General features: G+C 60.9%; 120 protein-coding genes, 2 tRNA genes and 4 pseudogenes. 69 read left to right on the top strand and 57 right to left on the bottom strand.

Annotated features, from left to right (window positions below):
* The first annotated feature begins 194 nt into the window (after positions 1–194).
* Positions 195–659, top strand: a complete 465-nt coding sequence (locus NKJ01_RS17030; RefSeq protein WP_352729583.1) for a DUF2231 domain-containing protein — start codon at positions 195–197, stop codon at positions 657–659.
* A gap of 119 nt (positions 660–778) precedes the next feature.
* Here the strand turns inward: NKJ01_RS17030 and NKJ01_RS17035 are convergent, their stop codons facing one another.
* Entirely contained in the window at positions 779–943 is a 165-nt protein-coding gene (locus NKJ01_RS17035) for a hypothetical protein (protein WP_352608237.1), read from the bottom strand.
* Between the two features lie 14 nt (positions 944–957).
* On the bottom strand, positions 958–1,350 hold the full coding sequence (locus NKJ01_RS17040) for a thiamine pyrophosphate-dependent enzyme (protein WP_352729586.1): 393 nt from the start codon (positions 1,348–1,350) through the stop codon (positions 958–960).
* A gap of 78 nt (positions 1,351–1,428) precedes the next feature.
* Here NKJ01_RS17040 and NKJ01_RS17045 point away from each other — a divergent pair, with 78 nt between their 5' ends.
* Complete coding sequence (locus NKJ01_RS17045; protein WP_352729588.1) at positions 1,429–2,343, top strand: isocitrate lyase/PEP mutase family protein; 915 nt, start codon at positions 1,429–1,431, stop codon at positions 2,341–2,343.
* A 26-nt stretch (positions 2,344–2,369) separates the two neighbouring features.
* Here NKJ01_RS17045 and NKJ01_RS17050 read toward each other — a convergent pair whose 3' ends face one another.
* Positions 2,370–2,609, bottom strand: a complete 240-nt coding sequence (locus NKJ01_RS17050; RefSeq protein WP_502904927.1) for a KTSC domain-containing protein — start codon at positions 2,607–2,609, stop codon at positions 2,370–2,372.
* Between the two features lie 53 nt (positions 2,610–2,662).
* Complete coding sequence (locus NKJ01_RS17055; RefSeq protein ID WP_352729590.1) at positions 2,663–3,100, bottom strand: GFA family protein; 438 nt, start codon at positions 3,098–3,100, stop codon at positions 2,663–2,665.
* A 373-nt stretch (positions 3,101–3,473) separates the two neighbouring features.
* Between NKJ01_RS17055 and NKJ01_RS17060 the strand changes: the two genes are divergently transcribed.
* Positions 3,474–4,082 (top strand): alpha-ketoglutarate-dependent dioxygenase AlkB, encoded by a 609-nt coding sequence (locus NKJ01_RS17060; protein WP_352729753.1) that lies wholly within the window; start codon positions 3,474–3,476, stop codon positions 4,080–4,082.
* A gap of 19 nt (positions 4,083–4,101) precedes the next feature.
* Here the strand turns inward: NKJ01_RS17060 and NKJ01_RS17065 are convergent, their stop codons facing one another.
* Positions 4,102–4,245 (bottom strand): hypothetical protein, encoded by a 144-nt coding sequence (locus NKJ01_RS17065; RefSeq protein ID WP_352729592.1) that lies wholly within the window; start codon positions 4,243–4,245, stop codon positions 4,102–4,104.
* 733 nt (positions 4,246–4,978) lie between these two features.
* Between NKJ01_RS17065 and NKJ01_RS17070 the strand changes: the two genes are divergently transcribed.
* The 3 genes from NKJ01_RS17070 (at position 4,979) to NKJ01_RS17080 (ending at position 7,294) form a co-directional block, all read left to right on the top strand.
* On the top strand, positions 4,979–5,596 hold the full coding sequence (locus NKJ01_RS17070) for a flavodoxin family protein (RefSeq protein WP_352608223.1): 618 nt from the start codon (positions 4,979–4,981) through the stop codon (positions 5,594–5,596).
* Positions 5,597–5,754: 158 nt separating this feature from the next.
* Positions 5,755–5,919, top strand: coding sequence for a DUF3309 family protein (locus NKJ01_RS17075; RefSeq protein WP_023757858.1), 165 nt, complete (start codon positions 5,755–5,757; stop codon positions 5,917–5,919).
* Positions 5,920–6,079: 160 nt separating this feature from the next.
* Entirely contained in the window at positions 6,080–7,294 is a 1,215-nt protein-coding gene (locus NKJ01_RS17080; RefSeq protein ID WP_352729595.1) for an Nramp family divalent metal transporter, read from the top strand.
* 36 nt (positions 7,295–7,330) lie between these two features.
* On the opposite strand, the gene NKJ01_RS17085 is transcribed toward NKJ01_RS17080, so the two are convergent.
* Positions 7,331–8,044, bottom strand: a complete 714-nt coding sequence (locus tag NKJ01_RS17085) for an MgtC/SapB family protein (protein ID WP_032907014.1) — start codon at positions 8,042–8,044, stop codon at positions 7,331–7,333.
* A 124-nt stretch (positions 8,045–8,168) separates the two neighbouring features.
* The gene (locus tag NKJ01_RS17090) at positions 8,169–8,429 is read right to left on the bottom strand and encodes a hypothetical protein (RefSeq protein WP_352729597.1); all 261 of its coding nucleotides are present in this window, start codon (positions 8,427–8,429) and stop codon (positions 8,169–8,171) included.
* A 299-nt stretch (positions 8,430–8,728) separates the two neighbouring features.
* Here NKJ01_RS17090 and NKJ01_RS17095 point away from each other — a divergent pair, with 299 nt between their 5' ends.
* The 4 genes from NKJ01_RS17095 to NKJ01_RS17110 all read left to right on the top strand — a co-directional run bounded on the left by NKJ01_RS17095 (position 8,729) and on the right by NKJ01_RS17110 (position 10,613).
* Positions 8,729–8,923 (top strand): DUF2934 domain-containing protein, encoded by a 195-nt coding sequence (locus NKJ01_RS17095; protein WP_352486737.1) that lies wholly within the window; start codon positions 8,729–8,731, stop codon positions 8,921–8,923.
* Between the two features lie 76 nt (positions 8,924–8,999).
* Positions 9,000–9,185, top strand: a complete 186-nt coding sequence (locus NKJ01_RS17100) for a hypothetical protein (protein ID WP_352608850.1) — start codon at positions 9,000–9,002, stop codon at positions 9,183–9,185.
* Positions 9,182–10,078: an alpha/beta fold hydrolase gene (locus NKJ01_RS17105; RefSeq protein ID WP_352729599.1), complete on the top strand. Its 897-nt coding sequence runs from the start codon at positions 9,182–9,184 to the stop codon at positions 10,076–10,078. The genes NKJ01_RS17100 and NKJ01_RS17105 overlap by 4 nt, the downstream gene beginning before the upstream one ends.
* Positions 10,079–10,202: 124 nt before the next feature.
* Positions 10,203–10,613 (top strand): DUF427 domain-containing protein, encoded by a 411-nt coding sequence (locus NKJ01_RS17110; RefSeq protein ID WP_023757851.1) that lies wholly within the window; start codon positions 10,203–10,205, stop codon positions 10,611–10,613.
* Positions 10,614–10,640: 27 nt separating this feature from the next.
* Here the strand turns inward: NKJ01_RS17110 and NKJ01_RS17115 are convergent, their stop codons facing one another.
* Complete coding sequence (locus NKJ01_RS17115; protein ID WP_023757850.1) at positions 10,641–11,060, bottom strand: HD domain-containing protein; 420 nt, start codon at positions 11,058–11,060, stop codon at positions 10,641–10,643.
* Positions 11,061–11,279: 219 nt separating this feature from the next.
* Here NKJ01_RS17115 and NKJ01_RS17120 point away from each other — a divergent pair, with 219 nt between their 5' ends.
* On the top strand, positions 11,280–11,888 hold the full coding sequence (locus NKJ01_RS17120; RefSeq protein ID WP_023757849.1) for a cysteine hydrolase family protein: 609 nt from the start codon (positions 11,280–11,282) through the stop codon (positions 11,886–11,888).
* Between the two features lie 95 nt (positions 11,889–11,983).
* Positions 11,984–13,246: a DUF763 domain-containing protein gene (locus tag NKJ01_RS17125; RefSeq protein ID WP_352729602.1), complete on the top strand. Its 1,263-nt coding sequence runs from the start codon at positions 11,984–11,986 to the stop codon at positions 13,244–13,246.
* A gap of 22 nt (positions 13,247–13,268) precedes the next feature.
* Here the strand turns inward: NKJ01_RS17125 and NKJ01_RS17130 are convergent, their stop codons facing one another.
* The 4 genes from NKJ01_RS17130 to NKJ01_RS17145 all read right to left on the bottom strand — a co-directional run bounded on the left by NKJ01_RS17130 (position 13,269) and on the right by NKJ01_RS17145 (position 16,751).
* A complete protein-coding gene (locus NKJ01_RS17130) occupies positions 13,269–13,712 on the bottom strand; it encodes a PPC domain-containing DNA-binding protein (RefSeq protein WP_023757848.1) in 444 nt (147 codons plus the stop codon).
* 53 nt (positions 13,713–13,765) lie between these two features.
* Positions 13,766–14,074: a plasmid stabilization protein gene (locus NKJ01_RS17135; RefSeq protein ID WP_352729604.1), complete on the bottom strand. Its 309-nt coding sequence runs from the start codon at positions 14,072–14,074 to the stop codon at positions 13,766–13,768.
* Positions 14,075–14,160: 86 nt separating this feature from the next.
* Positions 14,161–15,759, bottom strand: a complete 1,599-nt coding sequence (locus NKJ01_RS17140; protein WP_352729606.1) for a DHA2 family efflux MFS transporter permease subunit — start codon at positions 15,757–15,759, stop codon at positions 14,161–14,163.
* Complete coding sequence (locus NKJ01_RS17145; RefSeq protein WP_352729608.1) at positions 15,756–16,751, bottom strand: HlyD family secretion protein; 996 nt, start codon at positions 16,749–16,751, stop codon at positions 15,756–15,758. Before NKJ01_RS17145 ends, NKJ01_RS17140 begins: the two co-directional genes overlap by 4 nt.
* A gap of 103 nt (positions 16,752–16,854) precedes the next feature.
* Between NKJ01_RS17145 and NKJ01_RS17150 the strand changes: the two genes are divergently transcribed.
* The 6 genes from NKJ01_RS17150 to NKJ01_RS17175 are packed head-to-tail and all read left to right on the top strand — an operon-like array spanning position 16,855 to position 21,833.
* The gene (locus tag NKJ01_RS17150; protein ID WP_352729610.1) at positions 16,855–17,445 is read left to right on the top strand and encodes a hypothetical protein; all 591 of its coding nucleotides are present in this window, start codon (positions 16,855–16,857) and stop codon (positions 17,443–17,445) included.
* Entirely contained in the window at positions 17,415–18,032 is a 618-nt protein-coding gene (locus NKJ01_RS17155; RefSeq protein ID WP_352729612.1) for a (2Fe-2S)-binding protein, read from the top strand. The genes NKJ01_RS17150 and NKJ01_RS17155 overlap by 31 nt, the downstream gene beginning before the upstream one ends.
* A gap of 2 nt (positions 18,033–18,034) precedes the next feature.
* Entirely contained in the window at positions 18,035–19,057 is a 1,023-nt protein-coding gene (locus NKJ01_RS17160; protein ID WP_352729614.1) for an FAD binding domain-containing protein, read from the top strand.
* 3 nt (positions 19,058–19,060) lie between these two features.
* A complete protein-coding gene (locus NKJ01_RS17165; RefSeq protein WP_352729616.1) occupies positions 19,061–21,340 on the top strand; it encodes a xanthine dehydrogenase family protein molybdopterin-binding subunit in 2,280 nt (759 codons plus the stop codon).
* Between the two features lie 32 nt (positions 21,341–21,372).
* Positions 21,373–21,564: a hypothetical protein gene (locus NKJ01_RS17170; RefSeq protein ID WP_352729618.1), complete on the top strand. Its 192-nt coding sequence runs from the start codon at positions 21,373–21,375 to the stop codon at positions 21,562–21,564.
* Positions 21,561–21,833 (top strand): RidA family protein, encoded by a 273-nt coding sequence (locus tag NKJ01_RS17175; RefSeq protein ID WP_352729619.1) that lies wholly within the window; start codon positions 21,561–21,563, stop codon positions 21,831–21,833. Before NKJ01_RS17170 ends, NKJ01_RS17175 begins: the two co-directional genes overlap by 4 nt.
* Before the next feature lie 46 nt (positions 21,834–21,879).
* Here the strand turns inward: NKJ01_RS17175 and NKJ01_RS17180 are convergent, their stop codons facing one another.
* The gene (locus NKJ01_RS17180) at positions 21,880–23,589 is read right to left on the bottom strand and encodes an HAD family hydrolase (RefSeq protein ID WP_352729621.1); all 1,710 of its coding nucleotides are present in this window, start codon (positions 23,587–23,589) and stop codon (positions 21,880–21,882) included.
* A 239-nt stretch (positions 23,590–23,828) separates the two neighbouring features.
* Here NKJ01_RS17180 and NKJ01_RS17185 point away from each other — a divergent pair, with 239 nt between their 5' ends.
* Complete coding sequence (locus NKJ01_RS17185) at positions 23,829–24,335, top strand: YciE/YciF ferroxidase family protein (protein ID WP_352729623.1); 507 nt, start codon at positions 23,829–23,831, stop codon at positions 24,333–24,335.
* A gap of 246 nt (positions 24,336–24,581) precedes the next feature.
* Here NKJ01_RS17185 and NKJ01_RS17190 read toward each other — a convergent pair whose 3' ends face one another.
* The 10 genes and pseudogenes from NKJ01_RS17190 to NKJ01_RS17235 all read right to left on the bottom strand — a co-directional run bounded on the left by NKJ01_RS17190 (position 24,582) and on the right by NKJ01_RS17235 (position 36,132).
* Positions 24,582–25,553, bottom strand: a complete 972-nt coding sequence (locus tag NKJ01_RS17190; protein WP_352729625.1) for an SDR family oxidoreductase — start codon at positions 25,551–25,553, stop codon at positions 24,582–24,584.
* Positions 25,554–25,731: 178 nt separating this feature from the next.
* Positions 25,732–27,756 (bottom strand): ABC transporter ATP-binding protein/permease, encoded by a 2,025-nt coding sequence (locus NKJ01_RS17195; protein WP_352729626.1) that lies wholly within the window; start codon positions 27,754–27,756, stop codon positions 25,732–25,734.
* A gap of 96 nt (positions 27,757–27,852) precedes the next feature.
* Positions 27,853–28,162 (bottom strand): annotated as a pseudogene (locus NKJ01_RS36470) (ISNCY family transposase); the annotation flags it as partial.
* A gap of 277 nt (positions 28,163–28,439) precedes the next feature.
* Positions 28,440–29,261: an MBL fold metallo-hydrolase gene (locus NKJ01_RS17205; protein WP_352729628.1), complete on the bottom strand. Its 822-nt coding sequence runs from the start codon at positions 29,259–29,261 to the stop codon at positions 28,440–28,442.
* Positions 29,258–30,076 carry a TatD family hydrolase gene (locus NKJ01_RS17210; protein ID WP_352729630.1) on the bottom strand — a complete coding sequence of 273 codons (819 nt, stop codon included), beginning with the start codon at positions 30,074–30,076 and terminating at the stop codon, positions 29,258–29,260. Before NKJ01_RS17210 ends, NKJ01_RS17205 begins: the two co-directional genes overlap by 4 nt.
* Positions 30,076–31,626, bottom strand: coding sequence for a methionine--tRNA ligase (gene metG / locus NKJ01_RS17215; protein ID WP_352729632.1), 1,551 nt, complete (start codon positions 31,624–31,626; stop codon positions 30,076–30,078). The genes NKJ01_RS17210 and metG overlap by 1 nt, the downstream gene beginning before the upstream one ends.
* Before the next feature lie 140 nt (positions 31,627–31,766).
* On the bottom strand, positions 31,767–32,822 hold the full coding sequence (locus NKJ01_RS17220; RefSeq protein WP_352608709.1) for a DNA polymerase III subunit delta': 1,056 nt from the start codon (positions 32,820–32,822) through the stop codon (positions 31,767–31,769).
* Positions 32,819–33,493, bottom strand: coding sequence for a dTMP kinase (gene tmk, locus NKJ01_RS17225; RefSeq protein ID WP_023757828.1), 675 nt, complete (start codon positions 33,491–33,493; stop codon positions 32,819–32,821). The genes NKJ01_RS17220 and tmk overlap by 4 nt, the downstream gene beginning before the upstream one ends.
* A gap of 143 nt (positions 33,494–33,636) precedes the next feature.
* The gene (locus tag NKJ01_RS17230; protein ID WP_352729634.1) at positions 33,637–34,803 is read right to left on the bottom strand and encodes a D-alanyl-D-alanine carboxypeptidase family protein; all 1,167 of its coding nucleotides are present in this window, start codon (positions 34,801–34,803) and stop codon (positions 33,637–33,639) included.
* A gap of 102 nt (positions 34,804–34,905) precedes the next feature.
* Positions 34,906–36,132, bottom strand: coding sequence for a septal ring lytic transglycosylase RlpA family protein (locus tag NKJ01_RS17235; protein WP_352608707.1), 1,227 nt, complete (start codon positions 36,130–36,132; stop codon positions 34,906–34,908).
* Between the two features lie 465 nt (positions 36,133–36,597).
* On the opposite strand from NKJ01_RS17235, the gene NKJ01_RS17240 reads away from it, so the two are divergent.
* Positions 36,598–36,801 carry a hypothetical protein gene (locus NKJ01_RS17240; RefSeq protein WP_032907011.1) on the top strand — a complete coding sequence of 68 codons (204 nt, stop codon included), beginning with the start codon at positions 36,598–36,600 and terminating at the stop codon, positions 36,799–36,801.
* A 501-nt stretch (positions 36,802–37,302) separates the two neighbouring features.
* Here NKJ01_RS17240 and NKJ01_RS17245 read toward each other — a convergent pair.
* A complete protein-coding gene (locus NKJ01_RS17245; RefSeq protein WP_023757824.1) occupies positions 37,303–37,467 on the bottom strand; it encodes a hypothetical protein in 165 nt (54 codons plus the stop codon).
* Between the two features lie 542 nt (positions 37,468–38,009).
* Between NKJ01_RS17245 and NKJ01_RS17250 the strand changes: the two genes are divergently transcribed.
* From NKJ01_RS17250 to NKJ01_RS17290, 9 genes are all read left to right on the top strand, one after another.
* Positions 38,010–38,099, top strand: a tRNA-Ser gene (locus tag NKJ01_RS17250).
* Positions 38,100–38,221: 122 nt separating this feature from the next.
* The gene (locus NKJ01_RS17255) at positions 38,222–39,064 is read left to right on the top strand and encodes a sterol desaturase family protein (protein ID WP_352608706.1); all 843 of its coding nucleotides are present in this window, start codon (positions 38,222–38,224) and stop codon (positions 39,062–39,064) included.
* A 123-nt stretch (positions 39,065–39,187) separates the two neighbouring features.
* Positions 39,188–39,994 (top strand): alpha/beta fold hydrolase, encoded by an 807-nt coding sequence (locus NKJ01_RS17260; protein ID WP_352729637.1) that lies wholly within the window; start codon positions 39,188–39,190, stop codon positions 39,992–39,994.
* Between the two features lie 103 nt (positions 39,995–40,097).
* A complete protein-coding gene (locus NKJ01_RS17265; RefSeq protein WP_352729639.1) occupies positions 40,098–40,796 on the top strand; it encodes a DUF2161 domain-containing phosphodiesterase in 699 nt (232 codons plus the stop codon).
* 56 nt (positions 40,797–40,852) lie between these two features.
* The gene (locus NKJ01_RS17270; protein WP_352729641.1) at positions 40,853–41,260 is read left to right on the top strand and encodes a DUF930 domain-containing protein; all 408 of its coding nucleotides are present in this window, start codon (positions 40,853–40,855) and stop codon (positions 41,258–41,260) included.
* 181 nt (positions 41,261–41,441) lie between these two features.
* On the top strand, positions 41,442–42,101 hold the full coding sequence (locus NKJ01_RS17275) for a TerC family protein (protein ID WP_023757814.1): 660 nt from the start codon (positions 41,442–41,444) through the stop codon (positions 42,099–42,101).
* A gap of 139 nt (positions 42,102–42,240) precedes the next feature.
* Positions 42,241–43,554, top strand: coding sequence for a 30S ribosomal protein S12 methylthiotransferase RimO (gene rimO, locus NKJ01_RS17280; RefSeq protein ID WP_352729643.1), 1,314 nt, complete (start codon positions 42,241–42,243; stop codon positions 43,552–43,554).
* A 102-nt stretch (positions 43,555–43,656) separates the two neighbouring features.
* Positions 43,657–44,772, top strand: a complete 1,116-nt coding sequence (locus NKJ01_RS17285) for an acyltransferase family protein (RefSeq protein WP_352729645.1) — start codon at positions 43,657–43,659, stop codon at positions 44,770–44,772.
* Positions 44,773–44,837: 65 nt separating this feature from the next.
* Positions 44,838–45,317: a GNAT family N-acetyltransferase gene (locus tag NKJ01_RS17290; RefSeq protein ID WP_352729647.1), complete on the top strand. Its 480-nt coding sequence runs from the start codon at positions 44,838–44,840 to the stop codon at positions 45,315–45,317.
* Positions 45,318–45,454: 137 nt separating this feature from the next.
* Here NKJ01_RS17290 and NKJ01_RS17295 read toward each other — a convergent pair whose 3' ends face one another.
* The 8 genes from NKJ01_RS17295 to NKJ01_RS17330 form a co-directional block, all read right to left on the bottom strand.
* Entirely contained in the window at positions 45,455–46,522 is a 1,068-nt protein-coding gene (locus NKJ01_RS17295) for a BMP family ABC transporter substrate-binding protein (protein ID WP_023757810.1), read from the bottom strand.
* Positions 46,523–46,572: 50 nt separating this feature from the next.
* Complete coding sequence (locus NKJ01_RS17300; RefSeq protein WP_031259678.1) at positions 46,573–47,547, bottom strand: ABC transporter permease; 975 nt, start codon at positions 47,545–47,547, stop codon at positions 46,573–46,575.
* Positions 47,547–48,677 carry an ABC transporter permease gene (locus NKJ01_RS17305; RefSeq protein ID WP_031259677.1) on the bottom strand — a complete coding sequence of 377 codons (1,131 nt, stop codon included), beginning with the start codon at positions 48,675–48,677 and terminating at the stop codon, positions 47,547–47,549. The genes NKJ01_RS17300 and NKJ01_RS17305 overlap by 1 nt, the downstream gene beginning before the upstream one ends.
* Positions 48,674–50,251 (bottom strand): ABC transporter ATP-binding protein, encoded by a 1,578-nt coding sequence (locus NKJ01_RS17310; RefSeq protein WP_352729650.1) that lies wholly within the window; start codon positions 50,249–50,251, stop codon positions 48,674–48,676. The genes NKJ01_RS17305 and NKJ01_RS17310 overlap by 4 nt, the downstream gene beginning before the upstream one ends.
* A 178-nt stretch (positions 50,252–50,429) precedes the next feature.
* A complete protein-coding gene (locus NKJ01_RS17315) occupies positions 50,430–51,407 on the bottom strand; it encodes a quinone oxidoreductase family protein (protein ID WP_023757806.1) in 978 nt (325 codons plus the stop codon).
* Between the two features lie 22 nt (positions 51,408–51,429).
* Positions 51,430–52,248 (bottom strand): phosphatidylcholine synthase, encoded by an 819-nt coding sequence (gene pcsA / locus NKJ01_RS17320; protein WP_352729653.1) that lies wholly within the window; start codon positions 52,246–52,248, stop codon positions 51,430–51,432.
* Entirely contained in the window at positions 52,245–52,859 is a 615-nt protein-coding gene (locus NKJ01_RS17325) for a DUF1326 domain-containing protein (protein ID WP_352729655.1), read from the bottom strand. Before NKJ01_RS17325 ends, pcsA begins: the two co-directional genes overlap by 4 nt.
* A 14-nt stretch (positions 52,860–52,873) precedes the next feature.
* Positions 52,874–53,770, bottom strand: coding sequence for a DUF2182 domain-containing protein (locus tag NKJ01_RS17330; RefSeq protein WP_032907045.1), 897 nt, complete (start codon positions 53,768–53,770; stop codon positions 52,874–52,876).
* Between the two features lie 110 nt (positions 53,771–53,880).
* Between NKJ01_RS17330 and NKJ01_RS17335 the strand changes: the two genes are divergently transcribed.
* A complete protein-coding gene (locus NKJ01_RS17335) occupies positions 53,881–55,089 on the top strand; it encodes a UbiH/UbiF family hydroxylase (protein ID WP_352729657.1) in 1,209 nt (402 codons plus the stop codon).
* Positions 55,090–55,264: 175 nt separating this feature from the next.
* Positions 55,265–55,588: a heat shock protein HspQ gene (gene hspQ / locus NKJ01_RS17340; RefSeq protein WP_023757801.1), complete on the top strand. Its 324-nt coding sequence runs from the start codon at positions 55,265–55,267 to the stop codon at positions 55,586–55,588.
* Positions 55,589–55,654: 66 nt separating this feature from the next.
* On the opposite strand, the gene NKJ01_RS17345 is transcribed toward hspQ, so the two are convergent.
* Positions 55,655–56,284, bottom strand: a complete 630-nt coding sequence (locus NKJ01_RS17345) for an invasion associated locus B family protein (RefSeq protein ID WP_352729659.1) — start codon at positions 56,282–56,284, stop codon at positions 55,655–55,657.
* 232 nt (positions 56,285–56,516) lie between these two features.
* Here NKJ01_RS17345 and NKJ01_RS17350 point away from each other — a divergent pair, with 232 nt between their 5' ends.
* Entirely contained in the window at positions 56,517–58,337 is a 1,821-nt protein-coding gene (locus tag NKJ01_RS17350; RefSeq protein WP_352729661.1) for an extracellular solute-binding protein, read from the top strand.
* A 16-nt stretch (positions 58,338–58,353) separates the two neighbouring features.
* Positions 58,354–59,034: a DsbA family oxidoreductase gene (locus NKJ01_RS17355; protein ID WP_352729663.1), complete on the top strand. Its 681-nt coding sequence runs from the start codon at positions 58,354–58,356 to the stop codon at positions 59,032–59,034.
* A gap of 36 nt (positions 59,035–59,070) precedes the next feature.
* Here the strand turns inward: NKJ01_RS17355 and NKJ01_RS17360 are convergent, their stop codons facing one another.
* Positions 59,071–59,517: a hypothetical protein gene (locus tag NKJ01_RS17360; RefSeq protein WP_352729665.1), complete on the bottom strand. Its 447-nt coding sequence runs from the start codon at positions 59,515–59,517 to the stop codon at positions 59,071–59,073.
* 32 nt (positions 59,518–59,549) lie between these two features.
* Here NKJ01_RS17360 and NKJ01_RS17365 point away from each other — a divergent pair, with 32 nt between their 5' ends.
* From NKJ01_RS17365 to mgtE, 3 genes are all read left to right on the top strand, one after another.
* Positions 59,550–59,870, top strand: coding sequence for a hypothetical protein (locus NKJ01_RS17365; protein ID WP_352729667.1), 321 nt, complete (start codon positions 59,550–59,552; stop codon positions 59,868–59,870).
* Between the two features lie 248 nt (positions 59,871–60,118).
* Positions 60,119–62,011, top strand: a complete 1,893-nt coding sequence (locus NKJ01_RS17370; protein WP_352729669.1) for an ABC transporter ATP-binding protein/permease — start codon at positions 60,119–60,121, stop codon at positions 62,009–62,011.
* 270 nt (positions 62,012–62,281) lie between these two features.
* A complete protein-coding gene (gene mgtE / locus NKJ01_RS17375) occupies positions 62,282–63,646 on the top strand; it encodes a magnesium transporter (protein WP_352729671.1) in 1,365 nt (454 codons plus the stop codon).
* A gap of 63 nt (positions 63,647–63,709) precedes the next feature.
* Here the strand turns inward: mgtE and gor are convergent, their stop codons facing one another.
* From gor to rpiA, 3 genes are all read right to left on the bottom strand, one after another.
* Positions 63,710–65,101, bottom strand: coding sequence for a glutathione-disulfide reductase (gene gor / locus NKJ01_RS17380; protein ID WP_352729673.1), 1,392 nt, complete (start codon positions 65,099–65,101; stop codon positions 63,710–63,712).
* 113 nt (positions 65,102–65,214) lie between these two features.
* Entirely contained in the window at positions 65,215–65,814 is a 600-nt protein-coding gene (locus tag NKJ01_RS17385; RefSeq protein WP_023757794.1) for a DUF2059 domain-containing protein, read from the bottom strand.
* Complete coding sequence (gene rpiA / locus NKJ01_RS17390; RefSeq protein WP_352729675.1) at positions 65,801–66,532, bottom strand: ribose-5-phosphate isomerase RpiA; 732 nt, start codon at positions 66,530–66,532, stop codon at positions 65,801–65,803. Before rpiA ends, NKJ01_RS17385 begins: the two co-directional genes overlap by 14 nt.
* 414 nt (positions 66,533–66,946) lie before the next feature.
* Here rpiA and NKJ01_RS17395 point away from each other — a divergent pair, with 414 nt between their 5' ends.
* Positions 66,947–67,630 (top strand): phosphoglycolate phosphatase, encoded by a 684-nt coding sequence (locus tag NKJ01_RS17395; protein ID WP_352487499.1) that lies wholly within the window; start codon positions 66,947–66,949, stop codon positions 67,628–67,630.
* Positions 67,631–67,999: 369 nt separating this feature from the next.
* Positions 68,000–68,074 (top strand) — tRNA-Val (locus NKJ01_RS17400).
* 117 nt (positions 68,075–68,191) lie between these two features.
* Here NKJ01_RS17400 and NKJ01_RS17405 read toward each other — a convergent pair.
* From NKJ01_RS17405 to NKJ01_RS17420, 4 genes are all read right to left on the bottom strand, one after another.
* Positions 68,192–68,752 (bottom strand): cupin domain-containing protein, encoded by a 561-nt coding sequence (locus NKJ01_RS17405; RefSeq protein ID WP_352729677.1) that lies wholly within the window; start codon positions 68,750–68,752, stop codon positions 68,192–68,194.
* A gap of 346 nt (positions 68,753–69,098) precedes the next feature.
* Complete coding sequence (locus NKJ01_RS17410; RefSeq protein ID WP_352729679.1) at positions 69,099–69,314, bottom strand: hypothetical protein; 216 nt, start codon at positions 69,312–69,314, stop codon at positions 69,099–69,101.
* An 8-nt stretch (positions 69,315–69,322) separates the two neighbouring features.
* Entirely contained in the window at positions 69,323–69,469 is a 147-nt protein-coding gene (locus tag NKJ01_RS17415) for a hypothetical protein (RefSeq protein WP_156938535.1), read from the bottom strand.
* On the bottom strand, positions 69,466–69,888 hold the full coding sequence (locus tag NKJ01_RS17420) for a hypothetical protein (protein ID WP_023759156.1): 423 nt from the start codon (positions 69,886–69,888) through the stop codon (positions 69,466–69,468). Before NKJ01_RS17420 ends, NKJ01_RS17415 begins: the two co-directional genes overlap by 4 nt.
* Positions 69,889–69,978: 90 nt before the next feature.
* On the opposite strand from NKJ01_RS17420, the gene NKJ01_RS17425 reads away from it, so the two are divergent.
* A complete protein-coding gene (locus tag NKJ01_RS17425) occupies positions 69,979–71,655 on the top strand; it encodes a winged helix-turn-helix domain-containing tetratricopeptide repeat protein (protein WP_023759157.1) in 1,677 nt (558 codons plus the stop codon).
* A 774-nt stretch (positions 71,656–72,429) separates the two neighbouring features.
* Here NKJ01_RS17425 and NKJ01_RS17430 read toward each other — a convergent pair.
* Positions 72,430–72,783 (bottom strand): hypothetical protein, encoded by a 354-nt coding sequence (locus NKJ01_RS17430; protein WP_023759161.1) that lies wholly within the window; start codon positions 72,781–72,783, stop codon positions 72,430–72,432.
* Between the two features lie 912 nt (positions 72,784–73,695).
* Between NKJ01_RS17430 and NKJ01_RS17440 the strand changes: the two genes are divergently transcribed.
* Together NKJ01_RS17440 and NKJ01_RS17445 are read left to right on the top strand one after the other, a co-directional pair.
* Positions 73,696–73,953: a PepSY domain-containing protein gene (locus NKJ01_RS17440; protein ID WP_023759162.1), complete on the top strand. Its 258-nt coding sequence runs from the start codon at positions 73,696–73,698 to the stop codon at positions 73,951–73,953.
* Between the two features lie 357 nt (positions 73,954–74,310).
* Positions 74,311–74,793 (top strand): hypothetical protein, encoded by a 483-nt coding sequence (locus NKJ01_RS17445; RefSeq protein WP_352729755.1) that lies wholly within the window; start codon positions 74,311–74,313, stop codon positions 74,791–74,793.
* 3 nt (positions 74,794–74,796) lie between these two features.
* On the opposite strand, the gene NKJ01_RS17450 is transcribed toward NKJ01_RS17445, so the two are convergent.
* The gene (locus tag NKJ01_RS17450) at positions 74,797–76,674 is read right to left on the bottom strand and encodes a L,D-transpeptidase family protein (protein ID WP_352729682.1); all 1,878 of its coding nucleotides are present in this window, start codon (positions 76,672–76,674) and stop codon (positions 74,797–74,799) included.
* Between the two features lie 208 nt (positions 76,675–76,882).
* Positions 76,883–77,062 (bottom strand): annotated as a pseudogene (locus tag NKJ01_RS17455) (SDR family oxidoreductase); the annotation flags it as partial.
* A gap of 2 nt (positions 77,063–77,064) precedes the next feature.
* On the opposite strand from NKJ01_RS17455, the pseudogene NKJ01_RS17460 reads away from it, so the two are divergent.
* Both NKJ01_RS17460 and NKJ01_RS17465 read left to right on the top strand, forming a co-directional pair.
* Positions 77,065–77,223: pseudogene (locus NKJ01_RS17460) on the top strand (TetR/AcrR family transcriptional regulator); the annotation flags it as partial.
* Between the two features lie 54 nt (positions 77,224–77,277).
* The gene (locus NKJ01_RS17465) at positions 77,278–77,673 is read left to right on the top strand and encodes a rhodanese-like domain-containing protein (protein WP_352605165.1); all 396 of its coding nucleotides are present in this window, start codon (positions 77,278–77,280) and stop codon (positions 77,671–77,673) included.
* Positions 77,674–77,686: 13 nt separating this feature from the next.
* Here NKJ01_RS17465 and NKJ01_RS17470 read toward each other — a convergent pair whose 3' ends face one another.
* Positions 77,687–78,595 (bottom strand): alpha/beta hydrolase, encoded by a 909-nt coding sequence (locus NKJ01_RS17470; RefSeq protein ID WP_352729684.1) that lies wholly within the window; start codon positions 78,593–78,595, stop codon positions 77,687–77,689.
* A 47-nt stretch (positions 78,596–78,642) separates the two neighbouring features.
* Between NKJ01_RS17470 and NKJ01_RS17475 the strand changes: the two genes are divergently transcribed.
* The gene (locus tag NKJ01_RS17475) at positions 78,643–79,095 is read left to right on the top strand and encodes a MarR family winged helix-turn-helix transcriptional regulator (RefSeq protein ID WP_023759169.1); all 453 of its coding nucleotides are present in this window, start codon (positions 78,643–78,645) and stop codon (positions 79,093–79,095) included.
* An 18-nt stretch (positions 79,096–79,113) separates the two neighbouring features.
* Here the strand turns inward: NKJ01_RS17475 and NKJ01_RS17480 are convergent, their stop codons facing one another.
* Both NKJ01_RS17480 and NKJ01_RS17485 read right to left on the bottom strand, forming a co-directional pair.
* Positions 79,114–79,725 (bottom strand): pyridoxamine 5'-phosphate oxidase family protein, encoded by a 612-nt coding sequence (locus NKJ01_RS17480; RefSeq protein ID WP_352729686.1) that lies wholly within the window; start codon positions 79,723–79,725, stop codon positions 79,114–79,116.
* A 126-nt stretch (positions 79,726–79,851) separates the two neighbouring features.
* Positions 79,852–80,205: a gamma-butyrobetaine hydroxylase family protein gene (locus tag NKJ01_RS17485; RefSeq protein ID WP_352729688.1), complete on the bottom strand. Its 354-nt coding sequence runs from the start codon at positions 80,203–80,205 to the stop codon at positions 79,852–79,854.
* Between the two features lie 198 nt (positions 80,206–80,403).
* On the opposite strand from NKJ01_RS17485, the gene moaA reads away from it, so the two are divergent.
* The 11 genes and pseudogenes from moaA to NKJ01_RS17540 all read left to right on the top strand — a co-directional run bounded on the left by moaA (position 80,404) and on the right by NKJ01_RS17540 (position 88,913).
* The gene (moaA, locus tag NKJ01_RS17490; RefSeq protein ID WP_352729690.1) at positions 80,404–81,399 is read left to right on the top strand and encodes a GTP 3',8-cyclase MoaA; all 996 of its coding nucleotides are present in this window, start codon (positions 80,404–80,406) and stop codon (positions 81,397–81,399) included.
* A gap of 90 nt (positions 81,400–81,489) precedes the next feature.
* Complete coding sequence (locus NKJ01_RS17495) at positions 81,490–81,930, top strand: hypothetical protein (protein ID WP_352729692.1); 441 nt, start codon at positions 81,490–81,492, stop codon at positions 81,928–81,930.
* Between the two features lie 135 nt (positions 81,931–82,065).
* Positions 82,066–82,425: a hypothetical protein gene (locus NKJ01_RS17500; protein ID WP_352605153.1), complete on the top strand. Its 360-nt coding sequence runs from the start codon at positions 82,066–82,068 to the stop codon at positions 82,423–82,425.
* Positions 82,426–82,546: 121 nt separating this feature from the next.
* A complete protein-coding gene (locus tag NKJ01_RS17505; RefSeq protein WP_352729694.1) occupies positions 82,547–83,467 on the top strand; it encodes a DMT family transporter in 921 nt (306 codons plus the stop codon).
* Positions 83,468–83,523: 56 nt separating this feature from the next.
* Positions 83,524–84,141, top strand: a pseudogene (gene mobA, locus NKJ01_RS17510) (molybdenum cofactor guanylyltransferase MobA); the annotation flags it as partial.
* A 9-nt stretch (positions 84,142–84,150) separates the two neighbouring features.
* Positions 84,151–84,660 (top strand): molybdopterin-guanine dinucleotide biosynthesis protein B, encoded by a 510-nt coding sequence (mobB, locus tag NKJ01_RS17515; RefSeq protein WP_352729757.1) that lies wholly within the window; start codon positions 84,151–84,153, stop codon positions 84,658–84,660.
* A gap of 157 nt (positions 84,661–84,817) precedes the next feature.
* Positions 84,818–85,603 (top strand): ABC transporter substrate-binding protein, encoded by a 786-nt coding sequence (locus NKJ01_RS17520; RefSeq protein WP_352729696.1) that lies wholly within the window; start codon positions 84,818–84,820, stop codon positions 85,601–85,603.
* A 79-nt stretch (positions 85,604–85,682) separates the two neighbouring features.
* Positions 85,683–86,402 (top strand): ABC transporter permease, encoded by a 720-nt coding sequence (locus NKJ01_RS17525; protein WP_352729698.1) that lies wholly within the window; start codon positions 85,683–85,685, stop codon positions 86,400–86,402.
* A complete protein-coding gene (locus tag NKJ01_RS17530) occupies positions 86,399–87,220 on the top strand; it encodes an ABC transporter permease (RefSeq protein ID WP_352605147.1) in 822 nt (273 codons plus the stop codon). The genes NKJ01_RS17525 and NKJ01_RS17530 overlap by 4 nt, the downstream gene beginning before the upstream one ends.
* A 112-nt stretch (positions 87,221–87,332) precedes the next feature.
* Positions 87,333–88,202 carry an NAD(P)-dependent oxidoreductase gene (locus tag NKJ01_RS17535; protein ID WP_352729700.1) on the top strand — a complete coding sequence of 290 codons (870 nt, stop codon included), beginning with the start codon at positions 87,333–87,335 and terminating at the stop codon, positions 88,200–88,202.
* A gap of 9 nt (positions 88,203–88,211) precedes the next feature.
* Positions 88,212–88,913, top strand: a complete 702-nt coding sequence (locus tag NKJ01_RS17540; protein WP_352729702.1) for a DNA alkylation repair protein — start codon at positions 88,212–88,214, stop codon at positions 88,911–88,913.
* A 59-nt stretch (positions 88,914–88,972) separates the two neighbouring features.
* Here the strand turns inward: NKJ01_RS17540 and NKJ01_RS17545 are convergent, their stop codons facing one another.
* Both NKJ01_RS17545 and NKJ01_RS17550 read right to left on the bottom strand, forming a co-directional pair.
* Complete coding sequence (locus tag NKJ01_RS17545) at positions 88,973–89,431, bottom strand: hypothetical protein (protein WP_352729704.1); 459 nt, start codon at positions 89,429–89,431, stop codon at positions 88,973–88,975.
* Positions 89,410–90,327 carry a DUF7986 domain-containing protein gene (locus tag NKJ01_RS17550; protein WP_352729706.1) on the bottom strand — a complete coding sequence of 306 codons (918 nt, stop codon included), beginning with the start codon at positions 90,325–90,327 and terminating at the stop codon, positions 89,410–89,412. The genes NKJ01_RS17545 and NKJ01_RS17550 overlap by 22 nt, the downstream gene beginning before the upstream one ends.
* 311 nt (positions 90,328–90,638) lie before the next feature.
* Between NKJ01_RS17550 and NKJ01_RS17555 the strand changes: the two genes are divergently transcribed.
* The gene (locus tag NKJ01_RS17555) at positions 90,639–91,205 is read left to right on the top strand and encodes a DUF3299 domain-containing protein (protein WP_502905887.1); all 567 of its coding nucleotides are present in this window, start codon (positions 90,639–90,641) and stop codon (positions 91,203–91,205) included.
* Between the two features lie 27 nt (positions 91,206–91,232).
* Here NKJ01_RS17555 and NKJ01_RS17560 read toward each other — a convergent pair whose 3' ends face one another.
* The 4 genes from NKJ01_RS17560 to NKJ01_RS17575 form a co-directional block, all read right to left on the bottom strand.
* Positions 91,233–91,724, bottom strand: coding sequence for an Lrp/AsnC family transcriptional regulator (locus tag NKJ01_RS17560; protein WP_023759182.1), 492 nt, complete (start codon positions 91,722–91,724; stop codon positions 91,233–91,235).
* Between the two features lie 206 nt (positions 91,725–91,930).
* Complete coding sequence (locus NKJ01_RS17565) at positions 91,931–92,611, bottom strand: uracil-DNA glycosylase family protein (protein ID WP_352729710.1); 681 nt, start codon at positions 92,609–92,611, stop codon at positions 91,931–91,933.
* Positions 92,551–93,162 (bottom strand): glutathione S-transferase, encoded by a 612-nt coding sequence (locus NKJ01_RS17570; protein WP_352729712.1) that lies wholly within the window; start codon positions 93,160–93,162, stop codon positions 92,551–92,553. The genes NKJ01_RS17565 and NKJ01_RS17570 overlap by 61 nt, the downstream gene beginning before the upstream one ends.
* A 43-nt stretch (positions 93,163–93,205) precedes the next feature.
* Positions 93,206–93,826, bottom strand: a complete 621-nt coding sequence (locus NKJ01_RS17575; protein WP_352729714.1) for a thermonuclease family protein — start codon at positions 93,824–93,826, stop codon at positions 93,206–93,208.
* A gap of 74 nt (positions 93,827–93,900) precedes the next feature.
* On the opposite strand from NKJ01_RS17575, the gene NKJ01_RS17580 reads away from it, so the two are divergent.
* Both NKJ01_RS17580 and NKJ01_RS17585 read left to right on the top strand, forming a co-directional pair.
* Entirely contained in the window at positions 93,901–95,421 is a 1,521-nt protein-coding gene (locus tag NKJ01_RS17580) for a sensor histidine kinase (RefSeq protein ID WP_352729716.1), read from the top strand.
* A gap of 44 nt (positions 95,422–95,465) precedes the next feature.
* Positions 95,466–95,996: a GNAT family N-acetyltransferase gene (locus NKJ01_RS17585; RefSeq protein ID WP_352729718.1), complete on the top strand. Its 531-nt coding sequence runs from the start codon at positions 95,466–95,468 to the stop codon at positions 95,994–95,996.
* A 10-nt stretch (positions 95,997–96,006) separates the two neighbouring features.
* Here NKJ01_RS17585 and NKJ01_RS17590 read toward each other — a convergent pair whose 3' ends face one another.
* On the bottom strand, positions 96,007–97,005 hold the full coding sequence (locus tag NKJ01_RS17590; RefSeq protein ID WP_352729759.1) for a nicotinate-nucleotide--dimethylbenzimidazole phosphoribosyltransferase: 999 nt from the start codon (positions 97,003–97,005) through the stop codon (positions 96,007–96,009).
* A 197-nt stretch (positions 97,006–97,202) separates the two neighbouring features.
* Here NKJ01_RS17590 and NKJ01_RS17595 point away from each other — a divergent pair, with 197 nt between their 5' ends.
* Positions 97,203–97,436, top strand: coding sequence for a DUF1289 domain-containing protein (locus NKJ01_RS17595; protein WP_031260174.1), 234 nt, complete (start codon positions 97,203–97,205; stop codon positions 97,434–97,436).
* Positions 97,437–97,443: 7 nt separating this feature from the next.
* Positions 97,444–98,148 (top strand): TIGR02281 family clan AA aspartic protease, encoded by a 705-nt coding sequence (locus NKJ01_RS17600; RefSeq protein ID WP_352729720.1) that lies wholly within the window; start codon positions 97,444–97,446, stop codon positions 98,146–98,148.
* A gap of 16 nt (positions 98,149–98,164) precedes the next feature.
* Here NKJ01_RS17600 and dusA read toward each other — a convergent pair whose 3' ends face one another.
* On the bottom strand, positions 98,165–99,154 hold the full coding sequence (gene dusA / locus NKJ01_RS17605) for a tRNA dihydrouridine(20/20a) synthase DusA (protein ID WP_352729722.1): 990 nt from the start codon (positions 99,152–99,154) through the stop codon (positions 98,165–98,167).
* 545 nt (positions 99,155–99,699) lie between these two features.
* Between dusA and NKJ01_RS17610 the strand changes: the two genes are divergently transcribed.
* The 4 genes from NKJ01_RS17610 to NKJ01_RS17625 all read left to right on the top strand — a co-directional run bounded on the left by NKJ01_RS17610 (position 99,700) and on the right by NKJ01_RS17625 (position 103,030).
* Positions 99,700–100,668: a GAF domain-containing protein gene (locus NKJ01_RS17610; protein ID WP_352729724.1), complete on the top strand. Its 969-nt coding sequence runs from the start codon at positions 99,700–99,702 to the stop codon at positions 100,666–100,668.
* A gap of 145 nt (positions 100,669–100,813) precedes the next feature.
* Positions 100,814–102,331 (top strand): aldehyde dehydrogenase, encoded by a 1,518-nt coding sequence (gene adh / locus NKJ01_RS17615; protein WP_352729726.1) that lies wholly within the window; start codon positions 100,814–100,816, stop codon positions 102,329–102,331.
* Positions 102,332–102,395: 64 nt separating this feature from the next.
* Positions 102,396–102,734, top strand: coding sequence for a DUF779 domain-containing protein (locus tag NKJ01_RS17620; RefSeq protein WP_352729728.1), 339 nt, complete (start codon positions 102,396–102,398; stop codon positions 102,732–102,734).
* An 86-nt stretch (positions 102,735–102,820) separates the two neighbouring features.
* Positions 102,821–103,030 (top strand): DUF1858 domain-containing protein, encoded by a 210-nt coding sequence (locus tag NKJ01_RS17625; RefSeq protein ID WP_352607401.1) that lies wholly within the window; start codon positions 102,821–102,823, stop codon positions 103,028–103,030.
* 2 nt (positions 103,031–103,032) lie between these two features.
* Here NKJ01_RS17625 and NKJ01_RS17630 read toward each other — a convergent pair whose 3' ends face one another.
* Positions 103,033–103,737, bottom strand: a complete 705-nt coding sequence (locus tag NKJ01_RS17630) for a Crp/Fnr family transcriptional regulator (protein ID WP_352607490.1) — start codon at positions 103,735–103,737, stop codon at positions 103,033–103,035.
* 242 nt (positions 103,738–103,979) lie between these two features.
* Between NKJ01_RS17630 and NKJ01_RS17635 the strand changes: the two genes are divergently transcribed.
* From NKJ01_RS17635 to NKJ01_RS17655, 5 genes are all read left to right on the top strand, one after another.
* The gene (locus NKJ01_RS17635) at positions 103,980–104,426 is read left to right on the top strand and encodes a pseudoazurin (protein WP_352729730.1); all 447 of its coding nucleotides are present in this window, start codon (positions 103,980–103,982) and stop codon (positions 104,424–104,426) included.
* A gap of 237 nt (positions 104,427–104,663) precedes the next feature.
* Positions 104,664–105,767: a copper-containing nitrite reductase gene (gene nirK / locus NKJ01_RS17640; RefSeq protein WP_352729732.1), complete on the top strand. Its 1,104-nt coding sequence runs from the start codon at positions 104,664–104,666 to the stop codon at positions 105,765–105,767.
* A gap of 133 nt (positions 105,768–105,900) precedes the next feature.
* A complete protein-coding gene (locus NKJ01_RS17645) occupies positions 105,901–106,707 on the top strand; it encodes an SUMF1/EgtB/PvdO family nonheme iron enzyme (protein ID WP_352729734.1) in 807 nt (268 codons plus the stop codon).
* A 20-nt stretch (positions 106,708–106,727) separates the two neighbouring features.
* Entirely contained in the window at positions 106,728–107,177 is a 450-nt protein-coding gene (locus NKJ01_RS17650; RefSeq protein WP_352607409.1) for a group III truncated hemoglobin, read from the top strand.
* Between the two features lie 95 nt (positions 107,178–107,272).
* A complete protein-coding gene (locus NKJ01_RS17655) occupies positions 107,273–107,704 on the top strand; it encodes a potassium channel family protein (RefSeq protein ID WP_352729736.1) in 432 nt (143 codons plus the stop codon).
* A 14-nt stretch (positions 107,705–107,718) separates the two neighbouring features.
* Here the strand turns inward: NKJ01_RS17655 and hemN are convergent, their stop codons facing one another.
* Positions 107,719–109,068, bottom strand: a complete 1,350-nt coding sequence (gene hemN, locus NKJ01_RS17660; protein WP_352729738.1) for an oxygen-independent coproporphyrinogen III oxidase — start codon at positions 109,066–109,068, stop codon at positions 107,719–107,721.
* Positions 109,069–109,159: the final 91 nt, after the last annotated feature.

Below are 109,159 nucleotides of genomic sequence, written 5' to 3' on the forward strand. Positions count from 1 at the left end.
TGCTCAAGGTAAGTCTTTGTCGCAGAAGCATTTTCCTTGATTCGGAGCCCCGATGCACTTCAACTGTGTGAGATATCCGGGTTAGGCCCCCTAGCCGGCATAGACGGGCATCTTGGTCCTCTATGCGCGCCATCTTGGACATGCACTGCCGCCGGCGTGGACGCGTCGGCGCGACGTCTGTTGGAGGCATCATAATGACCCACAACCCGCGCAGCACAGCCAGCGTCTCCGGCCATCCAATCCATCCCATGTTGATTCCTTTCCCGATCGCGTTTTTTGTTGCCACCTTGGTTTGCGACCTGATCTTCTGGCGAACCGTTAACCCGGGCTGGGTCACCGGTACGCTTTGGCTCCTTGGAGCGGGCCTGATAATGGCCGCCCTGGCAGCCCTTGCCGGCCTCACGGATGTCTTGGGCGATGTTCAAATTCGCAATCTTACAACGGCATGGCTTCATGCAGGTGGAAATGTACTTGTCGTCCTGATCGAACTTTACAACTGGTACTCCCGATACGAGCATGGCGCGGCGGCTGTGGTTCCCACCGGCCTGATCCTCTCGTTGATAGTGGCTCTCATCCTGCTGTTCACAGGCTGGAAGGGATGGGAGATGGTCTATCGGCATCGCGTGGGCGTCGCTGACGGGTCGAACGAGTTGCGCTGAACCGGCGCGTAGCCAAGGTGCCTGTTCGAACTCTCCGAAGGCGCAGTTGGGAAATGTCCGCAGGCAGATGGAGGCGTTAGGACTGGACGGTGGGAGTGCGTTACTTCCTTCTGAGGCGGCTATCCTTCCGCCTTGAAGTTCTTGGCTTCCTTTTCAACCTTCGAACTGTCCTTGCCATGCTTTTGCATGAGGTCCTTGGCCTGTTTCGGCGAAACGTCGGTCGTCTCCGCCAGGCGCAATGCCTTCTTGTCCTTGCTTTCGATCTTCGGTTTCTTGGTAGGCATAGATTCTCGAACTCCTATTGCACTCGCGATTCCAGCCCAATCGGCTTTGCCAGCATTTCGTTGGCCTCGATACGGCACAACGGCGGGACGACGGGGAGGTTCCCCCGAGACTTCTCACAAGTCGGTTGCGGATTTGATTTCCACCGACCATTCACGCCGCCAACGGCGCTCGCAATGTCTCGAAAGTCGGTCGAACAGCAGCGAAGGTGCTCGGCGATTTCGTTGGAGACAGCCAATTCTACATCACCGTTGATGGTGATCTCAAACAGATGCAAACCGCCAACCGCATCGGCGCCAGCAAGTGCATCCGGCAAGACCGCAAGGTCGTTCACTGACGTGAAGCGCCGCCCTTTGACGCCTAACGCATGCACGAGCCCAATGAAATCTGGCGCCTTGAGAACTGCCAACTCCGGCTGAAGTCCTTTGTTCGCCAAAGCTCCTGGAACCTCGATCTATCGATCGCGTTTCCGACTGGAGGTTCGAAAATGGTCCGGCGTCTTTCCTGGAAATCGATGATTGATCATAACGCGCCGCTGGTGTTGCCGTCGGCCGGTGACGCGCTGACGGCCCGGTTGATCGAGCGCGCCGGGTTCCCGGCCTATCAGATCGGTGGCTTCGCTATGGTCGCGGCCATGCACGCGGTGCCCGACATCGATCTCGAACAATTCGGTGAAAAGCACGCCAGGGCGCGTGAAATCGTCGAAGCTTCCGACCTGCCGGTGCTGATCGACGGCGACGACGGCTATGGCGATGTCAAGAATGTGACGCGCACTGTCAGGAGCTACGAGGCGATCGGTGCCTCGGCCCTGTTCATCGAGGACCAGAAGCCACCAAAACGCTGCGGCCACATGCCAGGCAAGGAGGTCGTTGCGTCGGAATTCATGGAGGAAAAGATTCGCGCCGCCGTCGCGGCACGCGACGACCCGAATTTCTTCCTGCTTGCCCGTACCGATGCGCGGCAACCGCACGGGCTGCGCGACGCGATAGAGCGCGGCAAGCGCTATCTCGACGCCGGCGCCGACGGTGTTTACGTCGAGGGGCCGACCAGCGTGGAGGAACTGACACAGGTGGGCGAGGCGTTTAGGGACGTTCCACTGGCCACAAGCATCCTGGAGCGCGGCGGCCAGACCCCTTGGCAATCGCCCACCGAGTTGCATGAAATGGGCTACGACATGATCCTTTATCCGACCACGCTTTTGTTCCGCGCAGTCCATGCCGTGCAGCAGGCGCTCGACGATTTGCGGCAAGGCAAGCCGCTGGCGCCGGAAGCAAGCGTCGACCTCGCCAGCTTTGAGGACATCGTTCGCATATCAGAATGGGCCGGCATCGAGAACCGTTTCATGGGTCAACCTCACGACGGCATGATAAAGAAGATCAAGCAAAAGCTGTCCGGACAGTGACCCCCCGCAAAGCCCCTTAAAGCACTTCATTTCCCGCCTGCCTCCCGTTTCACAAACCGGTGATGTTTGTGCCGGTCGCGAATGAATTCATTGAAGAAGCGGCCTTTGGATGACGCCTTTCTGAAAGCGGCGTAGGTTGCCGGGGGCACGTCCTCGTAATCATAGCGAATACCACTCGGCACGAACCAGACGGAGAGGATCCTGGTCGCGGGGTCGTAGTTCGTGTCGCGGATCACAGTCGACGGCATGTCGGCACCCGTTGTCACTCGGACAAACCCCCTCAGGATTGTCCGGTTCCACGGCGGGAGATGATACTCTGCTATCTGTCACGCGGATTGCCGAATTCCGCATTGCGCTTTCTCGAATACTGATCGATGCGCGGCAGGTCGTCGTCAACATCGACCCAAGGCAGTCGCAGGTCCCAATAGGCATGTGCCTGGGGCCGGAAACGTTCGGGATTATCGAAGAAGCCGATTGTCAGATAAAGCTCATTCGGCAGGCCGTCATCGCTGTACCCTATCGAGGTCCCGCAGTCCGGGCAGAATGTCCTTACGACGCCGCGAGTCCTGGAAAAGGCTTTCGGCGTTCCCTTGAGTAGCCGAAATTGCTCGGGCCGGTAGCCAACCCAGACTGTAAGCGGACTTCCAATGGCCCGCCGGCAATCGTCATCATGATCGTAGCATATCCAGAAAGGCTCACCGTGCATGACAGCGACAACCCCTCCGCAGAAACAGGCGCCGGTCTCAAGTCGCTGCATTGGGAGACCTGGTCGCTGCTGGAGTCCGATGGGAGGGCGGTGGTGATACTGCGAATCCTCGGGCGCCAGCGCTCAGCGCATCGATTGGGCGTTCTGTTGCATTGGGCATGGTCAAGGAAACTCCGATGGACGGTCTTCGAACCGGTGAACCCGAAGTTGGTTCCAAGCACGCCAACTCCAGCTTGGTAGAAAACTCAACCGTCTTGCGGCCGCTCTGTTCCACTGGACAACACAGGTGACGTCGCTCGGAGTGCGCGCCGACACCGCCGGGAACCGCGAGGATCGACGTAGCCCAAACCGCTGACTACCCGGATGAATGGTGTTGGAAACAATCTGGAGGTTGCGGGATGGATTCGTTTCACCATCTAAGGACATGTCGTCGCTGAAAACCAGGACTACCGATTCCGTGCGCCAAGCCGATCTCTTCGATGCTGCCGACGATCTTCAGCAGGGATTTTTCTATCAGCCCGACTTGATCACGCCGGAAGAAGAAACCGAACTCGCCCGGCAACTGCAAATCCTGCCATTCCAGGCATTTGATTTTCATGGCCATCTGGCAAACCGGCGTGTCATCGGTTTCGGCTTGCGCTACGATTACGACCGACGTGAAGTCGTGGAGGCGCCCGCGATACCTGATTTTCTACTGCCTCTGCGCAAGAAGGTCGCGGCCTTTGCAGGCCGGCCTGCCGAAGCTTTCGAGCAGGTGTTGGTCAACGAGTACCAGCATGGCGCTGGTATCGGCTGGCATCGCGACAAGCCACACTTCGAAGATGTGGCCGGCGTTTCGCTGCTGGCGCCGTGCAGTTTCCGCCTCCGGCGAAAGAATGGCACCAGATGGGATCGACGGACCATCGTCGTCGAGCCAAGGTCGGCCTATCTCATGACCGGTCCATCGCGCACGGAATGGGAGCACAGCATCCCACCGCTTGCGGAGCACCGTTATTCAATCACCTTGCGGACATTGCGCCCTCGAAATCCCTGATGCCTCGCGCACTGGCTTTTCAGAATCGCGGGAGGTTTGTTTGAAGCAGAAGTCCAGCTTTCAGCAAGGTGAAGAATCCGATGGCCAGTTCACAGTCAATGATGGTGGTCGCCAGGCGCCCGATCCACCAGACGCCGATGGCGGTTGCTAACGCCTGTTTCATCGGACGCTGACCTATCCAGCCAACCAGGCAACGCGGAATTGGACCATCTTGCCCGAAAACTGGAAGCTGCTCCGGCGCCAGTGGGAATATTCGCATGCAATCGCCGCCGGGCTCAATGCCTTGGCGTTGCTGATGCTTTTCATGTCGGCGCTTCGCACCGTACCGCGCTAAAGCACCAAGTCATTCTGGTCTTGTGTTCCCCTACGAAAAGCCCCACCGGCGCTGGGCCGGTGGGGCATAGTCCGAAAAGCCGACGCGATGGCTTTCCCGTCGCTGGAGTAAGGCGACTGCGACCTCAACACTCAAGGAAAGCCTAAGTTCCATTGTTTGCTAATATATCGTCGCGTGAAGCCCGATTGCTTCATCTATCTCGGTGCAAAATCCGTCAGCGCTTTCACGAATGGCTCCGGCGCCTCGATAGGCAGAAACTCACCGCAATTGGTGATCACCTGGCCATGCAGGTTCTTCGCGCCTGACAGCATCAAACCCTCGAGATAGTCGTCGATCGACCCGAAGTCCGCGTCACCCCGGATGGCGAAAAAAGAGGATTTCGCGCGACGGAAAAGACATGGCTCCGCAGCCGGCCAGCGGTCTGCATGCCGTGTCCGTCAGCGGAACAAGGATTTACCCTTGGCGTTAAATGCCAAGCGATCCCGCAACAAGTTGCATTAACGCGCCGCCGCGTGGCAGTCGCGGCGACTGCAGCTGGCTGGAATAATGCAGGAGATCTGACATGCCACTTAAAGCCTTCGCCCTCAATTGCTCGCTTAAAGCTTCGAATGACAGAGAGAAATCCTCCACAGATCGGCTGCTTGCCGATGTTCTGGCGGCGCTGGTGCCATACGGCGTCAAAGGCGAAATCGTCCGTTCCGTCGACCACGGTATCAAGGCAGGTGTGCTTTCCGATATGGGCGAGGGCGATGATTGGCCGGAACTCAGGAAGAAAATAATGGCGGCCGACATCTTCGTGCTCGGCCTACCAATCTGGCTCGGCCAGCCCTCGAGCGTCGCCAAGCGCGTTCTAGAGCGAATGGATGCGTTTTTGGAGGAGACCGATGACAAAGGGCGCATGCCGGCAGCAGGAAAGGTGGCTTTGGTGGCCATCGTCGGCAACGAGGATGGGGCGCACCACTGCCACGCGGAATGTTTTCAAGCATTGAACGACGTCGGCTTCACCATTCCCGCCAACAGCGGGGTCTATTGGGTTGGCGAAGCCATGGAGGATGTCAACTATGTCGATTTGCCGGAAACACCGGAAAAGGTCTCTGGCACTATCGAAATGGCCGCTTCCAACGCCGCCCACCTCGCTGGATTGTTGAAAGGCCAAGGCTATCCAGGCGTCACGGGATGAGTTTGGTCACGGCATGTTGAAACTGCCGATGACCGACATGTCAGAGCCAGTGGACCCCCGGGAACTGGAAGGCTGGTGGCGAGTTCATATCCTCAGCAGGCGGCCGCCGGTGGCTTCGGACGGCGGGAAGCTGCAAACAGGAGAGGAGAGGAAACGTCATGAGTCTCGGCACCATCCTCATCATCATTCTAATTCTTGCATTGCTTGGCGGCTTTAGTGGACTTGGCGGCGGGCCATTCTACGGCACCGGCTATTATGGTGGCGGCGGCCTCGGTCTGGTGCTGCTTATTGTTATTATTCTAGTCGTGCTCGGGCGCATTTAGCGTCACCTGACCCGAATGTTCGGCTCGTCGCTTCTGAGCGAGCGGCGGGCTTTGTAATGCTTGACGCAAAACGACAGCGAAGGAGAGAGCGCTGAACGCCAATGCTTCCGGTGGGGTGAGGGCGCCAAAATCGCGGCTTCGCACCGTCTTCGGGCCGGGCTTGATAACCGGAGCCTCCGACGATGATCCGAGCGGCATTGCCACCTATTCACAGGCTGGCGCGCAACTTGGCTACGGACTGGCGTGGACGATGTTGTTCAGTTATCCGCTGATGTCTGTCATTCAGGAAATCAGTGCGCGCATTGGCCGGACCACCGGCCGGGGCATTGCCGGCAACATGCGGGTCTACTATCCAGACTGGCTTCTGCAGGCGATTGTTTGTCTTCTTCTCATCGCCAACACCATCAACATCGGCGCCGACCTTGGTGCCATGGCCGATGCGTTGCGGCTAATCGTTGGCGGTCCGCAACTCCTCTACGTCGCACTTTTTGCGGGCATATCTGTGGTTCTTGAGATATTTCTAAAGTACAGCAGCTACGTCTCGATCCTGAAATGGCTGACCGTTTCGCTGTTTGCCTATTTCGGCACGATCCTGTTCGTGCACGTGCCATGGGCAGAAGTCGCGCGCGGACTATTCATCCCGACATTGTCGCCAGACCCGCAATTCTGGACCACGGTCGTGGCCATTTTCGGCACCACCATCAGCCCTTATCTGTTCTTCTGGCAAGCCTCGCAGGAGGTTGAAGAAGAAAAAGCCAGTCGACGCAAGCCTCTGAAAAAGGCACCGCGGCGGTCAACCCACGCCATCAAGCGCATCCGGCTGGATACTTATGTTGGAATGGCATTCTCGAATCTGGTTGCCCTTGCCATCATAATAACCGCAGGCGCCACTCTGCATGTCAGGGGCATCACCGACATAACATCCTCGAGCCAGGCCGCGGAAGCGCTGAAGCCCGTCGCCGGCCAGTTCGCGTCGATGATTTTTGCCCTCGGCATAATCGGAACCGGGCTCCTGGCAATTCCGGTCCTTGCGGGGTCGGCTGGTTATGCGCTTGGCGAGGCGCGCAAATGGCCGATCGGGTTGGAGCGCAAGCCGCTGCAGGCAAAAGCGTTCTACGCGGCGATCGCTCTGGCGACGCTCCTTGGTGCGTGTCTCGACTTTACACCTGTCAACCCGATCAAAGCCCTCTACTGGAGCGCGGTGGTCAACGGCGTGGTCGCGGTCCCGGTGATGGTGGTGATGATGCTGATGACGGCGCGACGCGATGTGATGGGGAATGCCGTTGTCCCATTGGCCATGCGCCTGGTGGGCTGGGCAGCGACAGGCATCATGGCGCTGGCGGCCGCGGTCATGATTTTCCAATTGTTCTATTAGCAGGCGTTCATGTTAGGCAGGACAATCGCAATGTGGTCAGTGCGCCGGCTCGCTGACGAGACTGAATTTCTTGACTTCGCAGTGCTGGTCCAAGAGCGAAAGCAAATCTGTCGGCGGGCCGCCACGGTCCGGTCGCGTCCAGGCGATTTCAAATGAGAAGACGGGATCCTGGTGATCCGGGCGCTCCATGCCAACCAAGCGTGCCCGGTAACCCAGCGGCTTGACGAGTTCGCCGAGATCGCTCGTCTTTCCCTCCCTCCAGGCGATATCGAGTTCGGCGTGATGGTCGCGGGGAATGCGCACGTCGATCCATTTCAGCACGAGAAGTGTCAACAAGGTCAGCGCCGTCCCAGCCAACCCCAAACCGTACTGACCGCCGCCGAACGCCAGCCCGATCGCAGTCATCACCCACAATGTGGCGGCCGTCGTGACCCCGCTGACAAGATTGCCGCGGCGAAGAATGGCGCCGCCGCCGATAAAGCCGACACCGGTCAGCACGCCAAGCGGAAAGCGCAACACGTCCATGGAGGCAAAGGAACCGGGAGTTTTGCCGACGACTCCCAGCAGCAGATTTGCCTGAGACATTGTGAGAGCGGCGGCCAGACCGACCAGAATGGTTGTCCGCAGCCCTGCCGCGTGGCCGCGCGCTTCGCGATCCAATCCTATCAGCGCGCCGGCAAGCACAGTGAAAACCAACCGTGCCGCTATATCTTGCCAATCCGGACTAAGGGGCATCGCAATGACCTGCATTCGAACCCTCGTGGGCACTCAATCCGCGGTCGCACGTTAGGTTCCCGACGCCATCTTGCCGGCGAGCCGCGCGATCAATTGGCAGATGAGATACGGCGCCGGGTCAGCCCAGCGAGCAATGGATTTAGGGGCGCGGATGGCGAACCGGAATCTGCACCACATTTTCCGATCCAGGCAGGTCGAACGCCATGGCCAAGCGGCGGACGGAGGCCATTTCCACGATCAGTTCTTCGATCGAGAGGTCCGGCAAACCTGTCTTCACCCTCTGCCTTACCCTGGCTGCAAGTTCATGAACCCTGACGGGGACGAAAAGCGGACTGTCGTCCAGGAGGTGGCTGATTTCGATCACCACGTCGGCGTCGATGTCTTTCGGCAATTCCCGCATGGGCGTCACCTTGATCTCGAAATGACAGTCACGTCTTTCGATCCGCGGCGATCAGGGCACTGCCCATCAGCCGATGGCGGAGGCTAGGGTACAGAGCGCAGATCAACAGCCGGATACATAAAACCGTCAGCGCTGGCATGTCACGAAAAAACGTCGGTACGGCAATAACCAAGTGCTTGTGCACGCAATCCACATGCGTCTTGTTTGAAACGCAGCGCCCGCAGTGGCTCTCTCCCCGGCAGAGAGGAACAAAAAATATCGTCCCGAATTGAGATTGATAGATTGGAGGATCGAATGTCATGGACAACAGGGAAGAGCGCATCAAACGGCGCGCCTATGAAATCTGGGAGCGCGAGGGCCGTCCGACTGGGCGCGAGCAGGAGCACTGGGATCAAGCCGTACAGGAGATAGAGGGAGAAGGTCCGGAGACTGAACGCGGCCCCGCAGTGCCTGATCCGACAGTCGGCGCCGGCTCAAAAAGCTCGAAGGACTGAAGGCTGGCCCGAGCGCCCGCTAAGGCAACCAAATTCGCCGAGCCTCGTTTGTCGATATCAGCCAGAGGAGGTTTCGATGAAGAAATCCTTGTCGCTTCTGGTGTTTGCTGCTGCTCTTACGCTTGGCGCCTGTGATAACAGCACCGAACCGACGAAAGCCAACACCGACACTATCGACAAGAACCCGCAGGTTGACCAGGATGCCAGGTCCAAGTCGACGACTGGCGGCGACCAGCCGGTTAAAGCGCCGGAGAGTAAATGAACCCCGTCTTATCTTGCGATACGCCACTGCTGCGCATCGCCTATCTCGGTGGCGGGCCAGAAAATGGTGCCCCCGTTATCCTGTTGCACGGTTGGCCGGACGACGCGACCACTTACGCGCGCATTTCGCCGGTCCTTCATGAGGCCGGATTTCGGACGTTTTCGCCTTGGCTGCGAGGCTTTGGACGGACATCGTTCCTGTCGAATGAAACCATGCGATCCGGCGAAATTGCCGCAATGGCGCGGGATGTACTCGACTTTGCCGACGCGCTTGGCCTCAGCCGTTTTGCGGTCGTAGGGCACGACTGGGGAGCTCGGATCTCTTACCTCTTGGCCTCGATTTTTCCCGATCGCATCAGGTGCTGTGCTGCGCTGTCGCTTGGCTGGCAACCCGGCAAGCCCGCAACGCCAGCGCCCGAACAGGCGAAAGCATTTTGGTATCAATGGTTCATGGCAACAGGGCGGGGCGCCGAGTTCGTGCGAAAGAACCGCAAGGAACTCGCCAGATTCCTATGGGACAGCTGGAGCCCATTGGGCTGGTTCGACGATGCCATTTTCGATGAAGTGGCTGTATCCTTCGAAAATCCGGATTGGCCCGATGTGACATTGCATTCCTATCGGGTTCGCTGGGGTGAGGCGGAGCCCGATCTCCGCTACGCGGAACTGGCCCGCCGGCAAACATCGGTCAAGATCATCACTGTGCCGACCTTGACGCTTCATGGTGGCGACGACCGTGTTGTGCTGACCGCATCGTCGGAAGGCCTGGAGGAGCACTTCACTGCGCCCTACAAACGAGTGGTCCTGGATGCAGTCGGGCACTTTCCGACACGTGAGGCCCCACAAGAGGTTTCGCGACTGTTGACGAGCTTTCTCGACAGTTACGGCAGGCGATAAGCCTTTGGCTCGCCGGTCTCGGCTCATCGGACAGGCTGGAACCTGATGCATCGCCGCGCATTTCGTCTCCATGGATGGCGGACCGGAACGCCGTCGCGGTCAATGGCAGCCACGGAGAATTCGAATGCAAACCTCAGGCGCAACTTCAGAGCACCATCATCGCCCACTAACCATAGAACCGTTTGCCGGCACGGTAACAGTGCGATTCTCCGACGCGATAGTCGCAGCCACGGAGCGCGCGAAGGTACTCAGGGAAGAGGGACATGAACCGGTGTTCTATATCCCTTTCGAGGACATCTATTTCGACCTTTTCGAAAAGACAAACACGACAAGCAGCTCACCTTCGAAGGGAACCGCTAGTTATTGGCGTGTCCATGCAGTTGGTGGCGCGGCCGATGATTTCATGTGGGCATACGAGACGCCGGATCCCGCAGCGCGGGCCATTGCACGTCACGGCGCATTCGATCCGAAAAAGGCACGCATCGATATCGACCCGGTGGAGGACGAACGGCACACGCCACATGTCATGGAATAGTATCGTTGAACCTCTGGCAGGCATTTGCTAGCGCTCGGAGAATTCCTCGTCGAGGATGCGCAAGGCTTCTTCGTATTTGGCTGTCGAGGCCCCAATTTGCCGTGACTGCCAGATGTTGTCTTCGAGGTCAGCGCGTTTTACCGGCAGCGCCAGCGGATTCGATGCAGCCCGCCGCACGAACATGAAATAGTCCTCGCCGTCTCTGCGCGACATGGCATCGACCGCAGAAGCAATCGACGGTCCAAAGCCGGTCTCTTCCAGCTTGGCTCGAGACCAGCCTTCGCCTTTTTCCAGGACATCATGCAGATAGGCGACGACTTTCTGATCCATAGTCTCGACAGCGTCGACGACACGTCGGCAATGCTCGATATAGGGCCGACCGGTCTTGTCGCGCTGCGCGGCGTGAACCTCTTCCGCAATCTTGGCCGCTCGATAGAAAATGCTCATCGTCGCTGTCCCGGCCGCTTGTCGAAATGCTGATAAATGGCAGCCATCGGAATTTCTTGTGAGTTCATCTCCAAGTCGGATCCATGAGGCGAAAACGCCGATGGCTGATGTCGGTTCCTGTAGCGATTGGGAACGAGTGCCGGCACGGGACGTTCTGATCCATGCCTCCGACGGCAAGGGAAGCCTCATGAAAGAATCCGACCGGGTACGGATCGCCTGATGTCGATGCCGGGTTTGACCTATGGGCCTCTGGGCGACCGCTGCATGCATGTCTGCGTCGACATGCAGCGGCTGTTTGCCGAGCCGTCACAGTGGGCAACCCCATGGATCACTCGCGTCCTCCCTCGCATTGAGAGCCTGGTCGACAAGAAGGCGCAGCAGACGGTCTTTACGCGCTTCCTGCCTGCCCAAAAGCGGGGGCAGGGGGTCGGCACATGGAAGCGCTACTACGAGCGCTGGGCCTCGATGACGATCGAAAGCATCGGCGACGAAATGATCGAACTGTTGCCGGTGTTGGCCGCTCACTGTCCGCCGGCGGCCGTCATCGACAAGCACATTTACTCGCCCTGGTTCGAAGGTCGGCTCAGGCGTTTTCTGACGGAGCGCGATATCGATACGCTGGTCGTCACTGGCGGCGAAACCGATGTATGCGTCCTCGCCACGGTGCTCGGAGCAATCGATTATGGCTATCGCGTGGTTCTCGTCACGGACGCGCTTTGCAGCTCTTCCGATGCGACGCATGACGCGCTGCTGACCGTTTATCACCAACGATTTGCGCAGCAGGTCGAGACGGTAGAGATGGAGGTGGTTCTCTCTCACTGGACTTGATGTCGCCGGCGTTCAGCCGGACAGAAGCATCGGGTGCTTCTTCGTGCGATCTGGGATACCTATCTGTCGAGGAAACGGCAGGCATAGGAACGGACGTGGCGCAACGATCGGGAAGTGCTGATCTTCCACTTCATGGTGGACGCGTGCCGAAATGGCTTGGCGATCGCATGACGCGCCTGGGCGCCGTGATGTGCGAGGCCATCATCCATCAGTACGGCCGCAACGAGTTGCTGCGCCGGTTGGCGCATCCGTTCTGGTTTCAATCGTTTGGCGCCGTCATGGGCATGGACTGGCACTCGTCCGGCATCACGACCAGCGTCGTCGGCGCCCTGAAGCGCGGTCTGACGCCGCTCTCCGGCGAACTTGGCATTCATGTCTGCGGCGGCCGCGGCACCCATTCGCGCAAAACTCCGCATGAACTCGCAATTATTGGGGAGCGCGTCGGCTTCGACGGAGCAGGTTTGGCAACCGTGAGTCGGCTTGTTGCGAAGGTGGACAGCGCGGCCGTTCAGGACGGTTTCGACCTTTATCTGCACGGGTTCATCGTCACCGATGACGGCGATTGGGTCGTGGTCCAGCAAGGCATGAACGGCGACAGCAAGGTGGCGCGCCGCTATCATTGGCTGTCCGAAGGTTTGAAGAGTTTCGTCGATCAGCCGCACACGGCCATCGAAGGCGCCAACCAAGGCGAGATCGTCAATCTGACCGACCGGCGCGCCGAAGCTTCGCGCCGCGGACAGTTGGATCTGTTGCAGGATCTCGGTCCGGATCGCATCCTCAAGGAGTTCGCCGCATTGGAGCGCGGCACGGCACCGGCACCGCAACAGCTGTTGCTGCCGCATCTGATCATGCCAGCTCATCACGATGTGCGCGAAAGCGATGTCATCATGCGTCGGCTGCATGGAAACATGGCGGCCGCTGCCGAACGCGGCCCCGAGGATTTTTCCGAGCTCCTTTTGGTACCAGGTGTTGGTGCGCGCACGGTGCGCGCACTGGCCCTTGTCGCCGAAGTGGTGCATGGCGCGCCGTGCCGTTTTTCCGATCCTGGCCGGTTCTCTCTGGCGCATGGCGGCAAGGACAGGCATCCATTCCCGGTACCTCTGAAAGTCTATGACGAGACCATCGGTGTGCTGAAGTCCGCCGTGCAAAAGGCGAAACTCGGTCATGAAGACGAAATCGGCGCCTTGAAGCGGTTGGACGACCAGTCGCGGCAGGTCGAGCGATACGTCACCGGCCCCAGCCTGAAGGAAATTGTCAGCGAAGAGTTCGACCGGTCGCATCTGCTCGGCGGTCGCAGCGTCTTTGGCTGGGAAGTTGCGCCAGACAAGATGCCCGCAGATACGAACAGGAAAGCGTGACAAGATCTCGCGAATTTGGGCGTCAGGCGTCCAGATCGATCAAAGCGACGCCGAGTTCAGGATGCTTGCGACGGCGAAGGTGGCCGGGCGCTTCCACAAGAGTAATTTCGAGCGTTGGCCGGACGATGCCGCCAAGCAGATGTCCACCCCGGGTGGTGCCGTCGCTCAATCCGAGCACTGCGTGGACGTGAAGGCTGGGCTTGCCATCGTCGCCGAGCGCTACGTCGCCGATCGCGCTCAGGACCTCGCATTGCTCGTCGATCGGGATTCTGCGATAGGTCCTCGCATTCGGATCAAACCAGCCCACGGTCGCGCTTTCGAAAGCCCCGATGGCGGTCAAGGACGCACTGCCGACTTTCTGGTCGACCGCAAAGGCGGTCAGCGCGGCGAACGCTTCTTCGCCGGGGTCGAGCACCACGACGAATGTCCTTTGTCCGCTGATCTCGTTGACGCGCTGCGATTTCATGCACGTACTCCCATCGCCTTGGGCCTTGTCAGCCTGAATGGGCTTCGTCCAGGTCAATGAACGTGGTGTTCGGCATTCCGCTTGCGTGTTGCTGCAGCCGATTCCGATCGGCTTGCGGCCGATCGTGATGCGGATGCCGTGCCGCCGCTTTTGCCGCCCTTGTGCGCCGCAGGATGGCCGGTATGTTTGCCGCGTCCGGATCCGCCTTCTTTCTTGCCGCCGCCATCATCCTTGTTGACGGTCGCCCATGCCCGCCTTTCGGCTTCCTGCCCGGAAACCCCGCGCTTCTCATAACCTTCCGCAATATGATCGGCTTTGCGTTCCTGCTTGTCGGTGTATTTCGATTTTTCGCCTCGTGGCACGACTGTTCTCCCTGTTCTGTAAAGTCTGAACGGAGAGCCAGCGAGAGAGTTCCAATCGAAAAATCGCAACATGGAGGCAAGACTAGCTATCGCCTGTCGGGCTTCGGGTTTGACGACCGCAACAGCAAGGCGAGGGGAACGAACAGGGCCGTCACGATTGCGCAGTACCGAAACACGTCGATATAGGCGAGCAATGAAGCCTGACGCGCGATCAATTGTCCGAGCCAACCGATCGCCTGCTGCTTCGCTTCGACCATCGGTGAGCCCTGAGCGACGAAGTGCTCGGTTACCTGACGCAGCATCTGTTGATAGCTTGGTGAGGATTGCACGGTGTGGCCGACAAGATTTGCCTGATGCAGTTGCGCGTTCTGGGCGATCACCGTGTTGGACAGCGACACGCCGATGCTGCCGCCGATGTTGCGGGCAACGTTGATCAGCGCCGACGCTTGGTTTGTTTGCTGCGGAGCGAGACCGACGTAAGCCGCCGTCGAAATCGGGATGAACAGGAACGGCAGGCCGATCATCAGGAAGATGCGCGCAAAGGCAAAGAAGCGGAAGCTGGCATCCGGAGTGAGCGACGTCATGTGCCACAGGGCGAGCACCACAACGGACATGCCCATCATGATCAAATATTTGGGCTGAACGATGCCTGCGGCAAATCCGGAAATCGGCATCAGCATCAGCATGGCAATGCCGCCGGGCATCATCGAGAGGCCCGACAGGGTCGCCGTGTAGTCGAAGGCGGTCTGTTGCAGCTGTGGCATCAACTGCGTCGTGCTGAACAGCACGGCGCCGACTGCCATCATCACCAGGAATGACATACCGAACTGGCGGCTGAACAGCAGGCGGATGTCGACGATTGGATCGCGGTGGCGGAATTCCCAAGGGATGAGCAGCAGGAACGAGATCGCTGAAATCACTGCGGAAGTCGTGATGAAACCCGATGCGAACCAGTCGTTGCGCTGACCTTCGTCGAGGAAGATTTCCAGGGAGCCAAGTGCGGTGGCGACCAGGAAGAACCCAACCCAGTCTATTCTGAGGCCGCCCTTCAACCGCTCCTGGCGCTCGCGTTCGAGCACGTCCGGTTCGACGACCAGCCACTGCACCAAAGCCAGCGACATGATGCCGAACGGCACGTTGATGAAGAAAATCCAGTGCCAGGAGAAATGGTCGGTCAGCCAGCCGCCGATGGTCGGCCCGACCGTCGGTGCGACGATCACGGCTATGCCGTAGAGGGCAAAAGCCTGGGAACGTTTTTCGGGCGGAAACGTGTCGGCAAGGATGGACTGTTCACTCGGCGCCATGCCGCCGCCGCCGAGGCCCTGCAAGATCCTGAACAGGATGAGCATTTGCAGATTGGGCGCGAGGCCGCAAAGCAGCGATGCGATGGTGAAGGTCGCGACGCAAAGCATGTAGTAGCGCTTCCGTCCGATCACGCTGGCCAGCCAGCCGCTGATCGGTATGATCACAGAATTCGCGACCAAGTAGGTGGTGATCACCCACGTGCTTTCGTCCATCCCGGCCGCCAGGCTACCGGCGATGTTTCGTAGCGCTACGTTGGCGATCGAGGTATCGAGCACCAGCATGAAGGTCGCGATGGAGACGACGATAGCGATCAGCCATGGATTGCGCCCACCGGCGGCGGACCGGCTTTCGCTATGGTCGCTGACCATTTCGTCGCTCATCGCACCTTGACCGCCGGCACCACCGACAGGCCCGGGCCTAGCAGCACGCCAGGTGGTTTGTCGAAGACGATCTTCACCGGCACGCGTTGCACCACCTTGACGAAATTGCCGGTGGCGTTTTCTGCCGGCAGCAGGCTGAAGGCGGTGCCGCTGCCCGCCTGGATGCTGTCGACGCGGCCATGGAAGGATCTTTCCGGATAGTCGTCGATGTCGATTTCGACCGGCTGCCCCGGCCGCATCAGATCGAGCTGGGTTTCCTTGAAGTTGGCCTTCACCCAAACCTCGTCGGGAACAAACATCATCAGCACCTGGCCGGGTTGGGCATAGGAACCGTTGGCAACCGAGATGCTGGTTGCTCGTCCGGAAACCGGTGCCGTGATGGTGGTGCGGGACAGTGTTGTGCGCGCTTGGTCCTGGCTCGCCTTGGCCTGATCGAGTTTGGCTTCGGCGCTCTTGACCTGTGCCTGCAAGACAACGACCTGGCTCTTCGCGGCAGCCACGTTGGCCACAGCACTATCGAGAGCAGCCTGATCCTGGCGCAGCGTCGACGCTGCCTGCTGTGCCTGCTGTTGGGTTGCTGTGCCCTTGGCCAGAAGGTCACGGTTGCGCTGGTCCTCGGCCTTGGCGAAATCGAGTGCCGCCTGGGCCTGCGCCATCTGCTTCTGCGCTGCATCGACCTTTGCGTTTTGAGCTTCAATCTGAGCCTCCATCTCGACGATGTCGGCTTGCGCCGAGGTCACGCCGGCATCGGCTTGCTTGAGGCCGGCCTGATAGTCGCTGTCATCGATGCGCAACAGGACGTCGCCCGCCTTGACCGGTTGGTTGTCGGTCACGGCCAGGTCGGTGATACGTCCCGATATCTCGGCGCCGATGGTTACCGTGCGGGCGTCGATGAAGGCATCGTCCGTCCATTCATATTGGCGTGCGTTCAGCCACCACATGGTCATTCCCCCGGCGGCCAGCGACAGCACGATCAGGATTGTAATGGACATGTAAGGGTGCCGCCGCGGGAAGCTTTGGAGGCTGGGCTTTTGATTATCCGCCCCCTTGTCCCGCGCTTCGCGCTCCGGAGTGTCGGGCTGCGCCGCATCGCCCTTGCGTTTTGCCGACGCATCCGATCTGGCCTTGCTCGAAGCCCCGCGCGGATCTCTGGTTTTGTCTGGTTCTTTGGTTTCGGTTTTCGCGTCCACGGGAGAACTCTCAAGCAAAGGCGCCCGACCGCTTTTTTCGGGTCAACGGCAGCTGTTCACAAAAGTTCCTGACGAACTGGCCAGCGAGACATTGGCATTTTTCGGGGATTGCAGCCGAAGCCATTCAGCCGACAGCGAATCTCACTACCGCTATGAGGATCACAATACCGACGAGGCCTGCGACGAAGATGATACGGCGTGTGCGGGTCCGCAGGATGATCTCACCTTGCCGCGCCTGTTCAGCCGAAAAGACAGGGCCTTCTTTCTGATCGCTGCGTCGATCGCTCTGGTCACTGCTCATGCTCGTCTCCTTCGTTGGAGCCTGACGAAGACAACCACCGCGTTGCTGGTGAAGTTCCACGTGACCGCCCCGCAAAAGAAGCGATCACAGCGATGTGAGGACGGAACTTTGTTACCCGCGAGCAGTTTGGTCCGCTTGAGACCTCAGCCAGTTGGAAACCAGCCATGTCTAATTCCACAAATCCCGGCGGCCTGAGCAGACGCACCTTTATGACGGGCTCTGTTTCGGCAGCAGCGGCAATGCCCCTCATAGCCACGTCGACGAAAGCCGCCGAGCCGCCGACCGCCAAAGCGGCCGAGCCGCGCGATCTGTCGACGATTTCGATGCGGATCAACAAGCAGGCCTACAACCTCGCGCTCGACAATCGCACGAGCCTGCTCGACGCACTGCGCGATCATGTTGGCCTGGCCGGCACCAAGAAAGGTTGCGATCATGGTCAGTGCGGAGCCTGCACCGTTCTTGTCGATGGGAAGCGGGTGCTCTCCTGCCTGAGCTTCGCCGTCATGAACCAAGGCCGCGAGGTCACGACCGTGGAAGGCCTGGCTTCAGCTAACGGAGAACTGCATCCGGTGCAGCAGGCCTTTGTCGACCATGATGCCTTTCAATGCGGCTACTGCACGCCGGGCCAGATCATGTCCGCCATCGGCTGCATCGACGAAGGCCATGCCGGGTCGGACAATGACATCCGCGAGTATATGAGCGGAAATCTCTGCCGGTGCGCGGCCTATCCCAACATCGTTGCGGCAATCATCCAGGCGCGTGACGAGATCAGGAGGGCCTAGAAATGCGTCCTTTCGTCTATGAAAGACCAACGAGCGTTTCGGTGGCGATCGCCATGGCTTCCCACGTCGACGCCAGGCATGTTGCGCCAACACAGGCCAACACCCAATTCATCGCTGGCGGCACCAATCTGGCCGACCATATGAAGCTTGGCGTCGCGCAGCCTGTGCGACTGCTCGACCTCAACACTCTTGCCGAGCCTGCCCTGCGGCAGATCAGGGTAACCGATGACACCATCCGGTTCGGTGCGCTGGTCCGGATGGGAGAAGCAGCTGACAACAATGACGTCAAGCATAGGTGTCCGCTCCTTGCCGATGGCCTGAAATTTGCCGCCAGCGGCCAGCTTCGCAATATGGCGAGCCTTGCCGGCAATGTGCTGCAGCGCACTCGATGCGAGTATTTTCGTGAAACCTCCTGGGCTTGCAACAAGCGTGAGCCCGGTTCCGGCTGTGCCGCGATGGAAGGGTTCAACCGCCAGCATGCCGTGCTCGGCACCAGCGATGCCTGCATCGCTACCTATCATGGCGATTTCGCACAGGCCCTGATTGCGCTCGATGCGGTCGTGGAAGTGGAGGGACGGCATGGTCCGCGCAAGATCCCTTTCGCCAGACTGCATCGGCTTCCCGGCGACACGCCCGACATCGAGACGGATCTGGCCGCCGATGAAGTCATCGTCGCCATCGATGTTCCGCTCGAAGCATGGAGCCGCCGCTCGCGCTACCTGAAGATACGCGATCGCGAATCTTATGCGTTCGCGCTCGCCTCCGCCGCCGTTGCGCTGGACATGGACGGAGACACCGTCAGACAAGCGCGCATAGCGCTAGGCGGGGTCGCGACCGTGCCATGGCGGGCGAGGGCGGCGGAGGCCGCGCTTCAAGGCAAGGTGATGGAAGAAGATGTGGCCGAAAAGGCTGCCGACGCCGCTTTTGCCGATGCCAAACCGCGCGAACACAATGCGTTCAAGGTGCCGCTCGGAAAGCGCACCCTGGTGCGCGCGCTGCTCGAAACTCGCGACATGAAGGTCTGAGCCATGAACCAAGCCGCGCCAGTTCCAAAAGAAAACCAAGGCGAACCGGTTGTCCGCATAGACGGCAGATTGAAAGTTACCGGGCAGGCCAGCTATCCGGCCGACATCGCCACAGCCAATGTTGCATATGGTGCCCTTGCAACCAGCAGCATCGCTAGAGGCAAGGTTTCCAAACTCCACACGGATGACGCCAGGGCCGTGCCCGGAGTGCTGGATATCGTAACCTATGGCGACATGGACAAGACCGATAGGCCGAAATTTGGCAACACCGGTGCAAGCTCCATCGCACCCTTGCATGACAGGACGATTTTCCACGACGGCCAGATCATCGCGCTGGTTGTCGCCGAGACATTCGAGGCGGCGGAGGAAGCGGCAATGTTGATCAGCGCCGACTATGAAGACCAACCTTCCAGCGCCAGCTTCGATTCCAAAGGGGTGGAGACAGAGGCCGCAGCGGGGAAGAGCCCGATATTCAAGGAGGATGTCAAAGCTGGCGACTTCGACGCCGCCTATGCATCCGCTGCCGTCAAGATCGACCAGAAATACTCGACGCCGACCCAGCATCACAATCCGATCGAACTGTTTTCGACCACGGCGATGTGGCAAGGCGATCAACTCACTGTCCATGAGCCAAGCCAGAATGTCACCGGCTGGAAAATCGAACTCGCCCGGCAGTTGAAGATCGATCCCGCCAATGTGCGGATTGTCAGCCCTTATGTCGGCGGCGCCTTCGGCTCCAAGGGACCGATGACCGCTCGCGCGGCAATTGTCGCGATTGCCGCGCGTCGTGTCGGACGGCCGGTGCGCTGCGTCGTCAGCCGTATGCAGGCATTCAACACCCAGACCTATCGCGCCGAGACGCGGCATCGAATCCGCATAGGCGCCGACAAGGACGGCCGCATAATGGCGTTCGGACATGAGGGCTGGGAGGTGACATCACGCCCTGACTCTTATGTCGTCGGCGGCACGTCAGCCACCGGCCGCATGTACAACTATGGTTCGGTGCTCACCAACGTCTCGCTCGTCCATGCCGATCGCAACACACCGGGCTACATGCGCTCGCCGCCCGAGACGCCCTATGTCTACGCGCTCGAAAACGCCATGGACGAAATGGCCATCGCGCTCGGTATGGATCCCGTCGAGTTTCGGCGTGTCAACGAGCCCGGGAAAGAACCTATCGGCGGCAAGCCATTCTCCAGCCGGTCGCTGGTCAAATGCTACGAACAGGCGGCGGAAGCCTTCGGCTGGTCGAAGCGCGATGCCGCGGTCGGGTCGATGCGCGATGGCGACTGGCTGATCGGCATGGGTTGCGCAACCGCCATCTATCCAACCGCCAGCGCGCCATGCGCCGCCCGTGTCCGCCTGACCGCCGATGGCCAGGTTCGCGTTCAGTGCGGCTCGCATGAGATCGGCACCGGTGTGCGTACCGTGGCAGGGCAGGCGGCGGCCGAACGTCTGGGGATAGGGATGGACAAGGTCAGCGTCGAAATGGGCGACAGTGCACTGCCGCCGGCGCCGGTCTCGGGCGGCTCGATTTCGACTGCGAGCGTTTGCTCTGCGGTTCTGAAGGCCTGTGATGCCGTGCGCGGAAAACTTTTCGCGGCAGCCGTTGCTGGAGACGGGCCATTGGCTGGTTCCGGCAATGCCAAACTGGAAATGGAGCAAGAGAAGATCGTGGCAAGCGGCGGCAAATCCGCCAAGCTGTCGGATGTCTTCAAGGCGATGCAGGTCGGTGCCATAGAGGAATATGCGGAATTTGCACCAAGGGGTTCGACGCCGGAGGCGCTGAAGAAACTCTATGCCGGGCAGGCGGAATTCCACGGTGGCGATCAGGACGAGGACTCAGTGAAATATGCCTTTGGCGCCGAGTTCGTCGAAGTCCGCATCAACAGTTACACACGCGAAATCCGCGTGCCGCGCATTGTCGGTGCCTTTGCCGCGGGGCGTATCATGAACACGCGCACCGCGCGCAGCCAACTGATGGGTGGCATGATCTGGGGTATTGGCCAGGCCCTTCACGAGGCAACGGAAATCGATCGGCGCAACGCCCGCTATGTCAATCGTGACCTGCAAGATTATCTGGTGCCGGTCAACGCGGACATCAAACAGGTCGACGTCATCCTTGTTCCGGAGGTAGATCTGGACGTCAATCCAGCCGGCGTCAAAGGATTGGGGGAACTCGGCAATGTCGGGACGGCGGCCGCTGTCGCGAGCGCCGTGTATCACGCCACTGGCAAGCGCATTCGAGATCTACCGATTAGAATAGATGATTTGATCGCCTGATGATCAGGGGCGCGACGGCGTCGAACAGGACCATGGAACTCGTAACCCATAAGAAATTCAAGAACGGCCGGTTGATGCCGTGGGGAAAAGGTACGGTCGTTACCGGAGCAAAGGGATTTGTCTACTTTGCGGAAACACGGCAACCGCCGACGATTACGATCCAGCCGGCAAAAGGGGAGGTGGCTTCGCTGGCGATGCGGCGGCACAGTGGCGCGAAGTTTTGACGAACATCAAATCAGATCTGGAGGAACTCGGCAGCGCGCTCGACTATCTCATCCGGCTGACCTTCTTCATCAAGGGGCCATTTCCCGATGGCGGCGTTCTGAGTTCTCCCAATTTTCGCCTCGACGTGCTGGACCAGTTCTTTGCCGAGCATTGCCCGAAACACTGTAGCTACAACAATCCGCCACCCTCGGAGGTGATCGGGGTTGCGGCGCTTGCGCAAGCCGACATCGTTGTTGAAATCGTCGCGGTCGCCGCGTTGCCGGACTGAGAAGAGTTTCCGCGTACAGAACCAATAGCGCCGGCGTCGTTCCGCCTCATTCCGGCGCCGTGGCGGGCGCCGTATATCGCCGCCGAACCGCGTCGAGTACGCGCTTGCGGCTTTCCTCGGCTGTAAGCGTTTCGTCCTTTTCCGCCTCGGCTGTTTCGCGTGCCAGGTCCTTGTCTCTGATCTGTTGGCGGAACCATTTGGAATAGTCGCCGGCGCGCAGGTGAAACTCCCAGGTCTTGTCGTCTATGCCCTCGGCCATCTGGGCGAAAATCATCAGATTGTGGGCCCTGAGATTCATCGCATCGTCGGGGCCATGGAAATAGAAACTGCCCGCCTCATCGAGTTGCCCCTCGGCATATTTGCGGCTGTGCCGCTTGAGCGACTGGCGTGGCTCGATCACCTTGACCATGGCGAATTTCTTGCGTTTCTGCGGCCGCCAGAACAACACGCGCTCGCCCTTGGGCGAGGAGATCTCCTTAGGCGGCTCGATGCCGGTCACTTTGCAGAAGACCTTCACGACGTCCTTCGCCTTGGGGCCAAGCGCAATGATGGCTGTCACCAGGCGCAAGGCGTCGGTCGAGATCGCTTCCGGGTGAACGGTGATCAAGATCGTGCCAGGCAATTCCAATGACAGGACTGCCCGCGTATCGTCGCGCCGCTTGGGCAGGAGATGGTGTGCTTCGTCGATCAGGAGCCAATGCGGTCTCGCTGTGCGACGGCGGAAACTGCCGAGGCCAGGCAGCAGGTCGGCAAAGAAATCCGGTCGCTCATTGACGCGCAGGGACAACCCGTTGACGACGATATTGCTTTCGGCCTTGGCGATAAGATCCAGCACTTGCGCCTTTGTCGGCGCGCTGGAGCCGTCTCCCAGCCGAACGGCGCCTTCGAGACCGTCATAGTCGCCCTCGGGATCGAAGACGCAGAACTGAAACCGGCTCTCGATGAAGCGTTCAGTCAGCGCGGTGGCCAAAGTGGATTTGCCGATGCCCGAACTGCCGGCAATGAGGACAGTATCGGTCGGCGACAAATAAATCTCGTCGCCGCCGGCCGATCCGAGAACGATGCCGTCATGGCGCCTCGGCACGATCTCATGGTCGCGCTTGATCAATCTGTCGGTCAGTTCCTCCACGCCCTTCCCACGAGCGCCACGCATGACCAGATCGGCTGTGGCCTTGACAGCGGGAATTGCGTTATCGACGGCGACGCTACAGCCGCACGCCTGCAGGAAGGCATGGTCATTCTCGGCGTCGCCGACGCCCACCACATTGTGTGGCGAAAGCCGAAGATCCTGAAGTGCCGCAGCCAGTCCGGTGGCCTTGTTGATGCCGCTCGGCAGGATCATCACCGCGCCTTTGTTGAAGATGATTTCCAGCTCCAACCCCAGTTCCTTGATGACCTCGAGCACGGTGGCGTGATGGGGTTCCCAGGTTGCGACGATCGACCGCCCGACCGAAAGCGGCTTGACGCCCTGCTTCTTCAACCTGGCAACGAATTTGGGTTCCGGCGGCGGCGAAATCACCCGTTCTTCCTCACTGGCGGGCGTGTAGATCAGCGCTCCATTCTCGGCGATGACCTTGTCGAAAAGGCCGATTTCGGAAAAAACGTGCTTCAAATCGGGCAGTTCGCGCCCGGTGACGAGAAGCAGCTTGCGGCCGCTTTTCTTGAACCGTTCAAGGGCAGCGAGGGTCTTCCTGGAGACTGTCCCGTCATGAGCCAGCGTGCCATCGTAGTCCGTCGCCAACGCAATGAAATACATTCTGCCGACCTTTCACCGTTCCGGTTTGCATTCCGGTTAGAACGTGTGATCGACACAAAGGCTCCCATCGGACGCGGATCGCGGCGTTTCGAAAAAGGAGTAACGGTTTCGCCCCGGAGACCAGGAACTCCTCCGGTACCGGCACGTTGACCAGCAAGCCGGGACGAGTCCCGGCTTTCGCAGGCGGCGGGCAAAAACCGCCGCCGAAATCAACCTTGATAACAATGAAAGGCGAGGCCATGGGCTTCTTTTCGAAGGACATCAAGACACTCAACGATCTCTTCGTGCACACGCTGCGCGACATTTACTACGCCGAAAGGCAGATCGAGAAAGCGCTGCCGAAGATGATCGACAAGGCAACCGACCCGCAATTGAAAGCCGGATTCGAAAAACATCTCGACCAGACCAGGGGCCATATCGAGCGCGTCGAGCAGGTGTTCGAGTTGCATGGCGTTAAGGCCAAAGAGGTCAACTGCCCGGCAATCGACGGCATCCTCGAGGAGGCCGACGACGTAAGCGGCGACGTCGACGACAAGGATGTCCTCGATGCGGCGCTGATAGCCTCGGCGCAGGCCGTCGAGCACTATGAAATGACCCGCTATGGCACGCTCATCGCCTGGGCCAAGCAGCTCGGTCGCAGCGACTGCGCCAACGTGCTGGCCAAGAACCTGAAGGAAGAACAAGCGACCGATCGCAAGCTCACCGAAATCGCCGAGAGCAAAGTAAACCTGCAGGCAGCCGAGTGAGGCTACTCGGTTCGGCCAGTCGTCGCGGCGGCTGGCCGGCCGATCCAACATGATCCAATCCTGCGGAGAACACCGCCTCGGCAACGCAGGGGAATAAGCGGATCTTCATCCGGCTCCGTCGCGTCGGGTGCAGGTTTCGCTATTTCCCTGCAGATACGGGTACGCAACATAGGTGAACGTCACTGTGAAACGCATGCGGCCCATACATCTCCTGGTCATCACGCGTCGTTGTCTTTTGTCCTCATGTCAGTAACCGCCGACCACCGGCAAGATTTCGCCGGTAATGTAGCTCGAGCAATGTGGCGAGGCGAGGAACACATACGCGGGTGCGAGCTCTTCCGGCTGTGCAGGCCGTTTCATCGGCGTGTCCGCACCGAATTTCGAGACGTCGTCTGCTTCCTTGTCCGATGGATTGAGCGGTGTCCACACCGGGCCTGGCGCAACGGCGTTCACCCGAATTCCCTTGCCGATAAGGTTGCCCGAAAGCGCGCGCGTAAATGCGTGAATGCCGCCCTTGGTCATCGAATAGTCGACGAGTTGCCTTGAACCTTCGATGCCGGTCACGGAGCCGGTGTTGATTATAGCCGAGCCTGGCTTCATATGCGGCACCACTTCCTGCGCCATATGAAAATAGCCATAGAGATTGGTCTTCAGCGTCGTGTCGAAATGTGCCTCGGTCAGGTCGCTGAAGTCGCTGGAATGTATCTGGAAAGCAGCGTTGTTGACCAGCACATCGATCCGGCCGAATTTCTGCACCGTGACCTCCACCGCGTTGTGGCAGTGTTTGCGTTCGCTGACATCGGCCCTTATCAGAATACAGCGCCGCCCCTCTTTTTCGACGGCCGCCTTGGTCGCTTCGGCGTCCTTGTCTTCGGCCAGATAGACGATCGCGATGTCCGCGCCCTCGCGGGCAAACAGCACGGCCACCGAACGGCCGATTCCGGAATCGCCGCCCGTGATGAGCGCTACCTTGTCGTCGAGTTTTTTCGACCCCAGGTAATAGGGCGCATCGTAGAGAGGAGGGGGCTCGATCGCCCATTCATGCCCCGGCTTGGGCTGATGTTGCTCGGGAAAGGGTGGCTCAGGATATTTGCGGGCGCCGGCTTGCATTGCACGTTGAGCCTTGCCGTTGCCCTTGGCTTTGTCCTTGGCGTCAATGCCGCGTTGGATATGCCGTTGCTTGGCGGCTTCACCTGATGTCTGCGACTTCATCTGCATGTTTGTCTCCTCGGTTTCGAGAAGGAACAACGCACGTCGGACAAAAAGGTTTGCGCAAAAGATCAGGTGGTCAGAAGAGCTCGGCTCTGTTTTTCGGCAAGGCATAAGCGATGACTTCATGCCGAGTGTCACAGCGCTCGCCGCCACCTTATCCCGCGGTATTATCTAGCCGTATTATCTAAGGTCGTGCCGCCTTTCGATTTGATGCGCCGGAGCCCCACAAGGCGCGCCCGAGCAAGTTCCGTCTGCCCTTGCGCGGGACAAGATCGATATCGCTGACAAGCTTTGCGCCGCCCTCGCGCCGCTCCAATGTGATCTTGCGGCTATGGAAGGCTTCCAACTCGGCGCGATGTGCCACACTGATGATGGTGACGTCAGGTAATTCGTGGATGACCATCTCCATCATCTTGTCCTGGCTCTTCTCATCGAGTGCCGACGTTGCTTCATCGAGCACGATGATATCGGGCGTGTGCAGCAGGAGACGCGCGAAGGCGAGCCGCTGCTTTTCGCCGCCCGACAGGATCTGGTCCCATGGCGCGTCCTCCTCGATCCTTTCGGCGAGATAGTTTAGCCCCACCTTGTCGAGGGCAGCGTTGATCTTATCCAGCGTCCAATTGTCTGCGGCAGCGGGATAGGCAACCGCGCGGCGCAGCGTCCCGGAGGGGATGTAGGGGCGTTGCGGCAACATGAACAGGCGCCTGCCGGCACGGAAATTGACGCCGCCGCCACCCCACGGCCACAGGCCTGCCACGGCCCGCACCAGCGTGCTCTTGCCCGAACCGGATTCGCCGGCCACCAGCACCCGCTCGCCCGGTTCGATCGCGACCTCGGTTTCCTTGACCACTGCGGTGCCGTCGTCGAGCGTCACGGAGAGATCGTCCAGGCTCAGTATGGCACCACCTTCGGTTTCACCGCGGCTGATGCGTCCGAGCGCGTCGCTCTGCTCGGCGCGCTCGAGCCCATCGAGCGACATCATCAGCGAGGCGATGCGCCGAGCACAGGCGTTCCAGTCGGCGAGACGGGGATAGTTGTCGACCAGCCACCCGAATGCGCCCTGCACGATGGCAAAGGCAGAGGCAGCCTGCATGACTTGTCCAAGTGTCATCGAGCCTTCGAGAAACTTCGGTGCGCAAAGCAAAATCGGCACGACCGGCGCGAACAGGCTCGATCCCTGCGACACCGCCGCCGTGCGCATGTGCTGGCCGGTCAGCAGCGCCCATTGCCTCAGCACATGGCCGAAATTCCTGTCGATGCCGCTACGCTCCTCCTCCTCGCCGCCGAGCAAGGCGATGCTCTCGCCGTTTTCGCGCACGCGAGTCAGCGTGTAGCGCAGTTCGGCCTCCGCCTGGTTCTTCCGCTCGGACAGCTGGACGAAGTTGCGGCCGATGACCACCATCGAGGTGGAGGTGATGGCGGCATAGATCATTGCGGTGATCACCAGGAAGCCGGGGATGGTGATGCTCTCGCCGCCGATCGGCAGGGTGAGCGCGCCGCCGATGGTCCACAGCACGACGATAAAGGTCGAGGCCGACAGGAACGCGTTGAGGACGCCGGCGGTGAAATCGACCGGGGATTCGGTGGCGATGCGCAGATCCTCGGTCATGCGGGCCTCTGGGTTCTGGTGGTCGCCGCTGACGAGGTTCAACTGGTAGTATCGGCCGTTGGCCAGCCAGCGCGCGATGACCGCGGTGGTTAGCCAGGAACGCCAACGGCGCTGGATCGTCATGCGCAGGTAGACCTGCGCGACGACAAGGCTCCCGCTTCCGAGCACGAGCGGCACGAAAACAGCGCTTAGAACATAAACGGTGTGGGCATCACGCTGCTCGAGGGCGTCGAAAATCGCGCGGTTCCAGCGATTGATCCCATACTGGAAGCCGACGTTGACGCATATCAATATCAACAGTCCGATCGTGAACGGCAAGGCGAGCCGATCGCCGCTTCGGCCCCAGTAGCCGCGCGCGCTGATCCAGAAGCGCCGCAGCAAATATCGCTTGCGCGCCTGCTCCGCCTCTTCGGGCGTCAGTTCTGGACTGGGTTCGACAGCCTCTGGCGGCGGTGCGGACTGGCCGTTGACCTCGGGCGCGGCCTGGCCGTCGGGCTCGGGCACGGCTTCGACCGCCGAGGCCTTTTCCGGGCGCGACTTTTCAGCACCGCGCGGTTTGGCACCCTCGACCGATTTCCGCTTGAATTTGGCCCCGGACATAACCGCGATAACGGGCCAAAAATTAAAAGGTTTCATGATGTCCGTCGACATGCCAGCTATCGCCGGCATCAAGGGCCGACAGCCTTGCGTGTGGTTGTTCTCCACGATCTCCCATCTGTGAACCGAGCGCAGCTTGTCGAATGTCCATGCAGGGCAGGGATGTGCTGCCCTGCATGGAACTCAAGCGGCCATCAGATCATCGCGGACGCGGAACTCCTTCCGGCAAATCGCGCCGTTCAGATTCTCACGATCGGCGAAGGTTCATGTCTCTAGGATTGCGGGGCGCCTTGCCGAACAGGAATGAAATCCGCAACGAACTCGGCACAAAGCGCAGATCCTTCACAAGCCGATCCTGCACCGTCTGATTTGTCCGCTCAACGCCACCCTTGAACTGCGGGTGTGACGCAGGTGATCAAACCTGAGATGATTTCGCCCCCAGAACGGGCACTCAGCCGGCAGTAGCGATCTTCTGGACTGCTTCAGACGCTGCGGCTCATCTTGCGACAAGGTGACCAGAGGGCACCCCGTCGCGCCATACTCTGCGAAGGCGCCAGCCACAACAGAAAGTCGCATAAGATAGATTATGGAACTTAGACATTGAGGTAGGGCTGGAAATTGCTCGGTGTTTTTCATACGCTTGACGCGCAGCCGCTATCGCTGGCACCGACTCTGAAGAGCCATTCCTATCGCGCTGAGTCGTAAGGGATTTCGATCACCATTCCATCATAGGCCGGCTCGACATTGGCTGGGGTCTCAGCCATGACCGCGGCGTAGTCGAGCGGCACATGCATATGCGTCAGCACGGCGTGTCTTGGTGCCAGCCGCTCGATCCATTCAAGCGCCTCGCCAAGTGAGAAATGGCTTGGGTGCGTCCGGTACTGCAGCGCATCGATGATCAGCACGTCGAGGTCGCGCAGCCGTTTGGCTGTGGCCTCCGGAAAGCCGCTGATATCAGGGCAATAAGCGAGCGCGCCGACGCGAAAGCCGAGCGATATGATGTCGCCATGGATCTGCGGCAACGGCTCGAGGGTGAGGGCACCCCCCTCTCCTTCGATGACCAATGCCCTGGCGTGATCGATGAGATGCGGCTTGACGATCGGCGGATAGGAACTGCCCTGGGGCGTCTCGAAGCAGTAGCTAAACGCCTCCCGCAGCCGAAGCATTGTTGTGCTGTCGGCGTGGATATCGATCAATTGACGCTGATCGAGCACGAAGCCACGCAGGTCGTCGATACCGTGAATGTGGTCGGCATGCGGGTGCGTATAGACGACCGCATCGATGCGCCTGACGCCGGCCAGCAGCATCTGCTGGCGGAAATCCGGCCCGGTGTCGATAACGACGGTTGTGCGGCTGCCGTTGGCCGCGATCCGCTCGACCAGTGCGGCGGTGCGCATGCGCCGGTTCTTCGGATTGTCCGGATCGCAATTGCCCCAGTCGCCGGTGATGCGCGGCGTGCCTGGCGACGAGCCGCAGCCGAGAATAGTGAGGCGCAGCCGGTCGGTCATCGTTCAGGTGCTTTGCTCGGCCAAGCACTTTGCTCGGGAGGTCGCGGCATCTTGCCGAACAGGCGGAAGAAATTGCTCGTTGTCAGCGCGGCGATTTCGGCCTCGCTGACGCCGATCGTTTCGGCCAGCACCTTGGCGGTATGGGCGACATAGGCCGGCTCGTTGCGCTTACCGCGAAACGGCACAGGCGCCAGATAGGGCGCGTCGGTTTCGACCAGCAGCCGGTCATGCGGCACATCGGCGGCAATGGCGCGCAACTCACCCGAATTCTTGAAGGTCAGGATGCCTGAGAACGACACGTAACCACCGAGCGCAACACCGATTTCAGCAAGCTGGCGCCCCGAGGAAAAGCAATGCAGGATGAAGGGGAACGCGCCCTTCCCTGTTTCGTCTTCGAGGATGGCTGACATGTCTTCATCGGCATCGCGAGAATGGATGACCAGCGGCAATCCTGTTTCACGCGCCGCGGCGATGTGATTGCGAAAGCCCTGTGCCTGCGCATCGCGCGGCGCCTTGTCGTAGAAATAGTCGAGCCCGGCCTCGCCGATCGCCACCACTTTTGGATGAGCGGCCAGCCGTACGAGCTCGACCGACGTCACGTCCAATTCTTCCGCGACATTGTGCGGATGGGTGCCGACCGAACAGTAGACATCATCGAAAGTTTCGGCGATTTCAATGACTTGCTGGAATCGCTTCACACGGGTCGAGATCGTCACCATTCGGCCGATCCCGGCCGCCTTGGCGCGCGCGACAATGGCCTCCCGCTCCTCGGCGAAATCCGGAAAATCCAGATGGCAATGGCTGTCGACGAGCATCAGATGTTCGCGTCCGGCTGTTCGACATAACGCGGAAACACGCCTTCCGGCGGGGGCAATGCGGTGCCAGGCACCAGCGCATGATCCGCGTGGACATGTGCGAAATCGCGGCGCTCCGCCGGCACTGCCAGCAGGTCGAGCAGCTTGTTGGCCGATCCCGGGACGAAGGGCTGACACAGCAGTGCCACGCGACGCACGACCTCGGCGGTCGCCCACAGCACGGTTTCCATGCGCGCCGGATTGGTTTTCTTCAACGCCCACGGTGCCTCGCCGGCGAAGTATCGGTCGGCCTCCGCCACCACCCCGAAGATCGACACCAGCGCCAGATGGATAGCCTGCTCGGCCATCGCCTTGCGCGCGCTGTCCAGGGCGGCGACGGTCCGATCCAGGATCGCGCTATCGGCATCCGTAAGGTCGCCGCGCTGCGGCACCACGCCGTCGCAGTTCTTGGCGATCATCGACAGCGAGCGCTGCGCCAGATTACCGAGGCCGTTGGCAAGGTCGGCGTTTGTGCGATTGACGATCGCGTCATGGCTGTAGCTGCCATCCTGGCCGAACGGCACCTCGCGCAGGAAGAAGTAGCGCACCTGGTCGAGACCATAGTGCTCGACCATTGCGAATGGATCGACGACGTTGCCAACCGATTTCGACATTTTCTCGCCGCGGTTGAACAGGAAGCCATGCGCGAAAACGCGGCTTGGCAACTCGATGCCGGCCGACATCAGAAAGGCCGGCCAGTAGACCGCATGGAAGCGGACAATGTCCTTGCCGATGATATGCGTGGCCGGCCAATACTGCCATTTCCCGGCCTTTGTGTCGGGATAGCCGGCGGCGGTGATGTAATTGGTCAAGGCGTCCACCCAGACATACATCACATGCTTGTCGTCGCCTGGCACTGGCACGCCCCATTTGAAGGTCGTACGGGAGATCGACAGATCCTTCAGCCCGGACTTGACGAAGCTCAGCACCTCGTTGCGGCGTTCGGTCGGCCCGACGAAATCAGGCTGGCTGTCATAAAGGGCCAGCAATTTGTCCTGATAGGCAGAAAGCCGGAAGAAGTAGCTCTCTTCCTCATTCCATTCGACGGGCGAGCCAAGCGGTTCGCGCCGCACGCCATCCTCGCCGAGCGTCGTCTCACCCTCGTCGAAATAGGCTTCCTGGCGAACCGAATACCAGCCGCTATAGCGGTCGAGATAGATGTCGCCATTAGCGGCCATCGCTTTCCAGATTGCCTGGCACGATTCATAGTGCCGCGGCTCTGTCGTGCGAATGTACTCGTCATTCGAGCCGCCCATAGCCTCGGTCATCTCGCGGAAAATAGCCGAATTGCGGTCGGCGAGCGCCAGAGGGGTGATGCCTTCCTTGTCGGCGGTTTGCTGCATCTTGAGGCCATGTTCGTCTGTGCCGGTCAGGAAAAAGACATCCTTGCCGTCCAGGCGCTGGAAGCGAGCCAGTGCGTCGGTTGCAATGACCGTATAGGCATGACCGATATGAGGCTTGCCGTTCGGGTAAAAGATCGGGGTTGTGATATAGAATTTGTCGCGTGACATGAATGAACCGTCATGAATGTCTGAAAGGAAAGGCGTGGCGGTGGATATCGCATCGGGAGGGCGATTGCCATCCCGCTGCCAACGCATGCCGTCCAAAAGTGGCCCCGGTTCTAGGGGCAACGGCATGCATCAAAAGGCCGTCACATTCGCATTGCAGAATTCAGGCGGTCGATCATGGTCAAGGCGTGCTGCTTCTTGTCGAGATTGTAGGTGTCGGTCTCAGATATAGCGTCCAGCGCCTCATGCCAAGTGTCCGACAGGGTTTTGGCCCGTGCCAGGTCGCCCGCCAGCGCCGCCTGGCTTGCCGCGTCCGACAACAGATCCAGCGCCCGGCGGTTGAAGATATCGAACTGGATCGTCTGGTCGCGGCCGGCGACGGCTTCGGCAAGGCGGAACGCGCCGCCGACATCGCTCTTTCTTCCGGTGACCAGAGCGTCGAGCGTGGAAGCGATCTCCAGCCCGCCATACTGCGTCAACAGGATGGCATTGCGCGCGCTACCCCCTGCCCGGCCCACCAAAGCCGCCCGCGCCGCCGGATCGTCAGGCGGCAATGGCTCAGTCGTTTCCAGCACCGCCATCAGGTCGTCGGCGTCGAGTGGCGTCAATCGCACCACCTGACAGCGCGACCGGATCGTCGGCAGCAGGCTGCCCGGAGCATGGACGATCAGGATGAACAGCGTTCGTGCCGGCGGCTCTTCAAGGTTTTTCAGCAAGGCATTGGCGGCATTGGTGTTCATGTCATCGGCCGGGTCGACGATGACGACCCTGTAGCTGCCGTCATGCGAGGTCAGCGACAGGAAGCGGCTGACCTTGCGGATTTCATCGACGGTGACGACTGTCTTGAAACTCTTGGTCTTGTCGTTAAGCGGCCGGGTCAGATGCAGGACGGAAGGATGCGCCCCGGTGGCGATCTGGCGAAACAGCGACGACGCCGGATCGGGCGTGGCAAGGCTTTCCGGCGCCAGCGCGAAATCAGGGTGCTTCAGGAGATGATGTGCGAGATGGAAGGCAAGCGTCGCCTTGCCGATGCCGATCGGTCCGGAGAAGATCAGCGCATGCGGCAGCTTTCCCGCGCGATAGGCGGCGGTGAGCATATCGGCGGCCTGCCGGTGTCCGACCAAGCGTGGCGTTTCGGATGGTTCGGGCACGCCGTCCAGTGTGTCGTGCTGCTCCGGCGCGATACGTTCGAAGATCATGCTGGCGTCGCCCGCATGTTGCGCGCCGGCGTTCTTGACGCCAGCGCCGCGAACACAGCAGCGGTGACGACATTCTCAACCGCATCCGGCTCGGCGGCCGCGTCGATCACGATACAGCGCTCCGGCTCGGCCGCGGCGATCGCCAGGAACGCTTCGCGGCGGGCCTGATGGATCGCCAGCGTCTCTTTTTCGAAGCGGTCGGCATCTGCGTCGGCGCCGCGCCGCAGTGTTGCGCGTCTCAGGCCTTCGGCCGGATCGATGTCGAAGATCAGCGTCAGGTCGGGCATCATGCCATTGATGGCAACCTGCTCCAGCGCATTCATGAACGCCGGATCGATGCCGCCGGTGACGCCCTGGTAGACGCGGGAGGAATCCAGGAAGCGGTCGCAAAGCACGATGGAGCCACGCTCGACCGCCGGTCGGATGACCTGTTCGACATGGTCGGACCGCGCCGCCGCAAAAAGCAGCGCTTCCATCTTCGGCCCAAACGGTTCGGCGGCCCCCGAAAGCAGCACGTGCCTGACCGCTTCGGCACCCGGCGAGCCGCCTGGCTCTCGGGTAAGGAGGACATCGTATTTCTTGGCGCGCATCTTCCTGGCCAGCCGCTCGATCTGCGTCGACTTGCCTGCCCCTTCGCCGCCTTCGAAGGTGATGAAAAATCCGCGTGCCAACCGAGAGGCCTTCTTGTCCATGCTTGAATGGGCTTGTAGCGCTCTAGATAGTCCGCGTTCGACGAAACGTCCATGCCGTCGATTTTTTGCGTTTGTGCATGTCGTTCCCCCAAAAACCGGGGCCACTTTTGAGCGACATGCATTTAGCGCAGCCAGCCGACCGCCAGCTCCTTGACGGCATCGAGCGCGCGCTGCGGCAGCGTACCGACGCCGATCGATTCGGCGGCGAAAAGCGGTGTCTCCTGACTGAGCGTATCGCCGATCCAGACGCGCAACGCCCCCACCGGCTGCCCCTCTTCCACGGGTGCTGCGACCGGGCCGTTGTAGACGATCCTGGCCGTCAGCTTGTCGCGGTTGGTGATCGGCAGGAAGATGTCGATCGGGCCCTTGGCCTTCAGCATCAGCCCCGATTTGGCGCCACCGAAAACCTGGGCTTCTCCAACGATCTCATCCTTTGCGAAGATTTCGGTCTTCTCGAAGGAGCGAACGCCCCAGTCGAGCAACTTTCGCGCCTCCTCGGCCCGCTCCTTGTCGCTGGCCAGCCCGCTCATAGCAGCGAACACCCGAGTGCCGTTATGGCTGACTGAACCGACGATGCCGAAGCCTGACGTCTCGCTGGCGCCGACCGCCAGGCCGTCGGCGCCGATATCCATCGCCAGCAGTGGATTGCGGTTCCTCTGTGAGATCTTGTTCCAGGTGAAATCCTTCTGGCCATAGTAGCGATAGAAATTCGGATAATCGCGCCACAGGTGCACGGCCAGCTGCGCCAGTTCACGCACAGTCGTCTGCTGACCATCCGCCGGCAGGCCGGTCGAGTTGACGAAAGTCGATGTCTTGAGGCCGATCTGGCGGGCGCGCTCGGTCATCTGCGCGGCAAAACTGTCCTCGGACCCGGACATGCCTTCGGCGATGACGATGCAGCCATCATTAGCCGCCTGCACGACCACGCCCTGAATCAGGTCCTCGAGCCGGACCGCCGACTTGAGCTTGGCGAACATCGTCGATGTTCCCGAAGGCGCGCCACCCTTGCGCCAGGCGTTCTCGCTGACCACGAACGTATCGTCGAGCTTCAGGCGGCCCGACTTGATGGCGTTGAACACCACTTCCATGGTCATCAGCTTGGCCATCGAGGCCGGTGGTATCAGCTTGTCGGCATCCTTCGAAAACAGCACCGTCCCGGTCTCGGCATCGATCATGAAGACCTGCGTGGCCTTGGTCTCGAACAGCTGCGCACGCACTGGAGCCTGCGAAAACAGCAGCAGGCCAAAAACCAGAAGCCCGGCGAGAGGCTGGAGCAAGCGCAATTGCATGATGTTCGACCCATTGGCCGGCCCGGCCGGCAAGCCCGCAAAAACTATCAGGCTTTTTGCGGGGCGGATCAACCGCACAGCGGAAATCCGGCTGGCTTCAGCTCAGTTGCGCACAGCCAGCGCATCCGGCGCGCCATGCGACCATGCTGCCTGCAGCAAATCATCCAGATTGCTGTGGCCGTCTGGATAGAGATTGACCGAATACCAATCCTCGCCATCGAGTTCCGAGCGCTGGATCTCGATCTTGCCGAATGCGGCAAGCTGAGCGGCAATGCGCTTGGCCTCCGCTACGTCCTCGAACGAACCGGCAGCGACGTAGTCGGTAGCCGAACCCTGCGGCTGTCGCTTCCATGACTGAAGGACATCGGCCGGCGACATACCATCGCCACCCAGTGCGGCGAACGCATTGGAGGCGCGTTCGACCCTCTCGTCCGCATAGGACAGCGAGGCCACGGCAAACGGAGATTGCCGCGGCAAATTGATTTCCGGGCGCTCCGGCACGATCGGGCCGAATTCGGGCAGCGTCAGATCGACGTAATCCGGCGCCTGCGCCGACATGTCCGGCTGGGCGACACCGGAATCGGTCAACTGACCCGGAAACGGCACCGCAGCAGCGCCGGCAGGCAGACTTGGCGACGGTCCGTTCATGGCCACCATGACGCCGCCCGGCAATCCATCCGACGGATCCGGCGCCCTGTTGCCCGGGTGGTAGGAGGCCATCAGATACTGGTCGTCATCGCCGTCGAGCGGTGCACGGCCGACATATTCGACCTTCACTTGAGCGGTGCCGATGTTGGCATAGTCAAGCATCTGGGCTGCGCGCTCCGACACATCGATGATGCGGCCTTCGTGATACGGGCCGCGATCGTTGACGCGAACGATGACCGAACTGCCGGTCGCGAGATTGGTGACGCGCGCATAGCTTGGCAGCGGCATGGTCGGATGCGCCGCCGTCAGGTGGGTCATGTCGTAGACTTCGCCGTTGGCGGTAAGCCGGCCGTGGAAGGCGTCGCCATACCAGGAGGCCAGGCCGACCTTGGCGTAGCGCTTGTCTTCCCGGGGATAATACCACTTGCCGCGAACCTGATAGGGTTTGCCAAGCTGATCACGGCCGCCGCCGCGTTGCATGCGACCGTTCTTGGAGAACACGCGCGGGCTTGCCTTCACGCCATATTCGGATTCGGAAAAATATTCCTTGGAGCGGGTCTTCTTGTAGACCATCGCTTTCGGCTCAGGCTGCGACGCGCACGCCGCCAGCAAGGCGGCCGAAACGGTAAACAACGCAACTGTGGCAGCGCGACGAAGGCGCGTGTGCGTCACAGCCTGCATTTCCTGATGTCCCCTTCAGTCTCGACCTAGGACGCCGCGTTCAAGCATCAGAGGATGCCAAAACACGTACTCGACGAATATAAAAGACGCCTTGAACCCCGATCCCTTGTGCGCAGGAATTGTTTATCACGATATTAACCGATTGTGGCCAGAACCGGGCAAGAATGTGGCGCCGCCGCCATGCCGAGCACCCCGAAAAGTAACGGCTTTGCGTCGCTGCCTACGCAGCCCACATTGTCGACGCAATGAATGGCGAAGGCGCCGGCCTCATGGTTCGGAAGTCGCTCAAAGTGACCACCTCCTTGCTCGACGGCGAGGCCGGCGTCATCGACAACAACAAGATGTAGCCGGGGCGGAGTTATATCGTTTTACACAACCCCTAATTGCTAGCTCGCGGGACACACCGGCTGTTAATTTAGCCTCAGGGCGAGGAGGGAAAGGTAGCGAACCGGGAGGATATAGCGCATGAATTACGATTTCGGCATCCATCGATCTGAAGAGGATCAGCCTTACGAAGTTACCTCTTTCGCCAAAAAACATGGCTTGACGTTACGCGCTGCGGACGCCGTTCTTTTCGCCAAGGGCCCATCACGAACGGCCTGCGATGCGGCAGCATTGGCTTTCCTCTGTGCAGTCGCCGCACAAGCCAAGAAACAATCGACGCGCTAGCCTTCCGCGACCACGACTCGGCTCGATTTGTTTGGCCGGCGCTATCTCCAACCTGAGTAGGTTGCCGGCCATTATCGCCTTGCTGAAGTTGCAAGCCGCTCGCTTTCCGGAAAGTGGCTTGTGGCTATCTGCGGCGCGCGACCCTCGCGGCCGTAACAAGTCCAGGCCGCATCGACGAGACCGCTTAAGCGAAGGCCCGCCGCCTCATTTGCGAAGCGACGGGCCCTTCCCCACCCACAATCGCCTCCACGCAATTGCGGTGCCAAATTGATTGACCCATTATGGGTCACTAACCGCACCTGTGCTCGCCTCCCTTCCGCGATCACACCATAGGCTAACGTGATCTCGCAGTTCACAATACGACTACAAGCGGTCGATTCCTTAGGGATGTAGCCACTCCAAAAGCCCGCCGCAGGTCGCTCCCGTGGCGGGCTTTTCATCGATTAGGGTTTCGGGCCGGATTGCGGGCTTCCCATTGGATCGCCTATTGGGGCGGCCCCCTTAGCGCTTCTTCGGCTTCGGCGTAATTTCTTGAACTCGCACCTTGTCGCCGATCTCCTTGGCCATCGCCAGGGCTTTGGCCTTGTCCTTGGTGGTCAGCACGGTCCGCCAATGCGGCTTCTCGAACACGCTGACAACGTAGGTTGTTACCGGCGTGTCTTTCATCTTATGCCCTCCCCGGAACCCGCACCACTTGGGAGCCGATCGGACGTTGCGCATCCCGATCTTCAGCAGTGATGGGCCGAGCATCGCCTGCCGCAAGCACAACCGTTAGAGATCGCTAATGTTCCGTTAAGCCGTTTTGGTTGGTCGAATGTCGGCTTCCAGTCCTGATTGCCCACCCTCTGTTGGCCTTCAGGAATGCATGTGAAGAACACCGGCCGGCCCGCGGCCTTACACGCCGAGCAGCCGAAGAGCCCGACCAGATCCCAATGCATGGAACCGTGATCCAGGCCAAGCCGATCGATCAGCGCCGGGACGTCCCCGTGGCGGTCACGCAATCCGTCGGTCACGCTCAATATTTATGATTTATGCGCCCATGATGCCCGGGCAGTTGGAAGGCACCGCAGCGGTGGTTGACGCAGCCCTCAATGCCGCACTACAGGAATGAAGTACGAACCAGTCGGCAAACGCCTTCGGTGCCAATCCGGTGCCAAACAGGTCAAAACCGGCCGGACGAGCAAGCCTAAGTGATGAAAAGTCACGATGGAGGAATGGCCGAGCGGTTTAAGGCACCGGTCTTGAAAACCGGCGTGGGTGCAAGCTCACCGTGGGTTCGAATCCCACTTCCTCCGCCACAAATCGAAGAAATCGTAATAACATCAATAGTTTGATAATTCCTGCTTCAGCGCCTCGCTCACGATTCGCGCTGGCGGCGCCTCTGCGCGAACACAGAACCTTTAACCTTTGGAAAGGGGAGATGTGGTTCTTGTCAGAGGCGCAGGCGGCGCGCCGGGGCGAATGCATGGATATCTTTGGCATCAAGGCACTGTTGATCTGCGGGCTGATCTTCATTCCGTTCGAGAATCTGTTTGCCGAGCGGCCGCAGAAGGTTTTCCGCAAGGGCCTGATCGTCGATCTGATCTACATGCTGTTCAACGGCTTCTTCATAAAGATGGCCATGGCCATGATGGCGGCCGGTGTCCTCGGCTTCGCTGCGATCCTTGTCCCGCAATCGATAACCCAGGCCGTCAGTGGCCAGCCCGTCTGGCTGCAGGTTGCGGAAATCATCCTGATCACCGATATCGGCGTCTATTGGGCACATAGGGCTTTCCATAAAATCCCCGCGCTTTGGAAATTCCATGCAATTCACCACGGCATAGAGGAACTGGACTGGCTTGGGGCTTTCCACAATCACCCGGTCGACATCATTGTCACCAAGGCGATATCGCTGACGCCGGTCTATTTCCTTGGGTTCTCCGATGCCTCGATCGCCGTCTTTTCGATGATCTACTTCGGCCACACAATGCTTGTTCATTCAAACGTGCGGATTCCTTTCGGCCCCTTGAAGTGGCTGATCGCCAGCCCGCAATTCCATCGCTGGCACCATGCCAACCAGCGCGAAGCCTATGATAAGAACTTCGCCGGGCAGCTGCCTCTCCTCGACGTCATGTTCGGCACCTATAATGCCACCGGAGACAAGGTGCCGGAGAAGTACGGCGTCGATGATCCAATCCCCTCCACCTATATCGGTCAGACCGGCTATCCATTCCTTCCCCGCAGGAAGCTGTCGAACCGACCAGCGCCGCGCACCGAGGCCTGACATCGACGGGTTGTCACGTCAGGGCGCTTGTCAACTCGGGAAGCACAGGTAAAACTCGGGAGAGCGCAATGCCGCGCCAGCGGCTATTGCGGGTTTTTCCCGTTTGCCTTGAGACCTTTCAGCATGGAATACCACGACGGCGACCTTCAGAAATTCGAAGCGTGTGGCGCTGCCCCTCTTCCGGCCGCAAGTAACGAAGGCCAGGTGGAGCACGAAGGTGCGGAAATCTGGTACGCGACTTATGGGACTGGCTCTTCCGTGATTTTGTTGCATGGCGGCCTCGGCCACAGCGGCAATTGGGGATTCCAGGTTCCGGCATTGGTCGGGGCTGGCCACCGCGTCGTGGTGATCGACAGCCGGGGCCACGGGCGCAGCACGCGCGATGAGCGGCCGTACAAATACGAACTGATGGCCTCCGACGTTCTGGCCGTGATGGACCGTCTGGAGCTGAAGAAGGCGGCTGTGGTGGGCTGGAGCGACGGCGCATGCGTCGCTTTGATCCTTGGCATGACGGCCGCGGATCGCATCGCGAGTGTATTCTTCTTCGGCTGCAACATGGATCCCAGCGGCACGAAGGAAATCGAGCCAAGCCCGGTTCTCGACCGGTGTTTCGCCCGGCACGTCAAGGACTATGCCGCATTGTCGACTACGCCGGACCGGTTCGCTGCATTTGTTGATGCCGTTGGCCTGATGATGAAGACCGAACCCAACTATTCCGCGGCCGACCTGGCACAAATACGCGTGCCTGTGGCGATCGTTCAAAGCGAGCATGACGAGTTCATCAAACACGAGCACGCCGATTATCTCGCCCGGTGCATCCCGGCGTCCGAGCTGATCATTCTGTCCGGCGTAAGCCATTTTGCCCCGTTGCAGCGGCCTGAGCAATTCAACAGCGTTCTGCTGGCTTTCCTCGAAAAAGTTCATTCTTGAGGACGCAGGAAGCTGCATTTCCAACCCGGGCGCTGCCGACGTGGCGTTCGACGGTCGCGCTCGCGGGAGGCTTTTCGCGTCGAATCGGCTAAACCTTCGCGGCATGAACGAGATGTCACTCTATGCGCCGGTGAAGCGGTTCCTCGAAAGCCTCGACTTTGTCGTCAAAGGCGAGATCGGCGGCTGCGACATCGTCGCACTGCGCGAGGGTGAGCCGCCCGTCGTCGTCATCTGCGAACTGAAACTGCAGTTCAATCTCGAGCTGGTGCTGCAAGGTGTCGATCGTGCTGCGGCCTGCGACGAGGTCTGGCTGGCCGCGCGCATGTCGGCCCGGGGCAAGGGCCGCGAAAGCGATGCACGGTTTCGCAATCTCTGCCGCCGCCTTGGCTTCGGTTTGCTTGGCGTGACCGCGACCGACCGCGTTGAAGTGCTTCTCAGTCCGATCGCGCAGGCGCCGCGCAAGAATGCGCGCCGGCGCTCCCGCCTGGTCGACGAGCACCAGCGCCGTCGCGGCGATCCCGTTGCGGGAGGGGGATCGCGCAATCCGATCATGACGGCCTACCGGCAAAGCGCCCTCGCCTGCGCTGCCGCCATGGTGGACGGACCCAAGCGGCCGCGCGAACTGAAGGTGCTGACGCCGATCGCGCCGAAAATCCTGCAGGACAATGTCTACGGCTGGTTCGCGCGCGTCGACCGCGGCCTCTACGATCTCACGGATGCCGGCCGTGCTTCGCTGGTCCGCTGGCCACAGGCGTCGCACGATGAATCCCGACACGCAATTTTGAACGCATCGACCATTTGATTGATCATGCCTGCGGGGTCCGAGGCGGTCCCCTTGGTTGATTCCTCCGACAAAATGTGGTGCTTGTCCCGCCCATGAAGAAGCTCTGCATGACCGCCTTGGCGTCTGTGGCATTGAGTTTTCCGGCCAGCGCAATGGACAGTGCATTGCGCGCAGGCCTGATGAAACTCGATCCCCAAACCCGTCTTGAACAGCGTTGTGACGCCGAAGTGCTCGACCGGATCACCCACGATGACCGCAAGTTCAAAGCCGATCGCGTCGTCGCCTACGCCTTCGCGACGCCCGAGATGGACGTGGATGCCATCAAAAGCCCGGGCGCAGCGTTTCGCAGCAACGGGCAATGGTACCGGCTGAAATTCAAGTGCGAGACGGCGCCCGATCATATGGAAGTTTTGCAGCTGCGCTACCGGATCGGCGACGAGATCCCGGAAGCCGATTGGGCCAAATATAATCTCTACGATTGATCTGTGATCGGCCATGGTTTTGCCCAGCTATCGACGAGTGCCGCGGAGCCTCTGATCAGATTTGACGTAACGATGCTTCGGTGATGTCGCCACGGGCGATCCCTTGACGCCAAGGGACCGCCAAGTTAGGCCCTCTGGATAATCGAGGACCACTCGGCAAATCAGCAAGGGCTTCCGGTCGATGGATATTTTCAGCGCTGCCAGCCTGACGGCCCTGCTCCAGGTCATAGCCATCGACCTCGTGCTTGCCGGCGACAATGCGATCGTCATCGGCCTCGCCGCAGCCGGCCTGCCGGCCGAACAACGCAAGAATGCGATCCTCATCGGTGTGCTGGCGGCAACCGTGCTGCGCATCGGTTTTGCCGCGGTTACCGTCAAACTGCTGGCGATCGTGGGCCTGCTGCTGGCCGGCGGTATCCTGCTGCTGTGGGTCTGCTGGAAGATGTACCGCGAGCTGCGCACATCCCAAGCCGATGAGCTGGAAGCGACCGAGGCGCTGTCGAACCTCGATCTCAACAGCGACAAGGCGGTGGCCGGAAAGGCGAAGCGCAAGACGCTCGGCCAGGCAGCCTTGCAGATTGTCGTCGCCGACGTGTCGATGTCGCTCGACAATGTGCTGGCGGTCGCGGGTGCTGCGCGCGACCATTTCCCTGTGCTGGTCATAGGTCTCGTGCTGTCGATCGCGCTGATGGGCCTCGCCGCGACTTTCATTGCCAAGCTGCTGCATCGCCACCGCTGGATCGCCTATGTCGGCCTGTTGATCATCCTCTATGTGGCGGTGGACATGGTCTATCGCGGGGCGGTGGAAGTCTGGCCGCATATAAACGGCGCGGTCAGCTGAGGCGGCTGTCCGCCGCGTCTTCGACCGAAAGCTCCGCAGTGCAATCGCCGTGCGTTTTGCCGCATCGCAGGCGTGCCCATACCATTGCCGTAATAAGTGTGGTACTGCGCCGGCAATCCTGAAAGCCCGGAAAACCTATATGTCCGCTCCCCGCGTGAGTTTTGTCAGTCTTGGATGCCCGAAGGCGCTGGTGGATTCGGAGCGTATCATCACGCGCTTGCGCGCCGAAGGCTACGAGATCGCACGCAAGCATGACGGTGCCGACCTTGTCGTCGTCAACACCTGCGGGTTTCTCGATTCCGCCCGAGACGAGTCGCTCAATGCCATTGGCTCAGCGCTTTCGGAAAACGGCAGGGTCATCGTCACCGGCTGCCTCGGTGCCGAGCCCGACGTCATTCGGGAGAAGCACCCCAATGTGCTGGCGATAACCGGACCGCAGGCCTATGAGAGCGTCATGGCCGCCGTGCATGAGGCCTCGCCGCCTTCGCACGACCCCTACATCGATCTCTTGCCGCCGCAAGGCGTCAAGCTGACACCGCGCCACTACGCCTATCTCAAGATTTCCGAAGGCTGCAACAACCGCTGCACCTTCTGCATCATTCCCGCGCTGCGTGGCGACCTCGTCTCGCGGCCAGCGGCCGATGTGCTGCGCGAAGCCGAGAAACTGGCCAAGGCCGGCGTCAAGGAACTCCTGGTCATCTCACAGGACACCAGCGCCTACGGCATCGACATCAAGTACCAAACCAGCATGTTCGGCGACCGCGAAGTGCGCGCTAAATTCCTCGACCTTTCCGAGGAGCTGGGCAAGCTCGGCATCTGGGTGCGCATGCACTATGTCTACCCCTACCCGCATGTCGCCGACGTCATCCCGCTGATGGCCGATGGCAAGATCCTGCCTTATCTCGATATTCCGTTCCAGCACGCTTCGCCGCAGGTGCTGAAGAACATGCGCCGGCCGGCACATGGCGAAAAGACGCTGGAGCGCATCCGCGGCTGGCGCGAGATCTGCCCCGATCTCGCCATCCGCTCGACCTTCATCGTCGGCTTCCCCGGCGAGACCGACGACGATTTCGAGATGCTGCTCGACTGGCTCGACGAGGCCAAGATCGATCGCGCCGGCTGCTTCAAATACGAGCCGGTCCGGGGCGCCCGCTCCAACGAGCTCGGCCTCGAACAGGTCCCGCAGGAAATCAAGGAGGCGCGCTGGCACCGCTTCATGCAGCGCCAGCAGAAGATTTCAGCGACGCAGCTTGCCAAAAAGGTCGGCAAGCGCTTACCGGTGCTGATCGACGAGGCGCACGGCACATCGGCAAAGGGCCGCACCAAATACGACGCGCCCGAGATCGACGGCTCCGTGCACATCCAGTCGCGCCGTCCACTGCGTCAAGGTGACATCGTCACCGTCAAGATCGACCGCGCCGATGCTTATGATCTCTATGGCTCGGCGGTTTGACGGGCGCTATTTACTACATCCTGCGATAGTTAGGGCCCTTAACCCGTTCAACCGCGATCCGCAGTAGGGTTTCCGCACCATAAATTAAATACGGAAACGCGGATGGACGCCAAACCTGCGGGGCAGGATCATATCGCGACGCTGGACCTGCTCAGGCTGGCGGCAGCACTTGCTGTCGTGCTCTTTCACTATTTCTTTCGCGGCGCGGCCGCCGAAGGCTTTCTTGCCGAGGGTTATCCGCTTGCAGCGCAGTTCGCCCTCTACGGCTATCTCGGCGTCAATCTGTTCTTTCTGATCAGCGGTTTCGTCATTGCCTGGTCGGCGGAAAACCGCAGATGGGGCGAGTTTGCGGTCGCACGTTTCGTTCGCCTCTATCCGGGCTTCCTGCTCTGCATGACGCTCACCTTCACGATGGTCATCCTTGCCGGCACACCACTGATTCCAGCCTCTTTCAGTCAGTATGCCGCCAATCTGTCGATGTTCGCACCGGCCTTCGGCCAACCCTTCATGGACGGCGTCTATTGGTCGATCGTGGTTGAGTTGGTTTTCTACGGTTGGGTGACGCTGGCGCTTTTCACCGGGCTCTTCCAGAAACGCAAGCTGGAGCTGATTTTCGTCTGGCTGTCGGTGTCGGCGTTGAACGAGTTTTTCGTAGGCAGCGGCGCGGCAAGGCTGATGTTCATCACCGAGTTCGGACCGTTCTTCGCCGCTGGCGTGGTGTTCCACCACATCCACGCACACGGCCGCTCACTACCGGCTTTGCTGCTGCTTGCCGCGTCGTTCCTGATCTCCTGCGGCACACTGTCGGTGACGCAGCGCTGGATGCAGGGCCACTACGGCATCGCAGTTTCATCGGCCAATCTCGTCGTCACCAATGTCGTCATGCACGCGGCCTTGATCGGCGCGGTGCTGTTGCGCAACCGTGTCAGGCCGTCGGCGCTCACCCTGGCGCTGGGCGGCCTGACCTACCCGCTCTATCTGCTGCATCAGAAGATCGGTTATCTCGCGATCAATGCCGCCGCACCCCTGGTCGGCAAATGGTTTGCCGCCCTCGGCTGCATCGCGCTCATGCTGGTTGTTTCATGGCTGATCTGGCGCACCTGCGAACGACCGGCTCAGCGGCTGCTCAGGATCTGGCTCGGCCTCGCGGTTGATCGGTTACGACGTGGCCGCGATACTCAAAGAGACAGGCTCCGGGACGAAGCTAGATCGTGCTGAGCGCAGAAAAGTCATGGCGCTTGCACGAGCCAGACAGTCGGCAAATTCGATAAAGGAGTTACTCAATGATTTCGTTAAGACCAATGCGAGACAGCGAGTTTTTAGCTTATCTCGACTATTTTATTCCTGACTACGCATCCGAGATCGCCTCGAACTACCGGCTTTCCGATAATGAGTCTCTTGCACAAGCGAAACAGGAAATCGCATCTGACTTACCTGACGGCGTCGATACGATCGGCCACGTCTTGCTGTGCCTGATCGATCCGACCGGAACCCCTGAAAAGGTTATTGGGTACCTATGGTACAAACAGGATCCGACGATGCGCACGGCATTCATCAGCGATTTTCACATCTTTCCTGCTTATCAGGGTCAAGGCCTCGGTAAGCAGGCCTTAGAAGTTCTTGAAAACGACCTAAAACGCAAAGGTTTTCAACAAATAAAGCTCCGAGTGGCTGATGATAACAAACGCGCCAGGCATGTTTATGAAGCCACGGGCTTTCGGGTAACCGGAATCAACATGAGCAAACCGCTCGTGTCGAAGTGAACCCCATTTCGCCCCCTACCGGAACCGACCCCTTCCATGTCGGGCTCGCGAGATTTCGTCACACCTAAGCCGGTGCACAACCTGCCGAATGAAAAAGGGCGCCTCGCGGCGCCCTCCTCATTTGTATCGCTCGCTGCTCACTGCGGCAGCTTGTCGTCGACACCCTTCACATAGAAGTTCATGCCGAGCAGCGTGCCGTCATCGGCGACTTCGCCATCCTTCAGCCACGGCGTGCCGTCCTGCTTGGCGATCGGTCCGGTGAAGGGATTCCAGCCGCCGGCGATCTTCTTTTCGGTGGCTTCCGCCATCGCCTTCACGTCGTCGGGCATGTTGGTGAAAGGCGCGAGCTTGACCGCGCCATCCTTGATGCCGAGCCAGACATTGTCGGGCTTCCAGGTGCCGTCGAGGGCTGCCTGGACCCGGCTGATATAGTACGGACCCCATTCGTCGGTCAGCGCGGTCAGCTGCGCGTTCGGCGCGAACTTGATCATGTCGGAGGATTGGCCGAACCCGTGCAGCTTGCGCTCCTCGGCCACCTGCAGGGCAGCGGTCGAATCGGTGTGTTGGACGATGATGTCGGCGCCTTGGTCGAACAGCGCCTTGGCGGCATCGGCTTCCTTGCCCGGATCGAACCACGAGTTCACCCAGACGATCTTGGCCTTGAAGTTCGGGTTGATCGACTGTGCGCCGAGCATGAAGGAGTTGATGCCCATCACCACTTCGGGGATCGGGAACGAAACGATGTAACCGGCGACGCCGGACTTGGATTCCTTGGCGGCAATCTGGCCAAGCACATAGCGGCCTTCGTAGAACCGCGCATTGTAAATGCCGAGATTGTCGCCGGTCTTGTAGCCGGTCGCGTGCTCGAACATCACCTTGGGGAATTTCTTGGCAACCTTCACTTCGGCGTCCATGAAGCCGAACGATGTGCCGAAGATCAGCTTGCAGCCTTCGCGCGCCAGACGCTCGAAAGCACGGTCGGCATCGGGGCCTTCGGAGACGTTTTCAAGATAAGCGGTCTCGACCTTGTCGCCCAGCGCCTTCTCCACCTCGAGACGGCCCTGATCATGCTGGTAGGAATAGCCGAAATCGCCGATAGGACCGGTATAGACCCAGCACGCCTTCAGCTTGTCCGCAGCCTCGGCGGTTGCCGCCAGCGATAGGGCGGCGGTTGTTGTCATCAGGGCAATAAGCAGTTTTTTCATTGTGTTACCTCTCTGAGTTAAGCCTTGGAGCTTCCCGTTTGTTTTTGTTGTCAACGATCCGGAACGAATGGCTGCCCCAAGGAAGCCGGCGTGTTCATCATCGTCAGACGCTTGTTGCGCGAGATTAGAACGAGAACCACGACGGTTGCCAGATAGGGCAGAGAAGAAAGCAGTTGAGACGGAAATGATTTTAGGAAAGCGATGACCTTGTAGATCACCCAGGGAGCATCGACGAAGTCTTGGAGGTTGATTGCCTGCACGTGAAGCTGGCCAACCCAAATGGCGCCGAAGATATAGGCGCCGGCCAGCACCCGCCATGGCCGCCACGAGGCAAACACGACCAGTGCCAGCGCGATCCAGCCGCGGCCGGCAGTCATATTCTCAACCCATTGCGGCGTGTAGACCAACGACAGATGGCCGCCGGCAAGACCGGCGCAGGCGCCACCGAAGATGACGGAGAGATAGCGGTAGCGAATGACCTTGATGCCAAGCGCATGCGCCGACGTATGGCTGTCGCCGATGGAGCGCAGTGTCAGCCCGGTCCGGGTCTTGAACAAGAACCACGTGACGGCAGCTGTGAGCGCAATCGAAATGTAAAAGATCGGGTCCTGGCCGAACAGCAATCGGCCGATCACCGGGATCGAGGTCAGGCCGGGAATGTCGAGGTTGGGCAGCCGTTCGCCGGGCTGACCGACGAAGCTCGTCCCCATCATGCCGGAGAGGCCGAGCCCGAGCAGCGTCAGCGACAGGCCGGTCGCCACCTGGTTGGTGGCCAGGGACAGCGTCATGACGGCAAACAGCAGCGAGAACACGGCGCCCATGGCAATTGCCGCCAGCAGCCCGATCCAGGGTGATCCCGTGAGATAACTGACGCCAAAGCCGCCAACGGCGCCCATGATCATCATGCCTTCGACGCCCAGGTTGAGCACGCCGGAGCGCTCGACCACCAGTTCACCGATCGCTGCGATCAGCAGCGGCGTTGCCGCCGTGGCGATGGTCAGAAGGATGTTTACGGTGATGTCCATCAACGGGCTTCCTTCAGCTTGGGCTCCGGATCGAGTTTCGCGGCACCCTCCGGTTTTGTCAGCGCCAGGCCGACCAGCCGGATGCGGTAGTGGATGAGCGTGTCGCAGCCGAGCACGAAGAACAAAAGCATGCCCTGGAAGACCCGCGCCACCTTGTCTGAGATGCCGAGTGCGCTCTGCACCGCTTCACCGCCGAGATAGGTCAGCGCCAGCACCAGGCCGGCGGCGACGATGCCGAGCGGGTTGAGGCGGCCGAGGAACGCGACGATGATGGCGGTGAAGCCGTAGCCGGGCGAAATGACAGGCTGCAGCTGGCCGATAGCGCCCGAGACTTCCGAGATGCCGGCAAGCCCTGCCAACGCGCCCGACAGCAGGAAGGCGAAGAACACCATGCGTTTGAGGCCGAAGCCGGCGAAACGCCCTGCCCGCGGGCTTGAGCCCAGCACGCGCACCTCGAAGCCCTTCAGCATGCGGCTCATCAGGATCCAGATCAGCACCGCGGCGACCAACGCGAAGACAAATCCCCAATTCGCCCGACCGGCGTCCGGCAGCAGTTCCGGCAATACGGCCGAGTCGCCGAACTGGATCGTCTGCGGGAAACCGTGGCCTTGCGGATCGCGCCAAGGACCGCGCACCAGCCAGTCGAGGAAAAGCTGGGCGACATAGACCAGCATCAGACTGGTCAGGATCTCGTTGGTATTGAACCGGGTCTTCAGGAAGGCGGGGATCGCCGCATAGACCGCACCGCCGACCATGCCGAGCAAAAGCATCAACGGCAGCACCAGCGGCCCTTCGAATTGCGGAAACAGCACCGGAATGATTGAGCCGAAGATGGCGCCGAAGATGAACTGTCCTTCGGCACCAATGTTCCAGACATTGGCCTTGTAGCAGACCGACAGGCCGACAGCGATCAGGATGAGCGGAGCTGCCTTGATCGCCAGCTCGTGCAATTGCCAGACCTGGCTGATCGGCTCGATGAAATAGATATTGAACGCGGTCAGCGGGTTGACGCCGAGCAGTGCGAACATGATGGCGCCGGCGATGATCGTCAGCGCGAAGGCGATGAACGGCGATAGGGCTGAAAACAGCGCCGAGCGCTGCGGGCGTTTGACGAGTTCGAGGCGCATCATGCCGTCTCCATCGTGTGTTCGGCGTGACCGGGTTCGGCGCCGCCCATCAGCAAGCCGACTTTCTCGAAGGTCGCTTCGGCGATCGGCATCGGCTTGGACAGCGCGCCATTGTGCATGACCGCGATCGCATCCGATATCTCGAACAGCTCATCGAGATCCTGGCTGATCACCAGCACCGCCGATCCGCTGCGCGACAACTCGATCAAGGCTTGGCGGATGTGGGCGGCGGCACCTGCGTCGACGCCCCAGGTCGGCTGGTTCACGACCATGACGCTTGGCCGGCGGTCGAGTTCGCGGCCGACGATGAACTTCTGCAGATTGCCGCCCGAAAGCGCCGCCGCCTCCGGATCCGGCGCGCTCTTGCGCACGTCCATCGCCTCGATGATGCGTTGAGCGGCGGCGTAGATGGCCGCGCTGTTGACCATTCCGCCGCTGCTGACGAAGGCCTTGCCGTCGGTGGCATGGCGCGACAGCAGCAGGTTTTCCGAAAGCTTCATGCGCGGCGCGGCGCCGTGGCCGAGTCGTTCTTCCGGGACGAAAGCGGCGCCGAGCAGGCGCCGTCCGGTGATGGAGAGATTGCCTGCATTCTTGCCGCGGATCCGCACCGAGGCGGCATCCTGCTGCAACACCTCGCCTGAGACGGATTCAAAGAACTCGCCCTGGCCGTTGCCGGCGACGCCCGCGATGCCGATCACCTCGCCGGCCCGGACATTCAGGTCGATGCTCTTGAGGGGGATCGAGAACGGCGTCGCCGGCTTGCGGCTGAGGTTGCGGATTTCGAGAAGTGGCTGTGCCGTGGCGATGCCCTCGACGGGTGCTCGCACCACCGCCTGCACCTCGTTGCCGACCATCATGCGCGCCAGAGATGAGGCGGTTTCCGCACGTGGGTTGCAGTGGCCGACGACCTTGCCATGCCGCAGCACGGTGGCCCGGTCACAGATACGTTTGACCTCTTCGAGCCGGTGCGAAATGTAGAGGATGGATTTGCCTTCCGAACGCAGACGATCCAGCGTCTCGAACAGTTTGTCGGCTTCCTGCGGCGTCAGCACCGAAGTCGGCTCATCAAGGATGATGAGCTGCGGCGTTTGCAGCAGGCAGCGGATGATCTCGATACGCTGGCGCTCGCCCACCGACAGGTCGCCGACCAGCGATTCAGGATCGAGCGGCAGGCCATAGCTGAAAGAAAGCGCCCTCGCCTTCGCCGCAATGCTGCTGATCGGCGAACCGTCGTCCAGCGATAGCGCAATGTTCTCGGCCGCAGTCAGCGCCTCGAACAGCGAAAAATGCTGGAACACCATGCCGATGCCGAGTTTTTTGGCCACGCCGGGGCTGGAAATCCTGACCGCCTGGCCGTTCCAGAAGATCTCGCCGGAATTGGGCTCCAGCGAACCGAACAGCATCTTGACCAGCGTCGATTTGCCGGCGCCGTTTTCGCCGAGCAAAGCGTGGATTTCACCCCTGGCGATGTCGAGATCGATATGATCGCACGCCGTCAGCGTGCCGAATATCTTGGTGAGGCCACGGACCTCGAGCAGGTTTGTGCCGTCCTGATTTGCACTCACAGTGCCTCCCATCTGGTTAGCCAGACATGTTCTGTGTTCCCGAAAGCATGGTAGGCGCGGCCGGCTCCCATCGGAAAGCGGCACGCGTCTTGAAAGAGCTTCAAGAATTTCAGCGGAAATTCAAGCAATAGCAAGGAAGAACGGACTAAGGGACTGTTTTGGCCGACAGAGTAGAGTTTGTAATCGGTCTCTAGGGAATGAGAATGGTCGTTCCCGTTGTCCTGCGTCCCTCGAGGTCGGAATGCGCCCTGCCCACGTCTTTCAGCGCGTAGCGCTGATTGATCTTGATCTTGACGGCGCCACTGAGCACGACCTCGAACAAGGCTGCGGCGGAGGCTTCGAGGTCCTCGCGCTTTGCATTGTAGACGAACAGCGTCGGCCGGGTTGCGAACAACGAGCCCTTCTGCGCCAGCAACGACATGCTGAATGGCGGGATCGGCCCCGAGGACTGGCCGAAGCTGACGAACATGCCAAGTGGCCTCAAACAGTCGAGCGAAGCCGGAAACGTGTCGTTGCCGACCGAATCGTAGACGACGTCGCACTTCCTGCCGTCGGTGATGGCGGCGACCCCGGCGACGAAATCCTGCTCCTTGTAGTTGATGACATGGTCGAAGCCGTGTTCCTTGGCGAGCTCGATCTTATCGGACGAACTGGCGGTGCCGATGACCGTCGCGCCGAGATATCTTGCCCATTGGCCGAGGATCAGCCCGACGCCGCCTGCAGCGGCATGGAATAGGATCGTGTCGCCCGCCTTCACCTTGAACGTCCGGCGCAGCAGATACTCAGCGGTCATGCCTTTCAGCATCATCGCGGCGGCCTGTTCGTCGCTGATGCCATCCGGCACCTTGACGACGCGGCTGGCGTCGATGACGCGCTCTTGCGCGTAGGCTCCAGTCGTCACGGCGTAGGCGATCCGGTCGCCGGGCTTCAGCCACTCGACGCCTTTGCCGACCCCCAGCACGACGCCGGCGGCTTCGCCGCCAGGAACAAGCGGGAACCCGCCGGGCGGCGGGTAAAGGCCCGAGCGATGATAGACATCGATGAAATTGAGGCCGATCGCCGTGTGCCGGATCAGGATCTGCCCTGCTCCGGGCTGGCCTGGATCGGCGTCCTCATAGGTCAGGACCTCCGGGCCACCATGGGCGTGGATGCGGATCGCTTTGGACATGGGCTGGGCTTCCTCTGGCTGATCAGGCCTTCTTGGCACCGAGATTGGGAAAGAACTGCATGATGCCACCAATGCTAGCGAGGTAAAGCCCCGTTATGGTGATGCCGATCTTGGTGAAGGTGCCGACTTGTTCTCCCAGCACACCGATCTGATCGTAGAAGGCGGCGAGTGCCGCCTGTGCAAGGGCAAGCGCGCCGAAAGCACACCACAAGAGGGTCATCGCAAGATTAATACGGCGCAGCCGCACCACCCGCACCGGATGGATGAAGTTGATCGGAACGAAAGTCAGAATGCCGGCCACAACCACCACGGCGAACGAAACCCATTGTCCGGGCTCGATGACGAACAGAGTGAACACAACCATGTTCCAGACCACGGGGAATCCCTTGAAGAAATTCTCCTTCGTCTTCATGCCGGTGTCGGCATAATAGATGGCGCTGGAGACGACGATGATCGCCGCCGACAGGAACGACAGGCCCTCGCCCATGAAGCCGCGCTGATATAGCGCGAAGGCCGGGATCAGGACGTAGGTCACGTAGTCGATGATGTTGTCGAGCAGTTCGCCCGACCATGTCGGCAGGATTTCCTTGACCTCGAGCTTGCGCGCGATCGGCCCATCGATGCCGTCGACGAACAGCGCCAGCCCGAGCCACCAGAACATCGCGGTCCAGCGCTCTTCGCTTGCCGCCACCAGCGATAGGAAAGCCAGGAACGAGCCCGACGCGGTCAGCAGATGGACGGAGAACGCCCTCGCCTGCGGCCAGGTGACCTTCTTCTTCGGCCGCGGAATCCGGTCCGCGATCTTTTTGGCGGCTTTCCGGGCCGTTGTGTTCTTGCTCACGGGCCCCGCCAATCCAGCTTGCAGATTTCGGCCGAACGGCCGGCAAAATTCCAGTTGCGCCCGAAGGCCCGCATCTTGCTCTTGTCGGACCTGGCCACGATGATCTCGGGCGCGATCCAGTATTCCGAATTGCTGATCACCGTATCCTTGTCGCGGTCCTTGCCGGGGATGGGTGTCACCGAACCGTCGATGATCTTCGGTATCTGGAAGATACGCGTCTTGTCACGCGTCTCATAGGTGATAGGCACTTGCTCGACGCCGAGGAATTTGCCGACGAGGATGGAGAGCAGCGATGTGGTTCCGCCTGCCTTGCCGGTGAAGATCTTCGTCAGCGCCTTGACCGCATAGACTGAGGCACGCTTGTCGATGAACAGGCCGGCGGTCCAGTTGCCGCGGCTCATGTAACCTGGGATTTCCATGACCAGCCCAAGATTGAGGCCGGATAGGTCGACGTCCCCGAAATGGCCGGCATCGATGCGAAACCCCGCCCAGGTCTGACAATAGCCTTCGGTCGGCGGATGATTGCCGAGCGACAACACGCAAGGGCAAAAAACCGTGCAATTACAGGAGAGTACTAGCTCTCCTTTCATCGCCCAGTCCTGATCTGCCATTGATTTTCCCCCACTCAGAGTGAGACTACTAGCAGCGCGGCTGCCCAGACAAGCAGTATCGCACCGGCCAGCCGGGTTGGAACCCTGCTCGCTGTTTGTTTTTCGATCAGGGTGAACAGCCCGATCAACGCCATCCAGAAGACGTTCATGACGCCGACAGCGAACATCACCATCATCAGCGCCCAGCAGCAGCCGAGGCACCAGAGGCCTTGCTTGACCCCAAGCCGGAAGATGCCGACCGGCCTTGCGCTCCAGTTCGCGAAAAGGATCGAGAACGGGTTCTTGCACTTTGTCAGGCAGGCTTCTTTCAAGCCGCTGAACTGGTAGAGGCCGGCAGTCAGAAGCGCCAGCGCACCGGCAATGCCGACGACCGGGTCCAGCATCCCGTCTGGCGAGCCGAATGCGTGGGCGGCCAAGGTCGGTGCGGCAAACGTCACAGAGGCGCCGAGCCAGACACTGAGGTAGCCGGCGACCAGCACCAGCGGATGGACGGCCGGCTCGCCCTTGATGCGTGCCGTATCGGCGATTTCGCAGTAAGTCCGGATCATCGGCGCGGCTGAAGGCAGCATCGTCGCGATCGCCATCAGGAACCACATCGAAACGAGCCCACCGGCCTGCAGGGCGAGGCTTGCATCCAGCGGCGCCGGCGACAGGCAAAGCGCAAAGAACCGTTCCAGGAAATCGGGCAGCGGCGGTTGCGGCAGCTTGCGCAGGATCGTGTCGCCGGGGGCGCTGACGCTTGCAATCCCGGCTTCGGCGCCGCGGATTGCCATCGCGGCAAGCAATAGCCAGGCGAGCAGGATACAAGCGCCGACAGCGACGTTTACCGTGACGCGAGGATTGCGCGCGATGGTGGCCGTTGCGCGGCCGGCGCGATCGAGGTGGCTGAAGTCGTCCTGCTGGCCGGTCATGTCATCCGAATGGCCGAATCGCCGCGTTGATCAAGCGGCATGATCTGCCCTATATGCTCATCGACAGGCAGGCCGGGTGGCCGCCTCGCATTGCAAGCCGGAAGCCGATCTTGGAGCATGAGCGAACTGCGCGGATACTGGTTGCTGGCACGGGGCCGGCGGGACTGATCGCGGCGCTCGGTTTTGCCGCTGCCGGTTTCCCGGTGACGCTGGTCGGCCCCGAGGCCTCTGCCCCCGATGGTCGCACGACGGCGCTGATGAACCCTGCCGTGAAAATGCTTGAGCGGCTGGGCGTGCTCGAAGGGATCAAGCCCAAGGCGGCGCCCTTGAAGGTGATGCGCATCGTCGACGCGACCAGTCGGTTGATCCGCAGTCCGGTCGTCACCTTCCGCGCCAGCGAGATAGACGAGGACCAGTTCGGGCTAAACCTGCCCAACAGCGTCCTCAATCCGGCACTCGCCAGTGCCGTCGCCACGCATGCCGGCATCGAATGGCACAGGGTTATGGTGGCGAACTGGCATCTCGATGCCCAACACGTCCGTGCCGTCCTGGCCGATGGCAGCACGGTGGACGCATCACTGGCGGTCGCGGCCGACGGACGCTTGTCGCCGGCGCGCCAGGCCGCCGGCATCTCGACCTCGGCTCGCTCCTATCCGCAGGCAGCCCTTGTCCTCAATTTCCGCCACAGCGGCGACCATGCCTTCACTTCGACGGAATTCCATACCGAAACCGGTCCGTTCACGCAGGTTCCCCTGCCCGGCAATCGCTCAAGTCTGGTCTGGGTGGTGAAACCCGAGACCGCGGCCGAACTCGCGGCGTTGGACGATGCAACGCTTTCGATGCGGATCGAACAGCAGATGCAGTCGATGCTGGGTCGGGTGACGGTCGAGCCGGGCCGGCAGATCTACCCGCTTTCGGCTGTGACGCCGCTGCGTTTTGCGCGAAACCGGATAGCGTTGATCGGCGAAGCCGCCCACGTGTTTCCCCCGATCGGCGCGCAGGGCCTCAATCTCGGTATCAGGGATGTCGAAGATCTAATTGGAATCGCGTGTGAAAATCGTAGTGACCCGGGAGCTGCCAAGGCCCTGGCGGCATATGATTTCAAGCGTCGGCCCGATATTCTGGCGCGCAGCAGCGCGGTCAATCTGCTCAACATGTCGCTGCTTTCCGGCATGCTGCCGGCACAGATGGCCCGCGTTGCCGGGCTCGGCGCGCTTGGCGGCTTCGCGCCGCTCCGCGCTTTTTTCATGCGCGAGGGCCTTCGTCCCGGCAGCGGCTTCGCGGCGCTGGCCGGCGGTCGGCGAAGGCCGACACGCTGACAGCGATCTTCCCGTTTCCGACAAGCTGCGTCATCGACGATCATCGACATCGGCCGCATGCGGTAAAACCTTTGCGCCTCGTCTTGCGTAGCTTCGGAGCGCGCTGAAGCGCTTCGGGATTGAATTGAGGCCCAGTCTGCGCCAAATAAAGCCAAGGAATTCAGTGGTGAGTACGATGAAAACAGCCAAATTCGCAATCGGACAGGTGGTTCGCCACCGGCTGTTTCCATTCAGGGGCATCATTTTCGACGTCGATCCGCAATTCGCCAACACCGACGAATGGTACGAAGCCATTCCTGCCGACGTGCGGCCGCGCAAGGATCAGCCTTTCTACCATTTGCTCGCCGAGAATTCGGAGACTGAGTACGTCGCCTATGTCTCCGAGCAGAATCTGCTCGAGGATCAGTCGGGCGAACCCGTCCGGCATCCACAGATCAAGGAGATGTTCGACAAGAAGCCGGATGGGGGCTACCAGCCGAAACGGCAGTCCAGGCATTAACCGACGGTCACAAAAAAAAGCGGGGCATGACCCCGCTTCTTTGTTTGGTCCGACGATATCGGCCGGTCAGTTGGCGGTCTTCGCCTTGTCCTGCTCTTCCTTGAGCTTCTTGGCGAAATCCTGGTTGTTCTTGGCGACAAAATCCTGAAGCTTCTTCTGCCGGTCCTCGATATCCGACTGCTGCAGCGCCGGGCCGTCATAGGCGCCGCTGAAGCCCTGCAGGGCGACCTTGATCGGGTTGGGCTGGTTCTGGAAATTGACGGAGGTCAGCGTAATCGCCTGGCCTTTCTTGAACGCGGCGACGAGCTGATCGGTCAGCGGCACTTCCGCCACGCAACGATCCGGAAAGCAGATTACATAGTCGAGCTTCTGCGCCTTGCCGGTGTCGATCTGCAGGCCGATGCCGGGAGGCACCAGACGACCGGTCGGGACCGTGACCTGGAACACCTTGCGGTTCACCTTGCCCTTCAGTTCGATCAGGCTGACGCCGGTGACCAACTGGCCGTTGCCGGCGGTGGTGATGTTCTGGACATTGCAGATGTCGACGTCTTCCTGCTTGGTACAGGCCTTGAACCAGCCTTGCGGAATCTGCTGTTGCTGCTGTGCGGAAGCAGCGGGAAGTCCTGCGCAGAGAAAGCCGACCACGCCAGCGGCCATGACCGACAGGCGGTACGCGTTGCTGTTCAGGCTCGTCATGTCGTGCACTTCCTCTCAAATGATCCCGGAACCGGCTTCTTCGTGCCGTGTGGTCCAGCTACCTGTTGCCGAAATGAGGCAACAGAATGACTTCGGAGGGCGTGTTACACTGCAAGCGGTGTCGAATCCAGCCCGATGTCAGCAATTGTTGAAAGCACGATTGGCCGGTGCGCGGCTGCGTCATGCTAGGGTGCGCACCGAATCATCAAGCCGACCCATTAAGGAGACGGTCATGGGCCGCGTTCTTGTTTGGCTGATCACCGCGATATCGTTTCTCGCACTTTCGCATCAGCCGGCCGCATCCGAGCCGAAGCACGCCATCGCCATGCAGGGCGAGCCGGCGCTGCCGCCCGACTACACGCATTTCAACTATGTCAATCCTGATGCGCCCAAAGGTGGCAACATCACCTACTGCGTCGTCGGCAGCTTCGACAATCTCAACCCTTTCATCCTCAAGAGCCTGCGCACGACGGCGCGCGGCATGATGGATACGATCTACGGCAATCTCGTCTTCGAGCCGCTGATGCAGCGCAATGCCGACGAGGCTTTCACGCTTTACGGGCTGCTCGCCGACACGGCCGACATGGACCCGGAGCGCCGGAGCATCGAATTCCATCTGAACCCGAAGGCCAAGTGGTCGGACGGTCAGGCGGTAACGCCGGAGGACGTGCTCTTCAGCTATGAAGTCTATACCGAGAAAGGGCGACCCCCTTACAGCGACCGCATGGCCAGGGTCGCCAAGCTCGAAAAGACCGGCGACCATAGCGTGCGTTTCACCTTCAACGACAAGGCCGATCGCGAATTCCCGCTGATCATCGCGCTGACGCCGATCATCCCGAAGCACGCCTTCGACAAGGAAACCTTCGACAAGACGACGCTGAAGCCGGTGATCGGCAGTGGTCCCTATACGATCGCGCAGGTACAGCCCGGCCAGCGCATCGTCTTCAAGCGCAATCCGGACTACTGGGGCAAGGATATCCCGGCCAAGCGCGGTTTCGACAATTACGACCAGATCACCATCGAGTATTTCCTCAACGCCAACGCCAAGCTCGAAGCATTCAAGAAGGGCCTTTGCGCCATCGACGACGACGGCGATCCGGTGAAACGCGAGCGCGATCTCGATTTTCCCGCCTTCCACAAAGGAGACGTGGTGGCGGAAACCTTCGACACCGGGATTCCGCCCGTGGTGACCGGTTTCCTGTTCAACACGAGGCTGCAGAAGTTTTCCAACCCGGTCGTGCGGCGTGCGCTCGGCATGCTCTATGACTTCGAATGGGCCAACAAGAACCTGTTCGGCGGCAAATACACACGCACGATGAGTTACTGGCAGAATTCCGAGCTTTCTGCGCTCGGTCATCCGGCCGACGACAGGGAGAAGGCGCTTCTGGCGCCCTACCCCGGCCGCGTGCCGGCCGATGTCATGGACGGCACTTACCGGCCACCGGTGACCGACGGATCCGGCCAGGACCGCCGCGTGTTGAAGGCAGCTTTCGACCTGCTGAAAAGTGCCGGCTACCACGTGCAGAATGGAACAATGCTCGATGCCGAGGGCAAACCTTTCGGCTTCGAGATCCTGACCGCCTCGCAGGACGAGGAGCGCCTTGCCGGCATCTACCAGCGCACGCTGGAGAAGATCGGCATCGACCTCACCATTCGCAGCCTCGATGGCGATCAGATCCAGTCGCGTAAGCAGCGCTTCGATTTCGAGGTCCTGGTCGGATCGAGCGGCTTCAACAATTCGCTGTCGCCCGGCATCGAACAGACCGGGCGTTGGAGTTCGGCCGCAGCCAGGACGGAAGGCTCGTTCAATCTTGCCGGCGTGGCCGATCCGGCGGTGGACGCGGCAATCGAAGCGATGCTGCGCGCCCGCTCGAAGGAGGATTATGTCGCTGCCGTTCGTGTTCTCGACCGGCTGCTGATCTCCGGCAACTACATGGTGCCGATGCAGCACAACACGCAGCAATGGATTGCCTACTGGAACTACCTGGAACATCCGCAAAAGACGCCCATATTTGGGTATCAACTGCCGACCTGGTGGCGCAAGCCGAACTGAAATTCAGGAGAACGAGATGAGCGAACCGAACGCCATCACCGTCGATGTGGTGTCCGACGTCGTCTGCCCATGGTGCTTCATCGGTCAGAAGCGGCTCGACAAGGCGATTGCCGCTGTCGGCGATGTCGACGTGCATGTCCGCTGGCGGCCGTTCCAGCTCGATCCGACCATTCCGGCGCAGGGCAAGGATCGCCACGACTACATGCTGGCCAAGTTCGGCAGCGACGAACGCATCCGCGAGATTCATGCCCGCATTGAGCCGTTGGGCGAAGCCGAAGGCATTTCCTTCGCCTTCGACGCCATCAAGGTGGCGCCGAATACGCTCGATGCGCACCGCCTGATCCGCTGGGCCGGTGCTGCCGGCGAAGCCGTGCAGAACAGGCTTGTGCTCCGGCTGTTCCAGCTGAATTTCGAGGAAGGCGCCAATATCGGCGACCATGCCGTGTTGACCGAAGCCGCAGGCGAAGCCGGCATCGACGCATCGGTGGTTGCCACGCTTTTGCCGACCGACGCCGATGTAGAGGCGGTTCGAACAGAGATCGCCACGGCATCGCGCATGGGCATAACTGGCGTGCCGTGTTTTCTGCTCGAAGACAGATACGCGGTCATGGGCGCGCAGGATGCCGATACCCTGGCTGATGCCATTCGTCAGGTGGCGGCTGCCAAGGCGCGTGGCGAATTGGAGAAGGTCGGCTGAGGCCGGCCACCCCTCGCCTTCCCGAAAAAGCCAGCGTTACTTCACCGTCGCCTTGGCCTTGCTGATAAAAAATCCATGTCCGTTCGTGGCCGTGCAGGTCAGTCCCTTAGTTGACGACTGGCACGAGAACGGCCCCGCACTCCAGCTGTTGCCGTAGCCAAGCTTGTCGACGTCGCTGCAGCAACCCTGCTCGCCCGGGTTCTTGATCAGCGTGGCCGGCCCCTTCGGTCCGAGGATGATGGTGATATAGCTCGGTTCGATGCGCGAGCAGCTTAGCTCCGGGCCGCCGTCCCGCGGCTCATAGGTGCCGGTGCCGCCCTTCGGTGTGTAGATGCAGCCGATGTTGCCGGACGGCGTGTTGAACTCGATCTGGCCTTCGGCGCTTGACGGGATGCCCTGCGAGGCGGCGTGCGCCGGAGGTACCCAGGCAAACAGAGGCAGCCCGGCGAAGAGGGACAGGATTACGGCTGCGCGTGCAAGCATTGCGAACTTCCTTGTTGGAGAACCGGACATGCATGGGTGTCGACAATGCCAGGCAAGGTTCAATTCTGAACGATGAATTGTCAAACGCAGTTCCCCCTGCCTCCTCGACAGCAGGGACGCGTGCTCTGAAATGGTTCCGGTCACTTCCTGCCTCAGGAAAGGATGGGGACGGCGTGCCCGGCGAGATCACGAACGGCAAGTTTTCGGGTGCTGAGGTCAACCCGCAGGGAGAAAATCGGTCGGTTGCCATGATTTCAAGTTCACAAAACCGTGTGATTGCCTTCCCTTGGGGAAGCTGCCGTGACAGCTGGTCGCTGCAGGTCAATTCCTTGAAATCAATCACTATCTCCTGATTTCTGCCGACCGTTGCCGTCGTATTTCAGCGTGCACTCTGTTGCCTCACGGCAACGGCTGCCGGGGTAATCCAGTCGGCCGGGTTTTAAATTAATGGAAAATGATCAATTGGTGTTACCATCCGTAACAAAAGAAAAAAGGTTTGGGCGGGATCGTGATTCGGGTCGGTAGACCATCGCAAGAGTCAGTACCGGAAAAAACACCTCGCGATGCCTCAGGGCGATCGCTTCTGACGCCGGTATCGTCGATGCGCAGCTTCTGGGGCCTGATGCGGGCCTACTGGGTCTCGGACCGCTGGAAGGAAGCCTGGACACTGACGCTGGTGATCGCGCTGCTCACGGCGCTGTCCAGCAAGGCCGGTGTCTGGTTCGCCGAAGCGTCCGGCGAACTGGTCAACTCGATCGCATTCTTCCATGACGCCGCCAACACTACGCCGCTTCGCTCGCTGCTGGTCAATGCCGGCATCCTCGTGCTGCTGGTCTTGCTCAAGGACGCCGGCTTTACCGGCATCCGCAATCTTGTCTCGGCGACATTGCACCGCAAATGGCGCGGCTGGCTGGACAGTCGCTTCAATGAAGCGTTGCTGGATGGCAATCATACCCATTTCCATGCCCAGCATGCGGCAACCGGCAGCGGCGCACCGGCCCCCGACAACATCGACCAACGCATCCAGGAATCCATCAAGGACATGACCGGCGGCGCCATCGGCCTCGCCATGGGGGTGCTTGGCGTCGCCACTTCGCTCTATTTCGTCGGCCAGAAGCTGCTCGAAAACTCCGTCGAGGTGAAAGGCCTGGAGTTCCTCGGCAACTATGGCAGCGCCGTCCTCGCCTTCCTGGGCGTCGCTACCTACGTGCCGCTGAACACATGGATCGCGGTCAAGCTCGGCAGCCTGCTCGAGCGCCTCAACGTCAGGATGCAGCAGGCGGAAGGCAGCTATCGCGGCGAGCTGACGACGTTCCTGCGCCGCAGCTTCCATGTCGCGGCGTCCCAGGGCGAAGGCGTACAGAGGACCATGCATGGCCGGCTCTATGTCGATATCGACGGCACCTGGACGCGGCTGAACATCGTCAACACGGTCTACATGTCGTTCGAACTGATCTACAATTTCATCGGCGCCCGCATTGTCGCCTACGGACCTGGCCTGGTGCCGTTCATCCACAACGGCCTCGACCTCAAGGGCTACATAACCGGTTCCGAACTGGTCAATTCGCTGATCGGCCAGTGTTCTTGGTTCATCCATGTCATGCCCGCCATCGCCACATTGCGCGCCAACAGCCAGCGTGTCACCGAATTGGCCAACGCGATCGAGAATGTCCAGCATCCGCAGGAATTCTACAGCCAGACCGGCCGCTCCGACTTCCAGTATGCCAGCCAGAACGCGGTTTTCGGCCTGACCATCCAGAAATTGGAGCTGGCGCATCAGGGCGAGGATGCCACGCCGTTCCTCAGCGCCGCCAATCTGCGCTTCCGGCGCGGCGAATGGACCTTCCTGAAAGGCGAATCCGGTTGCGGCAAGACCTCGCTGATCAAGGCGATCAACGGCCTGTGGCCCTATGGCCGCGGCACCATCGTCTTCCCGGAAGGCGTCAAGAGTTTCTTTGCCGCCCAGGAGGTCAAGCTGCAGCCGGTGTCGCTGAAACAGCTGGCCTGCCTGCCCGGCTCCGAGCGCGACCATGGCGACGCGCAGGTCGCGTCGGCGCTGCACAAGGCCGGGCTTGGCGATTTCATCGAGCACATGGCCGACGAAAACCGCGAAGGCAAAAGCTGGGATCAGGTCCTGTCGGGCGGCCAGAAACAGAAGCTGGTGGTGGCCCGCATCGTGCTGCAGCAGCCGGGGTTGCTGTTCCTCGACGAGGCGACCGGAGCGCTCGACCCCGATGGCAAGGTTGCCTTCCACCAGGCCATTAAGGACAACTGCCCCGATGTCACGGTGATCAGCGTCATGCACGAGGCGGTGGCGCCGCGATCGATCACCGGCAGCGAATTCTATCACAGCATCGTCGCCATCGCCGACGGTGTCGCCACCAAGAAGCCGCTGGTTCCGACCTTGCCCGTCGAGCTCACAACCATTCTCGCACAGCCAAGGCCGGTCGAGGACAAATGGCTACGCTTCTCGCGCCGGCTGAAGCAGAAATAGCGCCCCAGCGGCTTGAGTTGGCCGCAATGCGGCTGCCGACGATCACAGTCGCGCGATCTCGGCCGCTCGCCGGCATTATCCTTCCTCACCGCGATTGACACGGCAAGGCGCGCTTCTATGTTGCGCCCGCTTGCAGACAGTCAAACGCGAACCCGCAAGCAGAAAGGTCACCGCGCCATGCCTGGCGACAGTCACAGTCGAACGCAACCGCCGTCCGCCTAGACGTGACCTCCAATGGTTCATGTCCTGCCGGACGGCAAGGAGTGAGCCATGAACGAATTTGCCACGGTGGCGAGCGACGAGGCCGTCGCGATCGCCCGTATCCTAGCCAATGATCACGTCGCCGACATCGTCGAGGCCCTGAACAGGGAGCCGCGGGAAACCGCGACGGAACTGCTTTGTGAAGTTACGTTCGAGCGGCTTGTCGAGATCTTCGATCAGCCCGAACTCGACGGCGCCTCCGAACTCATGGAGGCGCTGCCGCGCGCCAAGGCGGGCAGGCTGCTTACCGCCATGTCGGTTGACCGCGCCGCCGATATCCTGCGCGAGCTCGACGAGCCGGCCCGTTCCGAACTGCTCGGCGGGCTTGCGCCGCCCCTGCGCGCCACGCTGCTGGCCATTCTCGGCTATCCTGAAGGCAGCGCCGCATCGATCATGACGACGGAGTTCGTCAGCGTGCCCTCGGACTGGACCGTCGGGCGCACGCTAGACTACATCCGCAAGGTCGAGCGGACGCGCGAGACCGTCTACGCGATCTATATCGTCGATCCGCAAACGCACCTGCTCGTGCGGTCGACCGGCCTGCGCCGGCTGATTACCGGCGAGCCGGACGATTCGATCATGACGGTGGCGCCGGATCGTGCGCCGGTGACGGTCACCCCGCTTACCGATCGCGAAACCCTGGCGCAGACGATCTCCAAATACGATTTGCTGGCCGTCCCGGTCGTCGACCACGGCAAGATCCTCGGCATCGTCACCATCGACGACATCATCGATACGATGATCGAGGAGACGACCGAAGACGCGCACCGTTTCGGCGGCATGGAAGCGCTGGACGAGCCGTACATGAAGATGAGCTTCCTCGCCATGATCAGGAAGCGCGGCGGCTGGCTGTGCGCGCTGTTCATCAGCGAGATGCTGACCGCCAACGCCATGCAGAGCTATGAGGGCGAGTTGGAGAAGGCGATCGTGCTGACGCTGTTCATCCCGCTGATCATGAGCTCGGGCGGCAATTCCGGCTCGCAGGCGACATCGCTCGTCATCCGGGCGCTGGCATTGCGCGAGATCGGTCTTGGCGACTGGTGGCGGGTGGCCCTGCGCGAACTGCCCACCGGTCTCGTGCTCGGCGCCGTGCTCGGCGTGGTTGGCATCTGCCGCATCGCGCTCTGGCAATACATGGGCTTCTACGATTACGGCCCGCATTGGCCGCTGATCGCGACCACGGTCGGCGCGGCCCTGGTCGGCATCGTCACCTTCGGCTCATTGTCGGGGTCGATGCTGCCGTTCGCCTTGAAACGCATCGGCTTCGATCCGGCCAGCGCATCGGCCCCGTTCGTCGCCACGTTGGTCGATGTCACCGGGCTGGTGATTTATTTCTCGGTGGCGCTGGTGATCCTGCGCGGCACGCTGCTGTAGCGGCTTCCTGAACTCCGCCGTGACCGTGCCGCGGCGGAGTTCCTCAAGCCCGGGGTTTGCCCGTCAATCCACCCGCTCGCCGCCCTTCACGCGATAGATCGGCTTGTACATGGTGACCAGCTCTTCCGCCGCGGTCGGATGCACCGCCATCGTGCGGTCGAAATCGTCCTTGGTCAGGCCGGCCTTCAGCGGAATGGCGAGAAGCTGCGCCATCTCGCCGGCGTCCGGCCCTAATATGTGGGCGCCGAGCACTTTCTTCGACGCGCCATCGACCACCAGCTTCATCAGCATCTTCTCGTCACGACCGGACAGCGTGTGCCGCATCGGCCGGAATGTCGCGCGGTAGATTTCGATGTCGGGGAACCGCTTGACCGCATCGTCCTCCGACAGGCCGACGGTGCCGATCTCGGGCTGCGAAAACACGGCCGTGGCGATCGCGTCGTGGTCGGGCGCGGTCGGATTTCCCTTGAAGGCGGATTCGATGAAGCACATCGCCTCATGGATCGCAACCGGCGTCAGCTGCACGCGGTTGGTGACGTCGCCGATCGCCCAGATGTTGTCGAAATTGGTGCGCGAGTATCGGTCGACGGCGATCGCACCGGTCTTGGTCATCTCCAGGCCGATGCCTTCCAGCCCCATATTCTCGGTGTTGGGAATGCGGCCGATGGCCAGCATCACCTGGTCGACCGTCAGCACCTCGCCGCTGCTGAGAAGTGCATCGAGCCGGCCGTCCGGCCGCTTGCGCACCCATTCGGACACGGAATGGCAGAGGATCCTTATTCCCTTCTTTTCCATCGTCTCGTGCAGCATGCGCCGCAGGTCCATGTCGAATCGGCTGAGGATCTCCTTGCCGCGATAGACCAGCGTGGTGTCGACGCCGAGACCGTGGAAGATGTTGGCGAACTCGACTGCGATGTAGCCGCCGCCTTCAATCATGATCGCCTTCGGCAACTCCTTGAGCTCGAAGGCCTCATTGGAAAAGATGCAATGTTCGTGGCCAGGCAACGCCGGATGCGCAGCCGGGCGGCCACCAGTTGCGATCAGGATCTGGTCTGATGTGACGGTACGGTCTTCGCCGAGAAGATGCACGACATGCGGGTCGACGATCGTGGCGCGCGAATGGAAGGTCTCGCCGCCGGGGCCTTCGACATTCCGCTTGTAGATCGCCTCCAGCCGGCTGATCTCGCGATCCTTGTTGGCGACCAGCGTCTGCCAGTCGAAACTGGCTTGCGGCACCGTCCAGCCATAGCCGGCGGCGTCAGCAAAATGCTCGGGGAATTGCGAGGCATAGACATAGAGTTTTTTCGGCACGCAGCCCCTGATGACGCAGGTGCCGCCGAAACGGTATTCCTCGGCAATACCGACCCGCTTGCCGAGTGCCGCCGCCACGCGAGCCGCGCGCACTCCGCCGGAGCCGCCGCCGATGACGAAAAGATCGTAGTCGTAACCGGCCATGACGGCTCCTCGAGCTTCGGAAATTTGAGAGACAGGTAGGCCGCAAAACGCCAAAAGAAAAGCCCGGACAAGCCGGGCTTTGCTGATGGCCGAAAGGCCGTTTGAAGGTGGGGTCAGTTGTTGTCCGCGGGCGCCGCACCATCGGCGGGTGCGGCATCATCCGCCGGCGCGGCTCCGTCCGCGGGCGCGGCAGGCGCTGCAGGCGCCTTTGCCTTGGCGGCCGCAGCCAATGTCTCGCCGACCTGCTGGGCGAGGTCGCGGCCGACACCGTTCTGCCAGATGTCGGCTGCCTTGACCAGGTCGCGTGTCACCGTCGGGCCGCTATCGAGCAGCTTCTTGCCCGAATCGGAATTGTAGAAGTTGGCGATGTCGGTCAGTTCCTTTTCGGAGAACACTTTTGCGTAGGCGAGTGCTGCTTCCTTCTCGAGGTCGGCGCGGCGCGAAGCAAGCGCCAGAGCCTTCTCGCTGATCGTCTTGCCGATCAGTTCCTGCATGTCCGGATTCTTCTGGATGAGCTGCGATTCAAGCGCGGCGGCTGCTTGCGGCAAGATGTTGTCGAACGGGTCGGTCGCGTGGATCGCGGCTACCGCGGCACGGGCGGCCTTCAGGTGCGATTCCGTCACATCCTGCGAAAACGCTGGCGACGAGAAGGCGAAAACGGCTGAGGCCGCCAGAAGGATGGAAAGGCTGCGAACCCGGTTATGCAACATCATGATCGGTAGAACTCCCTGGTTTTCGGGCGGCATGGACAGTTTCGATACCGTCGCCGCCGGCGATGATGGCCGCTGACGCCAGCCCGATGAAAAGACCGTGCTCGACCACGCCCGGAATGGCGTGGAGAGCATTCGAAAGCGCTCTTGTATCCGGAATGCGGCCAAAAGATGCATCGAGGATAAAATGGCCGCCGTCTGTAACAAAAGCCTGCTCCCCCGTCATCCTCAATGTGACCGGACCGGAAAGACCGAGCTTCTCAGCCGCGGCGCCGATCGCGATTTCGGTTGCGCGAAGGCCGAACGGATTGACTTCGATCGGCAGGGGAAAACGGCCGAGGGTGGCGACCATCTTCGAGCGGTCGGCAATGACGATCATGCGCTGCGACGCCGCGGCGACGATCTTCTCGCGCAGCAGCGCCCCGCCGCCGCCCTTGATCAAGGTCAGTTCCGGGTCGACCTCGTCGGCGCCGTCGACGGTGAGATCGAGTTCGGGCGTTTCCTCCAGTGTCGACAGCGGCACGCCAAGCTCGCGGCAAAGCACGGCGGTGCGCTCCGAAGTCGGCACGCCGATGACGGTCATGCCGCCGGCGACCTTGTCGGCAAGCAGCCGCACGAACTCTTCGGCCGTGGTGCCGGTGCCGATGCCGAGCCGCATGCCGTCGCTCACATGGGCGAGTGCCGCCCGTGCGGCTTCGACCTTCAATTGCCTTGCATCCATGTCGCTTGCTGCCCCGGAACCCTGACGTTTGGGGGCTCGTAGCATCTTTGCCGGTCCGGTCAAAGCCCTGGCCGCTGCGTGCCCCGATGATGTGCAGCATCGCATTCGATGTTGTGCATGCGCGGTCAGCGGGCGACGCACGGGCGATGGATATTAGGAATTATTTCCTGCAACTCTTGACCCGGTGACGGCAGCTGTGCTACATATTTGCCTATGGTGCTGATTTGCGCCAAAAACCCGCCGCCGTGGCGGGTTTTCCGTTTCTGGCGGCTCGCCGCGAAATGCTCCGCCCGATATCTCCCTGACCAAGCTGGCCCCGTGCGCTGGCCCGGTGAGCTTTGCCCAGTGAGCTTGCCTTGACGCGCCGCAGCCGCTATCGCCTGCCCATTGCATGAACTTGGCCCAGGACAGACCATGACTCGCCCGATCATCGTGTTCGACCTTGACGGTACGCTGATCGATACGGCGCCGGACCTGCTCGACAGCCTGAACCACAGCCTTGCCGCCAGCCAGATCTCGGCGGTCGACGAGGCCGGCTTCAGACGCTTTGTCGGCCACGGCGGCCGCGTGATGATCGAACGGGCGCACGCCGCCCAGCGGCGATCGCTTGATGTCGAGGAGCACGACCGGCTGCTCAAGCTTTTCCTCGATCACTACACCCTCAACATCCCCGGCAAATCACGCCCCTACCCCGGCGTCGTCGAAGCCATCGCGCGCTTCGAGGAAGCCGGCTATATCCTGGCCATCTGCACCAACAAATACGAAGCCAACTCGCTGGCACTGATCGAGGCGCTCGGCATGACCAGGCATTTCGCGGCCATCGCCGGACAGGACACATTCGCCTTCCGCAAACCCGACCCGCGCCACCTCACCGAGACCATCAAGCTGGCCGGGGGCGATCCCCACCGCGCGCTGATGGTTGGCGATTCGCAGACCGACATCGACACCGCAAAAGCGGCCGGCATTCCGGTGGTTGCGGTCGATTTCGGCTACACCGACCGCCACGTGCGCGAATTCGAACCGTCGGCTGTGATCTCGCATTTCGACGCCCTGACACTCGATCTGGCGCAAAAGCTGATCGCCGCTGCCGGACAGTGAGGGGGAAGCCGCCAAGGCAATCGCAAAGGGGCGAAGGCGTGCGCCCTAGGAATACCCCACCCCTCCCCACCAAGGTCCACAAAGGTGGAGGGAGATTCCGTCGGCGCTGATCTCTGCAAAATTGCCGACGTTTTGACCGCAAAGATGAAGAGCGCGCGGCAGCTTCCCTCCCCCTTGTGGGGAGGGTTAGGGCGGGGGTCCTTCTTCGCAAGAATCCATATGCGATCCCCTCGGGGAGGCGGCCGGCGTCTTGTCGAAAACAGGGTGGGCGGGGCAATATATCAATCCTTGCCGGAACACCGGACACCGCCTTGACTTCCCGCACCCGCCTCCCTTATATCGCGGCTCGCTTGGCCTTCGGGCACGAGCGGGCGATTAGCTCAGCGGGAGAGCACACCCTTCACACGGGTGGGGTCGCAGGTTCAATCCCTGCATCGCCCACCATTTTTCCTTACTGAAATTGCTGTCATCAAAAAGCGAGCCGTCCACACCGTCACCGCAAGGCTGTGCCCGCAAGGCCGTCGCTGAAGATGATCGGAGCGGCAACCACCTGCATCCGCCTCAATCCGTCGGGCCGACGATTGCCGCCACCTCTTCGTCGGACAATGGCGGCCCCAGTACATCGAGCCCAAGTTCCCGCGCAACGGCGCCGAGACCGTCATGGTCGTCGGTCGTGAGCTGGCGTTCCTCGACCATCGAAAAGAACCGTTCGAACCCCCCTGGCACCACGCTGATAGTGAGATGCACGACATCGGGCCCAAAGCCGCGCCAGGTATGCGGAATGGATTTCGGCAGTAGAACCGTGTCTCCGGCGGCCAAAGAGAAAGTCCGTTCTGGGGTCCACACCGCAATCCTGCCGTCCAGCACCTCAATGATTTCGTCTTCGCGATGATGCAGATGCTTGGCGGGACCGAACCCGGGCGGCGCCCGATAGTCGAAGATTGAATAAGTGCCTCCCGAGCCGCTGGCTCGGACGTGACAGCGCTCGCCGAACGGGCTGATCGAAACGTCAGCACATTGAACGGCGCGATCGAAACTCAATTCACCTGGAGTACTGATATACAACTGCATTGATGCCTCCATGGAATGTCCACCGGGACGGCAGAAGACGCGGTCGGCCAACAACAAAGCGTCGTCTTCCGAGCAGCAATTATGCATATCCATTGTGTAATCTGTGTGGATGCTCTTCGATTCCGGTTTTAGCGGCCTCCAATTTGCCATTGCGGCGCAATGCGTGAAGATTCCGACAGAAACGCAAGCGCTATCCCCGGAATTGTTCGGCGTGATGGAGGCACGGACCGGTGGGTTGCCAGGTTTTACACTGCCCGCTTTCCGCAATGGCTACGGCTGGCAATCCGGGATAAAGTAGATTGCCATCTCTATTTCTAAAATGTCACTGTTTGCAAAGCACCTGCGCAGTTTCGGACCACCAGTTGGGCAGCTGTTAATCGGCAGGCTGGATCGTCATTCATTCCCGCCAGGGAACAAACCAAGGCACCAGCGAGTTTCCTTCCGTCGCAACCTTTGAGGGAAAGCCATGTCCAGACTTCTGCCGGCGACCAGCGTCGCCGTTCTTCTTGCCGGCGGGCCGGCCTTTGCTGCCGCTCCGATCCTCGCACTGCTTCTGCATGGCGGCGGCGACCTCTCTTTGCTCCCTCTGTCGCATTGCTTCTTCAACCGTCAAATCTTTGCTCATAGGAACTGGCACACTTCGGAGCCGCTTCGGACCTTCATCTGCTCGAGTTCCCAGAACGAAACCTCGATGTGGTCATTGGCGCAGTAGACCGTGTTGCGCTCCGGTTCCAGCGCCCTGGCTTGCTTCACGGGACGGGACTTCATCGAGCCTCACCTGCCATTTGCCCGACAGGTCGCTGACTGCTTCGTACGTTTGCCACTGATGCGTAGTCGCAGTAATGGAAGGTGGCGAGATAGTCGGGGAGTCCGGGCATGAACTCCTGTTGATGGGTCCAAGCTCTGCACTCGGCCATGGAGGTCATGGATTTCACCTGGGGGAGCTTGATTAGCTCCCCCTGTTTGGTCAGAAAGATTGTGACAGCGATGGCGGTGAACATGGCCCGGTCATCCATCGACTTAAGGCTGGCGACACAATAACCGCCGGGGTTGGGACGGACGTCGCCTGAGTCAACCTCGTTGGCATGGTCGGGGCCACAGAATCTGGCGATGCGGGAATCCGCTTTTGCAGCCGTTTGCGCTGCCAGAAGAAAAGCGAGAGCGACGATGAGCTTGGTGCGATTCATGTCGTCCTCCGTTTCATCCGGTGCTGCCGGGGGATCGCTTGGAAGCGACGGCCGATTGGGCTATGCTAGGAAGCGCGCCAAGAGGGTGAAATGTCCCGAACGGCCCCTGAAATTGACCTGAAATCTGCTGAAACGGTCACGTTCCGCGGTTTTGTTTTTCTTGCGAACAGCAACGAACTCCGAACCATGGAAGGCAAAGCGGTCAATCTTCGCAGTCAGTCCGTCGAGGTGCTCTCCGTCCTCGCGGCGCGACCGGGCGAAATCGTGTCCAAGGATGCGATTATGCAGGCGGTTTGGCCCGATACCTTCGTGACCGAAGACAGCCTCACTCAATGCATTGCCGATATTCGCCGCGCATTGGCGGACGACGCGCACGTGATCGTGGAAACCGTCCCTCGAAGAGGCTACCGACTGAACGCCGATCCGTCGAACGCGGCGTACACAAACGCCGCAGCCGGCACGGAACGTGCCAAGACGCGATTCTCGCAACGCGGCTTCATTCTTGCTGCACTCGTTCTCGTCGCGGCAGCGATCGGCGCCTACTACGGCGCGGAAGCATGGCAAGCCGCTCCCGTTCGTTCGAGCGACATGCCCAGGATTGCGATCCTTCCCTTCGACGACATGAGTGCCGGTGCGGACAAGGGATATCTCAGCGATGCCGTTGCCGAGGGGATCATCACCGAGCTGGCGCGGAGCAAGACTTATGCCGTCATCGCCCGGAACTCGAGCTTCAGGTACCGCGGCCAGCCGGTTGACATTAGACAGATCGGCGATGAACTCAGCGTCGATTACGTGCTCGAAGGCAGCCAGCAGAAGATCGGAGACCGGCTGAAAGTGTCCGCCCAGTTGCTGAATGCGCATGACGGATCACATGTCTGGGCCAACTCCTACAACCGGGAGATTGGCGATCTTTTCGTCGTCCAGGAGGAAATCATCCGCACGCTTGCGGATCGGGTCGGAGTAAGGATCGAGCGACCCTTGCCACAGAGCGATGCCGCGCAGGTCAGCGCGCTCCGCTATTACCTGATAGGGAGGGCCAAGATCGGAGAGGATATCTCAGCCGAGGGGACCGAGCTGTTAAGGCAGTTCAGCCTCAAGGCGATGGAAGCGGATCCGAACTCCCAGTTCGGCTATATCGGGCTGGCCTGGTCCTATCGCAATGACGCGGTATTCGGGTGGCACGCGCAGGAACACAACCGGGACGAGGCGTTGAAACTCGCTGCCGAATACGCCGACAAGGCCATCCTGCTCGCTCCTGATAACGCTGGAGCGCATGAGGTCCGCGCCGAAATCCATACCGAAGCCGGAGAGGTCGAGCAGGCCCTTGCCCAGTACAATCAGGCGATCGCCTTGAACCCCAGCGACTCGCATATCCTCGTCATGAGTACGAACGTGCTGCTGTATGTTGGCCGCGCCGACGAAGCGATCGATCGGATCGAGCAGGCCAAGGGCATCGATCCCTTCCACCCTGACTGGTTCCACTGGCAGATGGGCTGGGCGCTCTGGGAAAAGAATGATTGCGGGGCGGCGCTGGCGGCGATGCGGAAAATGTCCAGAATCCCGAGCGGCGCACAGCGCATGCTTGCGGGGATCCACGCTTGTCTAGGAAACAAGCGAGAGGCAAAGGAAGCGCTTGCGGTGTTCCTCCAGAACACTCCCAGTGAATCCATCAGTAAAGAACGCAGGGAGTGGGACAAGATTTGGACCGCACCCGGAAGCCTCGACCGCTGGATCAAGCAGATGCGGTTCGCGGGGTTGCCGGAGTGAACGGCTGTCCGTTTGCGGCCCGGCAGAAGTCCGATTGGCCGCATAGAACCGTTGAAGCCTTTGTGTTGCGGCGGTGGTCGCCCTCAAAGCAGGATCATCGTTCGAAAGGAAATGGTGGGTGCGGAAAGTCGGCAATGGGGCCGACCTGCGCCATGGTGCGCTCGCACCCCAACTTCTGGAACGGGCCCGACGGCTGCCGTTCATCGGCGATGCCTCGAACTTCCGCAGATGGCGCTAGTTGCTCGTTCGGATCGACGAGACGAATGGCTACACTCCAGCCGAACCGGGCTCTTCTGCCATTGGCGACCGCATGCTGATTGAGTTTTGACCCTAGCGGGTGCCCTTGCATCGCCCACCATCGATTTTCCTGAATGCCGCACTCCAAACCAGCGTCAGAAGCTACACCCCGCCCCTTCCCCACCAAAATTCTTCTGGGCGAAATTCAAGGCGCTGCTGTAGCTCGTGTAGCTCTGGAACTGACAGACGTCGGAGCCGCGCCGCACCTTCATCTGTTCGAGATCCCAGAACGAAACCTCGATGTGGTCGTTGGCGCAATAGACCGTGTAGCGTAGCGTTCAGGGTTCCAGCGCCCTGGCTGCACGGGACGGGGCTTCATCGAACAGTCGGCTCACCTGCCATTTGCCCGACAGGTCGCTGACTGCTTCGTACGTTAGCCACTGATGCGTAGTCGCAGTAATGGAAGGTGGCCGGAGAGTTCGCGCACGAACTCCTGTCGATGGGTCCAAGCTCTGCACTGCGCCGGTCGAGCCGCGATCAGTGCTTCATCGAGTGCAGGATGGCCTGCATGTGCTCTTCCAGGTCGAGTTCACCCCGTGCCTCAATGGTCAACAGGTAATCGGCCTTGGCCCGGCGATCGCCTCGGCTGATCGCAGGATAGGAGCAGATGGCCAGCAATGATTCCTGTTCAATTCGGTCTGCCGTCTTGCGTTCGTGGCTGCTACTGCCCGCTTGATGAACAACCCTGTGAAGCCCGACATAGGTGGCTTCATGGGCTCCGATCAGCGCCCGCAATTCGGGTGAGGCACCTTCCCCTTCAGCAAACGTCGGTTCAACGACCGAGGCCACGGCGGTGAACGCAAGAAGTGTACGGCGGGTGACTTCGGGCATGCCTCATATCCCTGCTGTCTGATCATGCAGGCACACCATAGCACCGGCGCAACAGTTCGGAGAGATGCTCTGGGACGCGACCACACTGTCTGCTGACAAAAAGTCTTCGCTCCCGCAGCTCGCCATCCTGGGGCTGGCCGGTTGAGGGCCCTGAAAACCGAAAAGCGCGTAGCGCGTGGGGGCCGGCAAGCGACCCGCACCCCAGCGGCATGTGTGGCCTTAAGTCGCAATAACTGGCTTCCCAAAGCAGGACGTCGGGCTTCATTGACGCCGCGACCAACACCATATGGTGATCCACAGCCCTCCAAAACGAGAGAAGCTCGCCCTGACGCGGTCGCACTGCGGCCGTCAGCCGAAAATGGCTATGAACTAGGAACCTGAAAAACCATGCCTGAAAATATCAGACCAACTTCGAGAGACGTCCCCCTCATTCAGCTAGGCGTCTATCAGTGCCGCTTCCCGGTGAGCGAAGACGCGTCAGTACCCGGCGGTTATCGTTTTTGTGCCGGGCCAACTTCGCAGGATCGCGTCTATTGCAATCACCACCACGGCATCGTGACCGCCGTCGACCCTCGTCGAACCCGTTCAGGTCTCCACCCCGCTCAACGACGCGCCGCGTAAGTCAAGCGGGCGGCGGCGCCTCGAACAGGTAGCAAGGGCTCAGCGTGATGCGCTCCACATCAGTTGGGACATCGTCGGGGGCAACGAAATGACGCGTGCGCATATAGCCCCCCAATGAACCGCCAACATCCTATGGCCACGAACTGTGAAGTGGCGCATCGTAGTTTTTTGGCGCATGGCTTTTTTCTTCCGGTTAACTGCAAATCAGCGGACTAGATGGTCATGCATTCCGGCAGCGGAACAAACCGGCACGCCAGCGAGTTTCTGTGCGAGGAAAATTGAGGGAAAGCCATGTCCAGATTACTTCTGATGACAAGCGTCGCCGTTCTTCTTGCCGGCGGGCCGGCCTTTGCCGCGGACGATACGCCGCTGCCGCCACCCAATGCCAAGAAACTGTCGGAGATTCTCGCCAAGGTCGAAAAGCGCGACGGCTTTCTCTATGTGAAGGAGGTCGACTGGGACAGCGGCGCCTACACCGTCACCTACTACACGGCGGATAAGGCGAAGGTCGAGATCAACTATGATCCCGTGACGGCCGAGCCGAAGTAACGGCTGTCGTCGAAGGCCGTTCGGACGCGAATTCATTGGCCGTTCCCATCGGCCTTTCCATGCTGGCGCAGCCCCTCACCTGCCTGCCGGCATCCTCTCCCCGTATAGTGACGGGGAGAGGGACGCTCGCAGACGATTTCGCCAATCACCAACGTTGCAACGATGGTACGGGCATTGCGGCCAGCCCCTTTCTCCCCGCACTAAATGTCTGGCAGGACAATGAGGGGCGGCGCCGGCTTCGACAATTGACATCCACCACGAGTTGGAAACGGTTGCTGGCCTGAGGCGATTGCCCTGCCCTTGCGCCAGATCGTCTTTGATGGCTGACTATGGCGGTTGACTGAGCCGCATTGGGGGATGGGCATGGCGACGGCGAAGCACGTGATGAAGCGCATATTGATGATGCTGGCCGGCTATCTCGTGGCGGTGCTGGTGGGCTTGATCTCAATCGCGGCGATCTATGCCGTGCTCAGTTCCTTGCCCAACTCGCCGAACTATTTCGACGTCATGGGCGTCTCGCCGATTGCGGTTCTGGTGGTGCCGCCGCTCGGCATGTTCGTTTATTTCCTGACGATTGTGGTGACCGCGCTACAGACGCTGATCTTCGCGCTGATCGCCGAGTTCTTCTCGTTGCGCAATGTCCTGCTGCACATGGTTTTCGGCGCCGGTGCCGCGGTCGCCGGCTTCGCCCTGATCTGGCCAAGCGTACCGGAGGACATGGATCCGCAACGCTGGGTCGACATCGGCATCATCGCCGCCGCAGGCCTCGTCGCCGGGCTGCTCTATTGGCTGATCGCCGGGCGGGACGCCGGCTTCCGGCGACCGCTGCTGGAGCACTAAAAATCAGCTCGACGGCGAGCGTACCGCCTCGGTGGCGTCCAGGGCCTGCTTCAGCCGCGAGTCGCGGTCGTAGACGTCGTCGAAATATTCGACCTTGCCGGACAGGTCAGGCCATGCGGTGAAATAGGCGACATAGACCGGGATATTGCGTGTCACATTCTCGGTCGCGTGGCCGTGCTTCAACTTCTCGGCGATATAGTCCACCGACGTGCCGAGCACTGCCGCCGCCATGCCACGCGGGTCCTGCAACCGCACGCAGCCATGGCTGAGCGCGCGCATGTCACGCTCGAAGAAGGATTTCTGCGGCGTGTCGTGCATGTAGATGGCGTGCTTGTTGGGGAACAGGATCTTCAGTTCGCCCAGCGCATTGGCCTCGCTCGGCTGCTGGCGCACGCTGTAGGGGATGTTCGCGCCATAGGCGCCCCAGTCGACCGCCGACGAAGGAATACGATTGCCCTGCGAATCCGTCACTTCGTAGCCGGCCCGGTCGAGATAGCCGGGATCGTTGCGCAACCTGGGCAGCATTTCGTTGACGATGATCGACTGCGGCACGCCCCAATAAGGATGGAAGTCGACCTGCTTGATCTGGTCGTAGAAGAAGGCGGTCTGGTTGGTGGTCCGGCCGACGACCACGCGCGTCTTCAGCTTTTCCTCCCCGTTGTCGATATAGCTCGCCGTGAAGGCCGGCTGGTTGATGAAGACACGCGGGCTGCCGAGATCGGAAGGCAGCCAGCGCAGTTCCTCCAGTGCCACTTCCACCTTCAGCAGCTTGTCGGCCTTGGATGTCCCCGCGAGCGACGCAACGGTGCGCGGGCCGATGACGCCATCGCCCTTCATGCCGGCCTTTTGCTGCACGGCCTTGATGATCGGAATGAGTTCCGGGTCATAGACTTCGCTGGTGGCCAGTCGGGACAGGATCTCGCCATAGGCGCCGCCCGTCTCGTCATCGAGATTGCGCGCGATCAAAGTCAGCAGCTTCGGCAATTCGGGGCTGGTTTCGCCCGGCTTCAGCAACAGCTTGGGGTCGACGACGATGTCGTTTTCAGCACTTGCCTGCAGGGATTCCAGTTCGACGCGCAGCGCCTGGTATTCCGCATTCTGCGGATGCCGCGATTCGAGATAGGTGCGCACTTCCTGGGTATGCGCCAGCGTTTTCAGCACGCCTTGCAAGTCGAGCGGCTTGGCCGGGAAATCATAGTAGCCGGTCATGCGGTTGGGCTCGACGCGGCCGTTCTGGGCGTCATGAGCATAGCGAAGCACGCGCGCCGACAGCGTCATCTCGAAACGGACGAGTTCTTTCAATTGGGCATTGGGGTCGGTCGTCGACGTAGCTACGGCGGGCACTTCGACCGTATAGTCGGCCGGCGTGAGGCCGTAGCTTGAAGCTTCGCCAAGCACCCGAACAGCATCCTGTGCTCGGCTGTTGAGGCTGGTCCCTGTTACCCAGATGAAATCCGGATTGGCCGAGTAATAGGCGATCAGCGCCTTGGCGATATCGGGCTCGGCATAAAGTTCGTAATCATTCAAGCTGGCAACGGCATCGCGAAACGCAGCGACGGTCACTGACGGCACGAAAGCCGCATCCTGCGGCACCGCCGGCTCTGGCTTCGCCGCCAGCGCCGAGAAGTCGACGCGGACCAGCCGATCGGCCTTGTAGGTGTAATAGGACGGGCCGCTGATTCTCACGCTGCCACCGCCGCCCGGCACTTTCGGCTTGTTCTTCGGCGGCGGCGGAAACTCGCCTTGCGGCGCGTGCTTGACGCCGCCGCCGAAAAGCATGTCGAACAGCCCCTGCGCGCCTGCTTGCGGGATACCGAAAGCGAGCGTTGCCGTGATCGCCATCAGCGGCACCGCAGCTGCCTTGTTTCCGAGGAATTTCATGGATCACCCGCTTCCGGCCGCAACCGGTTCCCGTTCCGCACGTAGATCGTCTCGCTCACCGCATGGCGGATGTAAGGCGCGACTATGCTGATTCATACCGATTTCGTTAAGCTTTCATAAATTTTGGAACGTCTGTTGCAGAACGGTTTCACAACGTCGTGACGGCTGGAGCGGGGTGTTTGCGTCCAGCCGGGAAATCCATTGCAGATCAGGCGTTGGCGCCGCCATCGATGGTCAGCGCGGCGCCGGTGACGAATCGGCCTTCCGGGCCCGCCAGCCAGGCAACCATGCCGGCGATGTCCTCGGCCCTGCCGAATCGCGGCGTCGCCATCTTCTGGCGCTGGTGCTCGGCATGCGGACCATCGGCCGGGTTCATGTCGGTGTCGGTCGGCGGATTTCGACTGCGGCGTCGCCGCGACTTTCTTCGCCACGGTTCAGCACGGCATGTCGATCCAGGCCCGCGACGGCGCCTCGCACGATGCCTTGCTGGCAACGGTGGCCGGGGCCATGGCGGCCTGGAAGACAATGGCGGCAACCGATGCGGCGTGACAAACGGCGGCTGGTGTGCTCGAAATTCGCCAGCGAGCCGGGAGGTATGAAGGCGTGAAGAAAGGTTATCGCGAACTGCTGGACGAGGCGAACGCCGAGATCGAGGTGGTTTCGCCCGAGGAAGCAGCCGGGCTGCTCGACGATGAAGACACCATCTTCGTCGATCTGCGCGATCCGCGCGAAGTGGAGCGCGACGGCCGGATTCCCGGCGCCAAACATGTCACGCGCGGCATGCTGGAATTCTGGATCGACCCCGAAAGCCCCTACCACAAGCCGTTCTTCGCCTCGGGAAAGAGCTTCGTCTTCTTCTGCGCAGGCGGCTGGCGCTCGGCGCTGGCCACCAAGACGGCGCAGGACATGGGGCTTGCGCCGGTAAAGCATATCCTTGGCGGCTACACCGCCTGGAAGGCGGCCGGACTGCCGGTCGAACCCGGCGAGAAGAAGAAATAATTTCGATCGCCGGTCAATGCAGCAGCGACGGCTCGCGATGCGCCACGAAGCCGACCGCGCTTTCGATCACACCCTTGTCCGCAAGAATGCGGCGATGGCCGAGCCCGTCTGCCCAGTAGAGCCGCACATGACCGCCGGCGCCGGCATAGCGCCTTGCGTGATCGGCCGAAACCTCACGGTCGTCCGGTGCGTGGATGACCAGGGTCGGGACCGGCGCCTGGGCGAGCTGACGGTCGCCGGTGAATTCGTGCAACGGCCGACCGGAAAGATGTTGGACACGATCCGCCATTGCGGCTTGCGAGCGCGGACCGACATTGAGCATGCGGCTGAAGTCGGCGAAGATCGCCGGCAGGGAACTTGGCGCCGCGATCAGCACCAGACGTCCGGCCGCCAGCGGCGGGATGTTCTTGACCGAACCGGCGACGGCATTGGCGGCGACGGCACCGCCGAAGGAGTGACCGACCGCTGCCACGAACGGGCCGAACCACTCACCGGCAACCCGCACCGCATCAACGGCATTGACCATGTTCAGCCGCCTGCCCTGCGACTGGCCGTGGCCCGGCAGATCAATGGAAACCACCCTGTAACCGGCGGCGCGATAGCCTTCGATCAACGCGCGCATATATTCGGTGCGCGAGCGCCAGCCATGCACGACAAGCACCGTGCCAACGGCTGCCCCGCCCGGCTCCGGCCGGAACTCGTGCACCATGACGCAGCGGGTCGCGGTCTTGAGCCGGTGATGGCGCGCCTCGGTCATGAACTCGGCAGCGCGATCGACTGCGCGCCGTTCGCCGTCGCTGAGCGCCTTGACGTTCGGTGTGCGGCAGAACAATTCGAACGCCGCGCGCCCGGTCAGGCGCGGCGCGACACGCTCGGCCGCACCAAACACGCCCCGGATGACCTTCAGCCCGAATGATGCCATAGTGAGAATCCATCCATACGTTCAAGCATGAACATAATAGTTCAAAGATGAACAATAAACAAGAGCTACCTTGGGACAACCCGCGCTTTCGCAACTGGGTCGCGGTAGCGCGCGCCTGCCATGTGCTTGAGCGCACGCTGGCGGTGAAGCTGGGGCCGCTCGACCTGAAGCCGGCTCAGCTCGATGTGCTGATGAACCTCTACCGCCATCCCGGCATGTCGCAGCACGACCTTGCCCGCAAGCTGCTCGTCGGTCGCTCCAACATCACCATGCTTCTGCCGCAGCTGGAGGCGCGTGGCCTGCTGCGCCGCGAAGGCGACGACAAGGACAAGCGCATCCTGCGGCTCGCGCTCACCGAGGCCGGCGAGGCGCTGCTGATGCAGGCGCTGAAAGTGCACATGGCGCTGATCGAGAAGGCGATGAGCCAGTCGACGCCGGAACAATGCGACATGATCGGCGAGCAGATGCGCAAGATCTATGAGGTGCTGAAGGAGGCGTGACCGCCCCTCAGCCCAAACTTACCACATCGTCTTCTTCGCCCGCTCCGGCCATTCCTTGTCGTAGGTGTCGCCATCGATGTTCTTGCGGCTGGTGATTTCCAGGATCTGTCCGGGCGTCGGCAACGACTTCGGGTCGACATGCCTCGCCGGATTCCAGAGTTCGGAGCGGACGATGGCGCGGGCGCATTGGAAGTAGACCGAATCGATGTCGACAACGGTTACCGATCGCGCCGCCTTGCCTTCAACCGCGAACGACGCGCACAGCGTTGTATCCGTGGTGATATGAGCGCGACCATTGACGCGCAGCGTCGTGCCGGAGCCCGGCACCAGGAACAGCAGGCCGACTCGCGGATCGCGGATGATGTTTCGAAGCGAATCGGCGCGGTTGTTGCCGCGACGGTCCGGCATCATCAGGGTTTTCGGATCGTGGATGCGCACGAAGCCGGCGAGATCGCCGCGCGGCGAGCAGTCAAGCCCCTCCGGCCCGCTGGTCGCCAATGCGACAAACGGTGAGGACTCGATGAAAGCGGCGTATTCTGGAATGACACGGTCGAGTTCCTTGACCAGGGAGGCCTCGCCAGGAACGCCATAGAGCGCCTCGATCTGCTCGACTGTGGTGATGACGGACATCTTTTTCGTCTCCAAACCTTCGCCGGCGCTACTCCATTTCGATGACGCTTTGACGACAACGACAGGAGCACGATTCCGAACAGTGTGGGCGGTTTTCGGACGACATCTTGCTCGATCTCTTCGCCTCTAGCGGTCCCGGCTCAAGCCCTTTTCCGCAAGCTCTGCCAGATAGGCGTCCCAGCGTGCATCCTTCTCGTGGCCGAGCGTGTGCAGGTAGTTCCAGGTAAAGATACCGGTGTCGTGGAAATCGTCGAAGGTGATGCGCACGGCGTAGTTGCCGACCGGCTCGATCTTGAGGATCTTGACATTGCGCTTGCCGGGAACCGTCACACGCTGTTCGGGCGAGTGGCCCTGCACCTCGGCCGATGGCGAGGCGACGCGCAACAACTCCGCCGGCAGTTCGAACGGCCTATGATCGGGAAAGGTGACGGACAGCACTTTGCGGTCCTTCGAAACCCGGAGTTCTTTCGGTGCGGTCATGCTGTTCGATCCGTATTATCCATCCTTCCCTACGCCGCTTCGTCAAACGGGAAAAGGCTGTTTGATGCCGACCGACATGCTATGTCGGCGCAGGGATGTTGCGAAAGATCAACAACCGCTATCTTGAATGACAGGCTGGATCGTATCACATAGCGGTATATAACGATGCCGCTCACGGCCACGGGAAGCGCTCGAAGCATGGACATGATCGACCCATTCGGTCGCACGATCAGCTATCTCAGGGTGTCGGTTACCGACCGCTGCGATTTCCGCTGCACCTATTGCATGGCCGAGGACATGGCCTTCCTGCCGAAGAAGGACCTGCTGTCGCTGGAAGAACTCGACCGGCTGTGCAGCGTCTTCATCGAAAAGGGCGTCAGGAGATTGCGGCTCACTGGCGGTGAGCCGCTGGTGCGCAAGAACATCATGCATCTGGTGCGCCAGTTGTCGCGGCATCTCGAAAGCGGCGCGCTGGAAGAACTGACGCTGACCACCAATGGCTCGCAACTTTCGCGCTTTGCCGCCGAACTCGCTGATTGCGGCGTCAAGCGCATCAATGTGTCGCTGGACACACTCGACGCCGACAAGTTCCACAAGATCACCCGCTGGGGCCACCTCGACAAGGTCATGCAAGGCATCGATGCCGCGCAGGCGGCCGGGCTGAAGGTCAAGCTCAACGCGGTGGCGCTGAAGGATTTCAACGACGCCGAGTTGCCCGAGATGATGCGCTGGGCGCATGGCCGTGGCATGGATTTGACGGTCATCGAGACCATGCCGATGGGCGAGATCGACGCCGACCGCACCGATCAGTATTTACCGCTGTCGCTGCTGCGCGCGTCGCTGGAACGCCAGTTCACGCTGACCGACATTCCCTTCAAGACCGGCGGGCCGGCTCGTTACGTCCATGTCGCCGAAACCGGCGGACGCCTCGGCTTCATCACGCCGATGACGCATAATTTCTGCGAGAGTTGCAACCGCGTCCGGCTGACCTGCACCGGCACGCTCTATATGTGCCTCGGCCAGGAGGACGCCGCCGACCTGCGCGCGCCCTTGCGGGCCTCCGAAGGCAACGAACTGGTCGCCGAGGCCATCGACGAAGCGATCGGCCGCAAGCCGAAAGGCCATGATTTCATCATCGACCGCCGCACCAGCCGCCCATCGGTGTCACGCCATATGAGCGTCACCGGCGGCTGATCTTTTCGTGAAATTCAGGCAAGATCGCTTCCGAGGTCATTTGCTTCGAGGCGCGACATGCAACGGCGTTATTTATTCCCGGCGTTTGTCATGGCAGGTGCGGCGACCAGTGCGGTCGCCGCACCGTCCACCTATGTGAACGAGCGCTTCGGCACCGTCTGCACCTTTCCCGGTGAGATTTTCACCGATCGCCAGCCCGAGCCGGACAATGGCGACGGACAGGTATGGCTGAGCACGGATGGCGCCAGCCTGATCTGCTCGGGCATCCGCAACATCGACGATGAAACGCCGAAGGGTTTTGTGGCTGCCGAGAAGGCCAGCGATGAAGCCGGCTACAAGGTCACCTACAGCAAGTCCGGCAAGGACTGGGCGGTGCTGTCTGGGATGAAGGACGGAAAGATCTTTTACGAGCGGCGCCTGTTCGGCAGGGATGGCATCATCCGCACGGTCTGGATCGACTACCCGCCGGCCCTCAAGTCGAAATACGACCCGCTGGTGGGTGCCATCGCCGGCAGTCTCAAGGGGCCATGAGCGTTTCGTGACCGTGAGCATTTCGGCCACACCGCGAACAAATCTTTACCCGCGAATGCTCTGCTGATTTACCGATGGTCCGTTCCGGCCTAGCCTTCCGCTTGGGACGGTTTCATCCAACAGGGGGAATAGACCATGGGCAAACTCCTTCTCTCTCTTGCATTGCTTGGCCTCGCTTCCGTGCCAGCGGCCGCCCAGTCGATCGGCGGCACCTATACGGTCGCCGGCACCAACTTCGACGGCTCGGCCTATGGCGGCGAGGCAACCATCGCGCTGACCAGCGGAACGACCTGCACGATCCACTGGGAGACGGGCGGCTCGTCTTCCGACGGCATCTGCATGCGCAACGATGACGCCTTCTCCGCCGGCTATGTCATGGACAAGGATATCGGCCTTGTCGTCTACAAGGTGATGGACGACGGCTCCCTGCACGGCCTGTGGACGATCGCCGGCAAGGAAGGCAATGGCACCGAGGTGCTGACGCCGAAGAAGTAAGTTCTGCCGCCATTGCAGGCGATCTCCAGGGCCACAAACGAGGCTGTGGCCCAGCCCTTTGTTATTGCTGTTTCATGCCCGGCTGTTACAGGCTTGCTGCAAAACAGAACCGGTAGTCGTCTTGCCCCTGTCTCCAAATCTTCGCGGCGCGTTGTTCATGGTGGTGGCGATGGCCGGCTTCACCCTCAACGACGCCATCACCAAATACTCGTCGCAATCGATGAACATGGCGCAAGTCATGTTGATCCGCGGTGCGTTCGCTTCGCTCTTCGTCGGCTTGCTCGCCTGGCAGCGCGGCGCGCTTGCCCGCCCCGGGTCGATGCTGCAGCCGCTGGTGGCCATGCGCGTGATCAGCGAAGCCGGCGCAACGGTGAGTTTTCTCGTCGCCCTCGCCCATTTGCCGATCGCCAATGTTTCGGCGGTGCTACAGGCGCTGCCGCTGGCGGTGACGATGAGCGCGGCACTCGTCTTCGGCGAGGCTGTCGGCTGGCGGCGCTGGCTGGCCATCGCCATCGGATTTGGTGGCGTGCTGATCATCGTGCGGCCTGGCTTCGAAGGCTTCAGCATCTACTCACTGTCGGCACTGGCCAGCGTCGCTTGTTGTACGGTACGCGATCTCAGCACCAAGCGGATTCCCAAGGCTATTCCCACCCTGCTGGTGTCGACCGCGACCGCGCTTGCCATGACTGTCGTCGGCGGGGCGCTGTTGTCGCCGATGGGGGGCTGGACACCGATGACGGGCAACAGCACCGCCCTGTTGGCCCTGGCTGCCGTGCTGGTGCTCATCGGTTACCAGTTCATCATCATGGCGATGCGCTCGGGCGACATCTCCTTCATCGCGCCGTTCCGCTATACGGCCCTGATCTGGTCGATCCTGCTCGGCCTGTTCATCTTCGCCGATATTCCAGATCTGCCGATGATCGTCGGCGCCACCATCATCATCGGCTCCGGCCTCTATGCGCTTTACCGCGAACGAGTGGTCGGCAAGCGAAAGATCGTCGCCGAAAGCACCGGACCGGCCATGGTTCCCGACGGAATCTAGCCAAGCCATTTGAAGGTTCTTGTGATTTTCGGCGGCAGGCGTACAGGCTCGATGGCATGAAGCGAGATGTTGCGGGGATCATTCTGGCCGGCGGCCAGTCGAGACGGATGGGCGGTGGCGACAAGAGCCTGTTGCCGCTTGGCAGCGGCCGCGTGCTCGACCAGGTCATCTCGCGCTTTGGCCCGCAGATCGGCCCCCTCGCGCTTAGCGCCAACGGCGATCCGGCGCGGTTCTCGCGCTTTGGGCTGCCGGTGCTTGCCGACACGGTGACCGGCTTTGCCGGGCCGCTTGCCGGTATTCTGACTGGCCTCGAATGGACCGCGGCCAACACGGCTTGCAAGGCGATCGTTACCGCTGCCGGCGACACGCCCTTCCTGCCGCTGGATCTTGTCGAGCGACTGGCGGCCGCCACCGATCAAAGTCCAGCTTCGATTGCCGTCGCTTGCTCGGGCGGCAAGCGGCACCCCACCTTCGCGCTCTGGCCGACGGACTGTCGCGACGCCCTGCGGCATTTTCTGGTCGATGAAGATATCAGGCGGGTTTCGGCTTTCATCGACCGGCACGGCTTCGTCGAGGTGGAATTCCCGCTTCTTCAATCGGCGGGCCACCCGGTCGACCCTTTCTTCAACATCAACCAGCCTGATGATCTTGTCGCTGCCGAAGGTCTGTTGCAGCATGAAATCATGAACAGACGCGTCTTCGGCATCACCGGTTGGAAAAACTCCGGCAAGACGACATTGACCGAAAAGCTGGTCACCGAACTTGTTCGGCGCGGCTGGAAAGTGTCGACGGTGAAACACGCGCACCACGATTTCGACATCGACAAGCCGGGTGCCGACAGCTACCGCCATAGGCAGGCGGGCGCCACGGAAGTCGCGATCGTGTCGGGAACCCGCTGGGCGCTGATGCACGAACTGCGCGGTGAGGATGAGCCGACGCTGGAGGTAATTCTATCACGGCTCGCGCCTTGCGACCTGGTGCTGGTCGAGGGTTACAAGCGCGAGGCCCACCGCAAGATCGAAGCCCGCCGGCTGGACGCGAAAGACCGCACGCCGCTTTCGGCAAGTGATCCCAACATCGTCGCCGTCGCCGCCGATTTTGCGGCTGAAGGCGGTCCCCTGCCGGTGTTCGATCTCGACGATGCAAAGTCGATAGCCGACTTCATCGAGCGCACCACTGGGCTCGTTGCTTGAGCGCTGACGCAGCGGCAGAATAGCCTTCCCCGTTTTTGCGGTTTTGCAGTTGCTTTTTTCTTGGAAAGAGTGGGAGTATCGCGCCAGCGGGCGGCCAAAAGCACCGCCCCACAGAGCCGTTTGGAACGACGGCCGGGACCATAAAGAGAGGATTATCATGCGTATTGCACTGCGTATCGCGCTCGCCGCTTCGGCCGCGCTGTTGACGCTCGGCGTAGCCCAGGCCCAGGAAAAGACCCTGAGGATCGGCACCGAAGGCGCCTACCCGCCATTCAACAACCTCACCGCCGATGGCCAGCTCGTCGGCTTCGACATCGACATCGCCAAGGCGCTTTGTGACGAGATGAAGGTCAAATGCACCTTCGTCGCCCAGGATTGGGACGGCATCATTCCCGCTCTTCAGGCCGGCAAATTCGACGCCATCGTCGCTTCGATGTCGATCACGCCGGAGCGGTTGGAGAAGGTCGACTTCTCGCACAAATACTACAACACGCCGTCGGCGCTCGCCGTGCCGAAGGACAGCACGCTGAAGGGCGTGACCAAGGAAGATCTCGCCGGCAAGACCGTCGGCGTGGCCACCACCACCACGCATTTCAACTATGCCTCGAAGACCTACACCGACAGCACCGTCAAGGGCTATCCGAGCAGCCCCGAGGAGCAGGCAGATCTTGCCAATGGTCGTCTCGACGCAATCGAGGACGATATCGTCGTGCTGCAGCAGTGGCTGGATTCGCCCGATGGCGCATGCTGCAAGATCCTCGGCCAGCCGTCGCCGCAACCAGTCGAGATCTTCGGGCCAGGCGCCGGCATTGCCGTGCGCAAGGGCGAGACCGACCTGGTCAACAAGCTCAACGCGGCCATCGACGCCATCCGCGCCAATGGAAAATACAAGGAAATCAACGACAAGTACTTTAAGTTCGACGTCTACGGCGCCGAGTCCTGATAAACTAGGTGAAGACGGCGGGGAACTTCTTCGCCGTCTTTCTATTCGTTCGGGAACGCCGTGGAGATAAGACCTGTCGATGCCATCCCAGAGCATATGGACACTTCTCAGTTGGGGACCCGATGGCTGGCTTGACGATATCGCCTATGGCGCACTGATCACCGTTGCGCTTGCCCTTGCCACGTTGCCAATCGGATTGACGATCGGCTTTTTCATTGCTCTTGCCAAGCAGTCCGAAGAACCATCGCTGCGCCTTGCCGCCAACATCTACACCACGGTCTTTCGCGGCCTGCCGGAACTGGTGACGCTTTTCCTGTTCTTCTTCGGCATGCCGATCCTGCTGCAGCATCTCGTCAGGTATTTCCGGCCGGACGCCACCATCGACGTCAACAGCTTCGTCGCCGGCATGATCGTGCTCGCGCTGATCTTCTCGTCCTATGCCAGCGAGGTTTTCCTCTCGGCCTTCCGCGCCATACCGAAGGGCCAATATGAGGGCGGCTACGCCATCGGGCTTTCCAACTGGCTGACCATGCGCAAGGTGATCGTGCCGCAGTTGCTGCGCATCGCGTTTCCCGGACTGGAGAACTGCTGGCTAAGCCTACTCAAGGACACGTCCCTGGTATCGGTCGTCGGCTTGGCCGAGACGCTGCGCAATGCCAGCATTGCCGCCCGCGTCACCAAGCACGCTTTCCTGTTCTTCGGCGTGGCCTCGCTGGTGTTTCTCGGCCTCGCCGTCGTGTCGTCCTTTGCCACCGGTGCAATTTTGCGTTCGCTTGGCCGGCGGGAGGCGCAGCGATGAGCGCTACAGCCGCCATGGTCGAACGGCCGCCGCCCCAGGCGCGGGGTTGGCCGCGCAGGCGTATCGCCGGTTATGCGCTGGTCTGCCTGTGGATCCTATTCGGCGCTGGCATCGTCAGCTATCTGGTCATTGCCTGGAATGCCGATTTCTTCGCCAAATATGCGCCCGCCTATTTGCGAGGGCTTGGGGTAACGCTCGCGCTGGTTTCCATATCGATGGTGCTCGGCGCAATGCTTTCGGTGCCTGTCGCCTATGGGCGCATGTCCAGCAACCGGATTCTGTCCGGCCTCGCCTATTGCTATGTCTATTTCTTCCGTGGCACGCCGCTGCTGGTTCAGACCTATCTGGTCTATTATGGATTAGGCTCGTTCAGGGTCGAACTGCAGTCGGTTGGCCTCTGGGATTTTTTCAAGGACGCGTTCAATTGCGGCGTCTTTGCCTTTTCGCTCAACACTGCCGCCTACCAGGCCGAGATTCTACGCGGCGCCATCGAGAGCGTGCCTCGTGGGCAATGGGAAGGGGCAGCATCGCTCGGCCTGCACAAACTGCAGACATTGCGCAAGATCATCCTGCCCCAAGCCTTGATCGTCGCCTTGCGGCCCTATGGCAATGAACTGATCCTGATGGTCAAGGCGTCCGCCATCGTCGCTATCATCACGGTCTATGATCTGATGGGCAATGCAAAGCTCGCCTTCGCCAACTCGTTCGACATTCAGGCCTATATCTGGGTCGCTCTCGTCTATCTGGTGATGGTCGAGATCTTGCGCCATGGCGTTGAATGGATCGAGCGCCGGATCACCGTTCACCTGAAACGCTGACCATTTTCAAACTGGCTGCACCAGTCGATCTGGTCACACGCGTCTTGACGAATTGGGCGCAGGGCCTAGAGCTTTCGCAGCAAATTCCGTTTCCATTCTGAAGGGTAAGCTCATGGCATCCGTTGCATTTCTCGGTCTTGGCGTGATGGGCTATCCAATGGCCGGGCACTTGAGGAACAAGGGTGGGCACGACGTCACCGTCTACAACCGCACCAAGGCCAAGGCCGAGCATTGGGTAGGCCAGCACGGCGGCAGCCTTGCGGCGACGCCGGCGCAGGCCGCCGAGGGCAAGGATTTTGTCTTTTCCTGCGTCGGAAACGACGACGATTTGCGTTCGGTGACGACGGGTCCCGAAGGCGCCTTCAAATCGATGAAGAAGGGTTCGGTCTTCATCGACAACACCACGGCCTCGGCCGAGGTCGCACGCGAACTGGCGGCGGCGGCGCAAGCACGCGGCTTTTCGTTCCTCGACGCGCCGGTCTCCGGTGGCCAGGCCGGCGCCGAGAATGGCCTCCTGACCGTCATGGTCGGTGGCGAGCAGGACGCTTTCGACAGAGCCAGGCCCGTCATAGATGCCTTTGCCCGCATGGTTGGCTTGATGGGGTCGGCCGGTGCTGGCCAGCTCACCAAGATGATCAACCAGATCGCCATCGCCGGTCTCGTGCAGGGGCTGGCCGAAGGCATCCATTTCGGTAAGAAGGCCGGGCTCGATATCGAGAAGGTGATCGAGGTCATCTCCAAGGGTGCGGCTGGTTCCTGGCAGATGGAGAACCGGCATAAGACGATGAATGCCGGCAAGTATGATTTCGGCTTCGCCGTCGATTGGATGCGTAAGGACCTTGGCATCTGCCTGGCGGAAGCCGACCGCAACGGTGCCAAATTGCCGGTGACCGCGCTTGTCGATCAGTTCTACAAGGATGTGCAGGCAATGGGCGGCAAGCGCTGGGACACGTCCTCGCTGCTGGCGCGGCTGGAAAAATAGGTTTCTGCGATGGCGGAACTCTCGCCTCAATCCAGTGCCGCGGAAATTGTCGACCATCTGCGCGCCATTGGCTCGCAGGAGAACCGCCTCGGCATGTTGCGCTACGGCATCAGGATCGACCGCGCCCTTGGCATAACGCATGGCGTACAGCGGCAGATCGCCAGGAAGATCAAACGCAACCACGAGCGCGCCTTCGAGCTGTGGGAGACGGGTATCGTGGAGGCGCAGTTCATCGCTTCCGTCACGGCTGATCCGAAACGGTTTTCTGCTGGAGATGCAAGAAGATGGGCGGCCAGTTTCGACTCATGGGACATCGTCGATGGCGTCTCGGATCTCTTTGTCGATACGGACGCCTGGAAGGAACTGATCGGCGAGTTCGCGGCCGACGAACGGGAATTCGTTCGGCGCACGGCCTTTGCGATGATGGCATGGTCTGCCGTTCACCGGAAGAAAGAACCAGAGACAAGCTTCCTCGCCTTCCTGCCGATCATCGAAGCGCATGCCACCGACAGCCGCAATTTCGTGAAGAAAGCCGTGAACTGGGCGCTTCGATCGATCGGCAAACGATCGATGGCTATGCACGGCGCCGCGCTTGCCGTCGCCGAACGACTGGCGCAGTCGACCGATAGGACCGCGCGCTGGATCGGCAAGGACGCTGTCAACGAACTTTCCAATGCCAAGACGTTCGAGCGGATCGCCAAGAAAGGCTGACGCGTGACGCGATCAGTTCGCGCCGATGGTGCATCGATGGATGAGCATATGGCAGCGCACTATTGACGCAGGTCCCGAAGGCCGAGCTCTTTCCAAATCCATTCAAAACTATAGGTAGCCATCGGATTGACAGGGTCTGGTTGTTTGGCTGTCTGGTTTTCGAGATACTTCAGCCAATCGGCGACCTTTCGGCGGCCGGCCGGGGTTTTGGCGGCCTGACGCGGTGTTTTGTTCCCCAACATTGCGACGGGCTGATCAAGAGTTTCCAGATAATGCCGATCCAAGAACTCGTGAACGCCCTGTTCGGCGATTTCTGGTGGCGCACTCGATGACGGCGTTTCGACATGCTTGCCAGATCGTTCGGCCAACATCTGCTCGACAGTGCGGATTTCAGTGAGGGGGGTCCGCGCTAGATCGCCGAGGGCTTGGCGAACCAAGGCCGTCCCTCTTGCAGCTCGCTCTGCGGAGTTGGTGGACAGATGGAGGAAGCGCCCCTTCAGTTCGGCATTGCCCAGCACACACGAACCGCTATCCGCCGTGATGTCGATTGTAGGTGCCTTCGCCGCTTTTGGCTTGTCTCTGCCTTGTGGTGTCTCTTCCAGCCAGTTCCAGAAGTTCGCGTTTTCTTGTGACATCCCCGAATGGTGTTCAATCGAGAAGCAATCTCTTCCGGCGCCACGCCCGATGCCAAGGGAAAGCGGACATCATGGAATACGATGTCATCGCCATCGCTATTTCGTAGCGTCGGCCTCTCCATCATCCTATTGAGGGTGTCAAACAACCATGACAGTGTGAACATGGATGCCGCCGCCTGCAGCTCTTCATTCCTCAACGCGGGCAGCTTCTTTGCATTTCTTTTCCCGAACGCGCCGCGCAGTCCGTCGAACAATGCTTCCGTAGCCTGCGGCGTGAACGGCAAGACACCGCCCGCAAGGACGTTTTTGCCCATGACAGGCACGACCCGTGCAGCGATCTTATCCCACTGTTTCAACATCTTCGTGGCGGTGCCCTCGCTAACGTTGATAGGTTCACCTCCGCGGATAAGGTCACGCGCCACAAGAGATTGTCCAGGCACGACGTTGCTTACTTCATACAGGCTCATGACGGACGTCCGTAACGCCATCATATAAGCCTTGGATTGCGCATTTTCCTTCCAGCCTCGACGCTTGACATAGTCATCGACGATGTTGCCGGGTTCACCCTCGAAGTCCAGGCTCAGAAAGTCCTCGAAGGCGCAGCCCCAAACGGTCATTGCCCAAACCTCGCCGAGGATTTCGGTGAGGTCTTCGAAATCCATGTCGTAGGCTTCGAGAACTGGGCCGAAATGGTCGTCGAGCACCTCTTCGAAACATTCGCGCCATTGCTCACGGGTAAGGAATTTCATCAGCCCCTTGAGATCATCGCTGGCTGGCATGGTACTTCTCCATGTTCTGGCGAGGTCGGTGGACACGGACGCGCACGGTTTGCATCCTATGGCCGATCTATTTTCTGCTCCGCAGTCGCGACCGGGCAAGCCATTTTCGGCTCTTTCCCAAGCAATTTATTCGTGTCCCGTTTCCCGCGAGGTCGCTGGCAAGGCCCCGATAGCGCTACCCCACAACGGCGATCGAATTGCGAGCGAGAATGTGGATTGATGGCGCAGCGCGATCCGGGATCTGCAAAAATGCGCTCGAATCACGACGGTTTGACTCGATGCGGGCAGCAGCTTGGCGAAGAATGGAGTCCATGAACAATCGCCTCAAATCAGTTGCGGTCCTGGCTGTGGCATTTGCTGTTTCCATCGGCGATGCCTCGGCGGAGACCGCGCACATATTCTGGAAGGATCTGCGCCCTGCTGCGCAAGCGGCCGCTGAAAACGTCGGGTTGCCGATGATCGCGGCAAAATTGCCGGACCACGGCGAGACGCTATCCCTCGATCTGCAGGACAAAAGCATTCAGTTGGCCGGCTATGCATTGCCCGTCGATCGCGACGGCGACTTTGTCTATCAGTTCCTGCTGGTGCCGTGGACTGGCGCATGCAGCCACATGCCGACGCCACCGCCCAACCAGATCGTACTGGTCACACCTGCTCACCCCTACAAGATGTCGGAAGCTTATCAGCCGGTCGCTGTCACCGGTGCGCTGAAGCCGGAGATGGAGAAGAGCCAGCTGTTCATTCTCGACGGCGTCAGCGTCATCCAGTCGGGCTACAGCGTCCGCAAGGCAGAGGTCGTCGATGCCGACAGCGTGCCGGACACAGTCACGCTGCCAGTAAATTCTCCCTGGAGTTTCCTCAACAAAAAGAAAGATTAAGCGGGAAAACCTTGCGCAAGGGTCAGCTCAGGCAGCGTTGGCGCCCGACTCCTTGTCCAGCACCATGTAGTCAAGCGGGATTTCCGTGGTGTACTTGATCTGCTCCATGGCGAAGGACGACGACACGTCGCGAATCTCGATCTTGGCGATCAGCCGTTTGTAGAACGCGTCATAGGCGGCGATGTCCGGAACCACGACGCGCAAGAGATAGTCGACGTCGCCGCTCATCCGGTAGAACTCGACCACTTCGGGAAACTCCTGGATGACTTCCGAGAAGCGCCTCAGCCACTCATGGCTATGCGAATTGGTGCGGATCGACACGAAGACGGTGACGCGCACATTGATCTTTTCATGGTCGAGAATGGCGACGCGCCGCTTGATGACGCCCTCTTCCTCGAGCTTCTGGATGCGCCGCCAGCAAGGCGTCGTCGACAGCCCGACTTTCTTGGCGACATCGGCGACCGCGAGTGTCGCATCCTCCTGCAACAGGCGGAGAATTTTTCTATCGAGGCGATCCATTGCGTGCTCCCTGGGTGCATGTCGCCCAAAGTGTGAAGCGGTTTGGGACAACGACATGCGTAAAACAATAAACTCAAAGCGCGTCGCGTGCCCTCGGGCGCGACGCGCTTTGGGAATAGTTTGGCTATACTCCCCCTTATTTCGACCTTTCACAAGAAAGAAATTCTGCCAATCGGGCAAAAAGCGAGTGATTTCTTGCTGAAAGATTAACCAAGGCGATAGCGGATTTCCGACCGCAGGAAAGGCAGCAAATCCATTTCAAACCAGGGATTCCTCTTGAGCCAGCCGGTGTTTCGCCACGACGGATGGGGCAGCGGCAGCACTTTCGGGCCGACGGAATTCTCCCAGAGCGCGCGCCAGTCCATCACCGTTTGCGTCAATGAGGGCCGGCGCTCGGCACCCATGTGCCAGGACTGTGCATAGATGCCGATCGTCAGCACCAGGTCGATCCGTGGCATCAGAGTGATCAAGGGCGCGCGCCAGGTCGGTGCGCATTCACGCCGTGGCGGCAGGTCTCCGCCCTTGGCATCCTGGCCGGGAAAGCAGAAGCCCATCGGCACGATCGCGAATTTCTCGATGTCGTAGAATTCATCGCTTGTCACGCCCAGCCAACTGCGCAAGCGGTCGCCGGAAGCATCGGTGAACGGCATGCCCGACAGATGCACCTTGGTCCCCGGCGCCTGGCTGGCGATAAGGATGCGGGCGCTGGACGAGGGTCGCAGCACCGGACGCGGTTCGTGCGGCAACGGCTTGCCGACAGGATTCTCCACGCAGATGCGGCAAGCGCGAATCTTGGCAGTGAGCCTGTCGAGTTCGACAGTCATTTTCAGGCTGATGCGCTCGGACGACTGGAGACGGCTTGGTGCCAACGCAGCACATTTGTGCATTCATCCGGCATCTTGATGCGTGCCGGCTTCATGAAATCGACGGCGATCAGGCCGGTGATATCGGCGATCGAATAGCTGTCACCGGCGATGAATTCTCGATTGCCCAGCTCAACATCCAACAGCTTGAGGAACTGCACGGCCTTCGGCTTGTTGGCCTCGCCCCATTCGGGGATCTGCGGGATTTCCCATTCCTTCATGGCCGGATGGATGTGGCGAAACGCCTGCGTGACGCAGCTGAGCAAGTTGAACTCCATCCGTCGCTGCCACATCTCGACCTGCGCCTTGCCGAGTGCGCCACGGCCGAACAGGGCTGGTTCGGGATGCAGTTCCTCGAAATAGCGGCAGATGGCGACGGATTCGGTGATGATGGTGCCGTCGTCGAGCTCCAGCACCGGCAGGCGTTGCAAAGGATTGCGAGAGCTGATCGCCTGTTGCCTGTGCTCGAGAGCACCCATGTCGACGGCTACCTGCGGAACCGTGATGCCTTTTTCGGCGAGGAAAACGCGGACCCGTCGTGGATTGGGCGCCCGGCCACCGTCGAAGAGCTTCATCTCCATCCTCCCATTCGTTCGCGGTCCAATTACACGATGCGGATCACCAGAAGCGAAAAATCTCGCGCGCGGCGTCGCCAATCGATGCCAGTGCGCCATGCTTTCTCTCGACGACTTGGCCGTGATGGCTATCGCGCCAGTCCTGCGGCTGTTCGAACGTTCCGGCCCAGATGCCGGCCTTTCCCGCACGGGCCGTGGCTTCCTCGCTCTCGAAGTCGCCATAGGCAACCGCCCAACCCGCCTCGACCTGCGCCCGGTTGAGGTCCTTGCCGCCGGCGTTGCAGTTGCCGAGAAGCCGGCCATAGCGGTCACGCTGCCAGCCGGTACAGGAGACGGGCTGGCCGCCGATCAGGCGCACCAGCGACTGGCGCGCAAGCGTGCCGCAGGGATAGTCGGAGCCGTTCCTGCGGCAGGTCTGCGTATATTCCGGAGCATCGATGCCGCGCATACGGATGCGCTCGGCACCGAGCGTGATCGAATCGCCGTCATTGACGATAACCGCACCTTCCGTCCTGCGGGTCTCCACGCGGTCGAGGCGGGCCGCCAGCAGGATCAACAGCCCGAGAATGATGGCGGTAAGCCCGTAATCGACCAGCCGGCGCCACAGGCTTCGGGGTCGCGCAAAGTATGGTCGGCGCCGCCTTGGCGACCATGAACGGCTCATATGGCAAACGGTTGGTTAATCATTCGAACGTAGCTTAACACTTTGAAACCGCTGCTCGCATAATTGAAGTTTTGATGCCCTTGCAACGCTCGAACACAGCGGACAAGTTCATTGTGGACCGCAGGAAACCTCATCGCAACAGCGATGTGGCACGCGCGGTGCGCAAGACGCGTGACCGTCTTTCGCAGCAGGCGGGCAATCCCGATTTCGATCGCGAACTTCTGAAACTCCACGCCCGGGCGATGACCAGCGGCGCAATCGCCGTCCCGCTTCTCGTTCTGGTGATCGCGGCGGGTAGCCGGCTGGCCGGCGTCGGCAACGAGATCGGCCTCTGGGCCCTGTTCATGCTGACCTGCTACACCATCGTCGCCTTCATGGCGCGGCGCATCGAGCGCACTGAAGCTTCCGAGCTCAACCCTTTGCAAACACGACGGGAATTCCTGATCGGTCATTTCCTGTGCGGTCTCGGCTGGGCATGGTTCGTCCGGCTTGGCTGCAGCGTCTGCGCGGTCGACCCGTTCCACGTCGTCAAGGCCGTGGTGCTGTTGTTCGCCATGGCGGCGACCGCGGTGATGACCTCGTCCCTGGGCGGAGCGCTGTTGGCGACATTTGCCGTCCCGGTGGCACTCTACGCTTATGGCGGCGTCAAGCTATGGATCCCGATCGAGGTAATCATGGCCGGGCTGCTGGTCGTGTCGCTGCCCTTCTTCGCCTATGTCGCCCGTCACCTCAACCGCTCGTCCCTGATGTTGTTGTCGTTCCGCTCCGAAAAGGACGCGCTGATCGCCGAACTGGAGACGGCGAAATCAATGTCGGACGAGGCGCGGCGGCGGGCCGAAGATGCCAATCTGGCGAAATCACGGTTCCTCGCCTCGATGAGCCATGAACTGCGCACACCGCTCAATGCCATTCTCGGTTTTTCCGAGGTGATGTCGAACGAGGTGCTGGGACCGATGAGCAACCCCACCTATCGCGACTACGCCCACGACGTGCACGAATCCGGCCAGCATCTGCTCGACCTGATCAATGAGATCCTCGACCTGTCGCGCATCGAAGCTGGCCGCTACCAGCTCAATGAAGAGCCCGTGATGCTGCTCGGTATCGTCGAGGATTGCTGCCACATGATGGAGCTGAGGGCGCGCAATAAGGATATACGCATCGTCCAGGATTTCGAGCATGAATTGCCACGCTTGTTCGCCGATGAGCGGGCGGTGCGGCAGATCGCGCTCAACCTTCTGTCGAATGCCATCAAGTTCACCGCCACCGGAGGCGAGATTCGTGTCCGCGTCGGCTGGACGGCGGGCGGCGGGCAGTACATTTCGATCAAGGACAATGGGCCAGGCATACCGGAAGACGAGATTCCGATTGTGCTTTCCGCCTTCGGCCAGGGCTCGATCGCCATCAAGAGCGCCGAGCAAGGAACCGGCCTTGGCCTGCCGATCGTGCAAGGCCTGCTTGCCATGCATGGCGGAGAGTTCGAACTTCATTCCAGGCTGCGCGAAGGGACAGAGGCGATAGCCATCTTCCCGCTGAGCCGGGTAATGGAAGAATTGCCGGCGCTGCCGACCGCGGCGGTAGCAGCTCGGCGGCGATAAGCAACCGTCGACCTCGGCCGACGGAAGAAGGATGGCACTCCACAATGGCAGCAGGTGACTGGCATGCCGGAGGCATCGAGATCAACTCTGAGCGCCTTCGCTTGAAGCTGTTTACAGCCGACGATGCCGAAGACCTCTTTGCCGCCATCACCCCTGCCATCACCCGTTTTATGCAGTGGGAGCCACCTCAATCACTCGTGGCCTTTGCCGAGGTATGGCAATCCTGGCTGGCGCCAATCCATGACGGATCGGACTTGAACTTCGTTGTGCGGGCATTGGCAAGCAATCGCTGTCTGGGACTTGTCGGCCTTCATGCGGCGAAGACCGCATGTCCAGAGCTCGGCATCTGGATTAGAGAAGACGCTCAAGGAAACGGTATTGGCAGAGAGGCAATTGCTGCTGTTGCCGGGTGGGCCTCCGAGATACTCGATCCGGATTGCTTCGAATATCCGGTTGCCGAAAGCAACGTGGCCAGCAGAAAGGTCGCGGAACGCCTTGGCGGCGTAATAATCGGCAGCCGCTCCAATCCAAAATATACCGCAGTCGTCTACCGCATCCCCAATTTTCGGCGCTAAGTTCAAGTCTCTAGCCGCGCATCGCAGCCGCCATGCCCGAACTGGTCAGCGCGGCGGCCTTGACCAGACCCGCGGCAAGGGCGGCCCCTGCCCCTTCGCCATAACTGATGCCAAGATCAAGCAACGGGCGCAGGCCGAGGCGTTGAGCAGCCCGGGCGTGTGCGGGCTCTGGCGACAGGCTGGCAAGCAGGCAATGGCCGAGCGCGGCGGGGTTGGCGGTATGTAGCACCGCTGCGGCGGCCATCGCGGCAAGTCCGTCGAGCAGCACTGGGATCTTCTGCATGCGCGCGGCAAGGATGGCGCCGGCAATCGCTGCGAACTCACGGCCGCCGACCCGGCGCAGCACCTCGAGCGGGTCGCCGAGATGGCCACCGTGAAAGGCCAGCGCGGCATCGACCACGTCTGCCTTGCGAGCCTGCATCGTCGCATCGGCGCCCGACCCCGGGCCGACCCAGTCGATCCCCCTGCCCCCGAACAGCGCCGCAAACAGAGCTGCAGCGACCGTGGAGTTGCCGACGCCGAGATCGCCGAGGCACAAAAGATCGGTGCCGCCGGCGATCGCTTCCATGCCGAAAGCCATGGTGGCGGCGCAGCCGCGCTCGTCAAGCGCGGCATCACAGGTGATATCTGCTGTCGGAATGTGCAGGGCAAGATCGAAGACCTTCAGCCCGAGATCGTTGGCAATGCAGATCTGGTTGATCGCCGCACCTCCGGCCGCGCAAAGTTCGACCGCGTTGGCGGTCGCCGCCACCGGGCGTGGCGAAATGCCGTGGCGTGTGGCGCCGTGATTGCCGGCAAAGACCGCCATCAACGGTCTTGTCACGGCTGGCGGAACCCGCCCGCTCCAGGCGGCCAGCCACGCGGCGATATCCTCGATGCGGCCGAGCGAATTGCCTGGTTTGTCGGCCTTGGCGAACAGCGTGCGCACGCGGGCCTCGGCTGTCGTGTCGGCCGCCGGCAGATTGGCCAACAGGTTGCGAAAATCGTCGAAAGGCAGCGCGCTGGTCATCTCGTTGGCGATCATTCCCTGGAGTAGGTGAGCGGCATAGCCGCCTTGCGTCGTCGGCACAACCTCCTGGATCATGGTCCTGAATTTGTCGCAAAGCTGGCCGCCAAGGGCGCCATCGCAAGGGCTTGCATTGGCTCTGCGGTTGCACCATGTGGAGATGGAACGAGGATTCCGGATGGAAACCTCAAGAGAAAGTTATGACGGCCATAGAATCCCCGTGCATCCTGGTCTGTTCGATCGACATGAAAACCGGCTTCTGTTTCGGGTGCGGTCGCACGCGTGAGGAAATCGGTGCCTGGATCGGGATGACTCCGGAAACGCGCCGCAGCGTCATGGCCGAATTGCCGGCCCGGCTGGAAACGATCGAGCGCCGACCGCGCCGGGAAACGCGCCGCAGCCGCATGGCGCGCGAACGCGACGCGCTTTCGTGAGGTGCTAATGAGCCGGTTTTTCTGGATCCTGATGGCAGCGATCGGGGTGGGAGCAGTCCTGCTCATGCTCAACGATTCTGCCGGCAGTACGCTCGGCGTCGAGAACTACGATTTCAGCCGGCTGATCTGGCTTGGCGCCTTCGGCGTCCTGATCGGCGCCGGCCTGCTTCGCTCGGGCCGGCCGTTGGGCGCCATGGCCCGCAACCTCGGCGCCTGGGCGGCCATCGTGCTCGCGCTGATCGCCGGCTATCAATACCGCTATGAACTGCAGGATGTCGCCAGCCGCGTGACGGCAGGCCTGGTCCCCGGCAGCCCGCTGGCGCTCGGCGTCGAAGACGGTCACGCCACGGTGACGCTCGACAAGGCGGACAACGGCCATTTCGAAGCGCGTATCCTGGTCAACGGCAATCCGGTTCGAGCCATTGTCGATACCGGCGCGACCAGCACCGTGCTGACGTCGGAAGACGCGCAAGCCGCCGGATTCAATCCAGCTGCGCTCAACTACACCATTTCGGTCTCGACGGCCAACGGCGTGGCGCGTGCCGCGGCCGTGAGAACCGATCAGATTGCGATCGGCGGCATCACGCGCAAGGACATGCCGGTGATGATCGCCGCACCCGGCATGCTGAGCCAGAGCCTGCTTGGCATGAATTTCATCGGCTCGCTGTCGGGCTTCGATGTACGCGGCGACCGCATGATCCTCAGGGATTGAGCTCCGGCTCCCAGACTCAGGCCGCTTCGGCCTCCACTCCACTGAGCTCGACAGCCACAAAAGCCGTCTTCAGCACGTCCGGTCCGGCCCCGGGGCGGTTCGCCTCGGTGGACAGGATCTGGCGGTAGCGGCGCGCCCCGGGCAATCCGTGGAACAGTCCGACCATATGACGTGTGACATGGCCAAGCCGCCCGCCCTGCTCGATATGACGTGCCGCATAGTCCGCCATGACGTCGATCAGCGCGGCGAAGTCGAACGTCTCGGGCTTGGCGCCGTAGAAGGCGGCGTCCACGCCGGCCAGAATGCCGGGCGTGTGGTAGGCGGCGCGGCCAAGCATTGCGCCGTCGACATGACGGAGATGCGCCTGTGCCTCTTCAATCGACTGAATTCCGCCATTGATGCCAATGAATTTGTTCTGTTTTTTGGCCTTAAGCCGATAGACCCTGTCATAGTCGAGCGGCGGAACGTCGCGGTTTTCCTTGGGGCTCAGACCTTCGAGCCACGCCTTGCGCGCATGCACCCACAGCGCGTCGGCGCCAGCATCGAAAACACCATCCGTCAGCGCGTCGAGCGCCGGCTCCGGGTCCTGCTCGTCGACGCCAATGCGGCATTTGACGGTGACGGGAACTGTCACCGCTGCTTTCATCGCAGCGACGCAGTCGGCGACGAGGTCAGGCACCTTCATCAGGCAGGCGCCGAACGTACCCGACTGAACACGGTCCGACGGACAGCCGACATTGAGGTTGATCTCGTCATAACCAAAGGCCTCGCCGATGCGCGCCGCCTCGGCAAGCTTTTGCGGATCGGAGCCGCCGAGCTGCAACGCAACCGGATGTTCCGTCTCATCGAAGCCGAGAAGTCGCTCACGCGCACCATGGATGACGGCGTCGGCCACCACCATCTCGGTGTAGAGCAGCGCACGGTGCGTCAACTGACGGTGCAAGAACCGGCAATGCCGGTCCGTCCAGTCCATCATGGGTGCCACGGCAAGTTTGCTGTATATCATATTAATGTCATTGTCTTTTTTGGTCTTGGGCAGCTAGGTGGGAAAAGCCACCCGTCCAAACGTCGGGCATTTTACGATTGCATCGCCGTAACTGAAAGCCACTGGTTATCACGAAGTTTCCACTGCGCACATAGGGCACGGGTGCCTGCATGCCCGCTTGCGAGATCTCGAGAGCCATCCGCCCACGGGGCCACCGAAAGGCTTTCCGCAGGCGGCAGCTTTTAATATCGCGCCGATAAGTGCTGCTCAGCTTACCCCGGCCACGAGTCGGTAAAATCCGCGCGGACTTTGCTTTCGATCAAAGAATGCTTAGTGCATGTCGCTAGGCTTTGGGAGCATCGACCGAGGGGTGCATGCGAGAGAATGCTTCGGCGAAGACGACTGTCGATTGGCTAAATGTCGCTGACAGAGAGGGGAACATGGAAGGATGTTCTTCCCCCTTTCTGCTCCTTCCGTCGAATTGACAGTGCGCTGATTGAAAGCGGAACCTGGCGCGACACTGGTCTGGGATGTGACGGAGCAGTCGGGGTTCTGGGAGGATAAGGATGGGCGAGGAACTATCCGGTCATCATGCCGACCGCATTCAGGCTGCGATCGCGTCGGACACGGCGGCGAAGTCCGCGCTGGTCGCCTCCTGGCGACGGTCTTCCAGCTTGCATCGGCTAAATCCGACCGATTGCAGCCCCCCACGCTATCTGACAGAGGCGGAATTGGGAGAGGTCCGGCAACACATCGAGCCACTCGTCCGAGCTGCTCAATCAAGTCTGGACCGGCTCTATCTTGCGGTGGGCGGCGTTGGATGCTGCGTCCTGCTCGCCCATCGCGACGGCGTTCCGGTCGAACGGCGCGGCGCGCCCGTGGATGACGAGACGTTTCATTCCTGGGGTCTGTGGACTGGTTCCGTCTGGAACGAGGAAAGCCAGGGCACCAATGGTATCGGCACCTGCCTGGTTGAACAGCGTGCGCTGACGATCCACCGCGACCAACATTTTCATACGCGCAACACCGGGCTGAGTTGCTGCACCGCCCCAATCTACGATCACCAGGGAGAGCTTGCAGCCGCGCTTGACGTGTCCTCCTGCCGGGCCGACCTCACTGAAGCCTTTGCCAATCTTATTTCGATGGCCGTGGTCGATGCCGCGCGTCGGATCGAGGCGGAGACCTTCAAGATGGCATTCCCCAAGGCACGAATCGTTCTGGCGCCGGTGCCCGACAAGGGTTCCGGCGCGTTGATCGCCGTTGACGCGGACGGCCTCGTGGTCGGTGCGACACGTTCGGCTCGCCTGGCGCTTGGAATTACGCAACGGTGTTTCGACAAGCCGATGCCCGCAGCCGATCTGCTCGGCTGGGCCGAGAACGGCCCCGAAGTCCTCGCCGAGGCGGAGCGTGGCGTCCTGCAGCGTGCGCTGGCGCGGGCGGACGGAAATGTCTCGGCCGCGGCCCAGGCGCTCGGCATCAGCCGCGCGACGTTTCACCGCAAGCTCAACCGCCTGGACGTCCACAGGTCTCACTGACCATTCGAATCCTCGCGTGAGTGTCGCAATTCTGCGACACATCCCGTCCGCCCACCGTCCCCGACGCAGTGACAATGGCGGTGGGAGATCGCAAGTCTCTTTCCAAGCGTCGCAACCCGCGACGTCAGCTTCGGGAGGAAGACACATGAACAAGGTTGAATTTTCACGTCCGGTAAAGGCGCCCTTCGACAAGCGCTACGGCAATTTCATCGGCGGCAAATGGGCCGAGCCGCACTCCGGCCGCTACTTCGAGAACTTCTCACCGGTGAACGGTCAGCTGCTGTGCGAGGTGGCGCGATCAGATGCCCACGACATCGAGGCGGCCCTGGACGCGGCCCATGCCGCCAAGGACGCCTGGGGGCGCACCAGCGTGGCAGAGCGCTCGCTTATCCTCAACCGCATCGCCGACCGTATGGAAGAGAACCTCGATCTCCTCGCATGCGCCGAAACCTGGGACAACGGCAAGCCGATCCGCGAAACGACTGCCGCCGACCTGCCGCTCGCCATTGATCATTTCCGCTATTTCGCCGGCGCCGTGCGCGGACAGGAAGGCAGCCTTTCGCAAATCGACGATGACACCGTCGCCTATCATTTCCACGAGCCGCTCGGCGTGGTCGGCCAGATCATCCCCTGGAACTTCCCGCTGCTGATGGCGTGCTGGAAGCTTGCTCCTGCACTTGCCGCCGGAAACTGCGTGATCCTGAAGCCTGCCGAACAGACACCGGCAGCCATCTTGCTGTGGGCCGATCTTGTCGGCGATCTACTGCCTCCGGGCGTGCTCAACATCGTCAACGGCTTCGGCCTCGAGGCCGGCAAGCCGCTCGCGTCCTCGCCGCGCATTGCCAAGATCGCCTTTACCGGCGAGACCACGACGGGCCGGCTGATCATGCAATATGCCAGCCAGAACCTGATCCCCGTCACACTCGAACTGGGTGGGAAGTCGCCCAATATCTTCTTCAAGGACGTTGTCGCCGAAGATGACGACTTCTTCGACAAGGCGATCGAAGGCTTCGTCATGTTCGCGCTGAACCAGGGCGAAGTCTGCACCTGTCCAAGCCGCGCGCTCATCCATGAATCGATCTACGATATCTTCATGGAACGTGCCCTCAAGCGCGTCGAGGCGATCGTGCAGGGCGATCCGCTCGATCCGGCAACGATGATCGGTGCCCAGGCCTCGTCCGAGCAGTTGGAAAAGATCCTGTCCTACATCGACATCGGCCGCCAGGAAGGCGCCGAACTACTGACCGGCGGCGAGCGCAACGTTCTGCCTGGTGATCTGGCCGGCGGCTACTACGTCAAGCCGACGGTGTTCAAGGGTCACAACAAGATGCGCATCTTCCAGGAAGAGATCTTCGGGCCCGTGGTTTCGGTCACCACCTTCAAGGATGACGACGAAGCGCTGGCAATTGCCAACGACACGCTCTACGGCCTCGGCGCCGGTGTCTGGACCCGTGACAGCAACCGGGCCTACCGGTTCGGGCGCGCGATCCAGGCCGGCCGGGTCTGGACCAACTGCTACCACGCCTATCCCGCGCATGCGGCCTTTGGCGGCTACAAGCAGTCCGGCATCGGCCGCGAGACGCACAAGATGATGCTCGATCACTACCAGCAGACCAAGAACATGCTGGTTAGCTACAGCCCGAAAAAGCTCGGCTTCTTCTGATCGGCGCTTTGACTCACTGGCGCGGCTCCGTGACGGGCCGCGCCAAAGGAAATCGGAAATCACCATGCGAGCGAAGGTCACCGCGACACCGGCAGCCCTTGAACTGATCGCCGAAATCGTCGCCGACCACGGCCCGGTGCTGTTTCATCAATCCGGCGGCTGCTGTGACGGCTCTTCGCCCATGTGCTATCCGCGTGCGGGGTTCATCGTCGGCGACCAGGATGTGCTGCTCGGCGAGATCGGCAATGCGCCCTTCTATATCGGCGCTCCGCAATTCGAAGCCTGGAAGCATACAGATCTCATCATCGACGTTGTGCCTGGCCGCGGCGGCATGTTCTCACTCGACAATGGACGGGAGAGGCGGTTCCTGACGCGGTCGACTATCTGCGCCGTTCCGATGTGATTGGGCTGCTCGCTGTTTGTCCTGGCGCAACGAGCATCTCGCAAAGCCGATGCAACATGTCCGCTTGCAAACGCGGGCAAAGCGTCATGAAACGCAAACTCACCGACGACGCGACGATGGACGAAATAATGCACGATTTTCCAGCGGCCATCCGCGTCGTGCTCCAGCACGGCATGCTTTGCGTCGGCTGCCCGATCGCCTCATTCCACACCGTTTCCGACGCGGCACGGGAGCATCATCTGAACGAGGAACAACTCAGCAGCGATTTGCAGACCGCGATCGAAAACACCGACTGAGGCTAGCTTTTCTCTATGCGGCCTTCGGCGATCAGCAGGAGCCGGTGAGGTTCGACCACGGTCACCTTCTGGCGCCCGCTTTTGACCAATCCCTGCTCCTCCCACGCCGAGAGCAGCCGGCTCACCGTATGGAGCGTCGTTCCCGTCATCTCGGCTATGTCCTGGCGTGAGATCGGGAAGTCGATCAGAATCCCTTCCTCGGTCTTCCTGCCCGTCTGCTTGACCAGCTTGAGCAGGGCATGGGCGACGCGCTGATCCACCTGCTCGGTCGACATCTCGATGACCCGGGTATGAGCGTCCTGCAACCTGCTGCCGACGGTCTTGTAAGTGTTGGCGCTGAAGCTCGGGAAATCCATTGCGAATGTCGGCCATAGCTGGCTTGGCCAGGCAAGAGCCACGCAGTCGACGGCAGCGATCGCATTTGCCGGATAGGTGGTGCGGCCCAGCGCGTGGGCGATACCCATCAACTCACCCGGACTGATGTAGCGTACAATAACCTCCTGGCCGTCAGGCATCGACCTCACGACGCGCACATGTCCGTCGAGCAGCAGGAAAAACGAATGTGCTTCCTGCTCCTGCTCGAATACAGGTTGGTCCTTGGCAATCCGGAGCGATCTGGCCTGTCCGACTATGCGGTCGAGATCCGTGACGGCCACGCCCTCAAAGGCAGAAAGCCCGGCAATCAGCGAGCGATCGAGGTTAGCCAACTCTTTCCCCTCCCCGAATCCAACTATCTGCAAGGCACCCAACCGGTCTGGTCGAGAGTGTTCCCATGGCGACAGGCGGGCGGCAAGGGGCACGTGCATTGTGACGTGCATGCGCGACGCATGGGAACCCAAGCGCAGTTTTTTTTGCTCAAGAGTTTGCGCCAGCGCAAATCGCCAGATCGTCCGGCGGCTTAGAAAGGGCACGGTCGATACCGTGACGAACTCAAGAAAGGACTTCCCTTATGAAACTGCCTCTGATTGCCGCGGCCATCGCCCTGCTTACCATAGCCGGCTCCGCAAATGCCGAAGAACACGTGGTGCAAATGCTGAACAAGGGAGAGAAAGGCTCGATGGTGTTCCAGCCTGCCTTTATCCGGGCGATGCCTGGAGACACGATCAAGTTCGTGCCGACCGACAAGTCCCACAATGCCGAGATCATTAAGGGAATGATCCCGGACGGTGCTGAAGCGTTCAAGGGGAAAGCCAGTGAGGAAATAACGGTCACCCTTACCAAGGAAGGGGTCTACGGTGTCAAATGCGCTCCGCACTACGGCATGGGCATGGTTGCGCTGATCGTCGTCGGCAAGCCCGTCAATCTTGAGGCGGCGGAAGCCGTGAAGCAGATCGGAAAAGCCAAACCTGTATTCGCCGACCTGTTCGCCGAAGCAACCAAGGTCACTGCTAACTGACCTGGTCTTCATGGATGCCGCTCCGGTTCGCAATGTTCCGGAGCAGAGGCCGGACGGACCGGGGAGCGGTCTGTCCGGCCTGTTTTATTTGGCACTGCGCGCCGCGGCGTCGCTTCGCCGCACAGCGTCTCCAAACTAGAAACCTGCGAAAGACATTGGATTTGCGCTAACGCAAAGACTTGGCCAGTACGCAGTTTATTCTGAGCCCATCAAGTAGCGATAGCCAAGGAGATGGAAATGCTCACGAGACGCGAAGCTTTGTTAGGATCTGTCCTTACCGCCGCCGCTGCCGCGGCCGTTGTCGCAATGCCGGCAGTGGCGAGCTCGAAGGAAGTCGCGGGATTGCCGCGCGAAAAGGTCACCCTGGTGGCGCCGCCATTTGTCCACGCTCACGAGCAGGTGGCCAAGGGTGGTCCAAAAGTCGTCGAATTCACCATGACGATCGAAGAAAAGCCGATCGTCATCGATGCCGATGGAACGCAGCTCAATGCCATGACCTATAATGGCTCAATTCCCGGCCCTCTGATGGTTGTGCATCAAGACGACTATATCGAGCTCACGCTAATCAACCCCGACACGAACACGCTTGCCCACAACATCGACTTTCACGCAGCTACCGGCGCACTCGGCGGCGGCGGGCTGACGCTGATCAATCCCGGCGAGCAGGTCACGCTGCGCTTCAAGGCCACCCGCACCGGCACGTTCGTCTACCATTGCGCGCCCGGCGGCGCGATGATCCCGTGGCACGTCGTGTCGGGGATGAGCGGTGCGGTGATGGTACTGCCTCGGGGCGGCCTCAAGAACGACAAGGGCGAGCCTATCCGCTATGACCACATCTACTACATCGGCGAAAACGACTTCTACATCCCGCGCGACGAGCAGGGAAAATTCAAGAAGTACGACTCGGCCGGCGACAATTACGACGACACCGTCAAGGTCATGCGCGGGCTGATCCCGACCCATGTCGTGTTCAACGGCAAGGCAGGATCGCTGACCGGCGCGAACGCCATGAAATCCAAGGTCGGCGAAACCGTTCTGATCGTCCATTCCCAGGCCAATCGCGATACCCGACCGCACCTGATCGGCGGTCATGGCGACTATGTCTGGGAACAGGGCAAATTCGCGAACCCGCCGTCCAAGGATCTGGAAACCTGGTTCATCCGTGGCGGGTCGGCAGGTTCGGCACTCTACACCTTCCTGCAGCCGGGCATCTATGCCTATGTAAACCACAATCTGATCGAGGCAGTCGAACTCGGAGCGACCGCGCACTTCACGGTCGAAGGAACCTGGGACGACGATTTGATGATGCAGGTCGAAGCGCCCAAGGCAATTGCCTCGTAGACGGAGATCCGATCCTCGGTGCAATCCTTCGGCAAAGCCAAAGGGTTGCACTCGCGGCGGACTTGATGCCATGTCCTTCGATCCTGTGTTCACCTTCGGAACAATTGGGGCTGCTGCGCTGATAGGCCTCGGCATGAACCATGCGCTCGACAATTCCTTGGAGGTCCCGCCATCGGTAGCCATGAGCGACGTGGTGGTCCTCGGGCCCGGCACGTTCGATCATCCACAGCCGGGCGAATTCCTCAAGAAGAACCACCCCGTCGCGGCGCCTGTCGCGCGGGAGTCCATCAATGCTCGACTGGAGATCATGAAATACCAGGTGAGCCTGCCGGACTATGAGCACTGCGTGGCGGACGGCGCCTGCAAGCCGGCCGACCCGCGCAGGATCGGCAACGTTCCGGTCACAGGCGTCAGCCACATCGATGCCGAAGCCTATGCGACGTGGCTTTCAGCCCGCACGGGCGAGACATGGCGGCTGCCGACGGACGTCGAGTGGGCCTATGCCGCAGGCGAACGGTTCCGGGGCGACGTAGAGAGTGATGAAAGCGACCCGAACAACCCGGCGCTGCGCTGGCTCGCTCAATACCGCACCGAAACGGCGCTCGGGCGCAAGCCGGATCCTGAACCAAGGGTCCAGGGGGACTTTGGTATCAACTCCAAGGGAGTGGCGGACGTTGCCGGCAACATCTGGGAATGGACGTCGACGTGCTACATCCATGCAACCATGGCCAGCGACGGCGCGGGCATTGCGAGTTCGATCGACAATTGCGGAGTGCATGTTGTGGAAGGCTTCCACCGCACTTACATGTCGAACTTCATCCGCGACGGCAAGAGGGGCGGCTGCGCGGTTGGAACCCCGCCCGACAATCTGGGTTTCCGGCTGGTCCGCGATCGGCCCAGTCTTGTGCAAGCTACCCTTCGGCGCCTCGGATTATCCTGACAACATAGACAAGAGCCATGATGACATCGAAATCAGCTTTGACAGATCGGGCGCGCCCCGTCGCGGAACAGCCTTTGGACCATGCTGGCGTCGATCGGGGGTCAATTGGAAAACTAGTCCGCGAGTTCTATGCCAAGATCAGGAGCAACGAGCGGCTCGGGCCGATTTTCGCACGCGAGATCACCGGCGACTGGGAGCCCCACCTGGAGAAAATGACGGACTTCTGGAGTTCGGTCATCCTGAAAAGCGGCGACTATCACGGACGGCCGGTGCCGGCGCACCTCAAGCTCAAGGATGTTACCGAGGCCGACTTCGAGATCTGGCTGGCCCTGTTCGGCCGGACGGCAGCCGACCTCTTTGCCCCCGAAACGGCGGCGGTGTTTGTCGATCGCGCCGAACGGATAGCGACAAGCTTGAAGCTCGCGATGTTCTTTCGCCTCACCCCCGCCGCGACCGACGGCAGCCAATAGGCTGGTTTTGGCGAAACAGGGCCGGCACTTCAAAGCACAGTGCCGGGTTTGATTTTGCGCAAGGAAATTGTCCTCGGAATTCGTAATTTCCTTGCATGGCTCTCAATCTCTTCGTCGGCACGATCGTCATAAGCCTGACAGTCCTGGTTCACACATTTGGCCTGATGGCCGTTACCCATGCGATGAGGCACCTGGTCGCCAGATTTCGTATGCACGGACGCCGCAGCCGTATCGTCGCAATGATCAGCGTGGTGATGGGGCTCTTTGCCGTCATGACCGCGGAGGTCTGGCTCTGGGCGGGGTTATACAGGCTGCTTGATATCTTCGCCGATTTCGAAACCGCACTGTATTTTTCGACCATTACCTTTTCGACCGTCGGCTATGGCGACATCGTGCCTGCTCACGCGTGGCGTGTCCTGGCGGCGCTCGAAGGCGTGAACGGATTTCTGCTTATCGGCTGGTCGACTGCCTATCTTATTGCGGCAGGCACCCGCATCGGTCCGTTCAAGGCCGGCGAGCATTTCTGACTTGAGGCGATAATTCAGACCGCTGCCGAATGCTTGGCTTTGCCGGCTTCGAAATATTTATCGAACTTCGCCGCGATGCTTCTGACAAAGGGGCGACTTTCCGCCGGCACGACGAAACTGTCGCCATCAAGCTCGAGCAACCGCGCAGGATCATGGAGGGCTGTTGTACTTGCCTTGCTGAGAAGGCCTTGGCCGGCTTGGCCGAAGCGCTCCACCAACTCGATCGCCGAGAAGGCGAAGTCACACATCAGCCGCTCGATTACCCAGCCGCGAACGCGGTCGTCGTCGGAAAGCTCGATACCCCGCACAGCGGACAGCCCTCCCGCTTCAACCATGCGTCCATATTCGCTGGTCGAAGGCATGTTCTGTGCGTAGCCCTGCCGAAACTGGCTGATGGATGACGGGCCGAGCCCGATCAATGTTTCGCAGCGATCCTCCGTGTAACCCTGGAAGTTTCGGCGCAGAGTTCCTGCGCGGGCTGCAAGCGCCAACGCATCGCCGGGTTTGGCGAAATGGTCGAGGCCGATTGCTTCGTATCCCCGGTCCACGATCGCCCGTGCCGCCAGTTGCGATTGAGCAAACCGCTCCGCGGGACCTGGCAGCCACGCCTCATCGATCATCGTTTGGTGTTTCTTGAACCAGGGCACATGCGCGTAGCCAAAGAGTGCCATTCTGTCCGGTTCCAAAGTCAGCGCCTGCGCCACGGTGGAACAGACGCTTTCCCTGGTCTGATGCGGCAAACCGTAAAGCAGGTCCAGATTGACCGATTCGACGCCGCGCGAACGAACGCCGTCGACGACCGCCTTGGTCTGCAGGAAGCTTTGCTCGCGGTTGATCGCTTTCTGCACTTTCGGTTCGAAATCCTGCACGCCGAGACTCGCTCGCGTCATGCCTATTTCGGCGAGTGCATCGAGGCGTGCTTCGTCCATGTCATTGGGTTCGATTTCGACACTGATCTTGGCGTCGGGAAGAAAATCGAAGCTGTTACGCAAGAGGTTTGCCAGCGCCACCATGTCGTCTGGCTTGAGCATCGTCGGCGAGCCGCCGCCGAAATGAACTGCCCGCACGCGGCCTTTGCCTGCGACAAGACTGGCGACTGTGGCGATCTCGGCATGCAGTGAGCGGAGATAGATCCTCACCGGTTCGTAGTGGCGGGTCTGCTTCGTATGGCAGGCACAGAACCAGCAAAGCTTATCGCAGTACGGAATGTGCAAATAGAGCGAGATCTCGTCACCACCGTCGAGTGCCTGCATCCAGCCACGACAGACGGCGGCATCGATGCCTGGATGAAAATGCGGCGCGGTCGGGTAGCTGGTGTAGCGTGGAACGTTCTCACCGAGCCTGGCAACGAATTCTGGCCGCATGTCGCTATCCGATCCTCTTTGCATGCGCGACATTGGTCACTTTGGTCGCCGGCGGCCTTGATTTCGGTCAAAGCCCCCTGCAGACAAACTG

Source organism: Mesorhizobium sp. M0276 (assembly GCF_040321755.1).
Taxonomy (GTDB): Bacteria; Pseudomonadota; Alphaproteobacteria; order Rhizobiales; family Rhizobiaceae; genus Mesorhizobium.

Excerpts from the sequence above, each read along its gene's own strand:
- NKJ01_RS17030 (WP_352729583.1), top strand. The coding sequence starts at position 195 with ATGACCCACAACCCGCGCAGCACAGCCAGCGTCTCCGGCCATCCAATC.
- NKJ01_RS17035 (WP_352608237.1), bottom strand. The coding sequence starts at position 943 with ATGCCTACCAAGAAACCGAAGATCGAAAGCAAGGACAAGAAGGCATTG.
- NKJ01_RS17045 (WP_352729588.1), top strand. The coding sequence starts at position 1,429 with ATGGTCCGGCGTCTTTCCTGGAAATCGATGATTGATCATAACGCGCCG.
- NKJ01_RS17055 (WP_352729590.1), bottom strand. The coding sequence starts at position 3,100 with ATGCAGCGACTTGAGACCGGCGCCTGTTTCTGCGGAGGGGTTGTCGCT.
- NKJ01_RS17060 (WP_352729753.1), top strand. The coding sequence starts at position 3,474 with ATGTCGTCGCTGAAAACCAGGACTACCGATTCCGTGCGCCAAGCCGAT.
- NKJ01_RS17065 (WP_352729592.1), bottom strand. The coding sequence starts at position 4,245 with ATGAAACAGGCGTTAGCAACCGCCATCGGCGTCTGGTGGATCGGGCGC.
- NKJ01_RS17070 (WP_352608223.1), top strand. The coding sequence starts at position 4,979 with ATGCCACTTAAAGCCTTCGCCCTCAATTGCTCGCTTAAAGCTTCGAAT.
- NKJ01_RS17075 (WP_023757858.1), top strand. The coding sequence starts at position 5,755 with ATGAGTCTCGGCACCATCCTCATCATCATTCTAATTCTTGCATTGCTT.
- NKJ01_RS17085 (WP_032907014.1), bottom strand. The coding sequence starts at position 8,044 with ATGCAGGTCATTGCGATGCCCCTTAGTCCGGATTGGCAAGATATAGCG.
- NKJ01_RS17090 (WP_352729597.1), bottom strand. The coding sequence starts at position 8,429 with ATGCGGGAATTGCCGAAAGACATCGACGCCGACGTGGTGATCGAAATC.
- NKJ01_RS17095 (WP_352486737.1), top strand. The coding sequence starts at position 8,729 with ATGGACAACAGGGAAGAGCGCATCAAACGGCGCGCCTATGAAATCTGG.
- NKJ01_RS17100 (WP_352608850.1), top strand. The coding sequence starts at position 9,000 with ATGAAGAAATCCTTGTCGCTTCTGGTGTTTGCTGCTGCTCTTACGCTT.
- NKJ01_RS17105 (WP_352729599.1), top strand. The coding sequence starts at position 9,182 with ATGAACCCCGTCTTATCTTGCGATACGCCACTGCTGCGCATCGCCTAT.
- NKJ01_RS17110 (WP_023757851.1), top strand. The coding sequence starts at position 10,203 with ATGCAAACCTCAGGCGCAACTTCAGAGCACCATCATCGCCCACTAACC.
- NKJ01_RS17115 (WP_023757850.1), bottom strand. The coding sequence starts at position 11,060 with ATGAGCATTTTCTATCGAGCGGCCAAGATTGCGGAAGAGGTTCACGCC.
- NKJ01_RS17120 (WP_023757849.1), top strand. The coding sequence starts at position 11,280 with ATGTCGATGCCGGGTTTGACCTATGGGCCTCTGGGCGACCGCTGCATG.
- NKJ01_RS17130 (WP_023757848.1), bottom strand. The coding sequence starts at position 13,712 with ATGAAATCGCAGCGCGTCAACGAGATCAGCGGACAAAGGACATTCGTC.
- NKJ01_RS17140 (WP_352729606.1), bottom strand. The coding sequence starts at position 15,759 with ATGAGCGACGAAATGGTCAGCGACCATAGCGAAAGCCGGTCCGCCGCC.
- NKJ01_RS17145 (WP_352729608.1), bottom strand. The coding sequence starts at position 16,751 with ATGTCCATTACAATCCTGATCGTGCTGTCGCTGGCCGCCGGGGGAATG.
- NKJ01_RS17155 (WP_352729612.1), top strand. The coding sequence starts at position 17,415 with ATGTCTAATTCCACAAATCCCGGCGGCCTGAGCAGACGCACCTTTATG.
- NKJ01_RS17160 (WP_352729614.1), top strand. The coding sequence starts at position 18,035 with ATGCGTCCTTTCGTCTATGAAAGACCAACGAGCGTTTCGGTGGCGATC.
- NKJ01_RS17165 (WP_352729616.1), top strand. The coding sequence starts at position 19,061 with ATGAACCAAGCCGCGCCAGTTCCAAAAGAAAACCAAGGCGAACCGGTT.
- NKJ01_RS17170 (WP_352729618.1), top strand. The coding sequence starts at position 21,373 with ATGGAACTCGTAACCCATAAGAAATTCAAGAACGGCCGGTTGATGCCG.
- NKJ01_RS17180 (WP_352729621.1), bottom strand. The coding sequence starts at position 23,589 with ATGTATTTCATTGCGTTGGCGACGGACTACGATGGCACGCTGGCTCAT.
- NKJ01_RS17185 (WP_352729623.1), top strand. The coding sequence starts at position 23,829 with ATGGGCTTCTTTTCGAAGGACATCAAGACACTCAACGATCTCTTCGTG.
- NKJ01_RS17190 (WP_352729625.1), bottom strand. The coding sequence starts at position 25,553 with ATGCAGATGAAGTCGCAGACATCAGGTGAAGCCGCCAAGCAACGGCAT.
- NKJ01_RS17195 (WP_352729626.1), bottom strand. The coding sequence starts at position 27,756 with ATGTCCGGGGCCAAATTCAAGCGGAAATCGGTCGAGGGTGCCAAACCG.
- NKJ01_RS17205 (WP_352729628.1), bottom strand. The coding sequence starts at position 29,261 with ATGACCGACCGGCTGCGCCTCACTATTCTCGGCTGCGGCTCGTCGCCA.
- NKJ01_RS17210 (WP_352729630.1), bottom strand. The coding sequence starts at position 30,076 with ATGCTCGTCGACAGCCATTGCCATCTGGATTTTCCGGATTTCGCCGAG.
- metG (WP_352729632.1), bottom strand. The coding sequence starts at position 31,626 with ATGTCACGCGACAAATTCTATATCACAACCCCGATCTTTTACCCGAAC.
- NKJ01_RS17220 (WP_352608709.1), bottom strand. The coding sequence starts at position 32,822 with ATGATCTTCGAACGTATCGCGCCGGAGCAGCACGACACACTGGACGGC.
- NKJ01_RS17230 (WP_352729634.1), bottom strand. The coding sequence starts at position 34,803 with ATGCAATTGCGCTTGCTCCAGCCTCTCGCCGGGCTTCTGGTTTTTGGC.
- NKJ01_RS17235 (WP_352608707.1), bottom strand. The coding sequence starts at position 36,132 with ATGCAGGCTGTGACGCACACGCGCCTTCGTCGCGCTGCCACAGTTGCG.
- NKJ01_RS17240 (WP_032907011.1), top strand. The coding sequence starts at position 36,598 with ATGAATTACGATTTCGGCATCCATCGATCTGAAGAGGATCAGCCTTAC.
- NKJ01_RS17245 (WP_023757824.1), bottom strand. The coding sequence starts at position 37,467 with ATGAAAGACACGCCGGTAACAACCTACGTTGTCAGCGTGTTCGAGAAG.
- NKJ01_RS17255 (WP_352608706.1), top strand. The coding sequence starts at position 38,222 with ATGTGGTTCTTGTCAGAGGCGCAGGCGGCGCGCCGGGGCGAATGCATG.
- NKJ01_RS17260 (WP_352729637.1), top strand. The coding sequence starts at position 39,188 with ATGGAATACCACGACGGCGACCTTCAGAAATTCGAAGCGTGTGGCGCT.
- NKJ01_RS17265 (WP_352729639.1), top strand. The coding sequence starts at position 40,098 with ATGAACGAGATGTCACTCTATGCGCCGGTGAAGCGGTTCCTCGAAAGC.
- NKJ01_RS17275 (WP_023757814.1), top strand. The coding sequence starts at position 41,442 with ATGGATATTTTCAGCGCTGCCAGCCTGACGGCCCTGCTCCAGGTCATA.
- rimO (WP_352729643.1), top strand. The coding sequence starts at position 42,241 with ATGTCCGCTCCCCGCGTGAGTTTTGTCAGTCTTGGATGCCCGAAGGCG.
- NKJ01_RS17285 (WP_352729645.1), top strand. The coding sequence starts at position 43,657 with ATGGACGCCAAACCTGCGGGGCAGGATCATATCGCGACGCTGGACCTG.
- NKJ01_RS17290 (WP_352729647.1), top strand. The coding sequence starts at position 44,838 with ATGATTTCGTTAAGACCAATGCGAGACAGCGAGTTTTTAGCTTATCTC.
- NKJ01_RS17295 (WP_023757810.1), bottom strand. The coding sequence starts at position 46,522 with ATGAAAAAACTGCTTATTGCCCTGATGACAACAACCGCCGCCCTATCG.
- NKJ01_RS17300 (WP_031259678.1), bottom strand. The coding sequence starts at position 47,547 with ATGGACATCACCGTAAACATCCTTCTGACCATCGCCACGGCGGCAACG.
- NKJ01_RS17305 (WP_031259677.1), bottom strand. The coding sequence starts at position 48,677 with ATGATGCGCCTCGAACTCGTCAAACGCCCGCAGCGCTCGGCGCTGTTT.
- NKJ01_RS17310 (WP_352729650.1), bottom strand. The coding sequence starts at position 50,251 with ATGGGAGGCACTGTGAGTGCAAATCAGGACGGCACAAACCTGCTCGAG.
- NKJ01_RS17315 (WP_023757806.1), bottom strand. The coding sequence starts at position 51,407 with ATGTCCAAAGCGATCCGCATCCACGCCCATGGTGGCCCGGAGGTCCTG.
- NKJ01_RS17325 (WP_352729655.1), bottom strand. The coding sequence starts at position 52,859 with ATGGCAGATCAGGACTGGGCGATGAAAGGAGAGCTAGTACTCTCCTGT.
- NKJ01_RS17330 (WP_032907045.1), bottom strand. The coding sequence starts at position 53,770 with ATGACCGGCCAGCAGGACGACTTCAGCCACCTCGATCGCGCCGGCCGC.
- hspQ (WP_023757801.1), top strand. The coding sequence starts at position 55,265 with ATGAAAACAGCCAAATTCGCAATCGGACAGGTGGTTCGCCACCGGCTG.
- NKJ01_RS17345 (WP_352729659.1), bottom strand. The coding sequence starts at position 56,284 with ATGACGAGCCTGAACAGCAACGCGTACCGCCTGTCGGTCATGGCCGCT.
- NKJ01_RS17350 (WP_352729661.1), top strand. The coding sequence starts at position 56,517 with ATGGGCCGCGTTCTTGTTTGGCTGATCACCGCGATATCGTTTCTCGCA.
- NKJ01_RS17355 (WP_352729663.1), top strand. The coding sequence starts at position 58,354 with ATGAGCGAACCGAACGCCATCACCGTCGATGTGGTGTCCGACGTCGTC.
- NKJ01_RS17360 (WP_352729665.1), bottom strand. The coding sequence starts at position 59,517 with ATGCTTGCACGCGCAGCCGTAATCCTGTCCCTCTTCGCCGGGCTGCCT.
- NKJ01_RS17365 (WP_352729667.1), top strand. The coding sequence starts at position 59,550 with ATGGGTGTCGACAATGCCAGGCAAGGTTCAATTCTGAACGATGAATTG.
- NKJ01_RS17370 (WP_352729669.1), top strand. The coding sequence starts at position 60,119 with ATGCGCAGCTTCTGGGGCCTGATGCGGGCCTACTGGGTCTCGGACCGC.
- mgtE (WP_352729671.1), top strand. The coding sequence starts at position 62,282 with ATGAACGAATTTGCCACGGTGGCGAGCGACGAGGCCGTCGCGATCGCC.
- gor (WP_352729673.1), bottom strand. The coding sequence starts at position 65,101 with ATGGCCGGTTACGACTACGATCTTTTCGTCATCGGCGGCGGCTCCGGC.
- NKJ01_RS17385 (WP_023757794.1), bottom strand. The coding sequence starts at position 65,814 with ATGATGTTGCATAACCGGGTTCGCAGCCTTTCCATCCTTCTGGCGGCC.
- rpiA (WP_352729675.1), bottom strand. The coding sequence starts at position 66,532 with ATGGATGCAAGGCAATTGAAGGTCGAAGCCGCACGGGCGGCACTCGCC.
- NKJ01_RS17395 (WP_352487499.1), top strand. The coding sequence starts at position 66,947 with ATGACTCGCCCGATCATCGTGTTCGACCTTGACGGTACGCTGATCGAT.
- NKJ01_RS17415 (WP_156938535.1), bottom strand. The coding sequence starts at position 69,469 with ATGAAGTCCCGTCCCGTGAAGCAAGCCAGGGCGCTGGAACCGGAGCGC.
- NKJ01_RS17420 (WP_023759156.1), bottom strand. The coding sequence starts at position 69,888 with ATGAATCGCACCAAGCTCATCGTCGCTCTCGCTTTTCTTCTGGCAGCG.
- NKJ01_RS17425 (WP_023759157.1), top strand. The coding sequence starts at position 69,979 with ATGTCCCGAACGGCCCCTGAAATTGACCTGAAATCTGCTGAAACGGTC.
- NKJ01_RS17430 (WP_023759161.1), bottom strand. The coding sequence starts at position 72,783 with ATGCCCGAAGTCACCCGCCGTACACTTCTTGCGTTCACCGCCGTGGCC.
- NKJ01_RS17440 (WP_023759162.1), top strand. The coding sequence starts at position 73,696 with ATGTCCAGATTACTTCTGATGACAAGCGTCGCCGTTCTTCTTGCCGGC.
- NKJ01_RS17445 (WP_352729755.1), top strand. The coding sequence starts at position 74,311 with ATGGGCATGGCGACGGCGAAGCACGTGATGAAGCGCATATTGATGATG.
- NKJ01_RS17450 (WP_352729682.1), bottom strand. The coding sequence starts at position 76,674 with ATGAAATTCCTCGGAAACAAGGCAGCTGCGGTGCCGCTGATGGCGATC.
- NKJ01_RS17470 (WP_352729684.1), bottom strand. The coding sequence starts at position 78,595 with ATGGCATCATTCGGGCTGAAGGTCATCCGGGGCGTGTTTGGTGCGGCC.
- NKJ01_RS17475 (WP_023759169.1), top strand. The coding sequence starts at position 78,643 with ATGAACAATAAACAAGAGCTACCTTGGGACAACCCGCGCTTTCGCAAC.
- NKJ01_RS17480 (WP_352729686.1), bottom strand. The coding sequence starts at position 79,725 with ATGTCCGTCATCACCACAGTCGAGCAGATCGAGGCGCTCTATGGCGTT.
- NKJ01_RS17485 (WP_352729688.1), bottom strand. The coding sequence starts at position 80,205 with ATGACCGCACCGAAAGAACTCCGGGTTTCGAAGGACCGCAAAGTGCTG.
- moaA (WP_352729690.1), top strand. The coding sequence starts at position 80,404 with ATGGACATGATCGACCCATTCGGTCGCACGATCAGCTATCTCAGGGTG.
- NKJ01_RS17495 (WP_352729692.1), top strand. The coding sequence starts at position 81,490 with ATGGCAGGTGCGGCGACCAGTGCGGTCGCCGCACCGTCCACCTATGTG.
- NKJ01_RS17500 (WP_352605153.1), top strand. The coding sequence starts at position 82,066 with ATGGGCAAACTCCTTCTCTCTCTTGCATTGCTTGGCCTCGCTTCCGTG.
- mobB (WP_352729757.1), top strand. The coding sequence starts at position 84,151 with ATGAACAGACGCGTCTTCGGCATCACCGGTTGGAAAAACTCCGGCAAG.
- NKJ01_RS17520 (WP_352729696.1), top strand. The coding sequence starts at position 84,818 with ATGCGTATTGCACTGCGTATCGCGCTCGCCGCTTCGGCCGCGCTGTTG.
- NKJ01_RS17525 (WP_352729698.1), top strand. The coding sequence starts at position 85,683 with ATGCCATCCCAGAGCATATGGACACTTCTCAGTTGGGGACCCGATGGC.
- NKJ01_RS17530 (WP_352605147.1), top strand. The coding sequence starts at position 86,399 with ATGAGCGCTACAGCCGCCATGGTCGAACGGCCGCCGCCCCAGGCGCGG.
- NKJ01_RS17535 (WP_352729700.1), top strand. The coding sequence starts at position 87,333 with ATGGCATCCGTTGCATTTCTCGGTCTTGGCGTGATGGGCTATCCAATG.
- NKJ01_RS17540 (WP_352729702.1), top strand. The coding sequence starts at position 88,212 with ATGGCGGAACTCTCGCCTCAATCCAGTGCCGCGGAAATTGTCGACCAT.
- NKJ01_RS17550 (WP_352729706.1), bottom strand. The coding sequence starts at position 90,327 with ATGCCAGCCAGCGATGATCTCAAGGGGCTGATGAAATTCCTTACCCGT.
- NKJ01_RS17555 (WP_502905887.1), top strand. The coding sequence starts at position 90,639 with ATGAACAATCGCCTCAAATCAGTTGCGGTCCTGGCTGTGGCATTTGCT.
- NKJ01_RS17560 (WP_023759182.1), bottom strand. The coding sequence starts at position 91,724 with ATGGATCGCCTCGATAGAAAAATTCTCCGCCTGTTGCAGGAGGATGCG.
- NKJ01_RS17565 (WP_352729710.1), bottom strand. The coding sequence starts at position 92,611 with ATGCACAAATGTGCTGCGTTGGCACCAAGCCGTCTCCAGTCGTCCGAG.
- NKJ01_RS17570 (WP_352729712.1), bottom strand. The coding sequence starts at position 93,162 with ATGAAGCTCTTCGACGGTGGCCGGGCGCCCAATCCACGACGGGTCCGC.
- NKJ01_RS17575 (WP_352729714.1), bottom strand. The coding sequence starts at position 93,826 with ATGAGCCGTTCATGGTCGCCAAGGCGGCGCCGACCATACTTTGCGCGA.
- NKJ01_RS17580 (WP_352729716.1), top strand. The coding sequence starts at position 93,901 with ATGCCCTTGCAACGCTCGAACACAGCGGACAAGTTCATTGTGGACCGC.
- NKJ01_RS17585 (WP_352729718.1), top strand. The coding sequence starts at position 95,466 with ATGGCAGCAGGTGACTGGCATGCCGGAGGCATCGAGATCAACTCTGAG.
- NKJ01_RS17590 (WP_352729759.1), bottom strand. The coding sequence starts at position 97,005 with ATGACCAGCGCGCTGCCTTTCGACGATTTTCGCAACCTGTTGGCCAAT.
- NKJ01_RS17595 (WP_031260174.1), top strand. The coding sequence starts at position 97,203 with ATGACGGCCATAGAATCCCCGTGCATCCTGGTCTGTTCGATCGACATG.
- NKJ01_RS17600 (WP_352729720.1), top strand. The coding sequence starts at position 97,444 with ATGAGCCGGTTTTTCTGGATCCTGATGGCAGCGATCGGGGTGGGAGCA.
- dusA (WP_352729722.1), bottom strand. The coding sequence starts at position 99,154 with ATGATATACAGCAAACTTGCCGTGGCACCCATGATGGACTGGACGGAC.
- NKJ01_RS17610 (WP_352729724.1), top strand. The coding sequence starts at position 99,700 with ATGGGCGAGGAACTATCCGGTCATCATGCCGACCGCATTCAGGCTGCG.
- adh (WP_352729726.1), top strand. The coding sequence starts at position 100,814 with ATGAACAAGGTTGAATTTTCACGTCCGGTAAAGGCGCCCTTCGACAAG.
- NKJ01_RS17620 (WP_352729728.1), top strand. The coding sequence starts at position 102,396 with ATGCGAGCGAAGGTCACCGCGACACCGGCAGCCCTTGAACTGATCGCC.
- NKJ01_RS17625 (WP_352607401.1), top strand. The coding sequence starts at position 102,821 with ATGAAACGCAAACTCACCGACGACGCGACGATGGACGAAATAATGCAC.
- NKJ01_RS17635 (WP_352729730.1), top strand. The coding sequence starts at position 103,980 with ATGAAACTGCCTCTGATTGCCGCGGCCATCGCCCTGCTTACCATAGCC.
- nirK (WP_352729732.1), top strand. The coding sequence starts at position 104,664 with ATGCTCACGAGACGCGAAGCTTTGTTAGGATCTGTCCTTACCGCCGCC.
- NKJ01_RS17645 (WP_352729734.1), top strand. The coding sequence starts at position 105,901 with ATGAACCATGCGCTCGACAATTCCTTGGAGGTCCCGCCATCGGTAGCC.
- NKJ01_RS17650 (WP_352607409.1), top strand. The coding sequence starts at position 106,728 with ATGACATCGAAATCAGCTTTGACAGATCGGGCGCGCCCCGTCGCGGAA.
- NKJ01_RS17655 (WP_352729736.1), top strand. The coding sequence starts at position 107,273 with ATGGCTCTCAATCTCTTCGTCGGCACGATCGTCATAAGCCTGACAGTC.
- hemN (WP_352729738.1), bottom strand. The coding sequence starts at position 109,068 with ATGCGGCCAGAATTCGTTGCCAGGCTCGGTGAGAACGTTCCACGCTAC.